Source organism: Mycobacterium sp. (genome assembly GCF_049647605.1).
In the GTDB taxonomy this organism is placed as follows: Bacteria; Actinomycetota; Actinomycetes; order Mycobacteriales; family Mycobacteriaceae; genus Mycobacterium.
Map to the genome: position 1 here is coordinate 1 of NZ_JBARXZ010000194.1, position 108,788 is coordinate 108,788.

General features: G+C 65.8%; 112 protein-coding genes and 1 tRNA gene. 57 read left to right on the forward strand and 56 right to left on the reverse strand.

From position 1 onward, the window contains the following. Positions 1 to 897 (reverse strand): oxygenase MpaB family protein (locus WBB07_RS24600; RefSeq protein ID WP_526311487.1); only part of this gene is annotated, 897 nt, incomplete at its 3' end. Positions 898 to 960: 63 nt separating this feature from the next. On the opposite strand from WBB07_RS24600, the gene WBB07_RS24605 reads away from it, so the two are divergent. From WBB07_RS24605 to phoU, 5 genes are all read left to right on the forward strand, one after another. Then, positions 961 to 1,545 (forward strand): TetR/AcrR family transcriptional regulator, encoded by a 585-nt coding sequence (locus WBB07_RS24605; protein WP_526311489.1) that lies wholly within the window; start codon positions 961 to 963, stop codon positions 1,543 to 1,545. Positions 1,546 to 1,707: 162 nt separating this feature from the next. After that, the gene (locus WBB07_RS24610) at positions 1,708 to 2,703 is read left to right on the forward strand and encodes an acyl-ACP desaturase (RefSeq protein WP_526311491.1); all 996 of its coding nucleotides are present in this window, start codon (positions 1,708 to 1,710) and stop codon (positions 2,701 to 2,703) included. Further along, positions 2,703 to 3,890 (forward strand): tRNA dihydrouridine synthase DusB, encoded by a 1,188-nt coding sequence (gene dusB, locus WBB07_RS24615; protein WP_526311493.1) that lies wholly within the window; start codon positions 2,703 to 2,705, stop codon positions 3,888 to 3,890. Before WBB07_RS24610 ends, dusB begins: the two co-directional genes overlap by 1 nt. Before the next feature lie 233 nt (positions 3,891 to 4,123). Further along, positions 4,124 to 6,277, forward strand: a complete 2,154-nt coding sequence (locus WBB07_RS24620) for an LCP family protein (RefSeq protein WP_526311495.1) — start codon at positions 4,124 to 4,126, stop codon at positions 6,275 to 6,277. Between the two features lie 91 nt (positions 6,278 to 6,368). Further along, a complete protein-coding gene (gene phoU / locus WBB07_RS24625; RefSeq protein ID WP_526311497.1) occupies positions 6,369 to 7,037 on the forward strand; it encodes a phosphate signaling complex protein PhoU in 669 nt (222 codons plus the stop codon). A 60-nt stretch (positions 7,038 to 7,097) separates the two neighbouring features. On the opposite strand, the gene pstB is transcribed toward phoU, so the two are convergent. The 6 genes from pstB to WBB07_RS24655 all read right to left on the reverse strand — a co-directional run bounded on the left by pstB (position 7,098) and on the right by WBB07_RS24655 (position 12,900). Further along, on the reverse strand, positions 7,098 to 7,874 hold the full coding sequence (gene pstB, locus WBB07_RS24630) for a phosphate ABC transporter ATP-binding protein PstB (RefSeq protein ID WP_526311499.1): 777 nt from the start codon (positions 7,872 to 7,874) through the stop codon (positions 7,098 to 7,100). Between the two features lie 12 nt (positions 7,875 to 7,886). After that, positions 7,887 to 8,801, reverse strand: coding sequence for a phosphate ABC transporter permease PstA (gene pstA, locus WBB07_RS24635; RefSeq protein WP_526311501.1), 915 nt, complete (start codon positions 8,799 to 8,801; stop codon positions 7,887 to 7,889). Continuing rightward, entirely contained in the window at positions 8,798 to 9,874 is a 1,077-nt protein-coding gene (gene pstC, locus WBB07_RS24640) for a phosphate ABC transporter permease subunit PstC (RefSeq protein ID WP_526311503.1), read from the reverse strand. Before pstC ends, pstA begins: the two co-directional genes overlap by 4 nt. Positions 9,875 to 9,911: 37 nt before the next feature. Continuing rightward, entirely contained in the window at positions 9,912 to 11,066 is a 1,155-nt protein-coding gene (gene pstS / locus WBB07_RS24645; RefSeq protein WP_526311505.1) for a phosphate ABC transporter substrate-binding protein PstS, read from the reverse strand. A gap of 158 nt (positions 11,067 to 11,224) precedes the next feature. Continuing rightward, positions 11,225 to 12,121, reverse strand: coding sequence for a mycothiol synthase (gene mshD, locus WBB07_RS24650; RefSeq protein ID WP_526311507.1), 897 nt, complete (start codon positions 12,119 to 12,121; stop codon positions 11,225 to 11,227). After that, positions 12,118 to 12,900 carry a winged helix-turn-helix transcriptional regulator gene (locus WBB07_RS24655; protein WP_526311509.1) on the reverse strand — a complete coding sequence of 261 codons (783 nt, stop codon included), beginning with the start codon at positions 12,898 to 12,900 and terminating at the stop codon, positions 12,118 to 12,120. The genes mshD and WBB07_RS24655 overlap by 4 nt, the downstream gene beginning before the upstream one ends. Before the next feature lie 149 nt (positions 12,901 to 13,049). On the opposite strand from WBB07_RS24655, the gene lmeA reads away from it, so the two are divergent. From lmeA to WBB07_RS24695, 8 genes are all read left to right on the forward strand, one after another. Then, the gene (gene lmeA, locus WBB07_RS24660) at positions 13,050 to 13,853 is read left to right on the forward strand and encodes a mannan chain length control protein LmeA (RefSeq protein WP_526311511.1); all 804 of its coding nucleotides are present in this window, start codon (positions 13,050 to 13,052) and stop codon (positions 13,851 to 13,853) included. After that, on the forward strand, positions 13,853 to 14,290 hold the full coding sequence (locus tag WBB07_RS24665) for a thioredoxin family protein (RefSeq protein ID WP_526311513.1): 438 nt from the start codon (positions 13,853 to 13,855) through the stop codon (positions 14,288 to 14,290). The genes lmeA and WBB07_RS24665 overlap by 1 nt, the downstream gene beginning before the upstream one ends. A gap of 17 nt (positions 14,291 to 14,307) precedes the next feature. Next, complete coding sequence (locus WBB07_RS24670) at positions 14,308 to 14,412, forward strand: Ms5788A family Cys-rich leader peptide (protein ID WP_526311515.1); 105 nt, start codon at positions 14,308 to 14,310, stop codon at positions 14,410 to 14,412. A 106-nt stretch (positions 14,413 to 14,518) separates the two neighbouring features. Further along, on the forward strand, positions 14,519 to 14,995 hold the full coding sequence (locus WBB07_RS24675) for a DUF4395 family protein (protein WP_526311699.1): 477 nt from the start codon (positions 14,519 to 14,521) through the stop codon (positions 14,993 to 14,995). Positions 14,996 to 15,013: 18 nt separating this feature from the next. After that, positions 15,014 to 15,847 carry a sulfurtransferase gene (locus WBB07_RS24680; protein WP_526311517.1) on the forward strand — a complete coding sequence of 278 codons (834 nt, stop codon included), beginning with the start codon at positions 15,014 to 15,016 and terminating at the stop codon, positions 15,845 to 15,847. A 2-nt stretch (positions 15,848 to 15,849) separates the two neighbouring features. After that, the gene (locus tag WBB07_RS24685) at positions 15,850 to 16,152 is read left to right on the forward strand and encodes a DUF1416 domain-containing protein (RefSeq protein ID WP_526311519.1); all 303 of its coding nucleotides are present in this window, start codon (positions 15,850 to 15,852) and stop codon (positions 16,150 to 16,152) included. 322 nt (positions 16,153 to 16,474) lie between these two features. Beyond that, a complete protein-coding gene (locus tag WBB07_RS24690) occupies positions 16,475 to 17,125 on the forward strand; it encodes a nitrobindin family protein (RefSeq protein WP_526311521.1) in 651 nt (216 codons plus the stop codon). An 11-nt stretch (positions 17,126 to 17,136) separates the two neighbouring features. Beyond that, positions 17,137 to 17,415: a hypothetical protein gene (locus WBB07_RS24695; RefSeq protein WP_526311523.1), complete on the forward strand. Its 279-nt coding sequence runs from the start codon at positions 17,137 to 17,139 to the stop codon at positions 17,413 to 17,415. Positions 17,416 to 17,422: 7 nt separating this feature from the next. Here the strand turns inward: WBB07_RS24695 and WBB07_RS24700 are convergent, their stop codons facing one another. Both WBB07_RS24700 and WBB07_RS24705 read right to left on the reverse strand, forming a co-directional pair. Further along, the gene (locus WBB07_RS24700; RefSeq protein ID WP_526311525.1) at positions 17,423 to 18,268 is read right to left on the reverse strand and encodes an ABC transporter substrate-binding protein; all 846 of its coding nucleotides are present in this window, start codon (positions 18,266 to 18,268) and stop codon (positions 17,423 to 17,425) included. A 301-nt stretch (positions 18,269 to 18,569) separates the two neighbouring features. Further along, positions 18,570 to 19,442 carry an aminodeoxychorismate lyase gene (locus WBB07_RS24705; RefSeq protein ID WP_526311701.1) on the reverse strand — a complete coding sequence of 291 codons (873 nt, stop codon included), beginning with the start codon at positions 19,440 to 19,442 and terminating at the stop codon, positions 18,570 to 18,572. A gap of 72 nt (positions 19,443 to 19,514) precedes the next feature. Here WBB07_RS24705 and ygfZ point away from each other — a divergent pair, with 72 nt between their 5' ends. Both ygfZ and WBB07_RS24715 read left to right on the forward strand, forming a co-directional pair. After that, positions 19,515 to 20,606, forward strand: coding sequence for a CAF17-like 4Fe-4S cluster assembly/insertion protein YgfZ (gene ygfZ, locus WBB07_RS24710; protein ID WP_526311527.1), 1,092 nt, complete (start codon positions 19,515 to 19,517; stop codon positions 20,604 to 20,606). A gap of 162 nt (positions 20,607 to 20,768) precedes the next feature. Beyond that, positions 20,769 to 20,954 carry a DUF3073 family protein gene (locus WBB07_RS24715; RefSeq protein WP_526311529.1) on the forward strand — a complete coding sequence of 62 codons (186 nt, stop codon included), beginning with the start codon at positions 20,769 to 20,771 and terminating at the stop codon, positions 20,952 to 20,954. 35 nt (positions 20,955 to 20,989) lie between these two features. On the opposite strand, the gene purM is transcribed toward WBB07_RS24715, so the two are convergent. Beyond that, positions 20,990 to 22,063 (reverse strand): phosphoribosylformylglycinamidine cyclo-ligase, encoded by a 1,074-nt coding sequence (gene purM, locus WBB07_RS24720; protein ID WP_526311531.1) that lies wholly within the window; start codon positions 22,061 to 22,063, stop codon positions 20,990 to 20,992. Between the two features lie 182 nt (positions 22,064 to 22,245). Here purM and WBB07_RS24725 point away from each other — a divergent pair, with 182 nt between their 5' ends. Next, positions 22,246 to 23,559, forward strand: coding sequence for an NAD(P)H-binding protein (locus tag WBB07_RS24725; RefSeq protein ID WP_526311533.1), 1,314 nt, complete (start codon positions 22,246 to 22,248; stop codon positions 23,557 to 23,559). Between the two features lie 20 nt (positions 23,560 to 23,579). Here WBB07_RS24725 and purF read toward each other — a convergent pair whose 3' ends face one another. Beyond that, positions 23,580 to 25,127, reverse strand: a complete 1,548-nt coding sequence (gene purF, locus WBB07_RS24730) for an amidophosphoribosyltransferase (protein WP_526311535.1) — start codon at positions 25,125 to 25,127, stop codon at positions 23,580 to 23,582. Positions 25,128 to 25,414: 287 nt separating this feature from the next. Here purF and WBB07_RS24735 point away from each other — a divergent pair, with 287 nt between their 5' ends. Beyond that, positions 25,415 to 26,734 (forward strand): DoxX family protein, encoded by a 1,320-nt coding sequence (locus WBB07_RS24735; RefSeq protein ID WP_526311537.1) that lies wholly within the window; start codon positions 25,415 to 25,417, stop codon positions 26,732 to 26,734. Here WBB07_RS24735 and WBB07_RS24740 read toward each other — a convergent pair. Beyond that, positions 26,700 to 27,134, reverse strand: coding sequence for a sterol carrier family protein (locus WBB07_RS24740; protein WP_526311539.1), 435 nt, complete (start codon positions 27,132 to 27,134; stop codon positions 26,700 to 26,702). The genes WBB07_RS24735 and WBB07_RS24740 overlap by 35 nt on opposite strands. Positions 27,135 to 27,191: 57 nt before the next feature. Between WBB07_RS24740 and WBB07_RS24745 the strand changes: the two genes are divergently transcribed. Further along, a complete protein-coding gene (locus WBB07_RS24745; RefSeq protein WP_526311541.1) occupies positions 27,192 to 27,611 on the forward strand; it encodes a PPOX class F420-dependent oxidoreductase in 420 nt (139 codons plus the stop codon). A gap of 41 nt (positions 27,612 to 27,652) precedes the next feature. Here the strand turns inward: WBB07_RS24745 and WBB07_RS24750 are convergent, their stop codons facing one another. Genes WBB07_RS24750 through WBB07_RS24770 form a run of 5 tightly spaced genes read right to left on the reverse strand, consistent with a single transcriptional unit; the run spans position 27,653 to position 34,575 of the window. Further along, positions 27,653 to 29,383 (reverse strand): alpha/beta hydrolase, encoded by a 1,731-nt coding sequence (locus WBB07_RS24750; protein WP_526311543.1) that lies wholly within the window; start codon positions 29,381 to 29,383, stop codon positions 27,653 to 27,655. A gap of 10 nt (positions 29,384 to 29,393) precedes the next feature. Then, positions 29,394 to 31,688, reverse strand: coding sequence for a phosphoribosylformylglycinamidine synthase subunit PurL (purL, locus tag WBB07_RS24755; protein WP_526311545.1), 2,295 nt, complete (start codon positions 31,686 to 31,688; stop codon positions 29,394 to 29,396). Between the two features lie 9 nt (positions 31,689 to 31,697). Further along, the gene (locus WBB07_RS24760) at positions 31,698 to 32,912 is read right to left on the reverse strand and encodes a cation:proton antiporter domain-containing protein (protein ID WP_526311547.1); all 1,215 of its coding nucleotides are present in this window, start codon (positions 32,910 to 32,912) and stop codon (positions 31,698 to 31,700) included. 19 nt (positions 32,913 to 32,931) lie between these two features. Then, positions 32,932 to 33,282, reverse strand: a complete 351-nt coding sequence (locus WBB07_RS24765) for a VOC family protein (protein WP_526311549.1) — start codon at positions 33,280 to 33,282, stop codon at positions 32,932 to 32,934. 15 nt (positions 33,283 to 33,297) lie between these two features. Continuing rightward, positions 33,298 to 34,575 (reverse strand): M18 family aminopeptidase, encoded by a 1,278-nt coding sequence (locus WBB07_RS24770; RefSeq protein WP_526311551.1) that lies wholly within the window; start codon positions 34,573 to 34,575, stop codon positions 33,298 to 33,300. A 53-nt stretch (positions 34,576 to 34,628) separates the two neighbouring features. Here WBB07_RS24770 and WBB07_RS24775 point away from each other — a divergent pair, with 53 nt between their 5' ends. Together WBB07_RS24775 and WBB07_RS24780 are read left to right on the forward strand one after the other, a co-directional pair. Further along, entirely contained in the window at positions 34,629 to 35,669 is a 1,041-nt protein-coding gene (locus tag WBB07_RS24775) for a Dyp-type peroxidase (RefSeq protein WP_526311553.1), read from the forward strand. Then, positions 35,666 to 36,466: a family 1 encapsulin nanocompartment shell protein gene (locus WBB07_RS24780; RefSeq protein ID WP_526311555.1), complete on the forward strand. Its 801-nt coding sequence runs from the start codon at positions 35,666 to 35,668 to the stop codon at positions 36,464 to 36,466. The genes WBB07_RS24775 and WBB07_RS24780 overlap by 4 nt, the downstream gene beginning before the upstream one ends. On the opposite strand, the gene WBB07_RS24785 is transcribed toward WBB07_RS24780, so the two are convergent. From WBB07_RS24785 to WBB07_RS24820, 8 genes are read right to left on the reverse strand one after another with little or no spacing between them, the layout of a single operon-like run. After that, positions 36,427 to 37,230 (reverse strand): triose-phosphate isomerase family protein, encoded by an 804-nt coding sequence (locus WBB07_RS24785; RefSeq protein WP_526311703.1) that lies wholly within the window; start codon positions 37,228 to 37,230, stop codon positions 36,427 to 36,429. The two genes, WBB07_RS24780 and WBB07_RS24785, sit on opposite strands and share 40 nt — an antisense overlap. Positions 37,231 to 37,239: 9 nt before the next feature. Further along, on the reverse strand, positions 37,240 to 38,226 hold the full coding sequence (locus tag WBB07_RS24790; protein ID WP_526311557.1) for an aldo/keto reductase: 987 nt from the start codon (positions 38,224 to 38,226) through the stop codon (positions 37,240 to 37,242). After that, positions 38,226 to 39,407 (reverse strand): hypothetical protein, encoded by a 1,182-nt coding sequence (locus WBB07_RS24795; protein WP_526311559.1) that lies wholly within the window; start codon positions 39,405 to 39,407, stop codon positions 38,226 to 38,228. The genes WBB07_RS24790 and WBB07_RS24795 overlap by 1 nt, the downstream gene beginning before the upstream one ends. A gap of 14 nt (positions 39,408 to 39,421) precedes the next feature. After that, positions 39,422 to 40,516 carry a mandelate racemase/muconate lactonizing enzyme family protein gene (locus WBB07_RS24800; protein ID WP_526311561.1) on the reverse strand — a complete coding sequence of 365 codons (1,095 nt, stop codon included), beginning with the start codon at positions 40,514 to 40,516 and terminating at the stop codon, positions 39,422 to 39,424. A 15-nt stretch (positions 40,517 to 40,531) separates the two neighbouring features. Continuing rightward, positions 40,532 to 41,818 carry a TRAP transporter large permease gene (locus WBB07_RS24805; RefSeq protein WP_526311563.1) on the reverse strand — a complete coding sequence of 429 codons (1,287 nt, stop codon included), beginning with the start codon at positions 41,816 to 41,818 and terminating at the stop codon, positions 40,532 to 40,534. Beyond that, entirely contained in the window at positions 41,815 to 42,402 is a 588-nt protein-coding gene (locus tag WBB07_RS24810; RefSeq protein ID WP_526311565.1) for a TRAP transporter small permease, read from the reverse strand. The genes WBB07_RS24805 and WBB07_RS24810 overlap by 4 nt, the downstream gene beginning before the upstream one ends. Positions 42,403 to 42,404: 2 nt before the next feature. Beyond that, a complete protein-coding gene (locus WBB07_RS24815; protein WP_526311567.1) occupies positions 42,405 to 43,427 on the reverse strand; it encodes a DctP family TRAP transporter solute-binding subunit in 1,023 nt (340 codons plus the stop codon). A 48-nt stretch (positions 43,428 to 43,475) separates the two neighbouring features. Beyond that, entirely contained in the window at positions 43,476 to 44,375 is a 900-nt protein-coding gene (locus tag WBB07_RS24820; protein ID WP_526311569.1) for a dihydrodipicolinate synthase family protein, read from the reverse strand. Between the two features lie 157 nt (positions 44,376 to 44,532). On the opposite strand from WBB07_RS24820, the gene WBB07_RS24825 reads away from it, so the two are divergent. The 4 genes from WBB07_RS24825 to WBB07_RS24840 are packed head-to-tail and all read left to right on the forward strand — an operon-like array spanning position 44,533 to position 48,073. Next, complete coding sequence (locus tag WBB07_RS24825; protein WP_526311571.1) at positions 44,533 to 46,308, forward strand: dihydroxyacetone kinase family protein; 1,776 nt, start codon at positions 44,533 to 44,535, stop codon at positions 46,306 to 46,308. Further along, positions 46,305 to 46,775, forward strand: a complete 471-nt coding sequence (locus WBB07_RS24830) for a ribose-5-phosphate isomerase (protein ID WP_526311573.1) — start codon at positions 46,305 to 46,307, stop codon at positions 46,773 to 46,775. Before WBB07_RS24825 ends, WBB07_RS24830 begins: the two co-directional genes overlap by 4 nt. Continuing rightward, positions 46,772 to 47,200 carry a heme-binding protein gene (locus WBB07_RS24835; protein ID WP_526311575.1) on the forward strand — a complete coding sequence of 143 codons (429 nt, stop codon included), beginning with the start codon at positions 46,772 to 46,774 and terminating at the stop codon, positions 47,198 to 47,200. The genes WBB07_RS24830 and WBB07_RS24835 overlap by 4 nt, the downstream gene beginning before the upstream one ends. 60 nt (positions 47,201 to 47,260) lie before the next feature. Continuing rightward, positions 47,261 to 48,073, forward strand: a complete 813-nt coding sequence (locus tag WBB07_RS24840) for a DeoR/GlpR family DNA-binding transcription regulator (protein ID WP_526311577.1) — start codon at positions 47,261 to 47,263, stop codon at positions 48,071 to 48,073. Positions 48,074 to 48,125: 52 nt separating this feature from the next. Here the strand turns inward: WBB07_RS24840 and purQ are convergent, their stop codons facing one another. The 3 genes from purQ to WBB07_RS24855 are packed head-to-tail and all read right to left on the reverse strand — an operon-like array spanning position 48,126 to position 49,756. Continuing rightward, entirely contained in the window at positions 48,126 to 48,800 is a 675-nt protein-coding gene (gene purQ / locus WBB07_RS24845) for a phosphoribosylformylglycinamidine synthase subunit PurQ (protein WP_526311579.1), read from the reverse strand. Then, positions 48,797 to 49,036 (reverse strand): phosphoribosylformylglycinamidine synthase subunit PurS, encoded by a 240-nt coding sequence (gene purS, locus WBB07_RS24850; protein ID WP_526311581.1) that lies wholly within the window; start codon positions 49,034 to 49,036, stop codon positions 48,797 to 48,799. The genes purQ and purS overlap by 4 nt, the downstream gene beginning before the upstream one ends. A gap of 54 nt (positions 49,037 to 49,090) precedes the next feature. Continuing rightward, positions 49,091 to 49,756 (reverse strand): ATPase, encoded by a 666-nt coding sequence (locus WBB07_RS24855; RefSeq protein ID WP_526311583.1) that lies wholly within the window; start codon positions 49,754 to 49,756, stop codon positions 49,091 to 49,093. 37 nt (positions 49,757 to 49,793) lie between these two features. On the opposite strand from WBB07_RS24855, the gene WBB07_RS24860 reads away from it, so the two are divergent. Further along, the gene (locus WBB07_RS24860; RefSeq protein ID WP_526311585.1) at positions 49,794 to 50,432 is read left to right on the forward strand and encodes an MBL fold metallo-hydrolase; all 639 of its coding nucleotides are present in this window, start codon (positions 49,794 to 49,796) and stop codon (positions 50,430 to 50,432) included. Positions 50,433 to 50,439: 7 nt separating this feature from the next. Further along, entirely contained in the window at positions 50,440 to 51,039 is a 600-nt protein-coding gene (locus tag WBB07_RS24865) for a hypothetical protein (protein WP_526311586.1), read from the forward strand. 40 nt (positions 51,040 to 51,079) lie between these two features. Here the strand turns inward: WBB07_RS24865 and WBB07_RS24870 are convergent, their stop codons facing one another. The 6 genes from WBB07_RS24870 to WBB07_RS24895 form a co-directional block, all read right to left on the reverse strand. Further along, positions 51,080 to 52,720 carry an FAD-binding dehydrogenase gene (locus tag WBB07_RS24870; protein WP_526311588.1) on the reverse strand — a complete coding sequence of 547 codons (1,641 nt, stop codon included), beginning with the start codon at positions 52,718 to 52,720 and terminating at the stop codon, positions 51,080 to 51,082. A 113-nt stretch (positions 52,721 to 52,833) separates the two neighbouring features. Beyond that, complete coding sequence (locus WBB07_RS24875) at positions 52,834 to 53,538, reverse strand: DUF2334 domain-containing protein (RefSeq protein ID WP_526311590.1); 705 nt, start codon at positions 53,536 to 53,538, stop codon at positions 52,834 to 52,836. A gap of 60 nt (positions 53,539 to 53,598) precedes the next feature. Next, the gene (locus tag WBB07_RS24880) at positions 53,599 to 54,087 is read right to left on the reverse strand and encodes a glutathione peroxidase (RefSeq protein WP_526311592.1); all 489 of its coding nucleotides are present in this window, start codon (positions 54,085 to 54,087) and stop codon (positions 53,599 to 53,601) included. Between the two features lie 46 nt (positions 54,088 to 54,133). Beyond that, positions 54,134 to 56,239: a S9 family peptidase gene (locus WBB07_RS24885; protein ID WP_526311594.1), complete on the reverse strand. Its 2,106-nt coding sequence runs from the start codon at positions 56,237 to 56,239 to the stop codon at positions 54,134 to 54,136. After that, entirely contained in the window at positions 56,236 to 57,129 is an 894-nt protein-coding gene (locus WBB07_RS24890; RefSeq protein WP_526311596.1) for a phosphoribosylaminoimidazolesuccinocarboxamide synthase, read from the reverse strand. Before WBB07_RS24890 ends, WBB07_RS24885 begins: the two co-directional genes overlap by 4 nt. 4 nt (positions 57,130 to 57,133) lie before the next feature. Beyond that, a complete protein-coding gene (locus WBB07_RS24895) occupies positions 57,134 to 58,252 on the reverse strand; it encodes an AI-2E family transporter (protein ID WP_526311598.1) in 1,119 nt (372 codons plus the stop codon). A 131-nt stretch (positions 58,253 to 58,383) separates the two neighbouring features. Between WBB07_RS24895 and WBB07_RS24900 the strand changes: the two genes are divergently transcribed. Then, positions 58,384 to 59,001 (forward strand): hypothetical protein, encoded by a 618-nt coding sequence (locus WBB07_RS24900; RefSeq protein ID WP_526311600.1) that lies wholly within the window; start codon positions 58,384 to 58,386, stop codon positions 58,999 to 59,001. Positions 59,002 to 59,026: 25 nt separating this feature from the next. Here the strand turns inward: WBB07_RS24900 and purB are convergent, their stop codons facing one another. After that, entirely contained in the window at positions 59,027 to 60,445 is a 1,419-nt protein-coding gene (purB, locus tag WBB07_RS24905) for an adenylosuccinate lyase (RefSeq protein ID WP_526311602.1), read from the reverse strand. A gap of 40 nt (positions 60,446 to 60,485) precedes the next feature. Here purB and relZ point away from each other — a divergent pair, with 40 nt between their 5' ends. Continuing rightward, positions 60,486 to 62,222: a bifunctional ribonuclease/(p)ppGpp synthase gene (gene relZ / locus WBB07_RS24910; protein ID WP_526311604.1), complete on the forward strand. Its 1,737-nt coding sequence runs from the start codon at positions 60,486 to 60,488 to the stop codon at positions 62,220 to 62,222. A gap of 9 nt (positions 62,223 to 62,231) precedes the next feature. Here relZ and WBB07_RS24915 read toward each other — a convergent pair whose 3' ends face one another. From WBB07_RS24915 to WBB07_RS24925, 3 genes are read right to left on the reverse strand one after another with little or no spacing between them, the layout of a single operon-like run. Then, positions 62,232 to 63,701, reverse strand: coding sequence for an amino acid permease (locus WBB07_RS24915; protein WP_526311606.1), 1,470 nt, complete (start codon positions 63,699 to 63,701; stop codon positions 62,232 to 62,234). A gap of 35 nt (positions 63,702 to 63,736) precedes the next feature. Beyond that, positions 63,737 to 64,726: an SDR family NAD(P)-dependent oxidoreductase gene (locus tag WBB07_RS24920; RefSeq protein ID WP_526311608.1), complete on the reverse strand. Its 990-nt coding sequence runs from the start codon at positions 64,724 to 64,726 to the stop codon at positions 63,737 to 63,739. Positions 64,727 to 64,756: 30 nt separating this feature from the next. Then, positions 64,757 to 65,377, reverse strand: a complete 621-nt coding sequence (locus WBB07_RS24925) for a TetR/AcrR family transcriptional regulator (RefSeq protein ID WP_526311610.1) — start codon at positions 65,375 to 65,377, stop codon at positions 64,757 to 64,759. 105 nt (positions 65,378 to 65,482) lie between these two features. On the opposite strand from WBB07_RS24925, the gene WBB07_RS24930 reads away from it, so the two are divergent. The 10 genes from WBB07_RS24930 to WBB07_RS24975 all read left to right on the forward strand — a co-directional run bounded on the left by WBB07_RS24930 (position 65,483) and on the right by WBB07_RS24975 (position 74,720). Beyond that, positions 65,483 to 66,385 (forward strand): alpha/beta hydrolase-fold protein, encoded by a 903-nt coding sequence (locus WBB07_RS24930; RefSeq protein ID WP_526311612.1) that lies wholly within the window; start codon positions 65,483 to 65,485, stop codon positions 66,383 to 66,385. A gap of 17 nt (positions 66,386 to 66,402) precedes the next feature. After that, on the forward strand, positions 66,403 to 67,164 hold the full coding sequence (locus WBB07_RS24935; protein ID WP_526311614.1) for an SDR family NAD(P)-dependent oxidoreductase: 762 nt from the start codon (positions 66,403 to 66,405) through the stop codon (positions 67,162 to 67,164). 54 nt (positions 67,165 to 67,218) lie between these two features. Beyond that, positions 67,219 to 67,509 (forward strand): Dabb family protein, encoded by a 291-nt coding sequence (locus WBB07_RS24940; RefSeq protein ID WP_526311616.1) that lies wholly within the window; start codon positions 67,219 to 67,221, stop codon positions 67,507 to 67,509. A gap of 493 nt (positions 67,510 to 68,002) precedes the next feature. Further along, positions 68,003 to 68,842: a polysaccharide deacetylase family protein gene (locus WBB07_RS24945; protein ID WP_526311618.1), complete on the forward strand. Its 840-nt coding sequence runs from the start codon at positions 68,003 to 68,005 to the stop codon at positions 68,840 to 68,842. Next, the gene (locus tag WBB07_RS24950; RefSeq protein ID WP_526311620.1) at positions 68,839 to 69,939 is read left to right on the forward strand and encodes a C45 family autoproteolytic acyltransferase/hydrolase; all 1,101 of its coding nucleotides are present in this window, start codon (positions 68,839 to 68,841) and stop codon (positions 69,937 to 69,939) included. The genes WBB07_RS24945 and WBB07_RS24950 overlap by 4 nt, the downstream gene beginning before the upstream one ends. Further along, positions 69,932 to 70,378 carry a VOC family protein gene (locus tag WBB07_RS24955; protein ID WP_526311622.1) on the forward strand — a complete coding sequence of 149 codons (447 nt, stop codon included), beginning with the start codon at positions 69,932 to 69,934 and terminating at the stop codon, positions 70,376 to 70,378. The genes WBB07_RS24950 and WBB07_RS24955 overlap by 8 nt, the downstream gene beginning before the upstream one ends. Beyond that, positions 70,375 to 71,124 carry an SDR family NAD(P)-dependent oxidoreductase gene (locus WBB07_RS24960; protein ID WP_526311624.1) on the forward strand — a complete coding sequence of 250 codons (750 nt, stop codon included), beginning with the start codon at positions 70,375 to 70,377 and terminating at the stop codon, positions 71,122 to 71,124. Before WBB07_RS24955 ends, WBB07_RS24960 begins: the two co-directional genes overlap by 4 nt. Before the next feature lie 32 nt (positions 71,125 to 71,156). Next, positions 71,157 to 72,188 (forward strand): Rieske 2Fe-2S domain-containing protein, encoded by a 1,032-nt coding sequence (locus WBB07_RS24965; RefSeq protein ID WP_526311626.1) that lies wholly within the window; start codon positions 71,157 to 71,159, stop codon positions 72,186 to 72,188. An 8-nt stretch (positions 72,189 to 72,196) separates the two neighbouring features. Further along, positions 72,197 to 73,168 (forward strand): PDR/VanB family oxidoreductase, encoded by a 972-nt coding sequence (locus tag WBB07_RS24970; RefSeq protein WP_526311628.1) that lies wholly within the window; start codon positions 72,197 to 72,199, stop codon positions 73,166 to 73,168. Between the two features lie 67 nt (positions 73,169 to 73,235). Beyond that, positions 73,236 to 74,720: an amino acid permease gene (locus WBB07_RS24975; protein WP_526311630.1), complete on the forward strand. Its 1,485-nt coding sequence runs from the start codon at positions 73,236 to 73,238 to the stop codon at positions 74,718 to 74,720. A 37-nt stretch (positions 74,721 to 74,757) separates the two neighbouring features. Here WBB07_RS24975 and WBB07_RS24980 read toward each other — a convergent pair whose 3' ends face one another. From WBB07_RS24980 to WBB07_RS25000, 5 genes are all read right to left on the reverse strand, one after another. Continuing rightward, positions 74,758 to 75,228 carry an Lrp/AsnC family transcriptional regulator gene (locus tag WBB07_RS24980; RefSeq protein ID WP_526311632.1) on the reverse strand — a complete coding sequence of 157 codons (471 nt, stop codon included), beginning with the start codon at positions 75,226 to 75,228 and terminating at the stop codon, positions 74,758 to 74,760. A 116-nt stretch (positions 75,229 to 75,344) separates the two neighbouring features. Then, positions 75,345 to 75,497, reverse strand: coding sequence for a hypothetical protein (locus WBB07_RS24985; protein ID WP_526311634.1), 153 nt, complete (start codon positions 75,495 to 75,497; stop codon positions 75,345 to 75,347). Positions 75,498 to 75,676: 179 nt separating this feature from the next. Continuing rightward, on the reverse strand, positions 75,677 to 77,050 hold the full coding sequence (locus WBB07_RS24990) for an HNH endonuclease signature motif containing protein (protein ID WP_526311636.1): 1,374 nt from the start codon (positions 77,048 to 77,050) through the stop codon (positions 75,677 to 75,679). A gap of 129 nt (positions 77,051 to 77,179) precedes the next feature. After that, positions 77,180 to 78,355: an acyl-CoA dehydrogenase family protein gene (locus WBB07_RS24995; protein WP_526311638.1), complete on the reverse strand. Its 1,176-nt coding sequence runs from the start codon at positions 78,353 to 78,355 to the stop codon at positions 77,180 to 77,182. A gap of 38 nt (positions 78,356 to 78,393) precedes the next feature. Beyond that, positions 78,394 to 79,104: a FadR/GntR family transcriptional regulator gene (locus WBB07_RS25000; protein WP_526311640.1), complete on the reverse strand. Its 711-nt coding sequence runs from the start codon at positions 79,102 to 79,104 to the stop codon at positions 78,394 to 78,396. A gap of 201 nt (positions 79,105 to 79,305) precedes the next feature. Between WBB07_RS25000 and WBB07_RS25005 the strand changes: the two genes are divergently transcribed. Genes WBB07_RS25005 through WBB07_RS25030 form a run of 6 tightly spaced genes read left to right on the forward strand, consistent with a single transcriptional unit; the run spans position 79,306 to position 86,104 of the window. After that, positions 79,306 to 80,388 carry a type 2 periplasmic-binding domain-containing protein gene (locus WBB07_RS25005; RefSeq protein WP_526311642.1) on the forward strand — a complete coding sequence of 361 codons (1,083 nt, stop codon included), beginning with the start codon at positions 79,306 to 79,308 and terminating at the stop codon, positions 80,386 to 80,388. A gap of 4 nt (positions 80,389 to 80,392) precedes the next feature. Further along, on the forward strand, positions 80,393 to 81,886 hold the full coding sequence (locus WBB07_RS25010) for a tripartite tricarboxylate transporter permease (protein ID WP_526311644.1): 1,494 nt from the start codon (positions 80,393 to 80,395) through the stop codon (positions 81,884 to 81,886). Next, positions 81,883 to 82,380, forward strand: coding sequence for a hypothetical protein (locus tag WBB07_RS25015; protein ID WP_526311646.1), 498 nt, complete (start codon positions 81,883 to 81,885; stop codon positions 82,378 to 82,380). The genes WBB07_RS25010 and WBB07_RS25015 overlap by 4 nt, the downstream gene beginning before the upstream one ends. A 27-nt stretch (positions 82,381 to 82,407) precedes the next feature. Next, the gene (locus WBB07_RS25020; protein WP_526311648.1) at positions 82,408 to 83,820 is read left to right on the forward strand and encodes an MmgE/PrpD family protein; all 1,413 of its coding nucleotides are present in this window, start codon (positions 82,408 to 82,410) and stop codon (positions 83,818 to 83,820) included. Beyond that, complete coding sequence (locus WBB07_RS25025) at positions 83,817 to 84,938, forward strand: amidohydrolase family protein (RefSeq protein ID WP_526311650.1); 1,122 nt, start codon at positions 83,817 to 83,819, stop codon at positions 84,936 to 84,938. The genes WBB07_RS25020 and WBB07_RS25025 overlap by 4 nt, the downstream gene beginning before the upstream one ends. Next, positions 84,935 to 86,104, forward strand: a complete 1,170-nt coding sequence (locus tag WBB07_RS25030; protein WP_526311652.1) for an MFS transporter — start codon at positions 84,935 to 84,937, stop codon at positions 86,102 to 86,104. Before WBB07_RS25025 ends, WBB07_RS25030 begins: the two co-directional genes overlap by 4 nt. A 9-nt stretch (positions 86,105 to 86,113) precedes the next feature. Here WBB07_RS25030 and purD read toward each other — a convergent pair whose 3' ends face one another. Genes purD through WBB07_RS25055 form a run of 5 tightly spaced genes read right to left on the reverse strand, consistent with a single transcriptional unit; the run spans position 86,114 to position 91,011 of the window. Further along, entirely contained in the window at positions 86,114 to 87,382 is a 1,269-nt protein-coding gene (gene purD, locus WBB07_RS25035; protein ID WP_526311654.1) for a phosphoribosylamine--glycine ligase, read from the reverse strand. Positions 87,383 to 87,436: 54 nt separating this feature from the next. Further along, positions 87,437 to 87,880, reverse strand: a complete 444-nt coding sequence (locus tag WBB07_RS25040; RefSeq protein WP_526311656.1) for a carboxymuconolactone decarboxylase family protein — start codon at positions 87,878 to 87,880, stop codon at positions 87,437 to 87,439. Positions 87,881 to 87,882: 2 nt separating this feature from the next. Beyond that, positions 87,883 to 88,752 carry an NAD(P)-dependent oxidoreductase gene (locus WBB07_RS25045; protein ID WP_526311658.1) on the reverse strand — a complete coding sequence of 290 codons (870 nt, stop codon included), beginning with the start codon at positions 88,750 to 88,752 and terminating at the stop codon, positions 87,883 to 87,885. Then, positions 88,749 to 89,513, reverse strand: coding sequence for an SDR family oxidoreductase (locus tag WBB07_RS25050; protein ID WP_526311660.1), 765 nt, complete (start codon positions 89,511 to 89,513; stop codon positions 88,749 to 88,751). Before WBB07_RS25050 ends, WBB07_RS25045 begins: the two co-directional genes overlap by 4 nt. Before the next feature lie 28 nt (positions 89,514 to 89,541). After that, the gene (locus WBB07_RS25055; RefSeq protein ID WP_526311662.1) at positions 89,542 to 91,011 is read right to left on the reverse strand and encodes an aldehyde dehydrogenase; all 1,470 of its coding nucleotides are present in this window, start codon (positions 91,009 to 91,011) and stop codon (positions 89,542 to 89,544) included. Positions 91,012 to 91,209: 198 nt separating this feature from the next. On the opposite strand from WBB07_RS25055, the gene WBB07_RS25060 reads away from it, so the two are divergent. The 8 genes from WBB07_RS25060 (at position 91,210) to WBB07_RS25095 (ending at position 97,793) form a co-directional block, all read left to right on the forward strand. Further along, entirely contained in the window at positions 91,210 to 91,821 is a 612-nt protein-coding gene (locus tag WBB07_RS25060; RefSeq protein ID WP_526311664.1) for a TetR/AcrR family transcriptional regulator, read from the forward strand. Then, positions 91,818 to 93,044: a cytochrome P450 gene (locus WBB07_RS25065; protein WP_526311666.1), complete on the forward strand. Its 1,227-nt coding sequence runs from the start codon at positions 91,818 to 91,820 to the stop codon at positions 93,042 to 93,044. The genes WBB07_RS25060 and WBB07_RS25065 overlap by 4 nt, the downstream gene beginning before the upstream one ends. A gap of 16 nt (positions 93,045 to 93,060) precedes the next feature. Further along, positions 93,061 to 93,888, forward strand: a complete 828-nt coding sequence (locus WBB07_RS25070; protein WP_526311668.1) for an SDR family oxidoreductase — start codon at positions 93,061 to 93,063, stop codon at positions 93,886 to 93,888. Positions 93,889 to 93,893: 5 nt separating this feature from the next. Then, positions 93,894 to 95,282 carry a lanosterol 14-alpha demethylase gene (gene cyp51 / locus WBB07_RS25075; RefSeq protein WP_526311705.1) on the forward strand — a complete coding sequence of 463 codons (1,389 nt, stop codon included), beginning with the start codon at positions 93,894 to 93,896 and terminating at the stop codon, positions 95,280 to 95,282. Position 95,283: 1 nt separating this feature from the next. Beyond that, the gene (locus WBB07_RS25080) at positions 95,284 to 95,490 is read left to right on the forward strand and encodes a ferredoxin (RefSeq protein WP_526311669.1); all 207 of its coding nucleotides are present in this window, start codon (positions 95,284 to 95,286) and stop codon (positions 95,488 to 95,490) included. A gap of 12 nt (positions 95,491 to 95,502) precedes the next feature. Then, on the forward strand, positions 95,503 to 96,051 hold the full coding sequence (locus WBB07_RS25085) for a nuclear transport factor 2-like protein (RefSeq protein WP_526311671.1): 549 nt from the start codon (positions 95,503 to 95,505) through the stop codon (positions 96,049 to 96,051). A gap of 110 nt (positions 96,052 to 96,161) precedes the next feature. Then, positions 96,162 to 97,289, forward strand: coding sequence for an NDMA-dependent alcohol dehydrogenase (locus WBB07_RS25090; RefSeq protein WP_526311673.1), 1,128 nt, complete (start codon positions 96,162 to 96,164; stop codon positions 97,287 to 97,289). 102 nt (positions 97,290 to 97,391) lie between these two features. After that, the gene (locus WBB07_RS25095) at positions 97,392 to 97,793 is read left to right on the forward strand and encodes an HIT family protein (protein WP_526311675.1); all 402 of its coding nucleotides are present in this window, start codon (positions 97,392 to 97,394) and stop codon (positions 97,791 to 97,793) included. Here WBB07_RS25095 and WBB07_RS25100 read toward each other — a convergent pair whose 3' ends face one another. Next, positions 97,794 to 99,251, reverse strand: coding sequence for a sensor histidine kinase (locus WBB07_RS25100; protein WP_526311677.1), 1,458 nt, complete (start codon positions 99,249 to 99,251; stop codon positions 97,794 to 97,796). Between the two features lie 19 nt (positions 99,252 to 99,270). Further along, positions 99,271 to 99,990, reverse strand: coding sequence for a response regulator transcription factor (locus WBB07_RS25105; protein WP_526311679.1), 720 nt, complete (start codon positions 99,988 to 99,990; stop codon positions 99,271 to 99,273). Between the two features lie 121 nt (positions 99,991 to 100,111). Between WBB07_RS25105 and WBB07_RS25110 the strand changes: the two genes are divergently transcribed. Next, positions 100,112 to 100,882: a hypothetical protein gene (locus WBB07_RS25110; protein WP_526311681.1), complete on the forward strand. Its 771-nt coding sequence runs from the start codon at positions 100,112 to 100,114 to the stop codon at positions 100,880 to 100,882. Between the two features lie 13 nt (positions 100,883 to 100,895). Here the strand turns inward: WBB07_RS25110 and WBB07_RS25115 are convergent. Further along, positions 100,896 to 100,970: transfer RNA gene (locus WBB07_RS25115), tRNA-Thr, on the reverse strand. An 87-nt stretch (positions 100,971 to 101,057) separates the two neighbouring features. Beyond that, on the reverse strand, positions 101,058 to 101,411 hold the full coding sequence (locus WBB07_RS25120; protein ID WP_526311683.1) for an ArsR/SmtB family transcription factor: 354 nt from the start codon (positions 101,409 to 101,411) through the stop codon (positions 101,058 to 101,060). 65 nt (positions 101,412 to 101,476) lie between these two features. Here WBB07_RS25120 and WBB07_RS25125 point away from each other — a divergent pair, with 65 nt between their 5' ends. After that, a complete protein-coding gene (locus WBB07_RS25125; protein WP_526311685.1) occupies positions 101,477 to 103,441 on the forward strand; it encodes a heavy metal translocating P-type ATPase in 1,965 nt (654 codons plus the stop codon). Positions 103,442 to 103,466: 25 nt separating this feature from the next. Here WBB07_RS25125 and WBB07_RS25130 read toward each other — a convergent pair whose 3' ends face one another. After that, positions 103,467 to 104,093, reverse strand: coding sequence for a M15 family metallopeptidase (locus WBB07_RS25130; RefSeq protein WP_526311707.1), 627 nt, complete (start codon positions 104,091 to 104,093; stop codon positions 103,467 to 103,469). 138 nt (positions 104,094 to 104,231) lie between these two features. Here WBB07_RS25130 and WBB07_RS25135 point away from each other — a divergent pair, with 138 nt between their 5' ends. Beyond that, positions 104,232 to 105,203 carry an NAD(P)-dependent oxidoreductase gene (locus WBB07_RS25135; RefSeq protein ID WP_526311687.1) on the forward strand — a complete coding sequence of 324 codons (972 nt, stop codon included), beginning with the start codon at positions 104,232 to 104,234 and terminating at the stop codon, positions 105,201 to 105,203. Here the strand turns inward: WBB07_RS25135 and WBB07_RS25140 are convergent. Further along, positions 105,122 to 105,952: an SDR family oxidoreductase gene (locus WBB07_RS25140; protein WP_526311689.1), complete on the reverse strand. Its 831-nt coding sequence runs from the start codon at positions 105,950 to 105,952 to the stop codon at positions 105,122 to 105,124. The genes WBB07_RS25135 and WBB07_RS25140 overlap by 82 nt on opposite strands. A gap of 199 nt (positions 105,953 to 106,151) precedes the next feature. Here WBB07_RS25140 and WBB07_RS25145 point away from each other — a divergent pair, with 199 nt between their 5' ends. After that, the gene (locus tag WBB07_RS25145) at positions 106,152 to 106,316 is read left to right on the forward strand and encodes a hypothetical protein (RefSeq protein WP_526311691.1); all 165 of its coding nucleotides are present in this window, start codon (positions 106,152 to 106,154) and stop codon (positions 106,314 to 106,316) included. Next, on the forward strand, positions 106,317 to 107,837 hold the full coding sequence (locus tag WBB07_RS25150; RefSeq protein ID WP_526311693.1) for an alpha,alpha-trehalose-phosphate synthase (UDP-forming): 1,521 nt from the start codon (positions 106,317 to 106,319) through the stop codon (positions 107,835 to 107,837). 5 nt (positions 107,838 to 107,842) lie between these two features. Here WBB07_RS25150 and WBB07_RS25155 read toward each other — a convergent pair whose 3' ends face one another. Continuing rightward, positions 107,843 to 108,337, reverse strand: a complete 495-nt coding sequence (locus WBB07_RS25155) for a mammalian cell entry protein (RefSeq protein WP_526311695.1) — start codon at positions 108,335 to 108,337, stop codon at positions 107,843 to 107,845. After that, positions 108,337 to 108,788 (reverse strand): Rv1363c family protein (locus WBB07_RS25160; RefSeq protein ID WP_526311697.1); only part of this gene is annotated, 452 nt, incomplete at its 5' end. The genes WBB07_RS25160 and WBB07_RS25155, both read right to left, overlap by 1 nt.

A 108,788-nucleotide genomic window follows, 5' to 3' on the forward strand; every position in this document is an offset into this window, starting at 1 on the left:
ATCCCACGCGGCGCGGGCCCGCGGGTGCATCCGCCGACGCGGGGGCACCAGCCGGAACACCAGGCCCACCAGCTTGCCGAACCGCCGGTGCACCCACTCGTCGCGCGCCGACCAGCTCAGCCCCATCAACTGTCGAACCGCCGGGTGGTAAAGGCCGGTGGTGAACCACACAAAAAATGGCTTGAGCAGCAACCGTCGTTGCAGTGCCCAGACCCGGTCCGGCATCCACGACGCAAACGGCGGCTTGGGCAGTTCGTCGAGGTTGAGCACCTCACGGGCGGCCCAGTTGTTCTCCAGGACCTCGGTGCACATCTGCTGCCAGTACTGCTGGAAGTCCTCCCAGGTCTCCGGCACCGGCCGCATGCTCATGCCGTACATCGAGTACCACTGTTTGTGTTCTTCGAACAGTTGCCGTTTGTCGGCCTCGGAGATGCCACCCCAACACAGCCGCTCGGCCACGATCAGTGTGCCGACAAAGAATGTCGAGTGCGCCCAGTAGAAGACGTCCGGGTTCAACGCGTGGTACCGACGCCCCTGAGCGTCAACCCCTTTTATGTCGACGTGGTAGTCGCGGACTTCCGCACCGGTGGTCGGCGCCCGGTCACCGTCGAAGACCACCCCGCCGATCGGATAGAGCGAACGCAGCAACCGCGGCCAGCGTTCGGTGAAGAAGATCGAATGCTGTTCGACCGCAGCCCCCAGCTGCGGGTGCATGTTCTGCATCGAACCGGCCCACGGACCCTGGAGCATGCCGCGCCAGTCACCGAAGTACTGCCAGGTGAGCGACTCCGGCCCCAGCGGCTGCGGCGGCGATTCGTAGCCGGCCGCCGCTACCGGGCAGCCACTTGCGACTGGTTCACTGTTCAGCGGTGATACCCCGGAAGTATCTTGAGTCACCATGAGAGTGTCCCGTCGGTAAGCGAAGTTGACTACACCAGTTGTCAAAAGCTTAGGAGTGAAGTGACGTCCGGTCAAAGTCGCGGCCGTTGGTCCGGTGTTCCGCTCGAGGATCGCCAAGCCCGGCGACGCGAAGAACTGGTCGACGCCGGCATTGATCTCCTCGGCGGCGAAGGAGGTCCAGCGTTGACCGTCCGCGCGGTCTGCCGGCGCGCCAACCTGACCGAACGCTACTTCTACGAGAGCTTCTCCGACCGCGACGAGTTCGTCCGCGCGGCGTATGACGCCGTGTGCGCCAAGGCGATGTCCACCCTGGTCTCGGCGTCAACGCCACGCGAAGCCGTGGAACGTTTTGTGGCACTGATGGTCGACGACCCCGTACAGGGCCGCGTCCTGCTACTGGCCCCCGAAGTGGAGCCGGTGCTCGCCCGATCAGGCGCGGAGTGGATGCCCAGCTTCATCGACCTGCTGCAGCGCAAACTGACCACGATCACCGACCCGGTGACCGGCCACATGGCCGCCACCAGCCTCGTCGGCGGGCTGACCGCACTGTTCACCGCTTACCTGGAACACCGGCTGAGCGCCACCCGCGAACAGTTCATCGACTTCTGCATCGACACCATCATGAGCCGCGCCACCGTGACCTGAGCAGCCTCCGCATGGCCGCGATCACAGCGGCACACACGGCGAGCTTCCCGACACACCACAGCGGGGAACTTGAATGGTACTGAGGTACACAGATATATTGACTGCAACCAACGGGTACAGATAACCGCGGGCGCTTCCACACGCGAGGAGGACATGGCGTCTATGTCGAAGGAATTGAGCGACCTACAGCTCATCAAAGAACTCTCGCCAGTCGTCGAAGAGAACATCAACCGGCACATGCGGATGCGCAAGGACTGGAACCCGCACGACTACATCCCGTGGTCGGAGGGCAAGAACTGGTACGCCCTCGGCGGCCAGGACTGGGAGCCCGGCCAGTCCAAGCTGTCCGAGGTCGCGCAGACCGCGATGGTGCAGAACCTGCTCACCGAGGACAACCTGCCGTCCTATCACCGCGAGATCGCGATGAACTTCACCATGGACGACGCCTGGGGATGGTGGGTCAACCGCTGGACCGCCGAGGAGAACCGGCACGGCATCGCCCTGCGCGACTACCTCCTGGTGACCCGCGCGATCGACCCGGTCGAGCTGGAAACCACCCGCATGGAACAGGTGACCCGCGGCTTCTCCCCCGGCCAGAACCAGCAGGGCGACCTCTTCGCCTCGAAACTCTTCGACTCGGTGATGTACGTGTCGTTCCAGGAACTCGCCACCCGCGTCTCCCACCGCAACACCGGCAAGGAATGCAACGACCCGATCGCCGACCAGCTACTGGCTCGCGTCTCCGCCGACGAGAACCTGCACATGATCTTCTACCGCGACACCAGCGCCGCGGGTCTCGACATCGCCCCCAACCAGGCGATGAAGTCACTGCACCGGGTGCTGCGCAACTTCAAGATGCCCGGATACACCGTGCCCGCATTCCGGCGGAAGGCCGTCATCATCGCCGTCGGCGGTGTCTACGACCCGCGAATCCACCTCGACGACGTGGTGATGCCGATCCTGAAGAAGTGGCGCATCTTCGAACGCGACGACTTCACCGGCGAAGCGGCAGCCCTGCGCGACGACCTCGGGCTGCTCATCGAGGAGCTCGAAGAGGCCTCCGCCAAGTTCGAGGTCGCCAAGCACCGTCGACTCGAGCGCGAACGCCAGGTGGCCGAAAAGAAAGCCATGAAGAACCTCTTGGTCTCCTCCTCCTGATGACCTCGCTGGCGCCAGCCACCGTATCCACCTCAGATGCGGCCCGAACCCCATTGCGGATCGGGCCGTATCTGCTGCCCAGCCCCGTCGTGCTGGCACCCATGGCCGGTGTGACGAATGTCGCTTTCCGGACCCTGTGCCGCGAGCTCGAACAAGAACTGGTCGGCACCGTCAGCGGGCTCTACGTCTGCGAGATGGTCACTGCGCGCGCACTCGCCGAACGCCATCCCGCGACGATGCACATGACGACGTTCGCCCCGGAGGAATCACCGCGCTCGCTGCAGCTGTACACCGTCGACCCGAAGTACACCTACGAGGCCGCACGGATGATCGTGCAGGAGAACCTCGCCGACCACATCGACATGAACTTCGGCTGCCCCGTCCCCAAAGTGACCCGGCGCGGCGGCGGCGCCGCACTGCCCTACAAACGGCGGCTGTTCGGGCAGATCGTCGCGGCCGCGGTGCGGGCCACCGAAGGCAGCACCGTCCCGGTGACCGTGAAATTCCGCATCGGCATCGATGACTCTCACCACACCCACCTCGATGCCGGCCGCATCGCCGAACAGGAGGGCGCGGCCGCCGTGGCGCTGCACGCCCGCACCGCATCACAGCGGTACTCCGGGGCGGCCGACTGGGAGCAGATCGCCCAGCTCAAAGCGCATGTTCAGACCATTCCGGTGCTCGGCAACGGAGACATCTTCGATGCCAGCGACGCCCTGGCGATGATGGCCACCACCGGCTGCGACGGCGTGGTCATCGGACGCGGCTGCCTGGGCCGCCCCTGGCTGTTCGCCGAACTGTCGGCGGCGTTCACCGGCGCACCGGCACCGGTACCGCCGACACTCGGCGCTGTCGCCGACATCATCCGCCGGCACGGGGTGCTGCTGGCTGAGCACTTCGGTGAAGACAAGGGCATGCGCGACATGCGCAAGCACGTGGCCTGGTATCTCCACGGCTTCCCGGTCGGATCCGACCTGAGGCGGGCGCTGGCGCTGGTGAAGACCCTCGACGAGCTCAGCGCACTGCTCGACGGGCTCGAGCGCGACGTGCCGTTCCCACCGGCCGCCGAGGGCCCGCGCGGCCGGCAGGGCTCACCGGCGTCGGTCACGCTGCCGGAAGGCTGGCTCGACGATCCGGACGACTGCACGGTGCCCGAGGGCGCCGACGCTATGCACTCCGGTGGCTGAACCGAGACGGATTCGACATTCGTCTTCTCAGTTTCCGTAAGTAGCATGTATTCGTTCCTGTGCTCCAGTGGCGAAGCACCCCCATGTGCTGCTAAAGACATAGGGACCAAAAACAGGGAACTGAAATTTCTGATGCGGCACGACGCCCGATCCACCCGACGGCGTGATTTGCATCGGTGTCGTTCGACTACGGATCCGTCCGAGTCACCTAGAGCCGGAGGCCGGATACGGACATGAGTGACGGCGATAGCGCCACTCCTGGCCAGCACCGCGCGTCGGGTCCGGACGAGGACAACCAGTGGATCTCCCGGTCTTCACGACCGACGCCCGGCGCTGCACCGTGGGAACGAGCCCTCGACCCCGCGGCCTCCGACAGCGATTCCGACGACCCCGCAGCCTCCGACAGCGATTCCTCCGGCTACGACATCACCGACTACGACGATGACGAGCCGACCGGCAACCACACCGGCGGTGTCACGGTCGCCGACCTGTTTGCCAAGCTCACCGGCGATATCCCGGACTCGCTGAAGCAGCCACAACTCGACGCGCCCACATCGGCGAGCACTCCCGAACCCCCGGTCTTCGACGCTGCTCCTGTCGTCTTCGACGCTGCTCCTGTCGTCTTCGACGACGACCCGCCCACGCTGCCCACACAGACTGCGTACGCCTCGGAAATCCCCGACCTGGCGGCGCTGCCCGCCCGGCAAGGCACCACCGAGACCGAGAAGACCACACTGCTCCCGGCCGTCATCGACGACCGGTTGCCGGCGCCGCTGGCCACGAAGCCCCCCCGATTCAACGCGAAGCGCCGGCGCTCCGCCCTGATGGCGGGGAGGTCGGTCGCCGCGATCATCGCGGTGCTGGCGCTCACCCTCACCGGCGGAGCCTGGCAGTGGAACTCCTCGAAAAACAGCAATCTCAACAACGTCGCCGCCCTCGATCCGGATTCGCGCGACATCGTCGATCCCAACGCGCAGTTCGGTGACGAGAACTTCCTGATCGTCGGAACCGACAGCCGCTACGGCCACAACAGCGACATGGGCGCCGGAAGCACCGAGGACGCCGGCGGAACCCGCTCCGACACGGTGATGCTGGTGAACATCCCGGCCAACCGCGAGCGCGTGGTGGCCGTGTCCTTCCCGCGCGACCTGGCGATCACGCCGATGGAGTGCGAGCCGTGGAATCCCGAAACCGGCGAATACGGGCCGATATACGACGAGACGACCGGCACCTACGGGCCTGACACCTGGTACACCGAGACCAAGCTGAACTCGGCGTACGCCTACGGCGGCCCCAAGTGCCTGGTGAAGGTCATCCAGAAGATCTCCGGCCTGTCGATCAACCGGTTCATGGCCATCGACTTTGCCGGCTTCTCCAAGATGGTCGACGCCCTCGGCGGCGTGGAAGTCTGCTCCGCGACTCCCCTCGAGGACTACGAGCTGGGCACCGTGCTGGCCAACGCCGGCAGGCAGATGGTCGACGGCCACACCGCGCTGAACTACGTGCGCGCCCGCCAGGTCACCACCGAGTTCAATGGGGATTACGGCCGGATCAAGCGCCAGCAGCTGTTCTTGTCGTCGCTGTTGCGCTCCCTGATCTCCAAGGAGACGTTCTTCTCGCTGAAGAAGTTGAACAACGTCGTCAACATGTTCATCAGCGACAGCTATGTCGACAACATCGGCACCAAGGACCTGGTGGACCTGGGCCAATCGCTGCAGGGCGTGGCGGCCGGCCGAATCACCTTCATCACCGTGCCGACCACCGGCTACGCCGACGCCTACGGCAATGAGCAGCCGCGCACCGACGACATCAAGGCGCTGTTCCGGGCCATCATCGACGATTCGCCACTGCCGGGCGAGAACGACCAGAACGCGACCACCACACCGGTCACCTCGTCGACCGAGACCACCGACCCCACAACGGCCCCGACCACCGCGACACCGAACCTCGCGCAGTCCAGCACGCAGCTGGTGGACGCGGCGACCCTCGACCCCGCCGAGGTCAGCGTGCACGTCGCCAACTCCACCGGCCAGACCGGCCTGGGATCCACCGCCAGCAGCGCGCTGCGGCAATACGGCTTCACCGTCGACGACCCGAACGACTACCCGATCAACCTGCCCGCCACCACCGTGATGTATTCACCGGGTAACGAGCAGGCCGCGGCCACCGTGGCAGCAGCGTTCGGGATCCCGGCGGTCGAGCGGATGACCGGGCTCGGTAGCACCGTGCAAGTGGTTCTGGGACCCGACTTCGTATCGGTGAGCGCACCGGAATCCGCGGGCACCCCGATCAGCATGGAGGTCACCCAGGGGGAGATGACGGCCATGCCGACCGACCTCCCCGAGGATCTGACCGTCACCAACGGCGCCGATACCACCTGCGAGTAGCGGCTCGGCGCCAACACGAGGGGCTGCCATTCATCGGCCGTTCACGTGGCACGTCATCCCTTTTGTGGGTCCACCGACGTAGGCTTGGCACATGCGTACCGCTTACCAGGAGCAACTAGCGGCCCTGGCCGCACAACTCGGCGAGATGTGCGGTTTGGCCGGCATTGCGATGGAACGTGCCACCCAGTCCCTGCTCCAGGCCGATCTGGTCCTGGCCGAACAGGTCATCTCCGACCATGAGCAAATCACCCAGCGAAGCGCACAGGCCGAGGAGAATTCCTTCCACCTGCTCGCCCTGCAAGCACCGGTCGCCGGCGATCTGCGCGCCATCGTCGGCGCCATCCAGATCGTCGCCGACATCGAGCGGATGGGTGCGCTGGCACTGCACGTCGCCAAGATCGCCCGGCGCCGGCACCCGCAGCACACCCTGCCCGAAGAGGTGAACGGTTACTTCGCCGAAATGGGCCGCGTCGCCGTCGAACTGGGACGCAGCGCCCGTGAAGTGCTCGAGACCGGCGACCCCGAGAAGGCCGCCAGGATCCGCGACGAAGACGACGCGATGGACGACCTGCACCGGCACCTGTTCACCGTTCTGATGGACCGTGAATGGAAGCACGGCGTTGCCGCCGCCGTGGACGTCACTCTGCTCGGCCGGTTCTACGAACGGTTCGCCGACCACGCCGTCGAGATCTCCCGCCGCGTGATCTTCCAGATCACCGGAGAGCTGCCCGTCGACTCGGATATCTACTCGACGCACTGAGCCCACAACGACAAATCCCCTGAAACCGAAAGGTTTCAGGGGATTTGTCGTTGAGCGGGTTTACCCGAAGCGACCCGAGATGTAGTCCTCGGTGGCCTTCTGAGTGGGGTTGGAGAAGATCTTCTCGGTGTCGTCGACCTCGATCAGCTGGCCCGGCTTACCGGTGGCCTCGAGATTGAAGAACGCCGTCTGATCGCTCACGCGAGCAGCCTGCTGCATGTTGTGCGTGACGATGACAATGGTGAAATCCTGCTTCAGCTCGGAGATCAGATCCTCGATCGCCAGTGTCGAGATCGGGTCCAGCGCCGAGCAGGGCTCATCCATCAGCAGCACGTCGGGCTGCACCGCGATGGCGCGGGCGATGCACAGCCGCTGCTGCTGACCACCGGACAGGCCGCCACCCGGCTTGTCGAGGCGGTCTTTGACCTCGTTCCACAGGTTCGCGCCCTTGAGGGACCGCTCGGCAGTCTCCTCCAGGGTCTTCTTGTTCCGCACTCCCTGCAGCTTCAGACCGGCAACCACGTTGTCACGAATCGACATGGTGGGGAACGGATTCGGCCGCTGGAACACCATGCCGATGGTCTTACGCACACCCACCGGGTCGACCCCGGAGCCGTAGATGTCGTCGCCGTCGAGCAGCACCGAACCCTTGACGTAAGCGCCCGGGATCACCTCGTGCATCCGATTGAGAGTCCGCAGCACTGTCGACTTGCCGCAGCCCGACGGACCGATGAAGGCCGTGACGCTGCGCGGCGGAACCGCCAGCGACACGTTCTGCACGGCGTGGAACGCGCCGTAGTAGATGTTGACGTCTTTCAGGTCGAGACGCTTTGCCATATCAGTGAACTCCTAGACCTTTTTCGGGGCAAAGAACTTGGCGATGAATCGCGCGCCGACGTTGAGCACGGCAATGACGACGATGAGCGTGAACGCGGCACCCCAGAGTCGGTCCGTCGGCACCGGGTTGGCACCGGCGCCCGCCGAGGTCTGGTCGAACATCATGCCGGGCAGCGAGCCCATGAAGCCGCTGAACATGTCGAAGTTGATCGCCTGCGCGTACCCCACCAGGATCAGCAGCGGGGCGGTTTCACCCATGACGCGGGCCAGTGCCAACAGGATTCCGGTGACGATGCCCGACAGGGCGGTCGGAATGACGATTGCGGAGATGGTCTTCCACTTCGGCACGCCGAGTGCGTAGCTGGCCTCGCGTAGATCCATCGGCACGATGCGCAGCATCTCCTCGGTGGAGCGGACGATCACCGGAATCATCAACAGCACCAGGGCAAGCGACACCGCGAACCCGGACCGCTGGAAGCCGAACGTCGCCACCCACAGGGCATAGATGAACAGCGCGGCCACAATCGACGGCACCCCGGTGAGGATGTCGACCATGAAGGTCGTCACCTTGCCCAGGCGCGTGCCGCCGCCGTACTCCACCAGGTAGATGCCGACGAAGACACCGATCGGGATGGAGATGACGGCACAGATCAGCGCCTGCAACAGCGAGCCGACGATGGCGTGATACGCACCGCCGCCGGCGGCGAACGCCGTCATACCCGCTTGGGAGTTCATCCACCAGGTGCTCGAGGTGACGGCACCGAAGCCCTTGACGATCACCGTCAGCAGCACCCACACCAGCGGCACCAGGGCCACCACAACCGAACCCGTCACCAGGACGGTGGCGAGGTTGTCGCTGAACTTGCGGCGACCACTCACCTTCTGGAAGGTCGGCTCTTTCACCGGCCGGTCAAGCGTCGATGTCATGATGCGGACCTGTCCTTTCCGGAAACCGCGGCCCGGGCCAGCGAGTTGACCACAAACGTCAGGATGAACAGCACCAGGCCGGCGGCGATGTACGCGCCCGCCTTGTACTGGTCGTTGAATTCCGATGCCGCGGAGGCGATCTTGCTCGCGAAGGTGTAACCCCCGTCGAACACCGACCAACCGAACATGGTCTGGGTGCCGCGCAGGATGATCAACAGCGCGATGGTCTCGCCGAGTGCGCGGCCGAGGCCGAGCATGGCACCGCTGATGTAGCCGGACATACCGAACGGCAGCACCGTGGTACGCACCACTTCCCAGCGGGTGGCGCCCAGTGCCAGCGCGGCCTCGATCTGGCCGCGCGGCGTCTGCACGAACACCTCGCGGCTCACCGCGGTGATGATCGGCAGGATCATCACCGCGAGCACGATGCCCGCGGTGAAGATGGTGCCGCCGCCGGCCACCGACGCGTTACCAGTGGAGAACAGGAACAACCAGCCCATGTGCTCGTTGAGCCAGAGCGCAAACGGACGCAGCGCAGGCGCCAGCACGTACAGGCCCCACACGCCGTAGATGATCGACGGCACCGCGGCCAGCAGGTCCACCATGTAGGCCAGTGGGCCCTTGACCCGCGCGTGGGCGTACTGCGTCAGGTAGATGGCGATGCCGAGCGCCACCGGCATCGCCAAGATGAGTGCAAACACCGACACGAAGACGGTCACCTGCAGCAGGTCGAGGATGCCGAACTGCATCGCCGACGTATTCGTGGTCACCCAGTTGCCGCCGAAGAGGAAGAAATTCGCCTCGTTACGGGCCAGCGCCGGGATCGCACGCCACAGCAGGAAGAAACCGATCGCGGCGATCAGCACCACGATCAGGATGCCCGAACCTTCCGACAGCAGTCGGAAGATCCGGTCCCCCACCCGAACCTTGGCGCCCTTCGACGGGTTGGTCGATATCGGTTCGGATTCCCCGAAAGGCGCCGCAACGACAGCCGCTGAGCCGGCGTCCGCGGGGTTCGGGGTCGAATCAACGTTTGTCACGGAGACGCCACCATCATTAATCGGGTTTGTCATTCAATCCTCACCGCATTCGTGCCGGTTCGCAGGGCAACTAAGCGATCGCGTCGATCGAGTTGAGCAACCGCTCCTTGAAGCGTTCCGGCAGCGGCACGTAGCCGGCGGCCGACAGTCCACCCTGACCGTCGTTGGCAGCAACCGTCAGGAACGACTTCACCGCAGCCGAGGTGTCGGCGTCATAACCCGCCGAGCAGACGATCTCGTAGGTCGCCAGGACCAGCGGGTAAGCGCCCTCTTCCTTGGTGCCGTACAGCGAAGCCAGGTCCAGCGCCAGGTCGTTGCCGTCAGCGGCGAAGCCGGCCGCGTCGATCGCCTTGTTGGCGGACTCGTCGTTCAGGGCGACCGGACCGCTGCCGGTGTCGATCTGGGCGTAGGGCATTCCCGCCTGATCGGCGAAGCCCTTCTCCACGTAGCCGATGGCGCCCGGGGTGGCCTGCACGGCCTGCACCACACCAGCGGACTTCTGCGCGCCTTCACCGGCGCCACCTTGGAACTCGCTGCCGTCGCCCTTGGTCCACACCGTCGGCGCGGCCGCCTCCAGGTACTTCTGGAAGTTGTCGGTGGTGCCCGAGGAATCCGACCGGAAGATCGGCGTGACCGCGGCATCCGGCAGGGTCTTGCCCTCGTTCAGGGCTGCGATGGCCGGGTCGTTCCAGTTGGTGATGGCGCCCTGGAAGATGTTGGCGATGACGTCGGCGTTGAGCGTCAGATCCTCGACACCCTCGACGTTGTAGGCCATCGCCACCGGGCCGAACACCAGCGGCAGGTTCCACGCCGGGTTACCACCGCAACGCTCCGCGGCGGCCGCGATCTGACTCTCCGACAGCGGGGAGTCCGAGCCGGCGAAGTCGACGTTGCCCGCGATGAACTGCTCGCGCCCCGCACCCGAACCGGTGGGGTTGTAGGACAGGTTCTTACCGGAGCACACCTGGCCCCAGACCTGGTTGAACACGGCGATGGCGTTCTGCTGCGAGGTGGCGCCCTCGGCGGTCACCGAGGTCTTGCCTTCGCAGTCCTCAGCCGCGCCTGCTGCAGCAGTACCGGCGGCGGAACCGGAGGTCCCCGAGGAGCCGGCGTTGTTGTCGCTGCCGCACGCCGTCAGTGCCAGACCAGCAATGGCAGTTGCCGATACGGTCGTCAGAAATGCCTTGCCGAAGAAGTTGCGCTTCACCCGATCCCGCTTTCTCATGAGCACGCCGGTTCCGACGACCGGACGTCCAGTGCTTTTCCCTGGGCGAAGCTATGCGCCAGGAATGGACGGCACGCTCATGCCAGGTGAACGGAAGGTGAACAGCTGCGTGAACGTGAAGTTTCGCCCAGCTGTGAGTCCGCTTTGCGTGGGCGATATCACTGATCAGGTGTGGTATTGACCCGATATGCGGTGTCGGAGCTGTAGACGCTGAACCCGAGTCGCTCGTAGGTGCGCACGGCCGGAACGTTGTCCGATTCCACGTACAGCATCACCACCGGCTGCTCCCCGCCGGCCAGTTTCTTCGCCAGGTATTCCAATCCGAGCACGGTCAGCGTGGCGCCCAACCGTTTGCCCCGGGCGCCCGGGTCGACACCGACGACATACACCTCACCCAGACCCGTGCCGGACTCGGGCGCATGGATCTTCGTCCAGTGGAAACCGAGCAGCCGGTCGCCGTCGAACGCCAGGAACAGACCTTCGGGGTCGAACCACGGTTCGTTGCGCCGTTCGGCGATGTCGGCCTCGGTCCAGCCCCCCTGTTCCGGGTGCCAGGAGAAGGCGGCATTGTTGACCCGCAGCAGCTCGGCGTCGTCGGCGGGGCCGGCATAAGTCCGCACCTGCACGCCGTCGGCGATCTCGACGTCGGGCAGTGAATCCAGCGCACGTCGCATCTGCAGCAGCTCGCGCACCGGCACCAGCCCCAGGGCGGCCGCGGTGGCCGTCGCCGCCGGGAGCGTGCCGTGCGCCCAGAAGCTGCGATCGCCGTCGGTCTCGGCCAGTGCGGCGGCGATCAGCGCTGCCCCGATCCCCCGCCGGCGCGCCCGCGGGTGGACCACCACTTCGGCGATCTCCTCGGTGAGGTTCAGATAGCCCTGCACCTGCGCCGAGTCGTCGATCGCGATCAGATGTCGGGTCCGCTGCCGGCCGAGTTCACGCAGCACCTGCTCTCCGACCGGCGCGATTCCGTCGGCTTCGGTCGCCGCAGCGATCAGCGCACGCACCGCTGCCTGTTCATCCGGCGACAGCTCTGATCGCCACTCGATGCTCGTCACTGGCGTTGCTCTGCCAGCGCGCCGTCGACGCCGTAGGGCTGATCCCCGAGGTCGTCCCCGGTGTCGATGTCATCGTCGATATCGGGTTCGGCGGGAGCGGGCGGGCGGCCTCTGGCGGGGCGCACCGCCTTGTAGCCGACATTGCGCACCGTGCCGATGAGGGACTCGTACTCCGGGCCCAGCTTCGCCCGTAGCCGCCGCACGTGCACGTCGACGGTCCGGGTGCCACCGAAGAAGTCGTATCCCCAGACCTCTTGCAGCAACTGTGCCCGTGTGAACACCCGGCCCGCGTGTTGGGCGAGGTACTTGAGGAGTTCGAATTCCTTGTAGGTGAGGTCGAGTGGCCGGCCGCGCAGTCGAGCGGTGTAGGTGCCTTCGTCGATCACCAGTTCACCCAGGCTGACCTTGCCTGCGCTCTCCTGGGCCGCCGCTCCCCCGCGCCGACCGACGAGCAGCCGCAGCCGCGCATCGATCTCGGCAGGTCCGGTGCTCGGCAGCAGGATTTCGTCGAGGCCCCACTCCACATTGACGGCAACCAGGCCGCCTTCGTTGACCACCGCGACGACGGGGACCGAGGTTCCCGTCGACCCGAGCAGTCGGCACAGCCCGCGCGCAGCGGCCAAATCCGACCGCGCGTCGACAATCGCAACGTCGGCCGTCCCCGCCTCCAGCAGCGACGAAACCTCCGTTGGCGCCGCCCGCACATTGTGCGCCAGCAGGGACAACGACGGCAGAACTGACTCCGGATGCGGGTCGACCGTCAGTAGCAATAGATCCAACTGAACCCTCCAGCAACCGAGAGAACATCTCCCAGATTCATTGTCGACACATCACTGTTACCGACCAAGATGATCTAACGATAGCTCGCAACCTGCTATTTGGCCGGGTAGAGAAGGCACGCGATGATTCGCTGCACCCCTGCGCCACAATGTTTGGCGTGCGCAAATTGCTGATCGGCCTCGGCGCGACGGTCGTCTCCGTCTTGATGGCAGCGATCGGTGTCGACTTCGGCGCCGCCATCTATGCGGAGTACCGGCTGTCCCGCACCGTCCGCACCGCCGCCCAGTTGAACTGGGATCCCTCGGTCGCGATCCTGGGATTTCCGTTCATCCCGCAGGCCGCCCGGGGCCACTACGGCGAACTCGAGGTCAAAGCCAGCGACGTTGTCCACCCCCGCGTCGACAAAGCCTCCTTGGAGGCCACCTTGCATTCCGTGGATCTCACCGAGTCGTCCTGGCTGATCAGCCCGGGAGCGGTGTTACCGGTCGGAAAGCTGGAGAGTCGCATCATCATCGACTCCGCCCATCTCGGCCGGTTCATGGGCATCAACGACCTGACGGTCGAAGCACCGCCGGTGGAAACCAACGACGCCACCGGCGGCACCACCGAATCCGGAATCTCCGGCAGCGAGGGCCTGGTGTTCACCGGCACACCGACGGCCGCCGGCTTCAACGAGCGGGTCAGCGTCTCGGTTGACCTGTCGATCGTCGGCGACGAGGCGACCACGGTGGAGTTCACCCCGACCGGCATCCTCACCGGCCCGGGCACCGCCGACCAAGACGTCCCGGACGACAAGCTCAGCGCGGTGCTCGAGTCGTTCCGCGCCATCCTGCCGGATCAGAAGCTGCCCTTCGGCGTCGCTCCGACAGCGCAAGGCGCCCGCGGGTCCGACATCATCATCGAGGGCATCGCCGAGGGAGTAACCATCACCCCGGAGGGGTTCAGACAGTAATGAACCTGCAGTACGCCCTGATCGCCCTGGCTGCCGCGCTCGGCGGAGCCGGCGCGGTCGGTTGGTTGATCAATCGACGCTCGGGGGTGGTCCGCGAGATCGCCGCGGCCCCCGATCGGCCGGCCGCCGACACCAGCGACCTGGGACTGTCCCGGACCTCACCCACAATCCTGCATTTCAGTGCTCCCTGGTGTGGACCCTGCGCCGGAGTGCGCCGGGTGGTCGACCAGGTGTGCAAGGAATTTGCCGCCCAGGGCAGCACAGTGGCGCATGTCGAAATCGACATGGACGCCGATCCCGCTGCAGGACGACGCTTGTCGGTGCTGTCGTTGCCGACGACGTTCGTCTTCGATGCCGACGGGCGACAGCGCTACCGCACTGCCGGGGTACCCAAGGTGGCTGACCTGCGCTCGGCCCTGACGGCACTATTGGCCTGACCAGGCTTTCATTAGGTATGGTGTGCTTCGTGTCAACCCGCCTCGAGCCGATGCTCACCAAACGCCGCGCAGTTGATCTGTGCCGCGTCGCGGGTTGTTGCTGTTGTTGTTGCAGCTGCTGAGTCGGCGCGCTGTCTGGCGCCGTCTCCAGGGCAGACCCTCCGTGGCCTGCTTGCGCCCAGCCAACCAACACAACAGGAGCCAATTCACGTGTCCACCGACAGCCAGCTGATCACCCACGATGTCGCCGTGCCCAATGTCGACGTTCGAGGGCCCCGTTTTGCTGCGTGGGTGACCACCGTCGTTTTGGCGGCCACCCTTGTTCTGTCCGCCGTCGATCCGGCAGCGGCGGCCCTGGTCCTCGGACTGCAGGCCGTGGTTTTCGGGATCGGTGCGACTCTGGGACCGCGGCGGCATCCCTACGGCCGACTGTTCGCCGCCGTGATCGCCCCGCGGCTGGGACCGGTGACCGAACGGGAACCGGTCGGCCCGTTGAAATTCGCCCAACTGGTCGGGTTCGTCTTCGCAGTGCTCGGCACCGCCGGCTTTGCGCTGGGAGCTCCCCTGTTGGGCACCATCGCGACAGCGTTCGCCCTGTTCGCAGCCTTTCTCAACGCAGCTTTTGGCATCTGCCTCGGCTGCCAGATGTATCCCGTTTTCCAACCTGTGGTCGCGCGTCTGCGACGCACGCACGTTACGCACTGAACCGAAAGGATTCATTCCATGGCACGTCCCGACGTCCTGGTATCCGTCGACTGGGCCGAGAGCAATCTCGATGCGCCGAACACCGTCTTCGTCGAGGTTGACGAAGACACCAGCGCTTACGACGGCGGCCACATCGCCGGCGCGGTCAAGCTGGATTGGAAGACCGATCTGCAGGACCCGGTGCGCCGCGACTTCGTCGACGCCCAGCAGTTCTCGAAGCTGCTCTCCGAGCGCGGCATCGCCAACGACGACACCGTGGTCCTCTACGGCGGCAACAACAACTGGTTCGCCGCCTACGCCTACTGGTACTTCAAGCTGTACGGCCACCAGAACGTCAAGCTCATCGACGGTGGCCGCAAGAAGTGGGAACTCGACGGCCGCCCGCTGTCCAGCGAGGCCGTGAACCGCCCGGAGACCAGCTACACCGCCAGCGAGCCCGACCTCAGCATCCGCGCTTTCCGCGACGAGGTGATCGAGTCCATCGGCACCAAGAACCTGGTCGACGTGCGGTCCCCTGACGAGTTCTCGGGCAAGATCCTGGCGCCCGCGCATCTGCCGCAGGAGCAGAGCCAGCGCCCGGGACACGTCCCCACAGCCATCAACGTGCCATGGAGCAAGGCCGCCAACGAAGACGGCACCTTCAAGTCGGACGAGGATCTGGCCAAGCTGTACGGCGAGGCCGGCCTGGATGGATCCAAGGATGTCATCGCGTACTGCCGGATCGGTGAGCGTTCGTCGCACACCTGGTTCGTGCTGCGCGAGCTCCTCGGACACCAGAACGTCAAGAACTACGACGGCAGTTGGTGCGAATACGGCTCCCTGGTGGGCGCCCCGATCGAGTTGGGAAATTGATTATGTGCTCAGCCCCTAAGCAAGGACAGACCCTGCCCTCCAGTGTCGATCTGGAGAAGGAGACGGTCATCACCGGTCGGGTTGTCGACGGCACCGGTCAGACCGTCGGCGGCGCGTTCGTCCGGCTGCTGGATTCCTCGGATGAGTTCACGGCCGAGGTCGTGGCCTCTGCCACCGGCGACTTCCGTTTCTTCGCCGCCCCCGGCACCTGGCGGGTGCGCGCCCTGTCGTCGGCCGGTAACGGCGACGTCGTGGTGGTTCCCGCGGGCGCCGGTATCCACGAGGTCGACGTCAAGGTCGCCTGACGACCGATGCGGCGAGGTACGAGCCGCTGAGGAGTCAGGCAAATCGTGACCGCCTGACGACCGATGCGGCGAGGTACGAGCCGCTGAGGAGTCAGGCAATCAGATTCCGCCTGAACCCCTGATCCACCCCCTGCTGCGAGGGTGCGCGCTCACAAATGTGGGCAATGCCGCACCCTCGCGGCGGGGCCAGGGGCATCACAGCCCCAGATAGGAACTAGACTCTCACCGTGGTTTTGTTCTTCGAGTTGATGCTCGTCGCGGCCGTTGTCGTGATCACCTGGTTTGCGTTGTATGCCGTGTACCGGCTCGTCACTGACGAGTCGTGACCGCCAGTGAGTCTGGCCCGGGTTCGGGCGACCGCGCGGTAGCCGCAGCGGCCGAACGGGCCAGGGTCACCGCTGCACGCAACATCCCGGTCTTCGACGATCTGCCGCTGCCGGCCGATACCGCAAATCTGCGGGAAGGCGCCGATCTCAATGATGCGCTGCTGGCACTGCTGCCATTGGTCGGTGTGTGGCGCGGCGAGGGTGAGGGCCGTGGCGCCGGTGGTGACTACCGGTTCGGTCAGCAGATCATCGTGTCCCACGACGGCGGCGACTACTTGATCTGGGAAGCCCGTTCCTGGCGCCTGGACGACGATGGCGAGTACGCGTCGGTGGGCCTGCGGGAATCCGGGTTCTGGCGGTTTGTCAACGACCCGGCCGACACGGCCGAAACCCAGGCCATCGAACTCCTGCTCGCACATTCGGCGGGCTACGTGGAGCTGTTCTACGGCCATCCCCTCAACCAATCGTCGTGGGAACTCGTGACCGATGCGCTGGCCCGCAGCAAGTCCGGGACGCTGGTCGGGGGCGCGAAGCGGCTCTATGGCATCGTCGAGGGCGGCGACCTCGCCTATGTCGAGGAGCGGGTGGATGCCGACGGCGGCCTGGTACCCCATTTGTCGGCGCGGCTGAGCCGCTACATCGGCTGATCGCCTCGGTGATGCCCGTCCGTCTGGTCTGCTGTGCGGTTGCCGTCTTGGGGCTGGCCGCAGGTTGTGGGACACCGGAGACATCTCCCGAGACCACCGAGCCGACGCCGGTGTCCGAACACGGGTCCTATGCGCAGTGTCTGACCGAGCACGGCGTCGATCAGCTGCCCGCTCCGGCGCTGGGACCCGCACCGGGTCCGGCAGCTCCACCCCCGGGTGTCGACGCAGCTACCTGGGAGCAGGCGGTCACGGCCTGTGCAGACTTCGCGCCGGGCCCGCCGGGGCCCTGACCGGCGATCAGCTCAGCAGTGGCGGCAGTACCCCTTTTGCCAGCCACCGCGCTTCCAGCTCGTCGAGAACGCCGTCGGCACGGAGCTCGTCGATGGCTTGTGACACGCATGGCGTGAGCTGACTGCCCTTGTCCAGGATGGCGCCGAATTGTTCGACCGATTCCCCCTGCGGCAGCCGGCCGACGATCAGTCCCCCTCTCAGTTCGCTCTGGACCGCCACTGCCGTCGGCAGATCGAGTACCAGGGCGTCTATCTGTCCGGAGCGCAGCGCCAGTTTGGCGTCGATGTTGGTGTTGTACATCTCGATCGGCGCGTCACCCCGGATCGACCGGGCCGCGGTCGAGCTCGTGGTACCCACCTGCGCGCCGACTCGCACCGATCGCAGGTCGGCCAGGGAGGTCACGGTGGCCGCGGCGGACGTCTGTACGGTCACCACGGCCTGGGTGACGTCGTAGTAAGGCGTCGAGAAGTCGACAACCTCCCGCCGCTGGTCGGTGATCGAGAATTCGGAGAGGTTGGCGTCGAATTCCTTGGGGCCGGGCGCCATCGCCGTGTTGAACGGAACGCGCACCCAGCGCACTTCTTCGGTGGAGTAGCCGAGTTTGTCGGCGACGGCGTAGGCCACCGCGGATTCGAATCCTTCGCCGTTGGCGGGGTTGTCACCGATGAACCACGGCGGGTAGGCGGGCTGGTCGGTGCCGAACGTGATGATCTCGGAGTACAGGGTGTTCAGTGAGCCTCGTTCACAGGTCCGCGGCGGTGCGGTCGCGGCAGGGGTGGCGGCGCATCCGGTCGCGATCACCAGAACGACCAGTACCCCTGAGGCTGCTGTGCCCGTCCGCCCGAAACTCATGCCGATCATTGTCGTGTCCGGGACCCGCAGTTCACCCCTGGGAGTGGTCACGGCTCGGCTAAGACCCCGGGAAAAAATGGGCGACCCCCGAGCCGTGGATCCTGGTTGGACAAACCGGAGGCTCGGGGGTCGGGTGGCTGCTTGGAATTCGCCAGCGCTCGCAGGTGATTCCTCACGCCTGGTGCTGCTAGCGGGCAGCCACCTCACATGTCCATAAGTCACTCAAAATCTTGGACCACCTCCCTTCTTGTGTACCGACGAAAGTACCCGCGAAATCAAGGACCGACAACCGATTTAGCGCTTAGCGATCCCTGAAGATCGCCGCGTCGACGAGGCCGGCGACTTCGGCGGCCATTGGGGCCGCCGGCAACGGCACGCCGTCGAGGGTGTGCACCCGGGCCGCGAGCGTGATTGCCGATATCAGCCAAACACCTTGGGCGGAGAGAAGATCCGCTGGTTTCAGCGCCCGGTAGTCACAGTCGTAACCCTTGGCCCGCGCCACCTCGAACAGTGCCTGCTGGGTGGTGCCGCGCAGGATCGGATACCACGGGGGCGGCGTCAGCAGACAGGGCGCGCCGCCGGCTCCTTCGACCTGATCGGTGGCGATCACGACGGTCGAGCGTGGCCCCTCGAGGATGAAACCGTCGGAGCTGACGAACACCACGTCGTCGGCTCCGCGGTCGGCGGCATACCGCAGGGCCGCCATGTTCACCGCGTAGGACAGGGTCTTGGCACCGGCCAGCAGCCACGGCATCTCGTCGGCGGCGGCGACCGGCAGCCCGCGGGCCAGCGAGACCGCTGACACCCCGTGGTGTCGGGCGGCCGCGATCCGGGTGGGCAAGGGGCTCACGCTGACGTATGCCGTCGGCGGGGAGCCGCTTTCCCGCCCCCGGGTGTACACCAGGCGCAGCGCGGCCTCGTCGGCAGTGGCGGCAGCCCACTGCCCAACCGCCACGCCGATGGCCTTGCGCCAGGCCGGCAGGTCCGGTTCCGGTAGCTGTAGCGCCGTCGCGGAGTGCACCAACCGGCGCAGATGAGCCTCGACCAGACAGGCGCGGCCGTCGCGTACCAACAGCGTCTCGAACACGCCGTCGCCGCGTACCGCTGCCAGATCGTCGGCGTGCAGCAGCGGCGTTTCGGGGTCTCGCACCACTCCGTCGAGAGTCACCACCACAGCCATGGCGTCTCAGCGTAGTAGGCCCGCTGAGCGGGAATAACGGGCGGCGGCGAACCGTAGTGTTGTGACATGTCTGCTGTCCCGGCCCCTGAGTCCAGTCCCGATGTCGGCGCCATCTGGCATTTTGGCGATCCGCTCGGCGAGCAACGCGCTGCCGCTACCGGCGCCGTGCTGGTCGACCGCTCGCATCGGCCGGTGTTGATCCTCACCGGCAAGGACCGCCAGAGCTGGCTGCACAGCATTTCCACCCAGCATGTCAGCGCCCTGCCCGACGGCGCGACGGTCCAGAACCTGAGCCTCGACGGCCAGGGCCGGGTCGAGGACCACTGGATCCAGACCGAACTCGATGGTGCCACCTATATCGACACCGAGCCGTGGCGTGGGCAGCCGCTGCTGGATTTCCTCCGCAAGATGGTGTTCTGGTCGGAGGTGACGATCGAGCCCGGCGATCTGGCCCTGCTGTCTGTCCTGGGCCCGGACGCGGGCTCCCCCGCCGTCCTGGAGGCGCTGGGGCTGGCGGAGCTACCCACGGAGTCGGCCGCAGTGCCGTTGGCCGGGGGCGGCCTGGCGCGTCGGCTGCCCGGCGTTGGTTCCGACGACATCGAACTCGATCTCCTGGTGCCCCGCGCGCAAGCGCAATCTGTGACCGACAGGCTGGTACAAGCCGGGGTCCGTCCAGCCGGTGTGTGGGCCTATGAGGCCCGCCGCGTGGCCGCTCTGCGGCCGCGCCTCGGCGTGGATACCGACGAGCGCACCATTCCCCATGAGGTCCGGTGGATCGGCGGCCCTGGCGACGGGGCCGTCCATCTGGACAAGGGGTGCTATCGGGGCCAGGAGACCGTCGCCCGGGTTCACAACCTCGGTAAGCCGCCGCGGATGCTGGTGCTGCTGCACCTCGACGGCACCACGGACCGTCCGGTGACCGGAGATCCGGTCCTGGCCGGCGGACGGGTGGTCGGCCGGCTGGGCACTGTCGTTGATCACGTCGACCTCGGCGTGGTGGCGCTGGCACTGGTCAAGCGCGGATTGACGGCTGAGACCCCGCTCACGACGGGTGGTGAGATCACCGCCGCTGCGGTGATCGATACTGATACGTTGCCACCCGCCGACGTCGCCGGGGCCGGACGCGCAGCGATCGATCGTCTGCGCGGCCGGGCGTAGGCACGCCAAGAAGTATCAGAAGGACACTGTGACACTCACTGCCGACGGGCCTGCCAGCAGAGCCGGTCGGGGCACGGTAATGTGGACGCAGGACAATAAACACACAGATCGGAGCCGCTCACAATGTTGGGCCGCTCCGTTATTGCGCGAGGGGGTCCCCCCATGGGCCGCGGCCGGGCGAAGGCAAAGCAGACCAAGGTTGCTCGAGAGTTGAAGTACAGCTCTCCGCAAACCGACTTTGAGCGGCTCCGAAAGGAGCTGTCGGGCTCGGAGGCGGATGAGACTACCGACGTCGATGATGGCGTGGTAGATGATCGCTGGAGCGACGAAGACGCCTGGCGGCGCTGAGCTTCGCGCTCAGCGCCTCCCGACTAACACGAGGTTCAGAAGCGAGGGTGCTGGCCCGCTAGCGTTGCGAGCGGGCCGTCCTTCGTTCCCTTGTTGACAGTTCCCAGAACCCAAGACGTCAGGTGCCTGGCGGTCAGAATGGCCAACGCGCGATCGGTGTCCTCCGGCGCGACGATGGCCACCATGCCGACACCCATGTTGAAGGTCTTCTCCATCTCGATCCGGTCGATACGACCGCGTTGCGCGATGAGACCGAAGATCGGAGCCGGGGTCCAGGTACCGCGGTCGAGTTCGGCGACCAATCCGTGCGGGATCACCCGTGCGAGGTTGCCGACCAGACCACCGCCGGTGACGTGGCAGAAGGTCCGCACCTGTGTCTCGGCGGCCAGTGCCAGGCAGTCCTTGGCGTAAATCCGGGTGGGTTCGAGCAGTTCCTCCCCCAGGGTGCGGCCGAACTCCTCGACGTGACCGGCGAGGTTCATCCGGTCGATCTCCAGCAGCACCTTGCGTGCCAGTGAGTAGCCGTTCGAATGCAGGCCGGATGCGCCCATACCGATCACGACGTCACCCGGTTTGACCCGCTCGGGTCCGAGGACGTTGTCGGCTTCGACCACGCCCACGCCGGTGGCGGACAGGTCGTAGTGGTCTGGGGCCATCAGGCCTGGATGCTCTGCTGTCTCACCGCCCAGCAGAGCGCAGCCGGACTGCACGCAGCCTTCGGCGATACCCGCGACGATGGCCTGCACCCGCTCCGGGACCACTTGGCCGACAGCGATGTAGTCCTGTAGGAATAGTGGCTCGGCGCCGCAGACCACGAGGTCGTCGACCACCATGGCCACCAGGTCCAGGCCCACGGTGTCATGTTTGTCCATCGCCTGGGCGATAGCCAGCTTGGTTCCCACGCCATCGGTCGACGATGCGAGCAGCGGTTCCCGGTAGTCGCCACGAAGTGCAAAGAGTCCGGCGAAACCACCGATCCCGCCTCGCACTTCAGGTCGAGTTGCCCTCTTCGCCAGTGGCTTGAAGAGTTCTACGGCCCGGTCTCCGGCCTCGATATCGACTCCGGCCGATGCGTAGGAGATTGCATGTTCTTCAGCACGATCGGTCATCGCGCCCTAATCTACCGGTCGTCGGGTTCCCCGGGTATCTGCCGGGTGGCATCGGCCGCCCCCAATCCCCGCGAGCGCGCGTGTCTGTACAGCAACACGCCGCTCCTGCCGCACAAATGCGTGCGCTCGCCACCGGTCTACCTCGGTTTCAACCATCCCGTCGGCGGCTACGAATGACCCTTATGACCACTGATCACGCCTACTGTCTCGTCACTGGCTCCACCGGCTACATCGGCAGTCGGCTGGTCCCCGCCCTGCTCGGGCACGGCCACAAGGTGCGTGCCATGGCGCGCACCCCGGAAAAACTCGACGATGTGCCGTGGCGCGACGATGTCGACGTCGCAAAAGGGGACCTGACGCGGCCCGACACCCTGATCGAGGCGTTCACCGGCATCGATGTGGTCTTCTACCTGGCGCACTCGATGGGATCCTCGGAGGATTTCGTGACCGAGGAACGCCGGGCTGCGGAGAACGTGGTCGCCGCCGCTCGCACCGCAGGTGTGCGCCGACTGGTGTATCTGAGCGGACTGCATCCGGCTGGGGTACCGCTGTCGAAGCACCTGCAGTCGCGGACCGCCGTCGGCGAGGTCCTGCTCGATTCCGGCATCGAGGCCGTGGTGCTGCAGGCGGGGGTGGTCATCGGTTCGGGTTCGGCATCGTTCGAGATGATCCGTCACCTCACCGAGCGACTTCCGGTGATGACAACCCCCAAATGGGTGCACAACAAGATCCAGCCGATCGCGGTGCGGGATGTGCTGCACTACCTGACCGAAGCCGCGACGGCGCCGGTGCCGGAGTCCCGCACCTGGGACATCGGCGGCCCCGACGTCCTCGAGTATGGCGAGATGATGCAGGTCTACGCGGAGGTGGCCGGGCTGCGGCGCCGACGGATGCTGGTGCTGCCGTTTCTGACGCCGACGATCGCGAGTTGGTGGGTGGGGTTGGTGACACCGATTCCCGCGGGGCTGGCACGCCCGCTGGTCGAGTCATTGCATTGTGACGCGGTGGCCGGCGAGCACGACATCGACAGCGTCATCCCCGCCCCGCCCGGGGCGGCGACGCCCTACCGGGAGGCGGTGGGGCTGGCGCTCGATCACGTCACCGGCGGCCGGTTCCAGCCGTCGTGGGCGGCGGCCGGACCCGCCGGGCCGCTGCCGAGTGATCCGGGTTGGGCCGGCGAAGTGGTGGTCAGCACCGCCGTGTCGGGTACCACCAGCGAGCCTCCCGACACCGCGTGGGCCACGTTGACCCGCGCGGGTCGCAGCTGGCAGCTGCGGTCACAGACGACGGGATCGGCGGCCCGGCTGCGCTACCGCGGCAGATTGCCCGGTGAAGCCTGGCTGGAGGTAACGGTGCAGCCCCGCGCCGGTGGCGGTTCGGACTACCGGCAGTCGATGACGTTGTGCCCGCGCGGCCTGGCCGGCCAGCTGTACGCCGCGATCCCGTGGCGGGTGCAGCGAAAGCTCTTGCAGCGCAGAACGTCACCGCGCCCTTGAGCTACCGGCGGCGCGCCGGGTCACGGACGGCGCAGCGCCGAGGCGTTGTCGTTGTCGGTCTTCACACCGGCCGGTCCGGCGCCGGCACGGGCGGCATTGGACAGCATGTGCTCGATCACGTTCTTTCCCAGCGCGGTCTCGCTGGGCAGTTCGATCGGGTATTCGCCGTCGAAGCAAGCGCAGCACAACCGGGTGGCCGGCTGCTCGGTGGCGGCGATCATGCCGTCCCGGGAGATGTAGCCGAGGGTGTCGGCGCCGATGGCGTGACGCACGGCTTCCAACATCTCGTCCTGCGATCCGTCGGCGTTCGCGGCGTTGGCGATCAGCTCGGCCGGTGAGGCGAAGTCGATGCCGTAGAAGCACGGCCACTTCACCGGCGGTGAGGCGATTCGCACATGCACCTCGAGTGCCCCGGCCTCCCGCAGCATCCGGATCAGGGCGCGCTGGGTGTTACCCCGAACGATCGAGTCGTCGACGACGATGAGCCGCTTACCGCGGATCATCTCCTTCAGCGGGTTGAGCTTGAGCCGGATACCGAGTTGGCGGATGGTTTGCGACGGCTGGATGAAGGTGCGGCCCACGTAGGCGTTTTTCATCAGGCCCTGACCGAAGGGAATGCCCGATTCCTGGGCGTAGCCGACGGCAGCCGGGGTGCCGGATTCCGGGACCCCGATCACCAGGTCCGCGTCGATCGGTTCTTCGCGGGCCAGGCGGCGTCCGATATCGACTCGGGTGGAGTGCACCGAGCGACCGACGATCATGCTGTCGGGCCGAGCCAGGTAGACGTACTCGAACACGCACCCCTTGGGGGTCGGGTTGGCGAAGCGAGTGGAGCGCACCCCATCGGCGTCGATGGCCAGCAGTTCCCCGGGCTCGATATCGCGCACGAACGACGCGCCCACGATGTCGAGGGCGGCGGTCTCGGACGCCACCACCCAGCCCCGGTCCAGCCGGCCCAGGGCCAGCGGGCGGACACCGTACGGATCACGCGCGGCGTAGAGGGTGTTCTCGTCCATGAAGGTCAGGCAGAAAGCGCCTCGGACCGTCGGCAGCAGTTCGAGGGCGGCCTGTTCCAGGCTGGAATCGGCGGCTCCGTGTGCCAGCAGGGCACCCAGGATGTCGGAGTCGGTGGTGGCCGCAAGCACCGCATTGGAGCCCATCAGGCCGGCGTCGCGCGCCCGGCCCGCCAGCTCGGCGGTGTTGACCAGATTGCCGTTGTGCCCGAGCGCGACACCGGTGCCCGCCGCGGTGTTGCGAAACACCGGCTGTGCATTTTCCCAGGTGGTGGAGCCGGTGGTGGAATAGCGGCAGTGCCCGACGGCGACGTGGCCGTGCATGGCGGCCAGCGTCTGCTCATCGAATACCTGACTGACCAGCCCGAGGTCTTTGAAGACCAGCACCTGCGAGCCGTCGGCGACGGCGATACCCGCTGCTTCCTGGCCGCGGTGCTGCAAAGCGTAGAGGCCGTAGTACGTCAGCTTGGCGACGTCCTCGCCGGGGGCCCAGACACCGAAAACACCGCATTCTTCGCGGGGCGAATTCTCGAGTTCGATCGGTTGAGCGGTCACGGTGGGGCTGCTCCCTAGGGGCGTTCGGGTGACTTCGCCAGTTTACGCAGACAGTCTAAAGCCTCCCAAGGACGCTTTCCCACCACTGACGAGCGGTTTTGCCCCCGAATCAACGACGGCGTGGCGAGCGGCATTCCCTCAGTAGAGTGGCCTCGGTGAAATGCGTTGTCCACCAACGCAACCAATACCGGGACTGACCCGGACCGTGGTAGCCGTGAACACCCTTGCGGCGACCAACAAACCCCGCCGGTGATCTGCATCACGGCGCCCAGAGTGAGGAATCTGACGTGAGTACCACCGCCGAGGTCGACGTCGAGCACGCCCAGACCAGGTGGAACCCGCTAACCCGCATCGCGTTCCGGTTCACCTTTGTCTACTTCGGGTTGTTCTGCCTGGTGTTCGCTCAGATCCTGTTCGTGTTCACCGGTGTGCTCGGCGGGTTGCTGCCCGACACTGCGGTGCTCTCGCAGCTGGTTTTCCTGACGCCGCTGCTCGGCTGGGTCGGCAGGACGGTGTTCGGCACCGACGTGACGTTGCATGTGGATTCCGGCAGCGGTGACCAGGCCGTCATCTGGGTGCTGGTGTTCACTCTGCTGGTGGTTGCGGTGGCCGCCACCGTCATCTGGACGGCTCTGGATCGCCGCCGGCCCGCGTATCCGCGGCTGCACGCGTGGTTCCTGACGTTTCTGCGGTTGTGCGTGGGCGGGCAGATGCTCTTCTACGGCATGGCCAAGCTGATCCCGACCCAGATGCCCGCACCGGCGCTGTCGGCATTGCTGCAACCGTTCGGCGAGATGAGCCCCGCCACGGTGCTGTGGTTGCAGGTCGGCAGTTCGCATCCCTACGAGATGGTGCTCGGCGCTGCCGAGGTGGCCGGCGGGCTGTTGCTGTTCCTGCCCCGCACCGCGACGTTGGGGGCGTTGATCAGTCTGGTCAGCATGATCCAGGTGTTCGTGCTGAACATGACGTTCGACGTCCCGGTGAAGATCCTGTCGTTGCACCTGTTGCTGCTGGCGCTGGTGCTCCTGGCGCCGCAGTTCGGCAAGCTCGCCGATGTGTTCCTGCGGGGCCGGAGCGCCCAACCGCTGTCCCAGCCGGCCCTGTTCACCACCGCCCGGGCCAACCGTTACGCCACCGTCGCCCAGGTCCTCATGGGCGTGTGGGTACTGGTCGGCGCCTCGCTGATCAGCTGGTCGGCATGGACCAACTACGGGGGCGGTGCACCCAAGCCCGATCTGTACGGCATGTGGGTGGTGACGGAGTTCAACCGTGACGGCGCGCCGGTGGCGCCGCTGCTGACCGACGATTCCCGCTGGCAGCGCATCGTTTTCGACACACCGGGTGCCGCCACCGTGCAACACCTGGATGGTCGGCTCGAACCGGTCGGCGCTGAGGTGGACACCGACGCCGGCACCGTCACGTTATCGGGGGACCCGGATCCGGTCGGCACCTTCGTCTTTGCGCAGCCGGCACCGGATCGGCTGACGCTCGACGGCACGATCGCGGGTGCACCGGTCACCCTGTCGTTGCAGCTCGAGGATCCGTCGCGGTTCACCTTGCTGAACCGGGGGTTCAACTGGGTTCAGGAGTATCCGTATTTTCGTTGATGGTGCCGCTGCCGACCAGCGGCACCATCGGTAGCCAGGCCTCGACTTCACCGGCCCGCGACCCGGACAGCCGCAACGCCCCGGAGGCGATCGCCTCGGCAGGTGCCGCCAGGCCCGTGGCCAGCAGCAGCCAGGTGCGCGGGTCGGTCTCCACCACGTTGGGCGGTGTTCCCCGGGTGTGACGCGGACCCGCGATGCACTGCACGGCAACAAACGGCGGCACCCTCACCTCGACGGAGGCCCCCGGCGCCGCGGCGGCCAGGGAACGGGCGGTCAACCGCACTGCGTCGGCAACTAGCAAACGGTCCGGCTGGGGCGCGTCGGCATCCCGTAACCAGACCTCGATGGCGAGTACGGCGGCGCGGGTTTTTGCCGGATCAGCACTACGACGAGCGGGCATACCTCAGCGTCTCACGGGTCTTGACCTGAACCTGCGTTGACCTTCTACCGTGAGGTGATGACCTTCAAACCCCACGAAATCGCCTACCTGAACTCTGCGGACCTGGGACGGTTGGCGACTGTGCAATCGGACGGGACCGTGCAGAACAGTCCCGTCGGCTTCGAGTTCAACGACCGGCTCGGCACGATCGACATCTTCGGCTACCGGATGTCGCGCAGCCAGAAGTTCCGCAACATCGCCATCAACAGCACCGTGGCGTTTGTTGTCGACGACATTTTCTCGCGTGATCCGTGGCGGGTGCGTTGTATCGAGATCCGCGGCACCGCCGAGCAGGCTCTGATCGAGTCGTCGGGAACGGGATCCGAAGGGCTGGATTCGGCCATCATCCGGATCACGCCGCGGCGCATCATCAGTTTCGGTATCGATGACACCGAAACCGAGCCGCACCTACTCGTCGCCGACGCCCGCGACGTCTGAAACCCGCTGCGTGTGAGCCGTAGCGCAGCGTCGCGAACCGGTCAGGCCGGATCGTCCGCCTCGAGCACTCCGCGGATCCGCTCGGTGTCCGCTGCCGTCCATCCCGGTGGCGGCGCCACCGCCGCCCAGCCGTCCAGCATCGAGTTCCCGTAGTTGTGCCCATGGCCTCCCGGCATGCCGGCGGCGTTGGTCATATCGGCGCCGACCTGCCAGAACGTCACGATCGGGTACCACCGCATGGAGGCGGTGCGGTCCCGGCCCGGAGGTTCCCGCAGCCAGTCCGGGCGGGTGAACAGCAGCTCCGGCGACCACCACACGACGGGGTCCGACGGGTGCTGCAGGAACAGCACCCGGGTGCCCTCCCACGGGGCCGCGGTGTCGCGGTGGATCTCGGAGGGATTGTTGGCCGGGGAGAACCGCACGGTGCGGCCGCCGTCGTAACGCGGATGCACCTCCGTCGTGCCGGGGTCTCGCCGCACGATCAGCGCCTCCCAGAGCGGGCTGAAGTTGGGTGGGCCCACCCAGAGCACGGAATCGAACCCCATGCGGGATATGTCGGGCAGGAATCCGAACGCCGCCTGCCCCGCCATCGACCCCAGGCTCTCGCCGTAGAGCACCAGTTTGGGGCGGGCCTCCGGGGGGCGATGCACCCACCGTTGGTGGATTGCGTCGATCAGCATCCGCCCGGCCTCCATCGACGCCTGTTGATCACCGATGAACGAGATCCAGCTGGGCAGATAGGAGTACTGCAGGGCGACCATCGCGGTGTCGCCGTTGTACATCAGCTCCAGGGCGTCGGCGGCCGCCGGGTTGACCCAGCCGGTTCCGGTTGTCGGGACGATCACCAGGAGTTCACGATCGAAGGCTCGGGTCCGTTCGAGCTCGGAGAGCAGCACGGCCATCCGCGCTTCGGCGGTGTCGGCGGTCTGCAGGCCCGCATAGACCCGGACGGGTTCCAGCGCGGGTTCACCGTTGATGCGTTCCAGCTCGGCGGCATCGGGGCCGCCGGCGACGAAGTTGCGCCCTTGGTAACCCAAGGTGTCCCACGCGGCGAACGACTCGGGGCTGCCGGATCGTTGCGGCGCCAGAGGCTGTTCGACGCCTTCTCGGGTGGTGTAGTCCTGTGGCTGGAACACCCGGTTGGCCGCGGCCAGGAATCCCTGCAACAGCACACCGTTGACCAGGGTGATGACCAGAACCACCACCACCGCCGTACCGATGAACAGCGCCACTTCGTCGTTGAGGCGCAGCCGCCGGATCAGGATCCGCGCCAGTCCTTTGATGGCGTCGAGCAGCACCCGGGCGACGGCCACCAGCAGGCCGCCGATGAGCAGGGCCAGGACCACGGTGCGGTAGTAGCCCGCGGTGGCCGGGCCCTCGATCCCCATCAGGGCCGACACCTGTCGCTGCCAGGCCGCCGCCGGGATGACGATCAGCAGACACGAACCCACCGAGCCGACGACCGTCAACGTCTTCAGCCCGAACAGCACTCGTTTCGAGGACGGCCACCAGGACGGTTTGCGTTCCGCTGCGCGGCCGAACATCAGGCGCCGCAGCAGCTTTCCCAACGCCACACCCAGGCCGTAGCCGATGGCGGCGTTGATTCCGCCGATCAGTCCGGCAAACAGCCAGTCCCGGGGCAGCAGCGACGGCGTCAGCGACACACAGAAGAACAGCGCGCCTACTGCGACACCGACAAAATCCAGCCGGACCAGACCCCAGAGCCAGTCAAGCAGGGGGTGACGTTGGCGCTGCTCCCCCGGTGTGGTCATGGCCGCCGGCTCACCCGAACAGCGCCGGTAGCACGCCTTCCCAGGTCTTGCGCAGCTCGGTCAGCGGGATGGTGAACTGTCCCTGAACCTCGACACTGTTGGAACCTTGGTCCACCACACCGATCCGGGCGGCGGGCAGGCCGCGCGCCTCGCACATCGACATGAACCGGCTCTCCTCGGTGCGCGGCACGGCAACCAGCACCCGGCCCGATGACTCGGAGAACAGCTGGACAAACGGATCGGCGCCCTCCGGCAGCAACAACCGGCAGCCGGTTTCGCCGGCCAGCGCACCTTCCACGACAGCCTGCATCAGGCCGCCTTCGGACAGGTCGTGCGCGGCGGAAACCAGGCCGTCGCGGGAGGCAGCGGCCAGCACCTCGGCAAGCAGCTTCTCGCGAGTCAGGTCGACCTTCGGCGGCACGCCGCCCAGATGATCGGCGGTGACCTGGGCCCAGATCGACCCGTCGAACTCGTCGTGGGTGTCGCCGAGCAGGATCAGCGTCTCGCCCGGTTCGGTCCCGAATCCCGTCGGGGTGCGGCGCGCCACATCGTCGAGTACACCGAGCACGCCGACCACCGGGGTGGGCAGGATCGCCGTCGACCCGGTCTGGTTGTAGAAGCTGACGTTTCCGCCGGTGACCGGAATGCCAAGGGCCGCACAGCCATCCGCAAGTCCGCGGACGGCCTGCGAGAACTGCCACATCACGCCGGGATCTTCGGGCGAGCCGAAGTTGAGGCAGTTGGTCACCGCGACCGGGACCGCACCGGTCACCGCGACGTTGCGGTAGGACTCGGCCAGCGCAAGCTGGGCACCGGTGTACGGGTCCAGCCGGGTGTAGCGGCCGGAAGCGTCCGTGGACAGCGCGATACCGCGGCCGGTCTGCTCGTCGATGCGCAGCACCCCGCCGTCGGCATGCTCGGCCAGCACGGTGTTGCCGCGGACGTAGCGGTCGTACTGCTCGGTGATGAACGCCCGGCTGCACAGGTGCGGGCTGCCCAGCATCTCCAGCACCGTGGCACGCAATTCGTCGCCGGACTGGGGCCGCTTCAGTGACGCCGAGGTGTCGGCGATCAGCGCGTCCTGGGTGTCGGGGCGCTGCACCGGGCGCTGGTAGACGGGACCTTCGTGGGCGACGGTCCGCGGTGGCACGTCGACGACGGTCTCGCCGTGCCAGGTGATGTGCAGCCGGTCGCCGTCGGTGACCTCACCGATGACGGTGGCCAGCACCTCCCATTTGCGGCAGACGGCCAGGAAAGCCTCGACATTTTCCGGGGTGACGACGGCGCACATGCGTTCCTGCGATTCACTGGAAAGCACTTCCGCCGGCGTCATGTACTTGGCGCGCAGCGGCACCTTGTCCAGCTCGATCGCCATCCCGCCATCCCCTGCGGAGGCGAGCTCAGAAGTGGCACAGGACAATCCGGCGCCACCGAGATCCTGGATGCCGACCACCAGTCCGGCGGCGTACAGCTCGAGACAGCACTCGATGAGCACCTTCTCCATGAACGGATCGCCGACCTGCACCGCGGGCAGCTTCTTGCGGCCGGGGCCCTCGCCCTCGTCGCCGCCGAATGTCTCCGAGGCCAGCACCGACACCCCGCCGATACCGTCGAGACCGGTGCGGGCGCCGAACAGGATGATCTTGTTGCCCTCACCGGATGCGAAGGCGAGGTGCAGATCTTCCTTGCGCAGCACGCCGACGCAGAGGGCATTGACCAACGGGTTGCCGGCGTAGGACTCGTCGAAGATGGTCTCGCCGCCGATGTTGGGCAGGCCGAGGGAGTTGCCGTAGCCACCGACACCGCGGACCACGCCGTCGAGGACGCGGCGCGTGTCGGGCGCGTCGGCAGCGCCGAACCGCAGCTGGTCCATCACCGCGACCGGGCGGGCGCCCATCGCCATGATGTCGCGGACGATGCCGCCGACACCGGTCGCGGCACCCTGGTACGGCTCCACGTACGACGGGTGGTTGTGCGACTCGACCTTGAAGGTCACCGCCCAGCCGTCACCGATGTCGACCACGCCGGCGTTCTCGCCGATACCGGCGAGCATGCCGGCGCGCATCTCGTCGGTGGTGGTGTCACCGAAGTAGCGCAGATGCACCTTCGAGGATTTGTAGGAGCAGTGCTCGCTCCACATCACCGAGTACATCGCCAGTTCGGCGTCGGTGGGGCGGCGGCCGAGGATTTCACGTATCCGCTCGTACTCGTCGTCCTTGAGGCCCAGCTCGCGGAAAGGCTGCGGCTGATCGGGAGTGGTGGCTGCGTACGAGACGGTGTCAACACCGGGGACTTCGGTCGTCACGTCGACAGCTTATTGCCTGTGGGCGACAGTGCCCGCCACTGCGGTGCGGCTCACCAGTACCTGCCCCGCCGTGCCGTGGAGCAGGACGCTGCCCAGCACCACCATGATGGCCACCACCAGCACCAGGGCCGCCTCGTCGTCGGGCAGGGTGACGTAGGCCAACAGCGCCAGCACGATGTTTGCGGTACCGCGCGGCCCCAAGCCTGCCAGCAGGGTCAGTTCTGTTCTGGTCAGCGACGTGCGCCACAGGGCGATCACCACCGGAACTGCGCGCACCACTGTGAGTACCAGCACACAGAACACCACCAGTTCGAGCGGGACACCTTCCTTGACGGCGATCCACGCGCACGCCCCGAAGACGAACCACATGGCCGCTGCCAGCAGGAATGACACGTCGTCGATGAGTTCCTGCTCGCGCCCGGCGTCGACGTACTCCCGCACGCTGTTGTAGGCGATACCGCAGATGAACGTGGCGACAAAGCCGTTGCCGTCCATGCCGACGTTCAGCATGTAGGTCAGGATCGGGGCGATGAGGATCAGCACCCGCCGGGACTGGTCGGTCATGATGCCGCGGCGGTCGGCGGCGTTGGCGATCCACGCCACGCCGGCTCCGATGCCGACGCCGAGCACCACGGCGGTCACCAGGTGCGGCAGCCCTTCACGTAACGCCTCCCCGACGCCTTCGGCCTTGGTGTGCTCGCCACCGACGACGGCGAGTGCAAAGACGAAGACCGGCGCGATCACCCCGTCGGAGTAACCCTCCTCCACGTTGAGGACTCGCCGGACCCGCAGCGGGATCCGGTCGTCGTGCAGGAAGGAGACGACGGGCGCAAAGTCGACGGGCACGATGACGCAGGCGATCACCAGCAGGATCGGCCACGACAGCGTGGGGAACAGCCAATACGCCAGCCCCACCGTCGCGGCCAGTCCGAGCGGCATCGCGAGGAAGAGAAGTCGCAGCGCCAAGCGCGACTGACCACCAAAAAATCCGCCGCGGATGCTGATGGCGTGCCCGAACAGGACAATCGCCAGAATCGTCTCGAGGACCGGCTCGACCGCCTCGACGTCGAGTTGCAGCGCTAGCGAGTCATGGGTGGCGAATCCGACCAGTGCCCCGGCGAACACCAGCGCCATCGCCGGGGCGATGTGCCAGCGCTGCAGCCGACCGTCGAGCAATGACCAGACGACCAGGACCCCAGCCAGCCCGATGAGTGACCACAACACCGGCGGAGTATCCCCTGGGTCAGCTGTCGCCCGCTACACAGAACGCATTGCCCTCGGGATCTTCCAGGACCACCCACTCGATCCCGGGGCCGTAGCTCTGCCGTCCCAGCTCCGTTGCCCCTGCTTCGACCAGGCGGGCGACCTCGCCGTCGCGATCCGGGGTGTCGAAATCGAGATGGACTTTGTTCTTCCCCGGTGTCGGAGCCGGCACCCGCTGGAACCCCAGCGCCGGGCCCTGCTCACACACGACCACCACAAATTCCCCGGGTGCCACAGCGTTGAGTTCACCGCCCACCGCGCCGGCCCACCACGCCGCGAGTGCGTCGGGGTCGGTGCAGTCGAACGTGACCATCTGAGCCTTCAGCGTCATGGGCGAAACCCTATGTCAGCCCGGTGACAGAAACGCTTGCAACGCAGCCGCATAGGCGGCGACATCATGGGCACCCATGAGCTCACGGGCCGAGTGCATCGCAAGCTGGGCGGCCCCGACATCGACGGTGGGGATTCCGGTGCGCGCTGCTGTCATCGGTCCGATCGTCGACCCGCATGGCAGGTCGGCGCGATGCTCGTAGCGCTGCAGCGGTACGCCGGCTTGCCGGCACGCCAGTTCGAACGCTGCCGCGGTGCGTCCGTCGGTGGCGTAGCGCAGGTTCGGCTGCACCTTGAGCACCGGCCCGCCGTTGATCAGGATCGGATGGTTCGGTTCATGCCGCTCGGGATAATTCGGGTGCGTCGCGTGTGCCATGTCTCCGGAGGCCACCATCGAGCCGGTGAGCACCCGCAGGAAGTCCTGGCGATCGCCGCCGGCGGCGAGCACGATCCGCTCCAGCGTGGTGATCAACAGATCGGACTGGGCGCCGTGATCCGATGTCGAGCCCACTTCCTCGTGGTCGAAGAGTGCCAGCACCGGAATGTGGGCGCCGGGGCCGGCCCCCAGGAATGCTTCGAGCCCCGCGTAACAGGTGCCCTGGTTGTCGAGCCGGGGTGCGCTGACGAATTCGTGGTCGGCACCCCAGACGACAGACGGGGTCAGGTCGTGGGTCATCAGGTCGAAGGCCAGCACGTCGGCGGGGTCGATGTCGGACTCCCGTGCCACGTGGTCGACGAAGGAAGCCGGGCGGTCCCCCGTCGCCCACACCGCGTTGACATGCCGTTGCGGGTCCAGGCTGACGCCCTTGCGGTCGTCGGAGAGGTGGATGGCCAATTGCGGCACCCGCAGCAGCGGGGTGTCGATGCGCACCAGCCGGTGTGCGATTCCCGTCGGCTGGGCCGGGTCGCGGATCGAGAGCCGACCACTGATACCGAGGTCGCGGTCCAGCCACGAATTCAGCCAGGCACCGCCGTACGGCTGCAGCGCCACCACCGACCAGCCGGCAACGGTCCGGTCCGGGTGCTGTTTGACCCGCAGGTTGGGGCTGTCGGTGTGCCCGCCGACCACCCGGAACGGCCGCCCCGGCGTCCCCGAACTGTCCCAGGCCACCAGGGATCCGGCCCGGACGACAAAGTACCGGCCCGCCCCCGGCCACGGATCTGCTTCGAGCAGCTCGGTGTATCCGGCGCTGAGCAACCGCCCGGCGGCGGTCTCGCAAACATGGAACGGAGACGGCGAGGCATCGATGAACTCGCACAGGGTCACACTCGACGGATCAGGGCTCGCAGGCATGTTCACCATCTTTTGTCGTCGCACAGGTCAGGTCAGGACGTTAGGGTCACATCGTGCCTGACTCGCAGCCCCAGCCGGTCCTGGCCCCGTTGACACCCGCGGCCATCTTCATCGTGGCCACCATCGACGACGGCGGCCTGCAGACAGTTCATGACGCACTACCCGATCTGTCCGGGTTGGTCCGTGCCGTCGGATTCCGGGACCCGTCGAAGAAGTTGTCGATGATCACCTCGATCGGCTCGCAGGCGTGGGATGGGTTGTTCGCCGGTCCGAAGCCGGCGGAACTGCACCCGTTCGTCGAGATCAACGGGCCCCGGCACACCGCGCCCGCGACGCCGGGCGATCTGCTGTTCCACATTCGTGCCGAATCCCTGGACTTCTGTTTCGAACTCGCCGGCCATGTCGCCCGCACCCTGGCCGGGGCCATCACCATCGTCGACGAGGTGCACGGCTTCCGGTTCTTCGACAACCGGGATCTGTTGGGCTTTGTCGACGGCACCGAGAATCCGGATGGCCGAGTGGCCGTCAACGCCACCGCCATCGGCGACGAGGATCCCGACTTTGCCGGTGGCAGTTACGTGCACGTGCAGAAGTACGTGCACGACATGAGTGCGTGGAATGCGCTCTCGGTCACCGACCAGGAGCGGGTCATCGGCCGCACCAAGCTCGAGGACATCGAACTCGGTGACGATGTGAAGCCCGTCAATTCGCATGTGGCCCTGAATGTCATCACCGACGCCGACGGAAACGAACTGAAGATCGTCCGCCACAACATGCCCTTCGGCGAGATCGGCAAGGGCGAGTTCGGGACCTACTACATCGGCTATTCGCGAACCCCGACGGTGACCGAGCGCATGTTGAACAATATGTTCATCGGCGACCCGCCCGGCAACACCGACCGCATCCTGGATTTCTCGACGGCGCAAACGGGTGTGCTGTTCTTCAGCCCGCCGGCGGATTTCCTCGATGACCCGCCTGCGATGCCGGATTCGTCGCAGGCCGCAGTCCCGGCCTCTGTCCAGCTCTCCACCACCAGCAATCCCTCCACCAACGGCTCGTTGACCATCGGCAGTCTGAAAGGGCAACCTCAATGAACAATCTCTACCGTGAACTGGCACCGATCACGGAGGCAGCGTGGGCGGAGATCGAACTAGAGGCGTCGCGAACCTTCAAGCGCCACATCGCCGGCCGACGGGTCGTCGACGTCAGCGAGCCCAACGGACCGGTCACCGCCGCCGTGAGCACCGGCCATCTGTTGGAGACGGCCGCTCCCAGTGACGGAGTGGTGGCCCACCTGCGTGACAGTCGCCCGCTGGTGCGGTTGCGGGTTCCGTTCACGGTCAACCGGATCGATATCGATGACGTGGAACGTGGCTCTCAGGATTCGGACTGGGATCCGGTCAAGGAAGCCGCCCGCAAGCTGGCGTTTGCCGAGGACCGCGCGATCTTCGAGGGTTACGAGGCCGCGCAGATCGGCGGGATCCGCAAGTGCAGTTCCAATCCGGAGTTGGCGCTGCCGGAGGATCCTCGCGAGATCCCCGATGTGATCGCCCAGGCACTGTCGGAGTTGCGTCTGGCCGGCGTCGACGGCCCTTACTCGGTGCTGCTGTCCGCCGACGTCTACACCCAGGTCAGTGAGACCACCGCGCACGGCTACCCGATCCGGGAGCACCTCAGCCGGCTGGTCGACGGTGACATCATCTGGGCGCCCGCCATCGATGGCGCGTTCGTGTTGTCCACCCGTGGAGGCGATTTCGACCTTCAGCTGGGAACTGACGTGTCGATCGGATACTTGTCACACGATGCCGACACCGTGCAGCTCTACCTGGACGAGACGTTGACGTTCCTCTGCTACACCTCCGAAGCCTCTGTGGCACTGGGCCGCCCATGAGCGACCGGCGCCGAGGGGCCGGGTAATTGCAGGAAGCTCAGGTAGCCCTCGACCGACCATGCCGCCCGGCCGATGAACAGTCCGTCGAGGTAGGGCAGTTCGAAGTATCCCGGCGCGTTGGAGGTGGTGACGCTGCCGCCGTAGAGCACCGCCTCCAGGCCCTGCCATTGGGCGCGGACCTCGGCAAGCACATCGGCCACCTTGTCGGGTGAACTGGCCGTACCGTTCTCGCCGATCGCCCACTGCGGCTCGTAGGCGACGATCACCCGGCCGAGCTCGTCGGATTGCAGACTGGCCAGCGCCTGGCTCACCTGGCCCATGACGTAATCGACTGCCCCGCCGAGTGACCGTGTTGCCGCCGACTCCCCGACACACACCAACGCCCGCAACCCGAGATCAACCGCCCGCCGGGTCTTCAGCATCACGGTTTCGTCGGTTTCCCCGAACTGTGCCCGCCGTTCGGAGTGTCCGATCTCAACCAGCGTCGCACCGGCGTCGCGAACCTGCTCCATGGACACTTCGCCGGTGTGGGCTCCAGGTGCGGCCCAATGTGCGTTCTGTGCACCCAGGATCACCGGCGAGTCATCGCCGAGGACCGAGTGCACTGTGGCCAATGCGGTGTGCGACGGGAGAATGAACGGCTGCACATCAGCGGGGATGGTGGGAACCGCCTCGACGAGGCGGGCGGCGAACGTGCGCGCCTCGTCGATGGTCTTGGTCATCTTCCAGCTGGTGCCGATGTAGCGGGTGGTGCTGGGCGACATCCCCACGGCCTAACTCTGTGCTGACGCGTACTGTGCCTGCGCACGATCCAGTGCCGCCAGTTCTGCGTCCTCGAATGTCAGTGTCCCGGCATCGATCCAGTCGTTCACCTGTTCCGGTGTCCGCGCGCCGACGATGGCCGCGGTGGCGCCGGGCCTCGTCAGGGTCCAGGCGACTGCCACCGCGCTCACCGTGGTGGACTTCGCGGCCGCAATCTCGGCGAGCACGTCGACCAACTGATCCACCCGGGCCAGATTCTCGGGGGTGAACAGCGGGGAGCGCCGCCGCCAGTCGTTGTCGTCGAGTGCGCCGAGGTCACCGCCGCGGTACTTGCCGGTCAGTAGGCCTGAGGCCATCGGGCTGTACAGCAGTGTGCCCGCGCCGTGCTCGGCGGCCCAGACGAGCAGGCTGTCGGCAGCCGCGGTGTTGACCAGGCTCAGCGGGACCTGGATGGCGTGCACCGGCGCAATCTGCGCCGCAGCCTCGAGCTGCTCCACCGAGTGGTTGGACAGGCCGATGGCACGGACCTTGCCTGATTGCAACAGCTCGCCGAACGCCGACCAGTACTCCTGAACCTCGGCATCGTTGGCCGGCCAGTGCATTTGATAGAGATCGATCCGGTCGACGCCGAGCCGCCGGAGCGACGCGTCGGCTTCGGCGAGAATGCTCTCGCGCTTACCGCATTTGGTGACGGTCGCATCCGGGGCGGCTTTGTCCCAGGCCAGCCCGCCCTTGGTGAACACCAGCGGCCGGTCGGCGTCTGAGTACACCGAAATCGCTTCGGCAACGATCCTTTCCGCGTGTCCCATCCCGTAAATGGCTGCGGTGTCAATCCAGTTGATGCCCAGCTCGATACCCCGCCGGATGGTGGCAACGGAGGTGTTGTCCTCCTGTGGACCCCAGTAGCTAGGCGAGTTCGGACCACTCATCGCCCACGAACCGAATCCCACTCGGGAGATCGACATGTCGGTGGTGCCGAATTTCGTGTGGTGCATCATCATCCGTTCCTCCCGACCAGCGGGACGTCATTGTTGATATCGGGGCCGAAGAACTTGATCAGTTCCACCCGTTCGTTTCCGGTGTTGACGATCTCGACGCCCCGGACCGCACGGTCGTGGCAGACGAGAAACTCGTCGGAGCCCATTGCGCCACCCTGGAACGCGGCGCCACCGAACGTTCCGGTACCGGACCAGACGAATACCGAGTAGAAGCCGTTCTCGACGCTGCGCACCGAAGCTCCCGGGTCCAGGCGCAACCGCTTCCCGTTGAATTTGGTGCCGCCGTAGAAGATCCAGGACTCTTCGACACCGGCACCGGCGTTGAACACCGCGGGCGGGGTGCGGTAGGCAGAGTGGAAGTCTGCCATCAGGTTCAGGTCCCAGTCGATCCAGTCGAGGATCGCTGCTTCCCCGCGCTGCGCTTTGGCCTCGGAATCGAGCAGTCCGAGCAACAGGTCCTTGGACAGGTGGACGCCGCCGCAGTCCGCCTGTAAGAACGCCATGGCGTCGGAGTCCTCCTGCAACTCCAGCGTCAAGGCTGTTCCGGGAGCGTGCAGCATGCCGGAGGGGACGAAGTATCCGCCTTCTTCGTAGAGCGTGTAACCCTTCGACATCGACAGCACGCGGTCGTCGGACCACCGCTTGAGGTGGCCGATCAACTCGTCGGACGCTTCCTGCCGGCTCAGCGACGAGTGCAATCCGAAAAACGATTCCGGATGAGCACCGAGGTCGCCGACCGGCAGGAAGTAGTAGGCCTCGTCCTTGGAGTTGAGTCCTATCTTTCGTGCCTCTTCCGTGGGCGGATGGATGTGGAACGGTACCCGTTCGCCGTAGTCGAAGATCTTCGCCAGTCGACCGAGACCGTCATGGTCGGCCGCGTAGGACTCGCCCATCACCAGTTCCGGTGCCACCCCGACGATCCGGTCGAGGCGGTGGCCGGCTGCGCCGTCACGCACGACGCTGATGCCTTCACCTTCGACGGTGACGGCATTGGCCGCCGGGGTGGTGGAGGCAAGCCAGCGCTCACAGATCTCGCCACGTTCGCCGGCGTCATATTCCTCTGGCGGCAACCCCAGCCGTCGACCCGACTTCATCCAGGTCCGCGCCACAAAAGCAGGTTCGAGGTGCAGGACGCCGTCGGTTCGTGTGATCAGTTCGTTGATCTGGTCACGGTCGGTCATCTCAACTCTCCTGTCTAGAACTTCAGTGCGTGGGCGTCGAGGTTGGCGAAATCGAACTCCAAACCGTGACCGGGCGCGTCGTCGAGAACGAAGTAACCGTCTTTGATCTGATCGAAGTGCGTCACGACGCCGAGGTCGAGCAGCGATCCTCCGTCGACGTCCTCCACCCAGAGTGCCTTCGGGCTCGACGCCACCACCTGGCCGGAGATCTCCATGGCGTGATGGGGTGCCAGCGGTACGTTGAACGCCTGGGCCAGGGCGGCGATGCTCAGGTACGCCGTGGGGCCACCGGTCCGCACGACGTCACACTGGACAACATCCACAGCGTCTTGACGCAGAAATGAGGTGATGTCACGCAGGGTGTAGACGTTCTCCCCCAACGCCACCGGCGTGTCGATGCGACGGCGCAGCTTCGCATGGCCGTACACGTCGTCGCGTGCCAGCGGTTCTTCGATCCAGGCGATATCGAACGGCGCCAAGGCTTTCGAGACCGCTACTGCGCGGCTCTGATCCCAGCCCTGGTTGGCGTCGACCATGATCGCACGGGATCCCACCCGCTCTCTGACCTTGGCCACCCGCTCGATGTCCTCGTCGATCTCCGGACGGCCGACCTTGATCTTGACGCCCCCGTACCCCTTCCCGACCCAGCCGTCGACCTGATCGAGCAGCTGGGCGAGGTCCATCCGCAGGTTGATCCCGCTGCCGTAGACCGGTAGCCGGTCGTGCACGGCACCGAACAAGGAGTGCAGTGGCGCCCCGAGGGTCTTACCCACCAGATCCCAGAACGCGATGTCGAAAGCCGCGATCGACACGGTGGTGAAACCGCCGGCGCCCAGATCCTGCACCAGGTCCCACATCTCATGCCACAGTCGCCGCGGGTTGACTTCTTTTCCGACCAGTTCGGGCACCACGTAGTCACGCAGCAGCGACGCAATGGAGGTGCCGCCGCCGTGGGCGGCGTAGGTGTAACCGTGCCCGGTCTGACCGTTGTCTGCGGTGACGCTGACGACCACGATCTCGAAGTGCGTGACGACGTGGATCGAATCCGACCACGGGCCATTCGGAATCGGCATCTTGGACAGGCGGACGTCGATATCGGTGATACGCATTGTGTCTCCCGGGTATCAGGGGGCCAGCAGGCCCGGTAGGAAGGTGACTATCGGTGGAAAAAAGACGATGAGCAGCAGTGCTGCGATCAGCCACGGCAGGAAGAGGACCGCACCACGGAAGACCGCGCCGACCGGCTGGCCCGTGGCCGAGGACAGGACGTAGCTGACCAGTCCGACCGGCGGTGTGACCAAACCGATGACCAGGGTCAAGATCACGATCACGCCGAAGTGCAGTGGGTCCACACCGTATTGCGATGCCACCGGTGCCAGCACCGGCACCATGATCAATGTTCCGGCCGTCGGCTCCAGGAACAGCCCGACCAGGAGAAGTAATGCAGCGACCAGCAACAGGAACACCAGCGGGTTCTCCGACAGTGATGTCATCCAGCTGCCGAGCAGCTGAGGCACCCGTTCCAGGGTCAGGACCTGTCCGAAAACCGCACTCGCTGCGATGATCAGCAGCACTGAACCGCTGACCGCAGCAGCTGATCCCAGGACCCTCATCAGCAGGCGCACGGTGAGGGTCCGGTAGACGAAACCCAATACCGCCAGGTATCCGACAGCGATCGCGGCGGCCTCGCTCGGGGTGAAGAATCCGAACAGGATGCCGCCGATGATGATCGGAGGTGTCATCAGGGCGGGCAGGGCCCGCAGCAGTACACCGGCTTTCTCGCGTCGTGATCGTTGTGGCTGTTCGGCCAGCTCGGCATCTTTGTGGCGCAAGCTGTAGACGAACACGCCGATGGTGAGCATGACCGTGATGAGAATGGCCGGAAGCACCCCGGCAATCAGCATTCCGCCCAGCGACACACCAGCGGTCACGGCGTACACGACGGCCGGCAGGCTCGGCGGCATGATCGCCCCGATGATCGACGTGGTTGCCGTGGTGCCGAGGGTGAAGTCTCGCGAGTATCCGCGACGAAGCATCTGCGGCACCTGGATTCGGCCGGTCGCAGCCACATCCGCGGTGGCGGTTCCTGACATCCACGAGAACACGAAGCTGACCAGGATGTTCACGTATCCGAGCGCAAAACGGACCCGTCCCATGATGACCTCGGCGAAGGCGAACAACCGCTCCGAGACCCCCGACACGTTCGCGATACCGCCCAGCAGCAGGAACATCGGAACCGCAACCAACGTGAAAGTGTCGAGACTGGACACCAGCTTCTGCACCACCACGTTGGTGTTGGTCAGTGGCGTGAACAGAAAGTAGACCAGCGAAGGGCCCAGCAGGGCGAACGCGACCGGCACCCGCACCATCAGCAGGGCGACGACGCCGAGCACCACGAGTCCGGCGGTCACTGTGCTTCCTCCCGTTCGGCGGCATCAGGCCCCGTAAATGCCTTGGCGAAGTCATGCCAAGCCCAGACCAGGGCATGCATTGCCTGTAATGCCAGCCCCACCAATACAACTGAGAACAGTGCCGCAATGGGTACTTGCATTGCCACGGAGACGCGCGCCCCCATGCCCGCAACGTAGGGCAGGCTCAGCCACACGATTGCCGCGGCGATCACCGCAACCAACAACGAGGTGGCTCCGCGTACCAGGTCTTGTGCCCGCGGGCTCAGCCACCGGTCGATCAAGTCAACGGTGATGTGCTTACGCAGGGCCATCGCCAGCGCCGCCGCGGCGGCGCACAGCGCGATGTTGGAGTACCGGGCCAGTTCGTCGGTCCACGGCGCCGGTTCGAAGAACCGCCTGCTCACCACCTGGAGCAGCATCGCGCCGAAGATCACCAGCATCAACGCGATCGACACCACGTTTTCGATCACTTCGAAGAAGGCGAGGATCTTGTTCCGCCGACCAATGGGCGACAGATAGTCATAGTCGTCGGGGTCCAGGTCGACGGCTTCCGTGCCGACCTGGCCCGCATCGGCGGGTGGCACTGTCAGTCAGCCATTCCGCGGAATGTCTGGTACAACCCGCCCCAGTCGGATGTGCGGTCGAACTCGGCCGGCAGCACCTCTTGGACGTTGGCAGCAAAGGCATCTCGGTTCACGTCTCGAATGACCTGCATCTGGCCTGAAGCTTCCCACTCGTCGAGGTAGGCGCTCTCCTCTTCCTGGATGCAGTTGAGCACAGACTGTGTCGAGGTTTCCTGCACGGCCTCGAGGGCGTCTTTCTGCTCGTCACTGAGCCCCTCGTACCAGCCATTGTTGACGACGGTCAGTCCGGTCGAGACGACGTGACCGGTGAGGTTGATGTAGTTTTGCACCTCGTTGAAGGCCTGACTTGCGATGGTTGATATCGGATTTTCCTGCCCATCGACGACTCCGGAGGACAGGGCGACGTAGAGTTCGCCGAACGCCACCGGCGTGGAGGTGGCGCCCATCGCGTTCACTGCGGCAAGGTAGACCGCATTGTCCGGCACCCTGATCTTGAGGCCGTTGAGGTCGGCGGGCGACCGCACTGCCTGGTCAGTTGTGGTGAAATGCCTTGTCCCGTAGTACCACATGCCGAGGGTACGCAGATTGGTCTGCTCCTGCAGATCACTGATCAGCTGCTGGCCCTCGTCGGATGCGAGCACCTTCTGCGCGTGGCTGAAATCGTTGTACAGGTACGGAGCCTCCAAGACCGAGACCCTGGGCCAGAACTGGGCGATCTCGGATGCGCCGACCGTGGTCATCTCGAGGTTGCCTGCGGTGATGGAGTCGACCATCTCGACATTGGTGCCCAGCTGATTCGACGTGAAGACCTGGACATCGAACATGCCGTCGAGTTCGTCTGCCCAAGTGTCCCATCCACACCGCATGTAGGGGTGCTGGGCGTCGACGTTGGTGCCGATTCGCAGTGTGGCGACACCGCCACCGTCGGCTCCGTCAGCTCCACCGCCGTTGCCGCCGCAACCGGCCGCGGCCACTGCTGTCACTGCCGATGCGGCAACGACGGCCAGCTTCATGATGGTCTTCACTTCAGAACTCCTTTGTTCAGCAATGTGTTGGTTTGTTGTGTGATCGGGTCAGCTCAGGCCGAAGGCGGTAGCCAGGTCGGGATCGCCGGAGACGAATCGGGTGATCTCGTCTTCTTGCTCGCCAGTGAGCCGCGGCAGCGGTGGACGGTTCTGGCCTACCGGTACGCCCTGCAGCGACAGGACGTGCCGCAGATAGCCGATGAAGTCGTAATTGAACATGCGCGTGACGAAGCGCGTGATGACCGCCTGCAGACGGGCCGCTTCCGCTAGGTCGCCGGCGTCCACCGCATTCCACAGTGCAACGAAGGTGGCGGGCATCGCGTTGATCGAAACACCCACCGCGCCAGCCGATCCGGCGAGTCGCGCAGCCATGCACAAGGGATCAGACCCTGACAGCAGCTGGAAGTCGGTACCGCTGGTCCGCTCGATCAGATCCTGGATGTCGGCCAGGTCGTCGGCCGAGTACTTCACCCCGTCGAGCACGCCTTCGGCGGCCAGTTGCGCAAACCAGGGTGCGGCGGCCGGCCGATGGGTCAGGTGCGGTACGTGGTAAGCCATCACCGGCCGCCCCAGCTCCCTGGAGAGCGCGCGGAAGTAGTCGGCGACGGCGTCTGCGTTGACGTTGTAATAGAGCGGTGGGATCGCAGCTACCCCTGCGACACCTTCGTCGAGTGCTTTGCGAGCCAGGAGAACCGTGTCGCGGAACGGCATGGCGCCGACGTGGGCCAGGATCGGGATGCGCCCGGCAACGTGATCGGTGATGGCGGTGACGAGGCTGGCCCGTTCGTCGACCGACTGGATCGGCCCCTCCCCGGCGGTACCGCCGATGAACAGCCCATGTACGCCGGCGCCGAGCAGCCGCTCCACCAGGTTCAGCGTCGCATCGAGGTCGACGTCGCCGCGGTTGTTGTAGGCCGTCATCACAGCTGGATAGATCCCTGCCACCACGTTCTCCCTCCGAGAGTGTCGGGCGCCACATTAACATGATTAGTGTCGAAAACCACAAGAATAAGTTTGGTTACTTCAGCTCACAGGCCCGCTGAACTATCTGCTATAACAACATTGATGTTAAAAGTCGCGCTTCTCACTGTTAGATTCCGCAGCGATGACCATCTGGGAAGGATTCGCCGACGTGGCAAGTACCCGAAATGAACTGTCGGACTTCAGATCTAACTCGATTGCCGGGATGGCCAAGGCCTATCCCCAGCTGCTGACGCCGACTCCAGGTGGAGTCATCTCCTCGATCGCACCACCGGAGCCGCGCGTCTCCGTCGTCATCGGCGGCGGCTCCGGCCATTACCCGGCATTCGGGGGCATGGTCGGGCCCGGAATGGCCGACGCCGCCGTCCTCGGCGATATCTTCGCCTCCCCCTCTGCCGCTCAGGTTGCCAACGTCGCCCGGGCAGTCGACCAGGGGTGCGGAATCCTGCTGACATTCGGCAACTACACCGGCGACGTGCTCAACTTCTCCGCCGCGGCCCAGATGCTGCGAGCCGACGGAGTCGACGCACGGCTGCTGCCGGTAACCGATGACATTGCCAGCGCCGATCTCGCCAAATGGGAGCAAAGACGTGGAATAGCAGGTGATCTTGTCGTCTTTCGCATCGCCGGCGCCGCCACCGCCCGGGGGTTGCCGTTGGACGAGGTCGAGCGGCTCGCACGGGTCGCCAACCACCGGACCCGCTCGCTCGGGGTGGCGTACTCCGGGTGCACCCTGCCTGGCGCCGACGAACCGCTGTTCACCTTGCCGGAGTCGATGATGGGGATCGGCATGGGCATTCACGGCGAGCCCGGCCTGGAGACCGTGCCGCGGCGCCCCAGCGACGAAGTCGCCGCACTACTGGTGGACAAGGTGCTCACCGACCTGCAGCTCAGCGGCCTCACACCAGAACTGGTGATTCCCATCGTGAACGGCCTCGGCGCGCTGAGCGCCGACGAGCTCTTTGTCGCCTACGGCGCAGTAGAGCGATCGCTGGCCGCTCGCGGTATCGAGGTTTCGAACGCCCTGGTCGGTACGTTCTGCAGCAGCTTCGACATGTCGGGGTTCTCGGTCACGTTGTTCGTACCCGACGACGAACTACTGGCCCTGTGGTCCGAGCCCCTGGAAACACCATCGCTGCGAATCGGAACCGTCGACCACACCGGCACCTCCCGCCGCGTTGCGATCACTGAAGAACGGAAACCGGAAGTAGCAGAACTACTTCCGGTGTCCGAGGTCAGCGCCGCCCGGGCAAGTCAGGTCAGCGTGGCGCTGGCCGCCGTCGCCGAAGAACTTGCCCGGCTGGAACCGGAACTCGGCCGCATCGACGCCGTCGCCGGGGATGGCGATCACGGCATCGGTATGGCGCGGGGCTCGGCTGCGGCGGTCACCGCTGCCGCACAGGCAGCCCGGGAGGGTCACGGCGCCGCGGCCACCCTGGCTGCGGCGGCTCGCGGATGGGCCGACCGTGCCGGTGGCACATCCGGCGCCATCTGGGGCGCGATGCTGTCCACGGCAACTCGTGCATTGACAGCTGAAAAGATCTTGACCACAACAGATATAGCGAAAATCGCCACCGAGGTGGCCAACGAGGTGCGTGCTATGGGCGGCGCCGAAGTCGGCGACAAGACCATCGTCGACGCCCTGGTGCCGTTCGCGGATTCGCTGCAGGATTCGGCAGCATCGGGCCTGCCGCTCGCCGAATCATGGCGGCTCGCGGGTACCGCCGCGCAAGTCGCCTCTGACGGCACCCGGTCGATGGCCGCGCGTCGTGGCCGTGCCCGCACCCACGGTGCGGCGTCGGAAGGCACCCCGGACCCCGGTTGTGTCTCTTTTGCCGCCGTGGTGGCCACGATCGGTGATGCGCTCACCTCGAACTCCGACAGGAAGGCACAAGCATGACCCATCGCCGATGGAAGTTGCTGATCGGCAGCGACTGCGCTGCAGTCGAGTACCGGCGCGAGCTTGTCACGGTGCTGCGGGAGCATCCCCGGGTGGACAGCCTTGTCGATATCGGGATCGTCGACGGCGAGCAGCGGAACTACGGGCCGGTGGCCATCGAGGCGGCCACCCGCATCGCCCGCGGTGAGGCCGACCGCGCGATTCTGTTGTGCGGTACCGGACTCGGGGTCGCCATCGCGGCCAACAAGGTCTCCGGTATCCGCGCGGTGACCGCACACGACAGCTTTTCGGTGGAGCGCTCGATCCTGTCGAACGATGCCCAGGTGCTGTGTATGGGCCAGCGTGTCATCGGTGTCGAATTGGCGAAGCGACTGGCCACCGAATGGCTCCAGTACGAGTTCGACCCGGCCAGCGCCTCCTTCGACAAGGTGGCCGAAATCTGCAGTTACGAACAGGAGAAGCGATGAACAACCCCGTTATCGGAACCGTAGACCTGAGCACGCTGTCGCACGAGAGCGCTGCCTCGATCGTGTCGGCAGCACTACAGGTCGCCGAGTCGACGTACTCCGGAGCGGTGGCCTGCGCCGTCACCGGAGCCCAGGGCGAACTGATCGCATACGGGGCAGCTGATGGCACCGGCACCCTGCCGCGGCGACTCGCCATCCGAAAGGCGTACAGTGCGGTCCTGTTCAAGCGGGACACGACCGCGGTGCGGGAAGCAGTGTCCAGCGGCAAGATCGACATGGTTCGGCTGGCAGACGCCGAGCTGATCGCCATCCCGGGCGGGGAACCGATCCTGGTTGACGGCCGGATCGTAGGTGGTGTCGGGGTGAGCGGTCTCACGCCGGACGAAGATGCCGAAGTGGCACGTGCGGCTCTGTCGAAACGCTAGAAATTAGGTAGTCGGGCTGGCGGTATCGGGGTGTCCAGCCTAGAGAAGGGGAACTTGGCAGTGGCACGATCGGGCGCGGCGGCGTCATCCAGGCAAGAGCGGATCCGCGATCTGTTGTTGGAACACGGCACGGTGCGTTCCGACGAACTGGCAAAGATTCTCGACGTGTCCGTCATGACCATCTACCGAGATCTGGATACGCTCGCCGACCAGGGTTGGTTACGCAAGACCCGCGGTGGCGCAACGGTTCAGCGGTCGGCGCTGTTCGAGCTCAATGTGCGGGCCAGGCTCGAGGAGAACCGGTCGCTGAAGACCGCGATCGGCGCCGCGGCCGCCACCCTGATATCTCACGGGGATGCCGTCATCCTCGATGACAGCACGTCGGCGTTGGCGATGGTCGAGCCGATCAAGGAGATCGGCCCGATCACGCTGGTCACCAATTTCCGAAAGATCATCGACGCCACAGTCGATCACCCCGGCATCGATCTGATCGTGCTGGGCGGGCAGTATCACCCGTCCTACGACTCGTTCTTCGGCCCGTCGACGGTGGACTCGCTGGCCGATCTGTACGCCGACATCGCGTTTGTGTCTGCTTCGGCGGTCAACGGCAACCAGTGCCTGCATCCGATTCCCGAGGCAATTGCCGTCAAGAAGGCGATGCTCGCGGCCGCAACGGCCAAAGTGCTGCTGCTCGACCACTCGAAGTTCGCCAAGCGTGCCCTGCACCGGTTCGCTGCGATCGAAGACTTCGACGTCATCGTCGTCGACGCCGATATCAGCGATGCCCATCTCAGTCAGCTGCGTGAACAGGTTGAACGGGTTGTTGTCGCCGACCGTGAGCCTCGGTCCGCGGTCAACCCGGATGCCGACTGATCCACCCTGTCGTCTACCAACGAGGCGCTGCTGAGAGCCTGCTCGGCCAGGGTCAGGCCGTCAGGACCGCGTCCAGCGCTGAGTAGAAGATCCCCAGGCCGTCATCCGACGGTCCGGTGAGCGCCTCGGTGGCGTGTTCGGGATGGGGCATCAAACCCACCACCCGGCCGTTGGCCGAACTGACCCCGGCGATATCGCGCAGCGAACCGTTCGGGTTCTCCGCGTAGCGGAACACCACTCGGCCCTCGCCTTCGAGTTCGTCGAGGACGGCCTCGGAGGCCACGTAACGTCCTTCACCGGACTTCAGCGGCACCAGGATCTCGGCGCCGGTGTCGTACCGCGACGACCATGCGGTCGACGAGCTGTCCACCCGCAGCCAGATGTCGCGGCAGACGAAGTGCAGGCCGGCATTGCGGGTCAGCGCCCCGGGCAGCAGGCCGGTCTCGCACAGCACCTGGAAGCCGTTGCAGATCCCCAGCACCGGCATCCCGCGTTCGGCGGCGGCCACGACTTCGGCCATCACCGGCGCGAACCGGGCTATGGCCCCGGCACGCAGGTAGTCACCGTAGGAGAACCCGCCGGGCACGATCACCGCGTCGACACCCTTGAGGTCGGCGTCGGCGTGCCACAGACTGACCGGCTCGGCGCCGGCCAACCGGGCGGCCCGAGCGGCGTCTACGTCGTCGAGCGTGCCGGGAAAGGTGATGACGCCGACGCGGGCGCTCACGAGGGTTCCCGGGTGACGGTCCAGTCCTCGATCACGGTGTTGGCCAACAGGGATTCGGCGATCTCGGTCAAGGCTTGGTCGCTGACGCTGTCGTCGACCTCGAGTTCGAAGCGCTTACCTTGCCGCACTTCTGAAATGCCACCATGCCCGAGCCGGCCCAACGCGCCGACAATCGCCTGGCCCTGCGGGTCGAGAATCTCCGCTTTGGGCATCACATGGACAACTACCCGGGCCACGTGTGGCTCCTCGCTGTTAGATGCGGGTTGACGGGCCTGAGTCTATCCGCACCGCTATCCACATGAAGACAGGTAAGCCTCGCACAGCGCCACGACCATGCTCTCGAGCAGCACGGCATCGGCCGAGGCCGGCCACGGAGCCGTCGAGCCGCCGATCGGCGGGGTGACCGAGAACACGAGTTCGGCGATGGAGCTGCTCTGTGGGTGCGCCACCAGGTACTGGCGGATGAGCTGCGGTCCGGTCATCACCGCGGCGATGCGGTCCGCCCGGTCGATGGTCAGCGACGGCGAGTACTGGGGTGCCGCCTCCTGACAGGTGTGCAGGGCGGCCCTGGCCTGGTCGAACGCCTCGGTCACCAGTTGGCCGCCCCGCCACGTTTCGCCGCGCCAGTGCAGGATCTGCGCCGTCAGCTGCCACTGCCCGGGTGGAGCGGGCACCGTCGTCCTGGCCGCCACCACGTAACCGCGGGGGTCGTCGGCCGGCAACGGGATGGAGCACAGTTCCTCGGTGTAGAACCGCGGCTTGAGGACGGGCAGAGCCAGCTCGGCCAACGGCGGCCAGTGCAGCACCTCATACAGCGGCAACGACTCCGCGGCCGGCCAGGCCGCCGCGGGGATGCGATCGCAGGTCGGCGGACACGTCTCCGGTGGTGCGGCCGCCGCGGGCGCGACCACCACGGCGCAGCTGACCAGGAAACCGGCCAGGATCAGACGGACCATCGCTCCCCCTCGACATCCCTGGCGCACAATCGTAAGCATGGAGTTGACGCATTTCGGGCATTCGTGCCTTCTCGCGAGCTTTCCGGACACCACGGTGCTGTTCGACCCGGGCACGTTCTCGCACGGGTTCGAGGGCATCACCGGCCTGTCGGCGATCCTGATCACCCATCAGCACCCCGACCACGCCGATCCCAGCCGGTTGCCCGCACTGGTCGAGGCCAATCCGCAGGCGGCGCTCTACGCCGATCCGCAGACAGCGGCGCAGCTCGGCGGCGCCTGGCGGGCAGTGCACGTCGGTGACGAACTGTCCATCGGCGCGCTGACCGTTCGCGGTGTGGGTGGCCGGCACGCCGTCATCCACCCCGAAATCCCTGTGATCGACAATATTTCGTACCTGGTGGGCGACGGTGAGCATCCCGCGAAACTCATGCATCCCGGGGACGCGTTGTTTGTGCCCGGCGAGCCGGTCGAGGTGTTGGCCGCCCCGGCTGCCGCCCCATGGATGAAGGTCGCCGAGGCGGTGGAATATCTACGGGCAGTCGCACCGACACACGCGGTGCCGATCCACCAGGGTGTTGTTGCGCCGGAGGCTCGCGGTATCTATTACGGGCGGCTCTCCGAGATGACCGACACCGATTTCCGGGTGTTGGAAGAAGAATCGGCGACCACGTTCTGAAACGTCGATGTCCCGGGTCACCTTCACCGGCCAGATAGCCGGATTCGGCACCGTCGCCGGTGTCCGGATGGTCATCGGGATGTGGCAGCACTCCCCCTTCGGTGCGTTCGCCGACGTCATGGTGCAGACACCCGAAGATCGCCGGGTGCTGCTGGCACCCACCCATGCGGTGGCCGAGTTCATCTCCACCACATACTCATTCGATGACGTTCGGATCGGTCCGGTCGAGGCCGTCATGTCGGCCGACGTCCTGACCGTCACCGCACCGCGGCTCGTGGTGAGTCTGCGGGTGGGTGGCCCGGCCCCGGTGGATCATGTGCTGCGGCTGGTTCCGGGTTTTCTGGCGACGGCACCGTGGTGGCTCCGGCTCATCGATCCGGTCGCGTCCCGGCTGGTTCCCGGGGTGCACACCGCCGGTAGTGCGGGCCACGGCCGGCGCGAGTATTACGGGGTGCGCCGCTCCCGGCGCATCGTCTCCGCGGCGGGCCGGTATGAGTCGACGCCGTTGCGTGGGCTCGCCGAGCTGTCACCCCCGGTGGGGTTCGGCTTTTCGTCCGCGCCGTCGGCCCCGCAACTGGTGTCCGTCACCACCACGATCGATCTGTGAGTCACCAGTTCCATCTGTGAGTCACCCGTCCATCTGTGAATCAACCAATGTCGCGGGCCGCACCCCGTCCGGCCGCGCGACCGGAGAACAGGCAGCCACCCAGGAAGGTGCCTTCCAGCGCCCGATATCCGTGGACGCCGCCGCCACCGAATCCGGCGACCTCGCCGGCGGCATACAGCCCGTCGATGGCTGCGCCATTGTCGTCGAGTGCCCGAGAGTCCAGGTCGGTTTCCAAGCCGCCCAAGGTCTTTCGGGTCAGAATGTGAAGCTTGACCGCGATCAGCGGCCCGGCCTTGGGGTCGGTGATCCGGTGCGGGGCCACCACCCGGGTGAGCCGGTCCGCCAGATAGGCGCGGGCACCGCGGATCGCGGTGATCTGCCCGTCCTTGGAGTACTTGTTGACCACTTCGCGGTCCCGGGCGGTCACTTCGGCTTCCACTGCGGCGTAGTCCAGTGGCTCCACGTCCGGGAGGTTGTTCATCGCCGTCACCAGTTCACGCAATGAGGTGGCGGACACAAAATCGATACCACGGTCGACAAACGCCTGGACCGGCGCCGGCGGGCCGGGCCGGACCCGCTGCAGCACCTGCCGGATGTCACGGCCCGTCAGGTCCGGGTTCTGTTCCTGCCCGGACAGGCCGAACTCTTTCTCGATGATCCTGGCATTGAGGATGAACCACGTGTAGTCGTGGCCCGAGGCCACGATGTGTTCGAGGGTGCCCAGGGTGTCGAAGCCCGGGTACAGCGGTCCGGGCAGCCGCTTGCCGGTGGCGTCCAGCCACAGCGACGATGGGCCGGGGATGATGCGGATGCCGTGGTCGGGCCAGATCGGGTCGTAGTTGGTGATGCCTTCGGTGTAGTGCCACATCCGGTCCCTGTTGATGACACGGGCGCCGACGGATTCGGTGATGCCGATCATCCGGCCGTCGACGTGTGCGGGCACCCCGGCCAGCAGTTGGTCGGGTACCCGCCCCATCCGCGGCGGCCAGTTCTTGCGGATCAGCTCGAGGTTGGCGCCGATCCCGCCGCTGGTGACGATCACCGCCGAGGAACGCAATTCGAACTCGCCCAACGACTTTCGCGATGAGGCCACTCCGCGTGCCGCCGTCGACGGTTCCAGCACGGTGCCGCGCACGCCGACCACTGCGCCGCCGTCGACCAGGAGTTCGTCGACCTGGTGGCGGTGGGCGAACCGCACCCGCGGGTTGCCCAGTACCCGCCGCGCGAAGACGTCGACCAGTCCCGGCCCGGTCCCCCAGGTGATGTGGAATCTCGGAACCGAGTTTCCGTGCCCGCGCGCGTCGTAGCCACCGCGTTCGGCCCAGCCCACCAACGGGAACAGCTGGTGGCCGCGTTCACGCAGCCAGCTGCGTTTTTCTCCGGCGGCGAAGTCCACGTAGGCGTGGGCCCACTGGCGTGGCCAGTAGTCCTCGGGGCGGTCGAATCCAGCGGTGCCGAGCCAGTCCTGCAGCGCCAGTTCGTGGCTGTCCTTGATACCCAGGCGCCGCTGTTCGGGGCTGTCGACAAAAAACAGTCCGCCGAAGGACCAGTACGCCTGCCCGCCCAGGTTGGCCTCGTTCTCCTGGTCCACGATGAGCACCCGTTTACCGCGTTCGGCCAGTTCACAAGCGGCCACCAGGCCGGCGATCCCGGCTCCGACCACGATGACGTCAGCGTCCATACCGCCCACGCTAATGTCTGCGGAGCTGCTGATCGGGGAAGTCCGGTAAAAGACATTCAGTTGTGCCAGACGTGCCCCGGGTTTTCCCGGTTCGCCGCAGGGTACCTACCGTCTCAGGCGGCGTCGAACAGGGCCGGACGTGGGTCCCACCGGTACACCGCGGGAACACAGCCATGTAGCAACGCCAGGTCCATGGCATCGAACACCGCTTGCCGCGGGCCGGGTTTGGCCAGTTGGCGGGCGGACACCGCGAGCCGCACGATACCGCCGCGGCGGGCGGTCCGGTCGGCCGAGAGCACCAGGGTGCGACACCACCAGGGTTCGGTGAGGAAGCCGGCGCCGATGCCGAGGACCCGGGTGCGCACGGTGGTGTCACGGATCAGGTCGCTGATCCCCGCCAATCCGGCAAGCAAGCGAAATCCGTTGCGCGGCAGCACGGCGACGGCGCCCGGCGATACCGACCACCCTGGTGCCGCGAACAGCCGGGTCCGCAGGCCGAGGTGGTCGAGCACGCGGTCGGCAGCCATCAGCCGCAAGTTGGCCTCGTGTGCCTGCAGGACCGCGAACTCGCTGCGGCGGCGTTTGGTGGCGGCTTCGTCGTATCCGTGAAGGACCAGCGCGTCGCCGGCCGAGCGCCGCTCGGTCAGCCAGTCGACGGTCGGCAGGTCGGAATCCAGGCGGTAACCGCCCTTGAGCCGGGGTGCGACGAACCAGGACACCGGAACCGAGCGGTCCCGCAGTTGCTCGCTGAACTCGACGGCATCGCCCACGGTGCGATCATCGATCCCGGAAACCGAGACGATGAGTTGCCCAGCCATGCCACCCATGGTCGCAATCGCAGGTGTCGAAAGGGTGTCGGACACCCGGACTTCAGGTGGCTAGTTCGGCAGCACCGCTTCGATGGCGCTGATCACCTCGGGATCGTCGGGGGCGGTCTGGGGACGGAATCGGTTGGCCACCGTGGCGCCCGGGGCCAGCAGGAACTTCTCGAAGTTCCACTGCACGTCCCCGGCTTCGCCGGCGGTGTCCGCGGTCTTGGTCAGTTCGGCGTACAGCGGATGCCGGTCGGCGCCGTTGACGTCGGTTTTGGCCAGCAGCGGGAACGTCACCCCGTAGGTGGTGGAGCAGAACGTCTGGATCTCCTCGGCACTGCCGGGTTCCTGGCCCATGAACTGGTTGCAGGGCACCCCGATCACCGTCAATCCGCGGTCGGCGTAGTCGCGAGCCAGTTGTTCCAGCGCGCTGTACTGCGGCGTCAGCCCGCACTTGGAGGCGACGTTGACCACCAGGACGGCGCGGTCCGCGTAGTCGGCCAGCGAGGTGGGCTCGCCGTTCAGCGTGTTCAGCGGAATGTCGGTGAGGCTCATGCCCGACAACCTACCGGCCGGAGACCGCGCACCGACGACGACGCTCCTAACTGCCGAAGCGATCCCGGTCGGCGGTGGCCAGCAGCCACGCGTACTGGAACGCCACTTCCTTCCACCGCTCGTATCGCCCGCTGATCCCGCCGTGACCGGCCGTCATCTGCGTCTTCAACAGCACCGGGTGCGGGTCGGACTTGGTGTGCCGCAGTGCCGCAACCCATTTTGCGGGTTCGACGTAGTACACCCTGGTGTCGTTGAGTGAGGTCATCGCCAGGATCTGCGGGTAGTCGACGGCAGCGACATTCTCATACGGCGAGTACGACTTCATGTAGCTGTAGACATCGCCGTCCTCGACCGGGTTGCCCCACTCGTCCCATTCGGTCACCGTCAGTGGTAGCGACGGATCCAGGATGGTCGTCAACGGATCGACAAACGGAACCTGGGCCAGGATGCCGGCGAAGGCCGCGGGTGCCAGGTTGGCGACGGCGCCCATCAACAGCCCGCCGGCACTGCCGCCGAGCGCCACCAGGTTCTGGGGCCGGGTCAAGCCGGTGTCGACGATGTGCTGGGCCACCGCGATGAAATCGGTGAAGGTGTTGCGCTTTTCCAGCAGTTTGCCGTGCTCGTACCACAGTCGGCCCATTTCACCGCCACCGCGGACGTGGGCGATGACAAACACCATGCCCCGGTCGAGGAGGGACAGGCGCGCGATGGAGAACCGCGGATCTTCACATGACTCGTAGGCGCCGTAGCCGTAAAGCAATGCCGGGGCGGGAGTTTCGACACCAACTCGGCTGACCACCGAAACCGGGACCCGGGTGCCGTCGGAGGCCACCGCCCAGTCGCGCCGCTCGGTGTAGTCCTGTGGGCGGTAGTCGCCGAGTACCGGCTGCTCCCGCAGCAGGGTTCGTTCGCCGGTGGCCAGGTCGACGTCGTAGACCCGGACCGGGATGACAAAGGACGTCGCGGCGATCCGCAGCCGCGGCGCATCCCAGTTCGGGTTGCCGCCGAGGCCCGCCGACATCAGTTCGGACTCGAAGGACAGCTCCTCCGGCCGCGCATACTCGCCGTTCACGATGGGCCACAGCTGAATTCGCGGCAGCGCCTCACGTCGATAGCTGACCACCAGATGGTCTGCGAACGCGTCGACCCCTTCGATTCGCACATCGTCGCGGTGCGGGACCAGTGTCTGCTGGTTCGTCGGATCGGCCACCGGCGCCTCGGCGAGGGTGAAGTTGACGGCACCGTCGTTGTGCAGGATCAAGAACCGGTCCTGGCCCCCGACGACGGCATGGTCGATCGAGTACTCGACACCGTCACGTCGACCGAGGATGCTGGTGAACTCGGCGCTCGGGTCGCCGGCGTCGGCGTAGAACACCTCTGAGGTGATGGCCGAGCCGGCGGCGATCAGCACGTACTTGTTGCTGCGGGTGCGGCCGATCCCCACCCAGAACTTCTCGTCCGGCTCGTGGAACACCTTCTGCGACGGCAGGCCGCTGCCCAGCCGGTGTCGCCACACGGTGTCGGGACGCCACGCGTCGTCCACGGTTGCGTAGTAGACGGTTTGACTGTCGGCCGCCCAGGTGACGCCCGCAGCGATGCCGACGATCTCGTCCGGGTACATCTCTGAAGTGCGAAGGTCCTTGAAGCGCAACGTGTAGCGCTCGTCGCCGACAACATCGACGGAGTACGCCAGAATGTGGCCGTCCAGGCTCACACTGGCGGCCCCCAGCGAGAAGAACTCGTGGCCGTCAGCCTCGATGTTCTCGTCGAGCAGCACGAACTCACCTGGAACGTCGGTGTTCTCATCGAGTTCAGGCGGCGTCCAGTCATCGGGATGACGGACGGGGCACCGGCAGTGCACCCCGTACTGTTTGCCCTCGAAGCTGCGTCCGTAATACCAGTAGTCACCGCGACGGGTGGGAACCGACAGGTCGGTCTCCTTGGTCCGCGCCTTGATCTCGTCGAAGATGCTCTGCCGCAACGGCTCCAGGTGGGCCGTCACCTCGTCGCAGTAGCTGTTCTCGTCCTCGAGATGGGAGATGACCTCGGGGTCGGACTTCTCTCGCAGCCATTCGTACGGATCGTTGAACACATCGCCGTGGAATTCTCGACGGGTGTCGACGCGCTTGGCGATCGGCGGGGTGACGGTCATGAGTTGGATCCGATCCAGTCGGCGAACTTCAGGCCCGAGATCCGTTCGTAGGCCTCGATGTAACGGCTGCGAGTGGCCTCGACGATCTCAGGGGGCAGCGGTGGCGGGGGTTCGGTTCCGTTGCGGTCCCAACCGGATTCCGGTCCGGTGAGCCAGTTGCGGACGAACTGCTTGTCGAAGCTCGGTTGCACCACACCTTGGGTGTAGGTGTCGGCAGGCCAGTACCGCGACGAATCGGGGGTGAACACCTCATCGGCGAGGCGCAGCTCACCGTCGGCGCCGACCCCGAACTCGAATTTGGTGTCGGCGATGATGATTCCTTTGGCCAGCGCGTGGTCTGCAGCTTGCAGATAGATCCGGAGAGTCCGGTCCCTGAGCTGGTTGGCGCGCTCGGCGCCTACCAGATCGACGACCTGGGAGAAGCTGATGTTCTCGTCGTGATCGCCCAGCTCGGCCTTGGTCGCGGGGGTGAAGATCGGCTGGTCGAACTTGCTGGCCTCTCCGAGGCCCGGCGGCAGCGCGATCCCGCACACCGACCCGGTCGCCTGATAGTCGAGCAGGCCGGATCCGGAGAGGTAGCCGCGCGCCACACATTCGACCGGCATCATGTCCAGCTGCGCCACCACCAGCGCGCGACCCAGCACATCGGTGGGGATGCGCGGATCGTCCGGCGGCCCGGCCAGATGATTGGGCGCATCGATCAGGTCGAAGAAGAACACGCTCATCGCGGTGAGGATGCGGCCCTTGTCCGGGATCTCGCTGGCCAGGATGTGGTCGTAAGCCGAGATGCGATCGGTGGCCACGAACAGCAGGTGCGTGTCATCGATGCGGTACAGCTCGCGGACCTTGCCGCTGGCAATGTGCTGGTAATCGGACAGAGCAGGGCGCATCGGGTCAGCCTAATGGGGATTGATCAGGGTGTCTGTGGCCGGGTTCTCCCGCCGCATCGCCGTTCCCGGCAGTGGCGTCCCGCAGCTGCCGAAGCGCCGTCGCCGACTTGACCACCGCCGCCAGCACCGGGGCTCCGAGCACCATCCCCAGCAGACCCGCCGCCACGCCGCCGATCATCGTGGCCAGCAGCACCGCGACCGGGTGCAGGCGCAGTGACGATCCCAACGCCCAAGAACTGACCGCACTTTGGACGGTGCCGTTGGAGATCATGAACGTCAGCCCCAGGATGAGCGCCGCCGTCGGGCCACCTGAACCGAACGCGATCAGTACTGCAAAAACACCCGTGATCCAGGCGCCGAGGAACGGTATGAACGACAGCACGAAGTACAAGATGAAGATCGGCACCGCCAAGGGAACGCCGAGAATCAGCAGCGGCACCATGAAGATGGGGGCAGTGACCAGCGCGGTGATGGTGATGCCTTTGAAGTATCCGCGGATCGACGTCCGGGCCAGCGAGATGACGGTGCCCACCTCGGCTGTGTCCAGGGTTGTGCTCCGAGCCAGCCAAGCCGGGAATCGGCTCGCGTCGCGCAGCGCGAAGAACAGGAAGAACAGCGCCAGAAATGTGCCCATGACCAACGACAGCGCCCCGTAGAAGGTGCTGGTGACCACCCCGAGGATGCCCTGCCCCAGCTGCGGCGCGTGTCCTTCGAGGGCGGATCGGGCATGGACGAGCCACTGCGAATCGATATCGAGGCCTTCGACCCACTCCAGCAACCGCGCCCATCCGAGCATCAGCTGCCGGTAGATGTCGGGCCACTGCTGCACGAAGCCCCACACCACCGTCCCGATGGCGACCGCCCCCACCACGATCGCCCCCAGCAAGGTGATTGCGGTGGCCAGGGCCGCCGGCAGACCGACTCGTTTCAGCATTTCCGAGACCGGTTCCAGCACGATCCCGAGGATCACCGCGATGACCAGCGGAACCAGCACGCCGCTGATCGCACCCAGCGCCGCCGCAACGACCGCAGCCAACGCGATCACACCCAGCGCCGCCCAGCTGACGACGCCCACCCGTCGTATCACTGCGTCCGAGGGACGCGACCCATCAGCGGTGCCCATGTGCGGTCATTCTGCCCCGCGCCGTGCCCGCCGAAGAGCAACGCGCCTCGACCGGAGAAAAACCTGGAGTCGGCAACCTCGGGGATGCCTATTGGCCGCGCGGATTCCAGCGACGTGCTGGGATCGATGCCATGAGTTCGCGCTACCTGCCGTATGCCACCACACCCCGCCGTTTCCTGCTGCAGTTCCTCAGCGATGTCCTGGTCCTGGGATGGTCGATGATCTGGGTGCTGGTCGGGATGGCGGTGCATGCCGCCATCGACACCATCGCCGGGGTGGGCCGGCAGGTCGAGTCCGGCGCCAACGGCCTGGCCGAGAATCTGGAGTCGGCGGGCAACAGCGTCGGTGGGGTGCCCTTCATCGGTGATGGCCTGCGCAGTCCGTTGACCGCGGCCGGTGAGGCCGCGCTGGACCTGGCCGGTGCGGGCAACAGCCTGGACAGCACCGCAAGTTGGCTGGCATGGGTGCTGGCTCTGGCGGTCGCCGCCCCGCCGATCATGGCGATCGTGACGCCGTGGTTGGTGCTGCGGCTGCGGTTCTTCCGGCGCAAATGGACTGCGATCGCGCTGGCCGCAACTCCGGCCGGTGAGCAGCTGCTGGCGATGCGTGCTCTGGCGAACCGGCCACTGCGGAAGCTGACGGCGGTCAGCGTCGACCCGGTGGGCGGCTGGCGCCGCGACGACGCCGTCATCGTCCGTGGTCTGGCCAACCTCGAACTGCGGGCCGCCGGTATCCGCGTCACCCGCTGAGCTGAGCTCGGCCGGGTGCCGCGGCCTACAGGATGGCGCCGGGGGTGTACTCGGCGGCGCCGGGATACTGGGCCACCAGCTCGGCGACGGCGGCAGCCACCTGGTCCACCTGATCGGCGGCCGCTCCGATGAAAGCTCCCTTGTCGGCCAGTGCCGCTTCCAAAGCCGCTCTGTCCAAAGGCAATCGGGTATCCGCGGCCAACCGGTCCAAAAGGTCTGGCTCCGAACCCTTTTCCCGCATGGCCAGCGCCACGGCGACGGCATGCTCCTTGATCACCTCGTGGGCCGTTTCGCGGCCCACCCCGGCACGCACCGCGGCGATGAGGATTCGGGTGGTCGCCAGGAACGGCAGGTACCGGTCGAGCTCCCGCTGGATCACCGCCGGGTAGGCGCCGAACTCGTCGAGCACGGTCAGGAAGGTCTCGGTCTGCCCGTCGAGGGCGTAGAACGCATCGGGCAACGCGACCCGGCGCACCACCGAGCAGAAAACATCACCCTCATTCCATTGCGCCCCAGCCAGTTCCGCGGCCATCGACGCGTAACCACGCAGCACCACCTGCAGGCCGTTGACGCGTTCACACGAGCGGGTGTTCATCTTGTGCGGCATCGCCGACGAGCCGACCTGACCGGGCGCGAAGCCCTCGGTGACCAGTTCGTGGCCGGCCATCAGGCGCACGGTGTGGGCGAACGACGACGGCCCGGCGCCCAACTGCACCAGCGCGGAGAGGACATCGTGGTCCAGGGAGCGCGGGTACACCTGGCCGACACTGTTGAACACCGACGAGAATCCCAGAAACGACGCGACACGAGATTCCAGAGAAGACAGCCGAGCGGCGTCGCCGTCGAACAGATCCAGCATGTCCTGGGCGGTGCCCATCGGGCCCTTGATCCCGCGCAGCGGGTACCGGTCGATCAGCTCCCGAACACGAACCAGGGCCACCAACGTTTCCTCGGCGGCCGAGGCGAACCGTTTGCCCAATGTGGTGGCCTGCGCGGCGACGTTGTGGGAGCGCCCGGCCATCACCAGGTCCCGGTGTTCCACCGCGCGCGAGGCCAGCCGCGCGGCGACGGCCACCCCGTGGGAGAACACCAGTTCCAGGGAGCGCCGGATCTGCAGCTGCTCGACGTTCTCGGTGAGGTCGCGGCTGGTCATCCCCTTGTGCACGTGCTCGTGCCCGGCGAGTGCGTTGAACTCCTCGATCCGGGCCTTCACATCGTGCCGGGTGACACGTTCGCGGTCGGCGATCGAGGCCAGGTCGACGTTGTCGAGAACCCGTTCGTAGTCCTCGAGCACGCCGTCCGGCACCGCAACACCCAATTCCGACTGGGCCCGCAGCACCGCGAGCCACAACCGTCGCTCGGCGACGATCTTGGCCTCCGGCGACCAGATCGCCGTCATCTCCGCGCTTGCATACCTCGAGGCCAGGACATTCGGAACAGTCACGAGGACACAGCTTACGGCTCGCGTGCAGCACACTGTGTCCATGAACTCGACGGCCAGGTACTTCGTTGGCGTTGATCTGGCATCGGGCCCACACAAGCCTTCCGGGGTGGCCGTTGTCGACGACAGCGGCACGTTGGTGCACGTGGGAACGGCATCCGACGATGACAGCATCCGCGCCGCCCTGTGGCCGTATGTGCACAACCACTGCCTGGTGGCCATCGACGCACCGCTGATCGTGGCCAATCCGACGGGTCAGCGGCCCGCGGAGAGCGCGTTGAACGCCGACTTCGGCAAGTTCCAGGCCGCGGCGCGGCCGTCCAACACCGGCAAGCCCGAGCTTGCCGGCATCCCGCGTGGCGCGCAGCTCGCCGCCAGCCTGGACCTCGACATCGATCCGGCGTCGACGTCGACGCGGCGCGCCGTCGAGGTGTTCCCGCATCCGGCGACGGTGGCGTTGTTCCGGCTGGGTCGCACCCTGAAGTACAAGGCCAAGCCGGGCCGTACCGCCGTCCAGCGTCGGTCCGAGATGCTCCGGCTGATGGACCACATCGAGGGGCTGGCCACCGCCGATCCCCCGCTGCGGGTCATCGGTTCGGCCGCCTGGAGCGAGCTGCGCGCCGGGGTCGAGGACGCCACCCGTAAAAGCGAGGTTCGCCGTGCCGAGGATCCCGTCGATGCGGTGTTGTGCGCCTATCTCGCCCGACTCATCCACACCGCGCCCGAGAGGGTGACCACCTACGGCGACGGAGAGACCGGCTACATCATGACGCCGACGCTGCCGCCGGATCTGATGCCGGCGCCGCCGGAGACGACGCCGGGTGCGGTGCAGGAGGCCATCGCCACCTACACGCAGCGGCGCCCGGCGCTGATCTCCAGCACCGCGCACTATCTCGAGCTGGTGACGGCGCTGCTCGACGACGCCGGTATCGACTACCTGAGCGCTACCGCGCGGACGAAGTCGGTCGAGTCCTTCGCCGCCAAGGCTGATCGCAGCGTCGATGGGCGCCGCCTCTACGCCGACCCGCTGACCGAGCTCACCGACCAGATCGGGTTGCGGGTGATCACCTATCTCCGCGACGACGTCGACGCGGTGGCCACCTTGCTGACCGACGCGATGCGCCTGCTCGATGACCGCGACATGGGACGTGAAACCGCCAGCGCGGGCCGCTGGGGATACGCCAGCCGGCACCTGCTCGTCGCCGTCGAAGGCGAACAACAACCGGCGTCGGTCCAGATCCGCACGGTGCTGCAGCATGCCTGGGCCGAGTTCGAACACGACATCCGCTACAAGGGTTCGGTGCCCGAGGGACACGCTCCGGATCTGGACCGTCGATTCACCCTCGCCGCCGGTCTGCTGGAACTGGCGGATCGGGAATTCTCGGCGATCCGCGAGCGGTTGCGCTCCACCTCGCCTACCGATGTCGAAGAGATCTCGCACGACCCGCGAATCGCCACCCCGGTGCTGGCCACGTACCTGGGCAATCGCTTCCCGGACGCCGGCTGGTCCCGCACCGACCACTACAGCTGGATTTCGGGGTTGCTGCTCGAGTTGGGCATCGACACGTTGGACAAGCTCGACGATGCGCTTGCCGGTGTCGACACCGAAGCCACCAACGCCGCTTTCGGCTACCGGTTTCCGCCGGGGGCGGTGCGCAGGCTCGACGATGCGTTGCTCGCGGCGTTCGGGCAGCGCTATATCGCGTTGCAGGACAACTCACATCGAGTGCCGCTGCTGGAGGCTCGGGCCGCCAAGCTGCGTTCGGCAGCCCGGCCCTGACATCGGTGGTCAGCTCCCCTGATCCGGTGCGTCGGCCAGATGTGTCGGGTCGGTGATGTCACCCTTGATGCCCAACTGTTTGTTGATCGCCGTGGTGATGAAGAACAGCAGCACCCCGATCACCACCAGGACGCCCGCCACCAGGTACTGCTGAGCTGGTCGGCCCGACAGCGGTGTCACCAGGTAGAGAGAGGCCAGGAACCCGATCACCGGCAGGACCGTCGGGGTCCGGAAGTGTCCCCGTTTCGCGGTGCCGCTGTCCTCGCCGGGAGGCCGGCTCCGCGCCGGGTCGTCGCGCCGGAGCACCAGCACGGCCACATTGACCACCGCAAACACTGCCAGCAACAGCAATGAGGTGGTGCCGCCCAGGACTTCGACCGCGCTGCTGCTGGCAAATCCGGACACGTAGAGGATCAGACCGAAGGCGATCACAGTGGTGAACACGATCGCCACCCACGGGGTCTGCCGGGTCGAGTGCACGGCCCCCAGCACCGGCGGCAGCACGTGCTGGCGGGCCATGCCGTAGATCAGCCGACTGGCCATCAGCATGTTGATCAGGGCCGTGTTGGACACCGCGAACATGGTGATGAACGGGAAGATCTCGTCGATGGGCAATCCGGGTGCGGCCGCCTCCACCACGTCCACCAGTGGGGTGCTGCTGGCCTTCAGGTCACCGATCGGCACCAGGGCGACCGCGATGATGGACACCAGAATGTAGACCACACCGGCGATCGAGAGACCGCTGAGCAGCACCTTCGGGAAGATCCGCACCGGGTCCTTGGTCTCCTCGGCCATGTTCACCGAGTCCTCGAATCCCACCATGGCAAAGAAGGCCAGCGAAGTCGCCGCCGTGACCGCCACGAAAGCGCTTCTCTCGCCTTCACTTTCGAACATCACGACCCGGGAGAAATCCAGGTTGTCGCCGCCCTGGGTGAAGGCCCAGAGCCCGACGAAGATCACCAGCAGCAGGCCGGTGATCTCGATGATGGTCAGTCCGACGTTGAGCTTCACGCTCTCGCTGACCCCGCGTAGGTTGATCGCTGCCAGCACCGCCATGAACAGCAGGGCGATGACGGCGATGGCCGCCTTCCCTGGTTCGATCCCGAAACCCTTGAGCATGTTCGACGCAAAAGCCTGCGACGCCGTCGACGCCGAGGTGATACCTGAGCACATCACCACAAACGCCACCAGGAACGTGACGAAGTGGATGCCGAATGCCTTGTGCGCGTACAGCGCCGCGCCGGCGGCCTGCGGGTATTTGGTGACGAGCTCGAGGTAGGAGAACGCGGTGATGGTGGCGATGACAAAGGCGATCAGGAACGGCAGCCAGGCCGCTCCGCCCACCTCCCCGGCCACTTTGCCGGTCAACGCGTAGACCCCGGTTCCGAGGATGTCGCCGACGATGAACAGCAGCAGCAGACCCGGACCCATCACCCGTTTGAGCTTCGGCTGTTCCTCGGCGGTGTCCGGGTGCGCCATGTTGCCTCCTGGGAGTGGGTGCTGGTCCTACCTGCTCAATGACGTGATGCGATCCAGTCGACCGGGGTGTCGGTCAGCGTGCAGACCTGTTGGAGGAGGTACTGGACCTTCGCCGGGTCCTGGGCCCGCTGCCAACCGAACGTGGTCGGCCGTTGCGCCCGGTCGTGCCAGAAGTGGCCCGGCGTGGAGTCGGGGCGGGTGGCCACCAGCCACACGGCGGTGTCGGCGCCGTCGGTGGCGTCCCGCAGTAGCGGCGAGGTGATCTTGTCGAACAACGGCAGGTACTGGCTGACTCCCGGGGTGCTGACCCAGCCCGGATGCATGCTCTCGACGGCGATGTCGGTGTCGGCGAGGCGGCGCGCCCAGGCGTCGGCCAGCACCACCTGCATCCGTTTGGTCCGCGCGTAGGCCTTGGCACCGCTGTACCCGTCGCGGAACTCGATGTCGTCGGCGACCAGCGGGGTGGTGTACATCCCGCCGGAGGACATCCACACCACCGACGCCCCGTGGGCGGCGGCCAACAGCGGCAGCAGCTGCTCGGTCATCAGATGCGGCCCGAGCACGTGGGTGGCCAGCTGCACCTCGTGGCCTTGCGGAGATTCGGCGCGGTCCGGCGGCATCGCGCCGGCGTTGTGCACCAGCCCGCGCAGCGACGGCACCCGGGCGGACAGGTCGGCGGTCCATGCGCGTACCGCGTCGAGGTCGCTGACGTCGCAGACTTCCTCGATCACCTGCGCACCGGCTACCGCGCCGCGGATGCTGCCGGCTGAGGTCTTCACCTTCGCCTCGTTGCGCCCCACGAGGTGCACGATGGCGCCGAGCTCGGCAAACGAGCGGGCCATCGCCTCCCCGATACCCGAGGTGGCCCCGGTGACGACCACCCGCTGCCCGGCCAGTGTTGCCCGATCGGGATCATCGGGCCACCACGATTTTCGCAGTGCGGAACCGATCTTGGTGTAGCCCAGGACGACGGACCGGTCCAGCGCGGTGTCGACCGCCTCAGCCAGGCGCTCCGTGAAAATCATGCCGACGGAGGTAACCGGTTACCGGGGAACTCAAACCCGAACGGCTCGCTTGTCGTAGGGCGCAAAGATGTCGATGACGTCGATCAGGGTCGACCGCGCGATGTCCCGGGGGTCACCCGAGGCTTCGACCAGGGCCGACACCACGGCGCCGTCGACCGCACAGACCAGGGCCGAGAGCATCTCGGCGCGCGCGCAGCGCCCGGATCGCTCCACCACCTCACCAGCGGCGTTGGTGCGCTGTTGCAGGATGCGTCGCTGGATGTCACGCAGTGCGGGTTGTCGGGCGCAGGCGATGTAGCGCTCGTAGCGTGAGATCAGCTGGTCTCCCCGCGGGTCCTCGTCGACGAGCAGGTCCACCAGGACCTCCGCTGTCGCTTCGGGACCGCGACGGCGCCGCGACAGGCCCTCGATGTGGCCGCGCATCTTGGCGGCCTCGACCATGCCGATGTATTCGACGGCGGCGACGATCAAGTCATCCAACGAGGAAAAGTAGTAGGTGGTCGACGCCAACGGCAGGTCGGCGCGGGTGGCGACCGCGCGGTGCCGCACCGCTTCGAAGCCGCCTTCGCACAGCAGCTCGGCGGCGGCGCGCACAAGCGCGTACCGCCGGCGTTCTCCCTTCGGGGTAACCGCTGCTGTCACGTTTAGCATGCTGCCAGCCGCCCTGGTCACGCTGTGCGTTTTCTGCCAAACCGGATGATGACCATCTGATGTTCATATCTCACTGACAGCTGTCAGGGTCCCGCTCCTGGCAAGATGGCCGTCATGCCAGAGCTGAGTCGGCGCGCGGTCCTGCGGCTCGGGGTCGGAGCGACCGCGGGTGCCGCAGGCGCCTATGCCTTGGGTGCCTATGCCTTCGGCGCCGGGTCACCGTCAGTTCCGGTCCCCCCGGTGGCCATGACGTCTGTGGAGGTGCCGCTGGCACCTCCGGCTCCAGCTCAGGCTCCGGCTCCTACGATGACGACCGGATCCTTTGTCTCGGCAGCGCGGGGTGGGGTGACCACCAATTGGGCGATCGCCCGGCCGCCGGGTCAGACCGCACCGCTGCGGCCCTTGATCGCGCTGCACGGCAAGGGCAGCGACGCGGCGACGGTGATGGCCGGAGGTGTCGAACAGGGCCTGGCGCAGGCGGTCGAGGCCGGTCTCCCACCGTTTGCCGTGGTTGCCGTCGACGGCGGTGGCAGTTACTGGCATCAGCGCGCTTCCGGTGAGGATTCCGGCGCCATGGTGCTCGACGAGCTCATTCCGATGCTGGCCGACCAGGGTCTGGACACGTCTCGGGTGGCGTTCATCGGCTGGTCGATGGGTGGTTATGGCGCCCTGTTGCTGGGGGGACGGCTCGGCCCGGGCCGGACCGCCGCGATCTGCGCGGTGAGTCCGGCGTTGTGGCTGTCGTCGGGGGCGACGGCCCCGGGTGCGTTCGACGGCGCCGACGACTACGCGGCCAACTCGGTGTGGGGCTTGCCGGGGTTGGCGTCCATCCCGATCCGGATCGACTGCGGTGACAGCGATCCGTTTTACTCCGCGACACAGCAGTTCATCGCGCAACTTCCGACTCCGCCGGCCGGCGGCTTCTCCCCCGGCGGGCACGACGGGTCGTTTTGGAGTTCGCAGCTGCCGGCCGAACTCAGTTGGATCGCACCACTTCTGACCGCGTAGCCGATTAGGGTGACGCCATGTCTGACAGGCTGGCCGGGAAAGTCATCGTCGTCGCGGGTGCCGGCGGGATCGGCGACGCGCTCACCCGCCGGTACGCCGCAGAGGGCGCCACGGTGGTGGTCGGGGATCTCGACGCCGAGCACGCGGCGGCCCTGGCCGAGGAGATCACCGCGACCGGCGCCGAGGTGGTCGGTACACACCTCGATGGCGCCGACGACGACTCGGTGGCTGCACTGGTATCGCTGGCGATGTCGAAGTTCGGTCAAATCAACGGGTTTCACGCCAACTACGCGAACTTCGCCGACGGGCTGTCGACGGCCGGGGTGGATCTGCCGCTCGAGGATTTCGACGCGGTCATGCACACCAACGCCCGCGGCTACTTCCTGTGTTCCCGGCATGCGGTACCGGCCATGGTGTCTTCGGGCGGCGGCTCGATGGTGTACACCTCTTCGGCGCAGGCACATTCCGGCAGTCCGGTGCGGGTGGCCTACGGGATGAGCAAGGCCGCGGTGCACGCGTTGATGCGGACGGTCGCGGCCCGCTACGGGTCCAAGAAGGTCCGCGCCAATGCGATCACGCCGGGGCTGATCCTGCACGACAACCTGCCGGAGCTACCCGAGGTGGTCGCCGCCTCCGCCAAGGCGATGGCCGCCATCAAGCACCGTTTCGGTGAGCCCGAGGACATCGCCGCGATGGGCGCATTCCTGATGTCCGATGACGCGAGCTTTGTCACCGGCCAGGTGCTTGCCGTCGACGGTGGTGTGACGATGCGGCCGTAGGATGGCCTGGTCCGATCCTGAGTTCGGGCGACGCCGATCCGGAGGATGGAACCGATGCCGTTCACGCACATCGTCACGTTCAAGTGGAGCGACGAGTCCTACGACGACGGGCCAGTCGCCGAGGCGCTACAGGCATTGATCCCCACGTTGAGCGGTGTGCAGTCGTATGTCTGTGGTCCCGATGCCGGCGTCACCGCCAACAGCTATGACTTCGCCGTCGTCGGCACCTTCGATGACGTGGACAGCTTCACGTCCTACCGCGATCATCCCGAGCATCAGCGCATCATCAACGAACTGATCGTCCCCCATCTCGGTTCCAGGACCGTCGTCCAACTCGAGCGCTGAGCTCAGCCGTCAGTCAAGTCCGCTCCATCCGGAGCGTCGATGTGAGAGAACGGCCGACTCGCGGGCACTGATCGGCCTACCTCGCGCATTCATCAGCCGGGATTTTCATGGTCCTTCCGGCATGCCCGAAGATCCTTGCCCGGACTCGACGGGTCGGCGCTGAGCTGTGCCGTCGGGGCGTCGTCTATTCAGCTGTGGCTGCACCCGCCGGGGGGGTGAACACCGGCGGTCGAGCCCAAGTACTTCCTGCAGGGACGCTTTGTCGAAGCCCAGGCCGTCCCACGCCCCTTCACCGACGTCAGCTGACGGCAGCCAAACACGATACATACGCAGCAACATTTGGAACTATCAACGCATCGCGTAGACATTTCGCCCTTCCGGTTGCGCATTGCGCATCCCCTGGCTAGCATCGCCACATGTGATGCGCGGCACAGACCTGCCGTTACCCCGCCCATCGGGCCCCACTGACCCACCGGATTCACGAAGGAGCGTCATGCTTCCGTCCACCACCCCCGTCGACCCCATCGAATGGCCGGCGCAAGCTCGCGTCGCCGTGGCGCTGACGTTCGACGTGGACGCCGAGGTCGGATGGCTCTGCGAGGGCGAGCAATACCAACGTCGACTCACCACGCTGTCGGAGGTCCGATTCGGCATCACCCGCGGCCTGCCGCGAATCCTGGCACTACTGGACCGGCTGCAACTGCCCGCGACCTTCTTCGTCCCGGGTGGCACTGCGCAGCGATATCCGGCGGCCATCGCCTCGATCGCCGAGCGCGACCACGAGATCGCCCACCACGGCCACGATCACCTGCGTTCGGACAAGGCCTCTCCCGCAGACCAGCGAGCCGAAATCGAGCTCGCTCTGGACACTTTCGCCACCCTCGGCATCAACCGCCCGGTCGGATATCGGTCTCCGGCCTGGGAGCTCACCCCCGAGACCTTCGACCTGCTTCTCGAGCACGGATTTCACTATGACTCCAGTTGTATGGGCGACGACCGCCCGTACTTCGAGGAGTACCAGGGCAAGCGCATCTTGGAGTTGCCCGTGCACTGGTCGCTGGATGACTGGCCCCGATTCGGCTGGAACATCGACACCGCCGGCGTGCTCGGACAACCTGCGGACATGCGCAACGAATGGAACGACGAGCTGGAACTGGCCATCGAAGAGGGCGGTCGACTGGTGGTTCCGACGATGCACCCCGAGATGATCGGACGCGGCTACCGGTTCGTTCACCTACAGCGTTGGCTGGAAGCACTCGTTGCGCGCTCTGATATCTGGTTCGCCACCATGGCACAGATCAGCGCTCACGTTGCGGGAGAACAGAACTCATGAGCAACGACGGTGTTCGGGTTTTCGAGTCCACCCAAACCGAGCCCCACGCTCGGGGTGTGGAATTCGGCCGGGCCAACGCCGCAGCGGTGTTGCGTACCGTCAGCCACTACCGGGAGCTGTTCACCTCGCGTGGTCTCGGCGCTGACGAGCTGCAGGACCTCAGTGTCCGCGCGCTGTCCGCCATCACCGACTATGCGCCGGCGGTCGCCTCGGAGATCGCCGGAATCGCCCAAGGTGCGGGTGCCGCGGACAGCGAGATCGCGATGATCAACGCCCGCACCGAGATCCTGGCCCACGCCGGGATCCACACGGCGCCGGAGTGCTCGACGGTTGTGCAGTTGAGTGACGACGGTGTGGTGGCCCAGCAGAACTGGGACTGGTACACGATCTTCGAAGAAGACTGGCTGGTATGGCGATTCACCACCGACAGTGGTGTCACCGTGGAGACCATGACCGAGTACGGTGTGGTGGCCAAGGCCGGCTGTAACAGCACCGGAGTCGGCGTACTGTTCAACATCCTGCACCACGACACCGACGGCCGTACCATCGGCGCACCAGTACATGTGATCGCCAGGCGGGTGCTCACCGAGGCTGTCGACGTTGCGTCCGCATTGACCATCATCGCCGCGGCCCGAAGGTCGGCTTCGACCACGATGACGGTGGTCTCGGGTGGCCCGGGCAACGCCGCAGTCGCGGTGTCGGTCGAGATCGCCCCAGACGATCTCGGCTATGTGTTCGCCGACGATACCGGACTCCTGTTGCACACCAATCACTTTCTCAGCTCCCCACTGAGTCTCGGCGATCGCGAACACCGCGAGTACCCGGACACGGTGCTGCGATACGACGCACTGCGTCGTCGCCTGGGAGGCCCGGGTGAGGTCGGCGCCGCCGAGGTCGCGGCCGCCCTGTCGGACACCACCGGTGGCCCACTGGCGCTGTGCTGCCGTCCGGATCCGAACCTGCCCGGCGACTTTCAATACCAGACACTTGCCCACATCGATCTCGACATCGCCGAAGGACGACTCAACGTCACCCCGTTCGGGCCGCCGGGATCAAACACGAAGTCCCCGAGAAAGGAAGAAACACACCATGTCTGATCAACCCGCCACGATGCTGTTCCGGAACGGACTCGACAACAGCGATATCCTCACCAAGGATGTCGACCGCCTTGTCGATTTCTACCACGGAGTACTGGGGCTGCCGTTCTTCCTGCCCTACGAGAAGGGGCAGGGTTGGGCCTCCATCGATTTCGGCAACATCGTCTTCTACCTCTTCACCTCCGAGGTCGGTGAGCACGCGCCGCGTCGCACCCATGTCAACGCCGACAACCCGCCCGGGTTGGATTCCTTCGCGTTCCACGTCAACGATCTCGACGAAGCGGTCGCCTACCTCGACGGCAAAGTCGAGTGGGCACATCACGAGATCATCCCGTGGGAGCATCCCAGCGGGGTGTGGTACCGGTTCCGGCCGTTCTACGATCCTGACGGCAACCTGCTCTACGCCACCGAACCGCACACCGAGGCGTCCCTTCGATGAGCAATGCCTTGACCGATCGAGTCGCGGTGGTGACCGGTGCCGCACGCGGCATCGGCGCCGCCATCGCACGAACACTCGGCGCCGAAGGCGCCCGGTTGGTGCTGACCGATATCGACGGGGCCGAACTGGAGCAGACCCGCGCGGCCCTGGAGGCCGACGGAATGACAGTGCGCGCGTTGGTATCCGACGTATCAGATCGCAACGCCTGTGAGGAGCTGATCGGCACCGCGGTCGAACATTTCGGGGGTGTCGACATCCTGGTCAACAACGCCGGCCGGCTGTTCACCTTGACCGGTTTGGAAGCCACCGACGACGACGACTTCGACGCGATCATGGCCGTCAACGTCAAGGGGCCACTGTATCTGAGCCGCGCAGCGGTGCCCTACCTGCGCAAGAGCGATGCACCGCGCATCATCTTCATCTCCTCGCAGTGGGGCCAGGTGCCGGACGGGCATTCCTACGGTTACATGACCAGCAAGGCTGCCCAGCTGGGGCTCATGAAGACCATGGCAAAGGAGTTCGCAGGGGACGGCATCCTCGTCAACGCTGTCACCCCGGGGGCCATCGGAACGCGAATGGTGCCCACCGACCGGATCGACGAGGAGATCGCTGCGATCCCGCTCAAACGCCTCGGCGTGCCGGACGACATCGCCGGTCCGGTGGCCTTCCTGGCCTCTGACCGAGCGTCGTTCATCACCGGGCAGGTGATCAGCCCGAACGGTGGCGCCCTGATCGTCGGCGTCTAGCAGCGTATGAACTCTTGGAAGGAAATCCGGATATGACCACTGTCATACAGCCCTCCGGCACACCCACCGTCACGAAGCGTGATCTCGCCGAAGCCGCCATGCGCCGGTCCTGGTTCCCGGTGGCCCGCTCGGCCGACCTGGCCAACCCGCAACAGGCCACCTTGTTGGGGACGAACCTGGTGGTGTTTCGCCGTTCCGACGGTACCGCCACCGTGCTGCCGAGCCGATGCCCGCACCGCGGAGGCAGTTTCACCATCGGCACGCAACACGGCGACGACATCGCCTGCTCCTATCACGGCTGGCGGTTCTCCGGGGTGAGCGGAAAGTGCACCTACATACCGTCGTTGCCCGATCAGTCGAAGATTCCACCGAAGGCCGGTGTCAAGGTGTACCCGGCAATCGAACGGTACGGCCACGTGTGGACCTGCCTGGAAGACCCGGTGACCGAGATGTACGACCTCGCCGAATGGCGCGACCTCGACCTCGAGTGGCTGGCGGCAACACCACTGAACTCCCCTACCGGTGTTGCCGTGGCGATCGAGAACTTCCGGGACGTCGCACATTTCCCGTTTGTCCATCGTGACACCATGGGCGACGTCCCCGAGGTGGTCGAGCCGCTGAACGTGCGCCGCGACGGTCTGCACGTGTGGATGGACCGCGAGCTGCTGGCCACCGAGGGCGAGTGGAACAACGGAGGTGACCAGACGATGCGCTACCACTGCGTGGCACCAGGTCTGGCCGCCATCACGTTCACCTCGTCCACCTTGGGCACCCGTGTCGTCGCAGGTTTTCCGAGCCCGATCGCCTACGACCAGGTCAAGATCTTCTGGGGAGTAGCCAACGAGGTCGGCTACCGCGGCTCCACGCTGGGCGAGAGCCTGGAACTCGAACAACGCGTCTATCTGGAAGATCTTCCGATCGCCGAGCGGATCGAGCCCCGGGAAGTGCCGTGGGACAACGAGACCGAGGAGTTCTCGGCGCCCGCCGACCTGTTCACCCTCAACTACCGCCGCGCGTTCACCGACTTGATGGGTCGGCTCGAACAACCCAGTCCCACTGTCTGAGGTCAGCGATGGACGTTTCGTTCTCCGACGACGGCGCCCCCGGACACGACATACCGGTGCGGGTCCGCCAGACCCGGTACGAAGCCGAAGGTGTCGTGTCGTTCCTGTTGGAGCGACACGACACCGGCGACTTGCCCGAATGGTCTCCCGGCGCCCATGTCGAACTGGTGCTGCCCAGCGGCGCCCGTAGGCAGTACTCCCTCTACGGCGATCCCGGCCGGCTCTCGTCGTATCGGATCGCCACCCGACTGGTCGCCGACGGCCGCGGCGGCTCTGCGGAGATGCACCGCTTACGCCCAGGGGACACGGTGGCAATTTCGGCAGTGCGCAACAACTTCGAGCTCCGTGAGGCGAAATCGTATCTGTTCATCGCAGGCGGTATCGGGGTCACACCCCTGTTACCGATGTTCCGGCACGTGACCCTCCACGACATCCCGTCGACGTTCATCTACCTGGGACGCAACCCCGAACAGATGGCGCTTGTCGACGAGCTGAACGACATCGGAGCCGGGGTGCAGGTGCGCCACACCGATGTCACCGGCATTCCCCTTGCCGCCGATCTGCTCTCCGACAGCACCGCCGAGGCCATCTACGCATGCGGACCGGCGCCGCTGCTCGACGATCTCGAAGCAGCGGCGGGCATCACGCTGACCGAACATCAGTCACTGCACATCGAACGCTTCCAGCCGGTGAGCACGCTCGGTGCCGGCGACGATACCGACTGCAAGATCATCTGCAGCAGATCCGGACTCACGGTGGCCGTCGCGCGCGGGGAGACCTATCTGGACTCCATCCGCCGTGCCGGAGTAGACGTGCCGTCCTCCTGTGAGATGGGTATCTGCGGCACCTGCCAGATCCGCGTCACCGCGGGTACCCCCGATCACCAAGACATGTTGCTCACCGACGAAGAGCGAGCAGCGGGAGCCTTCTTGCCCTGCGTGTCCCGAAGCCGATCCACGGAACTCACCGTCGAGCTCTGAACCAGCCCAACTCCACCGGTCCACCACGGACCGATCTCCCCCTCACATCTCGGAAAGGGACCATCAGATGGCCTCGACAAACACCGACCGGTCGGGTCGAGAACCTGAAGTGACCGCCAAAGCCGGCACCGAAGGACATATCGCCCAAACCCTCTACTGGTGGGACGGATTTGCCATCAGCCTGTCGATTCCGGCTGCGCTGTTCATCGGCATCGGGTACACCATCGGCGCGCTCGGCGCCGTGCCCGCGATCATCTTGTCCTGCGTCGCCGCGATCCTCGCGGCCCTGCAGAACGTGATCTACTCCGAGATGACGTCGATGTTCCCGCAGAAGTCCGGCGGCATCGCGGTCTACGCAAACGAAGGCTGGAAGAACCGCAACGTCTTCGCCGGCCCCATTGCCGCCTTCGGCTACTGGTTCGCCTGGGCCAGCTCGCTTGCCATCTACTCCCTGCAGATCGGCAGCCTGAGCAAGGCGCAATGGTTTCCGGAAGCGACCGGAAGCATCGCGCTGTTCGGGCATGACTTCGGTCTCGAGCACCTGTTTGCCATCGTCTGTCTGGTCGCCGCGTGGGGCTTCAACATCCTCGGCATGCGGGTCGCCATGGGCGCCATCTACATCACCGGCGCGCTGGTACTCGTCCCGATCATCGGCTTCATCGCCGCACCGCTGTTCACCTCGGCGTGGTCGGCCGACCTGCTCACCGCGGACTGGACCGCGGGTGGTTTCCCGATCTGGCAGGTTCTCGGCGCCTGGGCATTGATCCAGATCTGGTCGGTTTACGGCATCGAAGCAGTCGCGACGTTCACTCCTGAGTACAAGAAGCCGGCCCGCGATTCGCGTCGTGCCCTCCGGCTGGCCGGCGTCTTCTGCATCGTCGTCTACGCGTTGGTGCCGTTGGGTGTCGGAGGGGTTCTCGATCAGACCGAGATCGCCAACGACCCCACCGCGTTCTACGTCACCGCCTTCGAGCGGGTGTTCGGCGCCGGGGGCGTGTTCATGACCGTCTGCATCATCGCCGGACTCATCCTGCTGATGGTCATGACCACCGCAGACGGCGGTCGCGTGTTGCACGGTTGCGCCAACAACGGTCTCACCATCAAGCAACTCTCCGCACTCAACCGGTTCGGAGTTCCCGGCCGCGCCATGTCGCTGGACCTCATCTTGAATCTGGTGCTGATCGTTTTCATCGGCTCGACGCTGGCGGTGATCGTGGCGGGCATGATCGGCATCATCGTGTGCCATATCCTCGCGCTGATCGGGTATGTGTTCCTGCGCCGGGCAAAAGTGGCGCCCAAACGGGAAACCCGACTTTCGCGATTCTGGGTGGCAGTCGCCATTGCCATCGCGGCGTTGAACTCGGTCATCCTGGTGGCCGGCGCCGCCAACGCCAACATCACCGGCTACGGCGGCCCCCGCGAGATCCTGCTGGGCCTCGCGGTGCTGTCCATCTCGGTGGTGCTCTACATCTACCGTCGTGTCGTACAGGACAAGCAACCACTGCGGTTGCGTAACCCGGAAGCGATCGACGTGGCGCCAGAAACTGTGTGAACCAACGTGATCGGCGGCGGTGTCTGAAACTGCGGTTTCAGGCACCGCCTCCGTCTGCCGGAAGCCGGTACAAGAACTTGTGTGTCCGCACGATGGACAGGATCTCGGTGCGGGTCACGCCGGGAATGGCGCGCACCACCAGGTTCACGAACTCCCACTTGTGCTGGTCGTCGCCGGCAGAGAACTCCACCAGCAGATCGGCTCGGTCACTCAACGCCGAGGACAGATAGCTCACCTCCGGGCGCGCCATCAGCGTTTCCACCGCCTCATCGTGGTGATCGGGTTCGACCGCCACCAGCAGTAGCGACAAGGTGTAACTGCCGACCCGCATCGGGTCAACGTAGGCAACGATATTCAGAACACCCGCAGATTGCAGTCGGCGCACCCGCGCCCGAACTGTCCCCTCGGCCACCTGCAGCGACCGGCCGATCTCACGGAACGATCTCCGACCGTCTTCCTGAAGCTGGACAAGAATCGAGCGGTCCAGTTCGTCGAGTTTCTCCGACACCATCGAATCATATTCCGTGGGAGTTCCTTCCCTGAACAACACCGTGACACTGCGCGCCCCGGCTCGACAGCTTGTCTGCTCAGCCGTCGATGGCCCGGTACGCCGCGACCGTTCCCTCACTGGTGGACGTGCAGCGGAATCTGTTGTCCGGCTTCGGCGTACATCTGAACTGAATGGGACGGCGTCATCACCACCAGGTAGGTGAGCTGCAGACCCTCGCGGGCGGCGAGGAACACCGTTTCGGTGGACTTGTCTCGCAGCTGAGCCAACAGTGGGCTCCCGCGATCTCCCTATTGTGATTTCCATATCCATATCATGGATGTGAGCTAGACCATATGCCTGCGTTACGGTGACGTCAAAAACTCCATGATGTGGAGGCCCGACGACCTAAACAGCGCTGACCCATCAGACCCGAAGCGTCCAAAGGGCTGAGCTTGCGAAGCTCTCGCTAAAGGTCGTCGGGGGTGAGGATCCGCCCCGGATGGTGAAGGTTGTTGATGCGGGTCTGTCCGCAATCCAACTCCGGCGGCGGAATCCACTCGGTCACCCCGTCTGCACGGTTGCGGGTGGTCCACCCGGTGGTGTCGACCATCCGGTTGTCCGGTCCACATGCCAGGGTCAGGTCCTCGATATTGGTTTGGCCCCCGTCTTTCCAGTCTTTGTTGGCGTGATGGATCTGGGAGCGGTAGCCGCTGGCCCGGCACCCGGGCATGGTGCAGCCATGATGCTTGGCCAACAACATCAACCGTTGCGCCTGTGTAGCGGTGCGTCGGCTGCGCCCCAGATGCAGTGGGACCCCGTGGTCGTCGAAGAGTGCCAACCAGGGCCGGGAGTGGGCGGCCATTCGGAGCAGGTCGGGAATCGGGATCAGGGTTCCGCCGGCGGTGATGCCCTGTCCGACACCCTTTTCGAGGTCTTTGAGGTCGACCACGATGACGATATTGGCGGGCAGCCCGTTGATCGTCTGCCCCGGCATCGTCGTCAGAATTCGTCGGCATGCCACGATCAGGGCGTCGTGGTGGCGACGCCCGGGACTGCGGGTGTCGGCCTTCTTCTGCTCCTCGGTGGGTTCACCCTCGATGCAGGGTGATTCATCGTTGGGATTACACATTCCGGGGGCACCGTGCTTCTCCAGGAGGGGCTCCAGATGTGCCCATGCTTCGGGCGTCAGCAAACCTTCGATGGGGATCAGCCCGTCGGGGCGTTGCCGACCGCGCCGCAGGTAGGCCTGCGCCTGACGGTCCTCGTCGGAGAATTCTCCATCTTGATTGAGCAGGTAAAGCATCCGGGCGGCGGCTTGCCGGAATGCCCCGGGGGTGTGTTCGCAGGCATGTTGGGCCAGTTGCTCTTCGGCGTTGTCGCGGGTCTGGTAGTCGATGAACCCGGGCAGTTTTTTGAAGAACCACCGCAGGTGGGTCAGATGGTCGGCGCCGATCAGCCCTTGGACTTGACCGCGGGCCACCGTCGGCATCTTCGGTTCCAAGGGTTCACCGGTCATAGCGGTGCGCGGCCCAAACCGCGCTGCATCGCCCAACCGTCGGGCCGCTTCGCCCTCGCTGATCCGCAGACGCTGCGTCAGGACCTTGGTGAAGCTGGACGCCCCCAATGTTGTCGGACTGTTTTCGACGGTCAGCTTCTGATACACCCGGTGATCCAGCACCGGTTGCGCCCGCGATACCGCCTCACGACGCTCCTGCAGTTCCAGCAACTCCAGCGGGCCGAACCCGTCGATCGAGAGCCGATTCATCTGCGCGGTCAGGGTTTCCAGCTGGGCCAGGGCGGCCAGCATCGCCTCGCGATCGGCGATGGCTGATGTACCCATGCATCGAACACTAGTGCGACACACCGACAAGAATCCGCTAGCTGTGACTCCAGATACTGAAGTGGCACAGGAGTTTTGATGATCCCACCGTCGTATCGGCGGCCGCGGATGACGAGCTACCCGACAGTGTCAGCCCAGCCGCTTCTGCGCCGCCTTCACCAGTCCACCGCCGATGATCAGCCGCTGGATCTCGCTGGTGCCTTCATAGAGCCGCAGCAGCCGCACTTCACGGTAGATCCGCTCGACCGCAACACCCCGCATGTAACCGCTGCCGCCGTGGATCTGGACGCCGAGATCGGCTACCTGGCCGGCCATTTCGGTGCAGAACAGCTTGGCCGCCGACGGTGCGATCCGGCGGTCCTCCTCGGTGACCCATTTGTGGGCGGCATCGCGCACCAAGGCCCGTCCGGCCATCACCTGAGTCTGCTGGTCCGCGATCATGGCCTGTACCAGCTGGAACTCCCCGATCGGGGTGCCCCCCTGGGTTGCCGTCGCCGCATACGCCACCGACTCGTCGAGCACCCGTTGCGCCGCTCCGACAGCCAACGCCGCGATGTGCACCCGACCCCGAGCCAGCGAGGTCATCGCCGCCCGGTACCCGATGTCCTCATTGCCGCCGATCAGGGCCGCGGCCGGTATCCGCACGTCGGTGAATCCGACGTCGGCGGTCCACGCCCCCTCCTGCCCCATCTTGGCGTCCTTGACGCCGATCTCGACCCCGGGGGTGTCGGCCGGCACCAAGAACACGGCGATACCCGCACCGTCGGCATCGGCGGGTCGGGTACGGGCAAAGACGACGAACAGATTCGCGATGGGCGCGTTGGTGATGAACCGCTTTTCGCCACTGATCACCCATTGCGAACCCTCACGAACCGCCTTGGTGCGCAAGCCGGCCGGGTTGGAACCGGCACCAGATTCGGTCAACGCAAACGACGCCACCACGTCACCGCCGGCGATACCTTCCAACCAGGTGGCCTTCTGCTCGTCGGTACCGAATCCGACCAGAACCTGCCCGGCGATTCCGTTGTTGGTGCCGAACATCGAACGCAGCGCCAGCGAGGTATAGCCGAATTCCATTGCCAGTTCGACATCCTGCATCAGGTTCAGCCCGAGGCCACCCCACTGTTGCGGGATGGCATACCCGAACAACCCCATGCTCTTGGCTTTGTCGCGCAGGTCATCGGGTACCCGATCCTCGGCGAGGATTTCCAGTTCCCTTGGCACGACGGTGGTGCGGATGAACTGCCGGGTCTGCGCCAAGACGTCCTGGAAGTCATCGTCCGCGACTTCGCTCACAATCGTCATGCTGGGAGTACTCCTCGGGTCGCAGGTGACCGGCAGGCTCAGTCGTGACTCAATGGCGTGTGCCGATGCGCCACCGACCGGGCACGCTCGACATCACGGTCAGTGATGGCCTGCACCAACTCTCGGTGTAGTTCAGTGCTGTCGACGCGCGGCGTGAGCCCTGGTGAATCACCGCGGCGCATCTCGATCAACAGGCGCTCGATGGTGTCGACGAGTCCGACATACACCGCCGTCAGCACCTTGTTCCGCCCGGTCGCGGCGATCTCTCGATGCAGTTGCCACACCGCTTGGGTGCGGCCCCAGAATTCCTGCGCTTCCTCGATCGCGGCCAATGCCTTGGCGAGACGTTTTCGATCAGCAGCCCGACAGGCCAAGGCGGCCTCGATGGTCACCAAAGTCTCGAGCTCGTCACGTACAGCGATGCAATGCTCGAGTTGCTCAGGGTCACCATCGACGGCCAGAAATCCATCTCGGAGTTGCACCTGCCGAGGCGCGAGTGCCACGAATGCGCCACCGTTGGGACCGGGCCGGAGATTGACCACACCGCGCGCCTGCAACATGCGCAGCGCTTCGTTGAGGGTTCCGGGCGCGACGTCGTGGCGCTTCGCCAGTTCGGACTTGGTACCCAGTGGGACGCCCACACCCAGTCGCTCACTGAGTATCTCGCGGTGGATCGCGACCGCCAGTCGCTCAGACTTCGAGCTCACATTGCGCTCGGCGGCAACCACGCGCGGGGACGGCTCCATCATTTCCCGTTCTGATACTCGTAGGTCCGGTTCGCTCACTGTAACCGGTTGGCGGCGCGCCTTGCAGACACCTCGACATACGCAGTGCCGCACGGCCCACGATACAACTTTGTAAACAAATTCACTATATTCATTACACTTGTTTCCAATCTGTGGTTCGGTACTCGAGTAGCCGAAAACAACATCGGGACAAAGGACCGAATGATGCGCACCTGCCTGACCGTGACCACCATCGCCCTCACTCTGGCGAGCTCGCTCGTCGCCTGCAGCAGCACGCCTCCAACGGACGGCCAAGAGTTCAGCTATGAAGGCAAATCCATCGAGATTGTCGTGGGCGTCGGCCCCGGCGGAACCATCGACACCACCGCCCGCCTACTGCAGAAGGAGCTCTCCGAGGCACTGCCGGGCACCCGGATCCAAGTGATCAACACCCCGGGCGGAGGCGGCATGGAAGCCGCGAACAACTTCACCCGACAACCTGCTCACGACGGAACCAGACTCATCCTGATGTCCCAGCACAACATCATGCCGATGGTGCTGGGGATAGACGACGCCCGCTACGGCTTCGACGACTTCGCTCCGCTGGTCCTCTTCCCGCGCGGCGCTTCGACCATCATGTCGTCGAACAAGACCGATCTGACCTCCCTTGATGCCTTCATGAAGGCAACCGACATCAAATTCGGCGGCATCAGTGTGGTGTCCGACGACCTACCGGCGCTGGTCGGTTTCGAGCTCATCGAGAAGCTCGACGATATCGACACGATTCTGGGGTTCGAGTCCGGATCGGCGACCCGACAGGATCTGATCGCCGGGGGCATCGACTTACGACGTGACGGCACAACAAATTACATCAACGAACTCCAGGACTCCACGATACCGCTGTATACCCACGGCGTCCCCGACGGTGATGGCGGTATCGCCCGCGACCCACTGCTGCCGGAGATTCCCCACGCCGGCGAGGTGTACGAGCAGACATTCGGACAACCACCGCAGGGCGAGGCCTGGAATGCGTTCACCTACCTTCTCGATGTGCTCGGCACGGGTGGCTACTTCCTTGCCGCCCACTCCGATGCGCCCCCCGGCGCGATCGAAGCACTCGACGCCGCGCTGTCGGAGATCTCGGCTGACGACAACTTCAATGCGCAGATCACCGACCTCTTCGGGCCCTACGAGCTCACCTACGGCGACGACGCCCGGGCGTGGGCCGACCAGATGAGCAGCGCTGGGGATGCAGAGCGGGTCTGGTTGACCCAGTTCCTCGCCGAGAACTTCCCCGAACAGTCCTGAGCCCATGATTGACGCCGCACTCAGCGCGCTTGCGCAACTGACTTCAATCGAAACCCTGGGCTACATGATGCTCGGCGTTCTCGTCGGCACCGTGGTGGGGATCATGCCCGGGATGGGCGGCATCGTCGGCGTCTCCCTGATGCTGCCGCTGATCTTCGGGATGGACCAGGCACACGGCATCGCCCTGCTCATCGGCCTGGTAGCGGTGACGAACACCAGCGAGGTATTTCCCTCGGTGCTGCTGGGCATTCCCGGCAGCGCCGGCGCCCAGGCCACCGTCATGGACGGCTATCCGCTGGCCCGCCGTGGCGAAGGAGCACGCGCACTGGCCGCCGGATTCACCTCTTCGATGCTGGGCGGGGTCATCGGCGCCGCCGCACTCTTTGTGATCATCGGCATGATTCAGCACATTCTGGGTTTTGTCGGCAATCCCGAACTACTCGCCTTGTCGATACTGGGGCTGGCCATCGTGGGGGTTCTGGTGCGCGGCGATATGGTGCTGGGCCTCATCGCCGCTCTGTTCGGGGTGGCACTCGGCACCATCGGCTCAGCACCGGCGGTGCTCGAATATCGCTACACCTTTGGCTGGATGTACCTCTTCGACGGGATTCCACTGGAGATCGTGGCGCTCGGGTTCTTCGCCATCCCGGAAGCCGTCGCCCTGCTGGTATCCCGCGGTTCCATCGCCAAGGGGGCCAAACTCGGCCGGGGTATCTGGCACGGCGTGCGGGACACCCTGCGGCACTGGACGATCGTGGTGCGCAGCGCACTGATCGGCGTAGGTATCGGCTCCATACCCGGCGTCAGCGGGACCGTTGTCGACTGGGTCGCCTACGGCGTGAACAAACAGTTGACCAAGACAGATCCGCAGTACGGCAACGGGGACATCCGCGGAGTCATCGCCCCGGAGAGCGCCAACAACTCCAAGGAAGGCGGCGCCCTGGTACCGACGCTGTCGCTGGGCATTCCCGGCAGCGGAACAACTGCCGTGCTGATGGGCGGGCTGATCCTGCTGGGCCTCACGCCCGGACCGGAGATGATCGCCAACGACCTGGACAAGGTACTGCTGATCGCCTGGGCGCTCGCTCTTGCCAACGTGGTGTCCACGGTCCTGTGTGTCGGCCTTTCGCATCCCATCAGCAAGATAACCCTGGTCCCCGGATACGTTCTCGGACCGATCATCTTGGTGTTCGCCTTTGGCCTCGCCTATCAGGCCTCATGGAATATCGGGGACCTGATCCTGCTGGCAGTTTTCGGGGCCATCGGAGTGATGTTGAAGGTGCTGCGCTGGCCGCGGGCGCCCATCATCATCGGCTTCGCGCTGGCGCCCAACATCGAACGCTACCTCCATCTGTCCATAAGTAGATACGGATACGAATGGGTGACCCGCCCAGTTGTTCTCGCGATCTTTGCGCTGATCCTGGTCCTGGTGTTCGGAGGAGCTCTTGCCCGCACGGTGCGCAGAAGCACCCGGCGCCCCGGAAGGGTCAAATCGTGAACGCGGTGCTCGAGACCCGATTGCGCCTGATCGTATGTGCTGTTGCACTGATCTTTGCGGCCACGTACACGGGCACCGCCCTGGGCTTCCGACAGCTGGCGATGTACGCACCGCTGGCGGTCGGCGCCGCCATGACGCTGCTGCTGGCACTCGCGGTGGCCCGCGAATCGTTGCGCCTGAGGAGTTTACGCCGGGGCGACGAAACGACCTTCGGGCGCAGCTTCGAGACCGCAAGCGACGCCGGCGAAGTAGAAGTGAACGGACCCACCCTGCTGTTGGTGGCAAAGTACGTCGGCTGGACGTTCTGCCTCGTCGCGGCGATCGCAGTGGCCGGCATCTACGTCGCGGCGGCGACCTTCCTGCTCCTGGTGATCCGATTCGATGCCGGCATGCGCTGGAGAACGTCCCTCTACATCACGATCGGCACCCTGGCGTTGATCGGAGCTCTACAACTTCTTGCCGGTATTCGTTGGCCCATGGGCCTTTTCGGCTGAACATTGTCCGCAGTAAAGGAGAAATGAATGGCAGAGAGAAACACGATCACCGAGGAGTTGGCGCACAGCGCCAGCTCCCTGAGGTACGAGGACCTGGGCCCGGCCACGGTGGCGGCCGCCAAGGGAGCAATCCTCGATCAGATCGGGGTGATGTTGGTAGGGCCAACAGTCGAATGGACCCGCGCCGGCCGGGAGCTGGCAATCGAAGGGCATTGCCGCCCGCAGGCCGGAATCGTCGGGACACCGGACCGGGTATCCCAGCTGGACGCCGCGATGGTCAACAGCATGTACGGCCATTGCTGTGAATACGACGACTCGGGGTACATGGGTTCCGCCCACCCCGGTGCGTTGACCGTCGGTCCCGCTCTGTCCGTGGCCGAAGCTCACGGCCGAAGCGGCAGAGACTTCCTCACCGCGGTCGTGGCCGGCTATGAAGTGCTGTACGTCCTGGGCCGTGGCATGACCCGGACGCTGCAGGCCATGGGCTATCACCCCCAGAGCTTCATCGGGACCTTCGGGGCCGCCACGGTCGCCGGGTGGCTGCTCGGCCTCGACGAGGGCCAGCTCACCCATGCTTTGTCCATCGCCGGTAGTCACTCCTCGGGGACTCAGGAATTCCAGCAACTGGGCGGCGACGTCAAGCGCTTCCACTCGGGGATGGCCGCACGCGGTGGCGTGGCTTCGGCACTGTTGGCGCAGAAGGGGATGACGGGCCCGGCCACCATCATCGAAGGCGATCGCGGCATCGGGCGCCTGACAGCCAGGATCGATGACGACGAGCTCGCCGAGATGCTGCGGGTTGCACGGACCCCGGTGACAGAATTTGCGGTCGAAAAGCGAATGCTCAAGTGGTATCCGGCAGTCGGTTCCTCGCAGACCGGAATCGAGGCGTTCCACATCCTGATGCGTGACCACGAGCTGGATGCCGACCGGATATCACGTGTCGACGTGCACATCAATCCTCACGCAATTCCCCACGGACCCGAAATCGACGCCATCGAGGATGCAGTGCAAGCCCAGTTCAGCCTGGCGTACAGCATCGCGGTGCGGGCGTTGTTCGGCAACAACGATATCGCGCACTATCTCGATCCTGAGTTGTGGACGGACAAACGAATTCTCGACTTCGGGCGGCGGGTCACCAAGATCCCGGAAGAGTCCTACGCCAGCGACAAGTCCGCTGCGGGCTGGGCCCGGTTCTGGGGTGCCCGGGTGCAAATCGTGCTCGACGACGGCACCGTGCTCGAGCACGAGGAGCAGTACCGGAAAGGATCGTCCTTGAATCCCGTTACCCCCGAGGAGCTTCGGTGGAAGTTCGACCGCCTTGCCGTCCCCGCTCTCGGCGCCTCCGTGGCCGCGGAGGTCGCCGACCTGGTAGCTGAGCTGGAGAATCTCGACAACGTGAACGACCTGGTCCGACTGCTGCAAGGAGCACAGCGATGAGCGAAATTCTGGTACAGGGCGGACGGGTGATCGATCCCGCCGACAACATCGATATCACCGGCGACGTGCTGATCCGTGATGGGGTCATCGCCGGGGTCGGCGAGACGTTGCACGCTTCCTCGGATGCCGAGATCCTCGACGCCCGTGGGAAGGTCGTGGTCCCTGGGCTGTTCGATATGCACGTCCACACCTATGTCGGTGTCGGACCGAGCGGTTTCGATGCCGACCTTCACTGCCTGCCCGCCGGCGTCACCACTGTCGCCGACGGCGGCAGCTCTGGCTCGGCCACCTACGCCGGCTTCCGGGACTACGTTCAGTTGAAAGCGCGCACCAGGACATATGCGTTCATCAACCTGTCGTACGTCGGCCTGGTCGGCGGCCGCCCCATGGGCGAGCTGTTGCACGATGACTGGATCGACGGTGACGGGGCGGTGGCTCTTGCCGCCGCACACCCGGACCTGATCCGCGGCATCAAGGTCCGGGTCGACGAGCGTGCTGTCGAGGATCGTGGGCACCTCGCCATGGCACACGCCCGCGACGCCGCAGCCAAAGCGGACCTGCCATTGATGGTCCATATCTGTGGATCTCGCCTTTCGCTGGCAGAGTTGCTCGCATACATGAAGCCCGGAGACATCATCACCCACATGATGACGGCCCGAGGTGAGGCAAATCTGCTCCGCGACGACAAATCGCTGCAGGCCGCGCGAGAGGCACGTGAGCGTGGGGTGATCTTCGATGTGGCACACGGCCGTAGCCACTTCCCCTGGGAATATGCCGAGCGGCTGCTCGAAGCAGACTTCTTACCCGACGTCATCTCGTCGGACCTGGCTGCCTGGTCGCTGGACAAACCTGTGGTGGATCTGGTCACCACGATGAACAAGTTTCTGCTGCTCGGGCTTCCGCTGCCCGAGGTCATCGCCGGCGTCACCTCGCGGCCTGCAGCTGTGCTCGGGGTGCAGGATGTGGTCGGCAACCTGCGGGCGGGGACCGAAGCCGATGTGACCGTGCTCGAATGGAGTGCAGCTCCTGTCGAGCTCTGGGACACCGACGGCCAGGCTCGGACCATGCCGAAGCCGCTGAAGGTCGCCGCGGTGTTCCGCGCAGGCAAGCGGGTGTGACCCCAGCCGGTTCTGCACTGGCCACCCAGGCGGCGCTCTTCCAGGCCGCCTGGGTGGCCATGCGGATCATGATGGTCTACCGCGCACTGGAAGCCGGAGCCGGTCCGGCATTCCTGGGCGCCCTGGCGTCGGTGTTCGCCTTCCCCGCGCTGGTCGCCGCACCCCGAATCGGCAGGTGGACCGGCAGATTCGGCGGTGCGCGGGTCTCTTTTGCAGGCCTGCTGGCACTGGCCGGCGGATGTCTGCTCGCGACCGTGACGCACGGGTTGGAGTGGCTGATGGTCGCGGCGGTGTGCACCGGGCTCGGTCATGTCGCCGTATCTGTCGGTCAGCAGGTCTATGTGGCGCACCGGAGTCGGCGCAGCTCCAGTGACACCGCATTCGCCTCGTTGACAGCTGCGGCGTCTTTGGGGCAGATGGCGGGCCCGTTGCTTGTTGTCCTGGCATCGTCGAGCGTCCTCGCGCGACTACCGGGCGAGCTGTCGGCGACCACGATGGGGCTGGCACTCGCGTCTCTCTGCGTGCTGATGGCCCTTCCCTTGGTCGCGGTCCTGGCTCCGCGAGACGCCGTCAACACGATGTCCTCCGCCGATCGCACCAAGCGGGTGCATTACCGCGACGTCCTGCACACCCGGCATCTGTGGCGCGCTCTGGCGGTGGGCACGGCCGTCAATGTGACGCTGGAACTCACCTACACATTTGTCCCCATCTGGGGGGTGGAGAACGGTATCGGTGCCGACGTCGTCGGATGGCTGCTGACGCTTCGCGGTGCCGTGTCCTTCGCGAGTCGCCTCGGCCTTGAAAGACTCGTACAGAAGCTGGGCCGAAAAGCGTTGTTGCTGATCGCGATCTCTGTCGGCATCGTGGCCCTGATCGGGCTGCCTCTCAGCGATGTCGCCGGGGGCGCCTGTGCGATGGTTGCACTCGGGGTGTGCCTCGGGATGCCCCAACCCCTGACCATGGCGTGGGTTGTCCAGATCACCGAACGACGCCACCATGGAGCCGCACTCGGCCTGCGTCTGAGCGTCAACAGACTTGCGCAAGTGACCATCCCAGCAGCCGTGGCAGGCTCGGCCGCCACAGTCGGCGTGGCGGGTGTGTTCTGGGCCAACGCCGCACTGTTGACCGCCGCGGCAGCGGTGGTGGTCAGATCAGACCCGGGGTGATCCCGCCACTCAGAGCTGAATACGCCCTTCGGCCGCAGCCAGACCGATGTCGGTGCGGAAATGGCTGCCGGGCAGCCGAATCGACTCGATGGTGGAGTAGGCCGCCGATCGGGCCTCGTTCAGATCGGCGCCGGTACCCACCACGGACAGCACCCGGCCACCCGAGGAGACGATCGCACCGTCATCGCGGGTGGCGGTCCCGGCATGCAGCACACCCGGGGTATCGGCACCGGTGATGACGTCACCCACCCGCGGACGGCCCGGATAGTTCTCCGCGGCGATCACCACGGTGACCGCAGAGCCGTCCCGCCAGTGCAACGGCCCGAACTCGGCCAGGGTGCCGGTGGCCGCCGCCGACAGCAGCCGGCCCAACGGCGATTCCAGCAGAGCCAACACCGCCTGGGTCTCGGGATCGCCGAAGCGGCAGTTGAATTCCACCACCGCCGGACCATTCGACGTCATCGCCAGCCCGGCGTACAACAGTCCCGAGAAGTGACTTCCCCGCGCAACCAGTTCCGCGGCAACCGGTTCGACGATCTCGGTGACGATCTGGGAGGTCGCCTCGGCAGACAACCAGGGCAACGGCGTGTAGGCGCCCATCCCCCCGGTGTTGGGTCCGGTGTCCCCGTCGCCGACCCGTTTGAAGTCCTGTGCCGGCAGCAACGGCACCACCGTTTCGCCGTCGACAACACAGAACAGCGACACCTCGGGGCCGTCCAGGAACGACTCGAGCAGCACCGGATGCCCGCCGTCGAGCAAACCGGCGGCATGCAATCGGGCGGCGTCGCGATCCGCAGTCACCACCACACCTTTACCGGCGGCCAGACCGTCGTCCTTGACCACCCAGGCCTGTTGACCGGCTGCCGGTCCGAACCGCTCCAGCGCAGCATCCAGGTGGGCCGGGTTGTCCACCACCTCGCTGATCGCGGTTCGCACGCCCGCCGCCGACATCACGTCCTTGGCGAAAGCCTTCGACCCTTCGATCCGGGCGGCGTCCTTCGACGGACCGAAGCAGGCGATACCGGCAGCCCGTACCGCATCGGCGACGCCCAGCACCAACGGCACTTCCGGCCCGATCACCACGAGGTCGGCACCGAATCGGCTCGCGAGTGCGATCACCGCCTCACCGGAGGCGATGTCGACGTCGAACTGCTGCGCCAGGGCGGCAGTGCCCGCATTGCCAGGGGCTATCGCCAAGGCTTCCACCTGCGGATCCCTTTTCAGGGCGAGCAGCAGGGCATGTTCACGAGCACCGGATCCGATCACGAGGACGCGCACGATTGCCCACCTTATCGGCTGCACATCCGCCGGCCCAACGTAGCCGGACTGAGGTCACTCGTCTCCGACGGTCTTCCCGGTGTGCATCCGCACCGCGTCGTTGACGTTGGCCCGCTTGTCGGCCCCGCCTCCCTTCTCAGCAGCCTTCTTGCGTTTGGCCGCGACGCGACCGACAACGCCGTTGAACCCGGAGCCGAGCGGAAAACCGACGTACTGGGTGAGGAACACCGCCATCTCCTTCAACTCGGCCTCGGTGAGCTCCTCGTTCTCCAATGCCGCATTGACCTGGACTTCGGCCAGGTCCGGCAACCCGAGCGCAGTGACCACCGACAAGGTCATCAGACGCTTGTCCCGCATCGACAGTCCGGGCCGGCTCCAGATCGATGCGAACAGGTGATCCACGGTCAGGTCGAAGTACGGGTCGCCTTCGATGTTCGGCATCTCCCAGGCGTAGACCTCGTTCATCTTCTCGAGGCCCTTGCGGCGCAGTTCGTCCATGCTCACTCCTTCGAAGAGTTGGTGTCGTCGCGGTGGGGCACGCCGAGCCCGGCGGCCAGATTCTGTAGCGCGATCTCCGCCAATGGCAGCCCCACCCCGGTGGCCGCACCGAGACCGAGCGCCAACCGCAGGTCTTTCTCCCCCAGCCCCCGGGTGTGGACAAACATGTCGTAGAGGAAGTGATCCGGCTGCAGCACCGCGGTGTCGTCTCGCACCATGATCGCGCCCGGTCCACCGCTGTGCGCATCGCTGTGGCGCACTACCCGGCCCAGCTTCTGCAGGTCGATGCCCGCCGCCTCGGCCAGCTGCTGCGCTTCAGCGGCGGCAGCAAAACCGATGAACGTCAGCATGTTGCGGGCCAGCTTCATCCGGGTTCCCGCTCCCGGCTCGCCGGCCCGAACCACCATCGACGCCCACTTCTTGAACACCGGCTTGACGATGCCGTAGGCCTGCTCGTCGGCGCCGACCATGACGGCCAATTCACCCTTGTCGGCCGCTGCGGCGCCACCGCTGACCGGCGCATCGACGATGTGAATTCCCAGGGGCTGCAGCTGCTGGGCAAGCTGCGCGGCCGTATCCGGCTCGATCGTCGAATGGATGGCGATGACGGTGCCGGCAGCGGCATGTTCGGCAAGCGCTGCGACCACGTCACGCACCTGCTTGTCGGTGAGCACCGTGACGCTGATGACGTCGGCCTGTGCGACGTCGGCGACACTGTCGGCGAGCATGGCTCCGAGTTCGGCAAGCGGGGTCATCGCCTCGACCCGGGTATCGAAGACGACCAGGCCGCCGGGCCAGTCGGCGAGCCGCTTGGCCATCGGCGCACCCTGGTTACCCAAGCCGATGTATCCCAGCCGCAGATCACCGCTCATGATCGGATGATCTGTCCGCCATCGACATTGAAGATCTGCCCGGTGATCCACTTCGCCTGGTCCGAGAGCAGGAACAGACACATGCCCACCAGGTCCTCGGGCTCCCCCATCCGGGACAACGGGATTCCCTTGACGATATCGGCGACCATTTCCTGCGGCGTGGTGGCCCGGTTGGCCTCGGTGTCGATGGGTCCGGGGGCGATCGCGTTGACCCGGATGTTCTGCCCACCGAGTTCGGTGGCCAACTGCTGGGTCAGGCCGTTGATCCCGACTTTGGCCAGACCGTAGAAGTTCGAGTACATCCAGGCTGCGGTGGAGGATTGATTCACGATCGCACCACCACCCCGCTTGGCCATCTTGCGGTACACCGCGCGGGTGCACACCAGCGCCCCGTCGAGGTTCACGCTCATGAACTTCTTGTAGTAGTCCCAGTCGACGGTGATCAGGAAGTCCAGTTTCATGCCGCCGAAGATGGCGGCGTTGTTCACCAGGTAGTCGATTCCACCGAACTCCGAGAGCGTCTGCGCGGCCATCTCTTTGGCCGATTCCGGATCGGACACATCGACCCGCAAGGCCAGTGCGGTGCCACCCTCGCCCTTGATTCCGTCGGCGACCTTCTGCGCGCCTTCGACGTTGATATCGGCGACCACCACCGCCGCGCCCTCTCGCGCGAGCGACTCGGCGTAAGCCTGGCCGATACCGCCGCCTGCGCCGGTGACGATCGCCACCTTCTCCGTGAACTGATCTCCGTAAAGCCCCATGTCACCCTCCTCGATTAGAAGTCGTATTTCAATTGATAGCGGTGGCAATGAGTTTCGTCTCGAGGTACTCCTCGAACCCGGCCACTCCCATTTCGCGGCCGATGCCGGACTGTTTGTACCCCCCGAACGGCGCATCCGCGGAGTACCAGACCCCGCCGTTGACGTTGACCGTGCCGGTACGCAACCGGGCTGCCACCGCCTGGGCGCGGGCATCGTCACCCGAATACACCGTGGCCGACAACCCGTAGGGCGAATCGTTGGCGATCCGCACCGCGTCATCATCACCATCGTGGGCTAGGACCACCAGCACGGGACCGAAGATCTCCTCGCGCGCCACTCGGGCGTCGTTGGTCAGGCCGGAGACCACCGTCGGCTCGATGAAGAACCCGGTATCACGGTCCACCGGACGCCCTCCACCACAGGCGAATTCACCGCCTTCGGCGATCGCGAGGTCCAGGTAGCCCTGGATGCGGTCGCGTTGGCGCGCCGAGATCACCGGTCCGCACACGGTGCGCTTGCTGGTCGGGTCGCCGGGCACCATCGCGCCCATCGTGGCCGCGGCGGCAGCCACCGCCTCGTCGTACTTGGCGCGGGGCACCACCAACCTGGTGGTGATCGCGCACCCCTGGCCGGCGTGCATGGCCGCGGTGAATGCCGACACCGAGCACGCCAGGCCCAGATCGGCGTCGTCGAGGACCAGGAATGCGGACTTGCCGCCCAGTTCCAGGAACACCTTCTTGATGGTCGCGGCCCCGTCGGTCATCACGGCACGACCGGTGGCCGTCGACCCGGTGAACGAAACCATATCCACCCGCGGATCTTTCGACAGCAACGCACCGACGGCGTGATCGCTGGAGGTGACGATGTTGACCACACCGGGCGGGATGTCGGTGTGTTCGGCGATGATCTGACCGACCGCGGCGGCACACCACGGGGTGTCCGGCGCCGGTTTGAGCACGACGGTGTTTCCCGCCGCCAGGGCGGGGCCCAGTTTGGCGAAGTTGATCTGGTGCGGGAAGTTCCACGGCGTGATCGCCCCGACAACTCCCACCGCTTCCCGCGCCACGGTGCGCCTGGTCGGAATGCCCTGCGGCGTCGCATCTTCGAGATCCCGGCGCCACGGGTAACCCTCGGCGGTATCCGCGCAGAACGCCAGGTCGTCGATGGGGCCCTCCAGTTGAGCGCCAGAGGTCAGCATCAGCGGCGCCCCGACTTCGGCGATCGTCAGTTCCCGCAGCTCCTCGACGTGGGACTGCAACGCCTCACGCAGTTGCCGGAGCCCGCGCACGCGCAATGCGGTGTTGACCGACCAGTCGGTGTCGTCGAAGGCCCGGCGCGCTGCGCCGATGGCTCGTTCCATGTCCTCGATATCGGCATCGGCGGCGAGCCCGAGCACCTCCTCGGTGGCCGGGTTGACCGTGGGGAACGTCCCCGCACTCCCGGCGACCAGCTTGCCGTCGATCAACAGATCGCTGGATCCACCAGCCAGTAATCCCATCGGTGGCTCCTGAGTGAAGTTGCTGCCCACATGTTGGACAAGTGTCTGATCAAGGTCGATCCGAACATAGCTTCCGGCCGCCCCCGATGGCAAGAGTGCAGGGACATCCCCGCCCAGTGCGCCGATAAATGCCAGGTTGAAGTGGCCTTTTCGAGTTGACACTTGCCCACCGCGGGCCACCTCAGCTAGCTTGGACATGTGTCCAGCGATGCCTTGGTGGCGGTCACCCCAACTCACGGCGAAGTTCCACGCAACCGCCGCCAAGAGGAGACCTTCCGCAAGGTGCTGACCGCCGGGGTGGAGATGCTGCGCGAATCCTCGTATGCCGACCTGACGGTGCGCGCCGTCGCCAAGCGCGCCCAGGTGGCTCCGGCCACCGCCTACACCTACTTCTCCTCGAAGAACCATCTGATCGCCGAGGTCTACCTCGACCTGATCAAACAGGTGCCGTACTTCACCGATGTCAACGTCCCCATGCCGGAGCGGGTGGACAACGTGCTGCGGGCACTGGCGCTGGTGGTCGCCGACGAACCGGAGGTCGCCGCGGCGTGCACAACCGCACTGCTGTCGGGCAACGATCCGACGGTCAAGACCGCACGTGACCGGATCGGGACCGAGATACACCACCGGGTGACCTCAGCCATCGGCCCGGACGCCGATCACCGTGCGGTCGCGGCATTGGAGATGTCCTTCTTCGGCGCCCTCGTCCAGGCCGGCAGCGGCGCGTTCACCTACCAGCAGATCGTCAATCGGCTGACCTATGTCGTCGGCCTCGTCCTGGGAGAACCCCCAGTCTTGGGAGAAATATGACCGTTTCCGCCGAGAACGACCGCACACGGGCCCTTCTGGATCCGTACGACTACCACTTCCACGAAGACCCGTATCCCTATTACCGACGGCTGCGCGACGAGGCGCCGCTGTACCGCAACGACGAGCTCGGGTTCTGGGCAGTGTCGCGGCACGCCGACGTACTGGCAGGTTTTCGCAACAGCACCTCGCTGTCGAACAAGTTCGGGGTGTCGCTGGATCCCGCATCGCGCGGACCCCACGCGTCGAAAACCATGTCCTTTCTCGCCATGGACGACCCCGCCCACCTGCGACTGCGGACGCTGGTCTCCAAAGGCTTCACGCCCAGGCGTATTCGCGAGCTGGAACCTCGGGTGACCGAGATCGCCGTCGCCCACTTGGACACCATGCTCGACAAAGCGCGCTCCGGTGAGACCGTCGACTACGTCGACGAGTTCGCCGGCAAGCTGCCCATGGACGTCATCTCCGAACTGATGGGTGTCCCCGACGCCGACCGCGCCCGGGTGCGCGCCTGGGCGGATGCGGTGATGCACCGCGAGCAAGGTGTCACCGACGTCCCGGACTCGGCGATCGAGGCGTCGTTCAACCTGATCATCTACTACCAGGAGATGGTCGCCGAGCGCCGCAAGAAGCCGTCGGACGACCTGACCTCCGCGCTCCTGGAAGCCGAGATCGACGGAGACCGGCTGACCGAGGACGAGATCCTCGGCTTCATGTTCCTGATGGTGATCGCGGGCAACGAGACGACCACCAAACTGCTTGCAAATGCAGCATTCTGGGGTCACCACAACCCCGACCAACTGGCGCCGGTCTACGACGACCTGGACCGGGTGCCGCTGTGGGTGGAGGAGACGCTGCGCTACGACACCTCGAGCCAGATCCTGGCCAGGACGGTATCGGGCGAGCTGACGCTCTATGACACCACCATCCCGGACGGTGACGTGCTGTTGTTGCTTCCAGGGTCCGCCCACCGTGACGAGCGCGTCTTCGACAATCCGGACGACTACCTCATCGGGCGCGAAATCGGTTCGAAATTACAGAGTTTCGGTAGCGGCGCACACTTCTGCCTGGGCGCGCATCTGGCGCGCATGGAGGCAAGGGTGGCGCTGGCCGAGTTGTTGAAGCGAATCCGCGGGTACGAGGTCGATGAGGCCAACGTCGTCCGCGTCCACTCCAGCAATGTCCGTGGCTTCGCACACCTGCCCATCACTGTCGAGATCCGCTGAAAGGTCCGAGCCTTCGATGCCCCGTTTCGCACCACTTCCCGACCGCCGACCCGCGATCGTCGCCGGCGCTTCATCCGGCATCGGAGAGGCCACCGCCATCGAACTGGCCCGGCGCGGCTTCCCCGTCGCGCTGGGCGCCCGGCGTGTCCAGAAACTCGACGATCTGGTCGGCAAGATCAACGCCGACGGCGGTGAGGCCGTCGGCTTCAATCTCGACGTCACCGATCCGAGCTCAGTGAAATCCTTTGTCGCCCAGTCTGTAGCCGCCCTGGGCGAGATCGAGGTGCTGGTCGCCGGCGCCGGCGACACGTATTTCGGCAAGCTGGCCGAGATCACCAGCGACGAGTTCGACTCCCAGCTGCAGATCCACCTCGTCGGCGCCAACCGGCTGGCCGCCGCGGTGTTGCCGGGGATGCTGGAGCGTCAGCGCGGGGATCTGATCTTTGTCGGTTCCGATGTCGCGCTGCGGCAACGCCCACACATGGGCGCATACGGTGCCGCCAAAGCCGCGCTGGTGGCCATGGTGAACAACTTCCAGATGGAACTCGAAGGCACCGGGGTACGGGCATCGATCGTCCACCCGGGCCCCACCAAGACCTCGATGGGTTGGAGCCTGCCCGCCGAGAAGATCGGCCCCGCCCTGCAGGACTGGGCCAAATGGGGCCAGGCCCGCCACGACTACTTCCTGCGGGCGTCCGACCTGGCACGCGCCATCACGTTTGTCGCCGAAACACCGCGCGGCGGCTTCATCGCCAACATGGAGCTGCAGCCCGAAGCCCCGCTGAACGAAGTCCAGGACCGGCAGAAGCTCGCGCTGGGCGACGGAGGGATGCCGGAGCAGTGACGGAACTGAAAGAGGTACAGCGGGTCTCGGGTGGCGAGGCGCAGGAGCACGGCCACCTGGAGGAGTTCCGCACCGACCCGATCGGGCTGATGTGGCGGATCCGCAACGAATGCGGGGACGCCGGCTGGTTCCAGCTCGCCGACAAGCAGGTCATAATGCTCTCGGGCTCGGAAGCGAATGAGTTCTTCTTCCGGTCCACCGACAGCGAACTCAACCAGGCCGAGGCCTACCCGTTCATGACGCCGATCTTCGGCGAGGGCGTGGTCTTCGACGCCGACCCCGAGCGTCGGGCCGAGATGCTGCACAACACCGCGCTGCGCGGTGAGCAGATGAAGGGCCACGCCGCCACCATCGAGAACGAAGTCCGCCGGATGACCGAGAACTGGGGTGACTCGGGAGAGATCGATCTACTGGAGTTCTTCGCCGAGCTGACCATCTACACCTCGACGGCCTGTCTCATCGGATTGAAGTTCCGCAACCAGCTCGACTCGCGGTTCGCGAACTACTACCACCTGCTCGAGCGCGGCACCGATCCGCTCTGCTACGTCGACCCGTACCTGCCCATCGAGAGCTTCCGCATCCGTGACGAGGCCCGGGCCAACCTGGTCGAGCTGGTGCGAGAGGTGATGGACGAACGCATCGCCAACCCACCCACCGACAAGAGCGATCGTGACCTGCTCGACGTCCTGGTCTCGATCAAGGACGAGGACGGCAATCCGCGCTTCACTGCCAACGAGGTGACCGGCATGTTCATCTCGCTGATGTTCGCCGGTCACCACACCAGCTCGGGCACGTCGTCGTGGACGCTCATCGAACTGCTGCGCAACCCCGACTTCTACGCCAAGGTCCAGAACGAACTCGACGAGCTGTACGCCGACGGCCAGGAGGTGAGTTTCCATGCGCTGCGCCAGATCCCGAATCTGGACAATGCCCTCAAGGAGACCCTGCGCCTGCATCCGCCGCTGATCATCCTGATGCGGGTCGCGCAGGACGAGTTCGAGGTAGCCGGTCATCCGATCCACCAGGGCCAGATGGTGGCCGCCTCGCCGGCGATCTCCAACCGGATCCCCGAGGACTTCCCCGACCCGGACGCCTTCGACCCGGACCGCTACAACAAGCCGCGCCAGGAAGACCTGATCAACCGGTGGACCTGGATCCCGTTCGGCGCCGGAAAACATCGCTGTGTGGGCGCCGCCTTCGCCCAGATGCAGATCAAGGCCATCTTCTCGGTTCTCCTTCGTGAGTACAAATTCGAGATGGCCCAGCCGCCGGAGAGCTACCGCAACGACCACTCGAAGATGGTCGTACAGCTGGCCCGCCCGGCAAAGGTCCGTTACCGCAGGCGGGCCTACGGCGGGCAGGAGCGCAGCGACCCGGGTATCGACAGGGCCTGAGATGGGTTGCTACCGCATCGAACTCGACGAGGACCTGTGCCAGGGCCACGCCATGTGCGAATTGGAGGCCCCGGATGTGTTCAAGGTGCCCAAGCGTGGCGTCGTCGAGATCCTGGACCCCGAACCCCCCGACGAACTCCGCGATGCCGTGGAGATGGCTGTTGATATGTGTCCCACGCGAGCCCTGTCACTGATCGAAAAAACCTAGAAAGGCACCACAATGACCTCATCTTCCAAACGCGAGGCACTCGAGAACTGGGTCCAGCGCTGGCACGAGGCCAACCGGGAGGCCGAGCGGGCCGGCGACTGGAAGCCGCTGGCAGAGTTCTACACCGAGGACGCGACCTATGGCTGGAACATCGGCCCCAAGGAAGATGTCATGTGCACCAGTAAGGACGAGATCCGCGATGTTGCACTCGGCTTGGAGATGGAAGGCCTGGAGAACTGGGTCTACGAGTATCAGAAGACGCTGATCGATGAAAAGCAGAACGAGATCGTCGGGTTCTGGAAGCAGATCGCGAACAAGAGCGATGGCAGTCGCGATGAGATCTACGGTATCGGCGGCAGCTGGTTCCGGCTCAACGATCAGCTGCTGATCGAATGGCAGCGTGATTTCTTCGATTTCGGCCACGTGCAGACGGCCTTCATGAAGCTCATCGAGTCCGGTGACCTCACCCCGACCATGCAGAAACGCATCGAGCGTTCGATCGCCGGCGAGAAGCTGCCCGGCTACTACCCCCTGGGGCAGGCGCCCGTCCCGATCTGGTGACGCGAGCGAGTGAAGCTTGACACCCGTCGAGATCAGATGAGACCTTCGTCACAGGGGTTTTTGAAAGCCGGAACAAGCTCAGTCGTCCTTACGGAAGCAGGATCGCGAATATGAAGACCAAAGGCGCACTCATCTGGGAGTTCAACCAGCCGTGGACGATCGAGGAGATCGAGATCGGCGACCCCGTCAAGGACGAGGTCAAGATCCAGATGGAAGCCGCCGGCATGTGCCACTCCGACCACCACCTGGTGACCGGCGGTATCCCGATGTTCGGATTCCCGGTGTTGGGAGGACACGAAGGCGCCGGCATCGTGACGGAGGTGGGTCCGGGCGTCGAGCACCTCGCCCCCGGTGACCACGTGGTGCTGTCATTCATCCCGTCGTGTGGTGAATGCCCGTCGTGTCAGGCCGGGATGCGTAACCTCTGCGACCTCGGGGCCGGACTGCTCAGTGGGCTCGCTGTCTCCGATGGCACCCACCGGATCCACTCGAAGGGTCAGCCCGTCTTCCCGATGACCCTGCTGGGCACGTTCAGCCCGTACATGGTGGTGCACAAGAGCTCGGTGGTGAAGATCGACCCGTCGATTCCGTTCGAGGTGGCGTGCCTGGTCGGTTGCGGTGTCACCACCGGCTACGGGTCGGCCGTTCGCAGCGGCGACATCCGCCCCGGCGAGGACGTGGCGATCATCGGGATCGGCGGCGTCGGCATGGGTGCGCTGCAGGGTGCCGTGAACGCGGGTGCGCGCCGGATCTTCGCGGTCGACCCCGTGGAGTGGAAACGTGAGCAGGCGCTCAAATTCGGTGCCACCCACGTCTATCCGGATATCTTCTCGGCCATGGCGGGTATCGCCGAAGTGACTGCCGGCGGCATGGCCCGCAAGACCATCGTGACCGTCGGCGAGCTCAACGGCGCGGATATCGACAATTACCTCAACGTCACGTCCAAGGGCGGCACCTGCGTCGTCACCGCCGTCGGCAGCATGATGGACACCAACGTCACGATGAACCTGGCGATGCTCACCCTGATGCAGAAGAACCTGCAGGGCACCATCTTCGGCGGCGGCAACCCGCACCACGACATCCCGCTGCTGCTGTCGATGTACAAGGCGGGCCGGCTCAACCTCGACGATATGGTGACCCGCCAGTACAAACTCGAGCAGGTCAATGACGGGTATCGGGACATGCTGGAAGGCCGCAACATTCGCGGTGTCATCCGCTACACCGACGCTGACCGCTGAGCTCCGGCACAGCTGCCTGATACACCACGGCCGGCCCTCTCTCCCCCTCGCTCCGCTGGGGGTACCCCCACGGGCTCGTCGACCGGCCCTAGGCTGGGCTCCATGGCAACTGTGTTCACCAAGATCATCAACGGGGAGATCCCGGGGCGGTTCGTCTACTCCGACGACGAGTTCGTCGGCTTCCTGACAATCGCCCCGGTCACCCAGGGCCACACCCTGGTGGTGCCGCGCGCCGAGATCGACCAATGGCAGGACGTCGAGCCGGAGGTGTTCGCCCGGATGACAGCGTTGTCGCAGCGGATCGGCCAGGCGGTCATGAAGGCCTTCGACGCACCGCGTGCCGGCCTGCTGATCGCCGGGCTGGAAGTACCGCATCTACATGTGCACGTGTTCCCCGCTTACTCGCTGGGCAACTTCGACATCAGCGGCGCCGATCCCAACCCGTCACCGGAATCACTCGACGAGGCCCAGGCGAAGATCATCGCCGCTCTCGCCGACCTGTAGTCAGATAGCCGGCTCGGGCACGTCCACGGAGGCCTTGAGCGGCACGTCGACAACACGCGGCAGCCGCACCTCGAAGCGGCAGCCGTGGCCCGGGGCGGTCGTCACCCGCACCGTGCCGCCGTGCGCGTACACCAGCGAGTCGACGATCGACAGGCCCAGTCCGGTGCCGCCGCTGGCGCGGTGCCGCGACGAATCGGTGCGGTAGAACCGCTCGAAGACCCGTTGGGCGTCGTCCTCGCTGATTCCGGGGCCCTCGTCGACCACTTCGAGGATCGCGTCGCCGGATTCGGTGCCCACCCGCACGGTGATACCGGCACTTTCCGGGGTGTGCTGAATCGCGTTCGCCACCAGGTTGCCCAGCACCTGCCGCAGGCGGGCCTCGTCACCGATCACTTCGGGGGTGCCCGGGCCGTCGAACACCTCCATCGCGACGTGCCGCCGGGGCGCCACCGATTGAGCGTCGTGGACGGCGTCGGTGGCCAGCGCCAGCAGATCGACCCGATGCTGCTCCAGCGGCCGCTGCGCGTCCAGGCGCGCCAACAGCAGCAGGTCTTCGACCAGCAGGCCCATCCGGCTGGACTCGCTTTCGATCCGCGACATCAGCATCTCCATGTCGCGGGCCGCACCCTGGCGATAGAGCTCGGCGAATCCGCGGATGGTGGTCAGCGGAGTGCGCAGTTCATGGCTGGCATCGGTGATGAACCGCCGCATCCGTTCCTCGGAGCGACGCGCCTGCTCCGCCGACTGCTCCGAAGAGGCCATCGCCCGCTGGATCTGGCTGAGCATGCCGTTGAGGGCAAGGGACAGTCGGCCGACTTCGGTCCGAGGATCACGTTGCGGGACACGACGATCGAGCTCGCCGTCAGCGATGGCAGCGGCCGTCTCCTCGACTTCGTCCAGCGGACGCAGGCTGCGGCGCACCACGGCAAAGCTGACGATCCCGAGCAGCAGCAGCACTGCGACGCCGATCCCCAACTGCGTGAACACCAGCGACCGCACGGTGGACTGCATCTCGGAGAGGTCGATGGCGACGGTGGTGAGCTCACCGTGGGTCCCGCGCACCGACACCGCGCGCCACTGCACATGCTCACCTTCGACGGAACCCACCGTGGTGGGGATGGGTCCGACGTCATTGTGCGTGGGCAGCGCAGGCTCGGCATCGCGGTCGTTGACCGCCATCCAGACCCGCCCGTCCGGACTGACACCACGCACATAGAAACTGGACGGCGGCCGACCGGGATTGGGTCCTTCATAGGTCTGCGCAGGCATCAGGCGGGGTTCTTGTGCCCAGCTCTGCGAGGCGTCGATCAGCGTCTGATCAACACGATTCATCAAGCTGTGACTCATGATCGTCGTCACCGCGATACCCGAGGCCAGCAGGCCGAAAGCGACCAGCACAAGGGTCGCGGTCACCAGCGCCACCCGCAGTGGCACGCCTCGTCGGAGATAGTCGGACATGGCTCCTATTCGCCTGCCGCTAGCGCGGCTCCCTGAGAACGTAACCGACACCACGCAGAGTGTGTAGCAGTCGCTTGTCACCGGTGTCGATCTTGCGGCGCAGGTACGACACATACGATTCGACGACGTTGACGTCGCCACCGAAGTCGTAGCGCCACACATGATCGAGGATCTTCGGTTTGGACAACACGGTGCCCGCGTTGATGACGAAGTAGCGCAGCAGCGTGAATTCCGTGGGCGACAGCGATACGGGTTCGCCGGCCTTCCACACTTCGTGGGTGTCTTCGTCGAGTTCGATGTCGGCGAAGGTCAGCCGGGAGTTGCGCGGCACCTCCGGCGCTTTGCCGGTGCGACGCAGGATCACCCGCAACCGAGCGACAACCTCTTCGAGGCTGAACGGCTTGGTCACGTAGTCGTCGGCACCCAGCGTCAGCCCGGCGATCTTGTCCTGGAGGCTGTCACGTGCGGTCAGGAACAGCGCCGGCGCGTCGATGCCGTCGGCCCGGAGCCGGCGAAGCACCCCGAACCCGTCCATCCCGGGCATCATCACGTCGAGGATCACCGCATCCGGTTTGACCTCACGGGCCCGATCCAGCGCGGCCGGGCCGCTGATGGCCGTGTACACCTCGAATCCCTGGAATTTCAGGCTGACAGACAGCAGCTCCACGATGTTGGCTTCGTCGTCGACGACCAACACTTTTGCCTCTGGTTTGGTCTCGATCGTCACTGGCGCGCCCATAGGCATCCAATCTCCTACTAATTGCTTGTTCATAACCAGGGAGATCACTGTGGACTTGCTGTGAGTCCGAGTCCTACGATACCGCCGGTAGCGGCAACTTGACAGCCATACACTGGCCGATATGGACCTCGGCAAGAACCTGGTGGCGCTGGCCACCGCCCCGGTGCGGGTTGGCCTCGCCGCCACCGAAGCCGGTCTTGACCTGGCCAATGGCGCCCTCGGCCTGGCAAAGCGATCCCTCGCCGAGACGACCGGCGACGGCCTCGGGGCGGCGTCGGTGACGCAGCTGTTCGGGCTCAACGACACCGTGGCGCGGGCCAACCGGATCGCAAACGTCGTCGATGCCCTCACCGATGAATCGGCACCGCTGGGACGTGCCCTGGCACCCGACGGCCCCGTCGACCGACTGCTGCGGCCCGGCGGCCTGGTGGACCGGCTCACAGCTCCCGGAGGGGTACTCGACCGGGTGACCGCGGAGGACGGCCTGCTGGACAAACTCACCGCCGAGGGCGGCGGGCTGGAGCGCGCGCTGGCTCCCGGCGGCCTGGTGGATCAACTGCTCGACGAGGACGGCCTGATCGAGCGCATTCTCGCCGAGGACGGCCTGGCCGACAGACTCCTGGCCGAAGGGGGACTGATCGAGAAGCTGACCGCACGCAACGGCCCCCTGGAACAGCTGGCCGATGTCGCCGACACCCTCAATCGGCTGGCCCCCGGGCTGGAGGCGCTGGCGCCGACCATCGACACGCTGCGCGAGGCGGTCACCACTCTCAGTTCGGTGGTCAATCCGCTGTCGAACATCGCCGACCGGATCCCACTGCCGCGCCGGCCCGCGCGTCGGCCCGCACCCACCACTGTGCCGTCGCAGCGGGTCATCGACCACGAGGATTGATCCCCGCGCCAGGTGGAGCCCCCGGTCGGGATTGAACCGACGACCTTCGCTTTACAAGAGCGGTGCTCTACCACTGAGCTACGGAGGCGGATGTTTCGCGTGAAAAGGGTAGCAGCGCCGCTTCTTGTTGCGTGCGCGGCGCTGTTCAGCTCTCGATCCAGCCGCACCTACGAGCTCAGGCGGTGACGTCGCGCGCCCCCAGGCGCAGATGCTCGATGTGGTAGACGGCTTCGTCGAGCAGAAGCGCGACGTGGTTGTCGTGGAGTCGATAGACGATGTTGCGGCCGGTCCGCTCCCCCGCGACGAGGCCGAGCGCACGTAACAGCCGCAATTGGTGCGACACCTGCGGCTGCTCCATCCCCACCGCCGCCGACAGGTCTGTCACGGTGCAGGGCGATTGCCGCAACCGGGTGAGGATCAACAGGCGGTTGGGCGAAGCCAGCGCCTGCAGCGTTTCGGCAACCTTGGCCGCTGCCGCCGCATCCAGGGACGCCGCGGGCGTGGCTCTGCCCTCGACGCCGTGACCCATTGGCCCATTGAAGCACAGAGGTTGACACCACCCTTATACATATATAACTGTATATGTCTCGATGTATGTCTTTCTATGTTTCGAAGGGATCCTCGGTGAGCACGACCATCGGCGAACCGGTTCGTGTACAACGTGATTCACCCCCGGCACCCCGCTCCGCGGTGTTCTGGTCGGTGCCGTCCGTTCCGTGGGCCGCCGCAGCTCTGGTGCTGTTCGGCATCGGCGTGGCACTGCAACTGACAGGCGCACCGGAGCCGTTGTGGTGGAGCGTCTACCTCGTGTGTTATGCCGTCGGAGGCTGGGAATCGGCCTGGGCGGGCATCCAGGCGCTGCGCGATCACACCCTCGATGTCGACCTGCTGATGGTGGTGGCCGCGATCGGAGCGGCGGCCATCGGCCAGGTCACCGACGGCGCGCTGCTGATCGTCATCTTCGCCACGTCGGGAGCATTGGAGGATCTGGCGACCAGACGCACCCGGGACTCGGTGCGGGAACTCCTCGACCTGGCCCCCGAGACGGCGGTTCTGGTGGACAGCAACGGGATCGAACACCCGACGGCTGCACGGGCACTGATCGTCGGCGATACCGTCCGCGTCCGCCCGGGCGAACGCATCTCCGCCGACGGTGTGGTCACCTCCGGCGCCTCCGACGTCGACCAGGCCTCCATCACCGGCGAACCGCTTCCGATAGCAAAACAGCAGGGCGACAACGTGTTCGCGGGAACACTCAACGGCTCCGGGACCCTCACCGTCGAGGTCACCCAGGATCCGTCCACCACGGTCGCCGCGCGCATCGTGACCATGGTGGGCGAGGCCGCCGCCACCAAGGCCAGGACCCAACGCTTCATCGAGAAGGTGGAGCGGCGGTACTCGGTCGCAGTGGTGGCCGTGACGCCGGCCCTGTTCGGGATTCCCCTGGTCTTCGGCGCCGACCTGCAATCGGCGCTGCTGCGGGCGATGACCTTCATGATCGTGGCCTCACCGTGCGCATTGGTGCTCGCCACGATGCCGCCACTGCTGTCGGCCATCGCCAACGCCGGCCGGCACGGCGTCCTCGTCAAGTCAGCCGTGGCGATGGAGCGCCTCGCCGAGGTCACCACAGTGGCACTGGACAAGACCGGGACCCTGACCCGCGGCACCCCGATACTCACCGAAATCCGGCTCCTGAGCGACGATCTGGACCAGGCAGAGGCGCTGCGGTTGGCTGCTGCCGCCGAACGCTACAGCGAACACCCGTTGGGCAAGGCCATCGTGGTCGGCGCCCGGGACCGCGGACTCAGGATCCCACCGGCCGACGATTTCCACGCGCTCACCGGACGGGGTGTGCGGGCTCGGGTCGGCGGCACGATCGTCGAGGTGCTGAGTCCAAGCGATCACGGTGAACTCGAGCTGCACCCACGCACCGACGGCACCACCACGGTGATCGTGACCGTGGACGGGACACCCGTCGCGGCGCTCGGCCTGCGCGACGAACCGCGGCCCGACGCCGCGGCGGCGGTGCGGGCACTGACCGCTCAGACCGGACAACCGCCGATCCTGGTGACCGGCGACAACTCCGACAGCGCAGCCGCATTGGCCGCAGCCGTGGGTATCACCGAGGTCCGGGCCGGCTTGCTCCCCGACCAGAAGGCCGACACCATCCGGGACCGGGAATCTTCCGGCGAACGGGTGCTGGTGGTCGGTGACGGTATCAACGACGCGCCGGCGATGGCCAGTGCACACACCTCGATGGCGATGGGCAGATCCGGATCCGACCTGGCATTGGAGACCGCCGACGGAGTCACCGTGCGCGATGAACTACTCGTGATACCAACAGTGCTGGAACTGGCACGCCGAGCCCGGCGCGTCGTCATCGCCAATCTCGTCATCGCCGCATCGTTCATCGTCACGCTGGTGACCTGGGACCTGGTGGCCCACCTCCCGCTGCCGATCGGCGTCGCCTTGCACGAGGGATCAACGATCCTGGTCGCCCTCAACGGTTTACGCCTGCTCACCGATCGGGCCTGGCGACGCGCTCAGCACCCCAGCTGATGCCGATCCTGCCGCGGTCGAACCCTCAGTTGACCGGCACGTCGAGAACCGGGCGATCCACGGCGGCACCCGGGCCGTCGAAATGCCACCACTCCCCCGAATACACCGTGAATCCCCCGGATTCCATCGCCTCCCGCAAGCGGGCTCGGTTGGCCTGGGCCACCGCAGAGACACCCTCGGTGCTGTAGGCCAGCGCCCGCGGCGAGAAATCGTCGAAATCAGTGCCCATATCGGCCCCGGCGATTGTCACGTCCACCGAACGGCCTGCGGTATGGCTACGCGCATAGGGCCCGGGCCGGGCCACCCAGGCCGGATCCGGGGTGTGCTCGAACATCTTGGCCTGCACGGCACGCGGCCGATAGCAGTCCCAGAAGACCAGCACCTCACCTCGCTGCCGCAGCACTGCCGCCGCGGTGGCCAACCCCGGCGCCAACGATTCATGGACCAGGCACCGGGCATCAGCCGGGTACAGCGTGATCCCGACAAAGTTGTCGGCCGTGGCGTACCGCAGATCGACGACGGCATCCGGCACCACGGTTCGGACGTCGACCAGTCCGGCGGCCAGCGCCTGGTCAGACACCGGCGGCACCGGCGAGGCCGCGGCCGTACCCGGGTGGCCGCTGACCGCAAGACAACACGCGACGAACGCCATGCCGAAACGACGGAAGCTCATGACCGTCAACCCTGATACCCGAAGCCGATATTGGCAATCCGGCGCGCCCCCACAGTTGACAGCACACTTTCTGCCCAACTCGGCCGGGACCGGTCCAGAAGGGAGTAAACCTGGAGGATGCGTATCGGGTTTATCGGGCTCGGCCACATGGGCGCGGCGATGGCCGCGAATCTGCTGCGAGCCGGCCACGAAGTGACGGTGTTCAATCGCTCGCGGGAAAAGGCCGAGCCACTGCTGCGGCAGGGCGCCCACCAGGCCGAGAGGATCGCCGATGCCTGCCACGGTGATGCCGTGGTCACCATGCTGGCCGACGACCGGGCCGTGCATCACGTGTCGTTCGGCGACGAGGAACACCTGGGCGGCATCGTCGATGTCCTCGACCCAGGCGCAGTTCACATCTCGTCGAGCACGATAAGCCTCGATTTGGCCAACCGACTCACCCACGCACATGCCGACCACGGCCAGAAGTTCGTGTCGGCGCCGGTGTTCGGCAGACCGGAAGCCGCAGCCGCGGCCGGCCTGTACATCGTCGTGGCCGGCGCGCCCGATGCGGTGGCCGCGGCGATGCCGGTCCTGGATGCGATCGGGCAGCGCACCTTCGTCGTCTCCGAGGACCCACCCGCAGCCAACATCGTCAAGCTGGCCGGCAACTTCCTGATCGCCTCGGCTATCGAATCATTGGGCGAGGCAATGGCATTGGTGGCCAAGGCCGGTGTAGACAAGGCCCTGTACCTCAACGTGCTGACCTCGACCCTGTTCGGCGCGCCGGTGTATCAGGCCTACGGCCGGATCATCGCCGACGAGGCATACCACCCCGCAGGCTTCGCCGCGCCGCTCGGTCTCAAGGACATCGGCCTGGCCTTGAAAGCCGGTGAAGAGTTGCAGGTGCCGCTCCCGGTCGCGAGCCTGCTACGCGACCGGCTTCTCGGGCTGCTTGCCGCCGGCGGCGCCGACCTGGACTGGTCGGCGATCGCGACACTGGCCAGCCGGGACAGCGGCGCCGACCTTCACATCACGCCGCGCAGCCCGTCGGCCCCGAAGACCGGCGCCAGCAGCCCGGACATATCCGGTCCACGACGCAGCCCGTGACCGCCGTCCACGTTGATCAGCTGGCCGGTGATGTATTCACCGGCGTCGGAGAGCAGGAACAGCGCCAGGTTGGCGATGTCGGCGACCTCGCCGACCCGCGGTAGCGGGGTGCAGGCCTGATAGTCCGCGCTGACCTCCGGCGAGCTCATGATCGGCTCCACCATCTCGGTGCGGGTCAGGCCCGGCCGGATGCCGTTGACCCGCACCCACGACGGGCCGAGTTCGTCGGCAGCCAGCTGGAGCAATGCATCCAGCGCAGACTTTGCCGGACCGTAGGCGCCGAACCAGCGATGGGTGTTGCTCGCGGCGATCGAGGAGATCCCCACAAACGAGCCACCGCCGCCGCGCACCATTTCGCGGGCCGCATGTTTGAGCACATACATGGTGCCGTTGACGTTGAGGTCGACCGTGCTTCGCCACAGCGCCGAGTCGAGCTGCGTGATCGGCCCGATGGTATGGCTGCCGCCGGCGCTGTGCACGACGCCGTGCAGGCGGCCATGCCAGGCGGTGGCCACCTCCACCGCACGGCTCACGTCGTCCTCGTTGGTCACATCGGCAGCTTCATGACGAATCGAGCCCGGACCACCGGCGGCGGTGATCTCGTCGGTCGCCGCGGCGAGTCGGTCGGCGTTGCGGCCGACGATCACCACATCGGCGCCGGAGGCCACCAGGGCCGCCGCCACACCCTTGCCGATGCCACTGCCACCACCGGTGACCAGATATGTCCGATTCTCGACCGACAACTGCACGCTGAACCCCTTCGTCCCAGATCGTTCTCGTCCGTGATTGCCCGAGCTCCGGCAATGCAATCACGGTGGGGGCACCAGTGTGGACAGATTTTCTGAACTGTCTACCGGCCCTCCGGCGTCGGCACCGGAGTCCGGTTCATCCGGTCGCCGTCTCCCGCGGGTCAACGCGCAGATTCCCGCCGTCGCCTATGGTTGTCCTATGGCTCCAAAACCTGATTCCTCGGAAATTGACGAAGTCGAACCTGTTGCTGACGACACTGCCAGCCAGGCGCGCCGAGTGGTCGCCGCCTACGCCACCGATGCAGACGAGTGCAGGGTGTTCCTGGCAATGCTCGGCATCGAACCGGCCAAGCTCGGCGCCTAGATGACATTCGGGGCGAACCCTGGTTCCCCCGGCGAGTCCGACTTCGTCGTCGTAGCCAACCGGCTACCGGTCGACAAGGTGATCGCACCCGATGGCACCACGACCTGGAAGCGCAGCCCCGGTGGCCTGGTCACCGCACTGGAGCCGCTACTGCGTAAGCGCCGTGGCGCATGGGTGGGCTGGCCGGGCATCATCGCTGAGGACGACGTGTCCGACAGCAGTGACGATGACAACGTCGAACCGATCGTCGACGACGAGTTGTTGCTCTACCCGGTCCGGTTGAGCGCCGACGACGTGGCCGAGTACTACGAAGGCTTCTCCAACGCCACCCTCTGGCCGCTCTACCACGACGTCATCGTCAAACCCGCCTACCACCGGCAATGGTGGGACCGCTACGTCGACGTCAACCGCAGGTTCGCCGAAGCGGCGTGCCGGGTCGCGGCGCGCGGCGCCACCGTCTGGGTGCAGGACTACCAACTGCAACTGGTCCCCAAGATGCTGCGCATGCTGCGCCCCGACCTGACCATCGGGTTCTTCCTCCACATCCCGTTCCCACCGGTCGAGTTGTTCATGCAGATGCCGTGGCGCACCGAGATCACCGAAGGCCTCCTCGGCGCCGACCTGGTGGGCTTCCACCTGCCCGGTGGCGCGCAGAACTTCATGATCCTGGCGCGACGCCTCATCGGCGCCAACACCTCACGCGCCTCCGTCGGCGTCCGCTCGCGCTTCGGCCAGGTCCAGGTGGGCAACCGCAACGTCAAAGTCGGCGCGTTCCCCATTTCCATCGATTCCGCCGAGCTGGACCGGAAGGCGCGCAACCGCGATATCCGCAAGCGCGCGCGGGAGATTCGCGCGGAACTGGGCAACCCGAAAAAGGTCCTACTCGGCGTCGACCGCCTCGACTACACCAAGGGCATCGATGTGCGTCTGCAGGCGTTCACCGAACTGTTCGAAGAGGGCCGGGTCGACCGCTCCGAGGCCGTGCTCGTCCAGCTGGCCACCCCCAGCCGCGAACGCGTGGAAAGCTACCGCTTGCTGCGCGACGACATCGAGCGCCAGGTCGGGCACATCAACGGCGAGTTCGGCGAGGTCGGCCACCCGGTGGTGCAGTATCTGCACCGCCCCGTCCCACGTGACGACCTGATCGCATTTTTTGTCGCCGCGGACGTCATGCTCGTCACGCCGCTGCGTGACGGGATGAACCTGGTGGCCAAGGAGTACGTGGCGTGCCGCAGCGATCTCGGCGGCGCCCTGGTCCTCAGCGAATTCACCGGTGCGGCAGCCGAATTGCGGCAGGCTTATCTCGTCAATCCACACGACCTCAACGGGGTCAAGGATGCGATCGAGACCGCACTCGAACAGGACCCCGAAGACGGCAGGCGCCGGATGCGGGCGCTACGACGTCAGGTACTCGCCCACGACGTCGACCGGTGGGCGCGGTCCTTCCTGGACGCCCTTGCGGGCGCACCCGGCGCGGACACCTCGCAGCTGGTCGACACCGAGCAGGGCGATCGGATCTAGCCGGTTCAGATCGGCGTGATGTAGTTGATCAGCCACTTCCCGTCGATCTTCTGATAGTCGACCTTCAAACGGCTGCCGTCATACACCGACTGCTTCGATTTGTCGGTGACCGTGCGGTTCATGTAGACCATCACCGAGCCCGAGTCACGTTGCGCGTCAAGAACTCCGACACCGACAACGTTTGCCTGGCTGATCACCTGACGCTCTCGCGCCTCGGGGATGATCTGCGCGGTGGCCCGCTCCTGGAACTCGTGCCGATAGTCAGGGGTCAGCAGATTGTAGGCATCGGTGAGACTGCCTTCGACGGTCTGGTAGTCGTACCCGAACACCCGCGGTATCTGATCCGCGGCAATCACCCCGATTTCGGCACGGGTGTTCTGCTCGGCCTTGGTCTGGATCCGATCCCAGTACAACCCACCACCGATGGCGGCCAGCGCCACGACTCCGGCGACCACCAGCACTGAGAGAGTTCCGAGCAGCCAGGCGGTCCGACGCCGCATCAGTTGCCTCCGTCCGGGTACTTCAGGTCATAGCCGGTCATTCGGCCGTTGTCGTCCTCGTGCACGATGACCCGCATCCGATAGGCCTGCGACGGCTTGTTGACGCCGTCGATGTCGGTGACGGTGACCCGCACCGCAACCAACACCGACGCATTGCCGCTGTCCGGGTCCACCGCCTCGAGTGCCGCCCCGCTGACCACTGCCTCGGAGCTGGCGTTGGTGTCGAGGAACAACGACTTGAGGTTGTCGACGTTGTTGTTCTGGCTCATCATGTCTCGCAACGGCCCGCTGATGCCGTCGACAAAACGGTTCACACTTTCGCTGACCGTGTTCGGGGTGTAAGTGAACATGTTGACCACCGTCTGCACCCCGGTGTCGACAAACCGCTGTTCCTGCGCCGCCTCGGCGTCGGCGGCACGATGCTGATTCGCCAGCACCAACACCACCGACA

Coding starts and splice junctions, on each gene's coding strand:
- WBB07_RS24790 (WP_526311557.1), bottom strand. CDS start 38,226: ATGATGCACCACACGAAATTCGGCACCACCGACATGTCGATCTCCCGA.
- WBB07_RS24960 (WP_526311624.1), top strand. CDS start 70,375: ATGAGCAATGCCTTGACCGATCGAGTCGCGGTGGTGACCGGTGCCGCA.
- WBB07_RS24915 (WP_526311606.1), bottom strand. CDS start 63,701: ATGGCGCACCCGGACACCGCCGAGGAACAGCCGAAGCTCAAACGGGTG.
- WBB07_RS24925 (WP_526311610.1), bottom strand. CDS start 65,377: ATGCTAAACGTGACAGCAGCGGTTACCCCGAAGGGAGAACGCCGGCGG.
- phoU (WP_526311497.1), top strand. CDS start 6,369: ATGCGTACCGCTTACCAGGAGCAACTAGCGGCCCTGGCCGCACAACTC.
- WBB07_RS25105 (WP_526311679.1), bottom strand. CDS start 99,990: ATGGGCGCGCCAGTGACGATCGAGACCAAACCAGAGGCAAAAGTGTTG.
- WBB07_RS25130 (WP_526311707.1), bottom strand. CDS start 104,093: ATGGCGTTCGTCGCGTGTTGTCTTGCGGTCAGCGGCCACCCGGGTACG.
- WBB07_RS24865 (WP_526311586.1), top strand. CDS start 50,440: ATGTCCCGGGTCACCTTCACCGGCCAGATAGCCGGATTCGGCACCGTC.
- WBB07_RS25155 (WP_526311695.1), bottom strand. CDS start 108,337: ATGCGGCGTCGGACCGCCTGGCTGCTCGGAACTCTCTCAGTGCTGGTG.
- WBB07_RS24835 (WP_526311575.1), top strand. CDS start 46,772: ATGAACAACCCCGTTATCGGAACCGTAGACCTGAGCACGCTGTCGCAC.
- WBB07_RS25135 (WP_526311687.1), top strand. CDS start 104,232: ATGCGTATCGGGTTTATCGGGCTCGGCCACATGGGCGCGGCGATGGCC.
- WBB07_RS25090 (WP_526311673.1), top strand. CDS start 96,162: ATGAAGACCAAAGGCGCACTCATCTGGGAGTTCAACCAGCCGTGGACG.
- purM (WP_526311531.1), bottom strand. CDS start 22,063: ATGACCGATCGTGCTGAAGAACATGCAATCTCCTACGCATCGGCCGGA.
- WBB07_RS25095 (WP_526311675.1), top strand. CDS start 97,392: ATGGCAACTGTGTTCACCAAGATCATCAACGGGGAGATCCCGGGGCGG.
- WBB07_RS25020 (WP_526311648.1), top strand. CDS start 82,408: ATGGCAGAGAGAAACACGATCACCGAGGAGTTGGCGCACAGCGCCAGC.
- WBB07_RS24795 (WP_526311559.1), bottom strand. CDS start 39,407: ATGACCGACCGTGACCAGATCAACGAACTGATCACACGAACCGACGGC.
- WBB07_RS24765 (WP_526311549.1), bottom strand. CDS start 33,282: ATGACGCTGAAGGCTCAGATGGTCACGTTCGACTGCACCGACCCCGAC.
- lmeA (WP_526311511.1), top strand. CDS start 13,050: ATGTTTGGCGTGCGCAAATTGCTGATCGGCCTCGGCGCGACGGTCGTC.
- WBB07_RS25110 (WP_526311681.1), top strand. CDS start 100,112: ATGGACCTCGGCAAGAACCTGGTGGCGCTGGCCACCGCCCCGGTGCGG.
- pstB (WP_526311499.1), bottom strand. CDS start 7,874: ATGGCAAAGCGTCTCGACCTGAAAGACGTCAACATCTACTACGGCGCG.
- WBB07_RS24700 (WP_526311525.1), bottom strand. CDS start 18,268: ATGAGTTTCGGGCGGACGGGCACAGCAGCCTCAGGGGTACTGGTCGTT.
- WBB07_RS25040 (WP_526311656.1), bottom strand. CDS start 87,880: ATGGACGAACTGCGCCGCAAGGGCCTCGAGAAGATGAACGAGGTCTAC.
- WBB07_RS24695 (WP_526311523.1), top strand. CDS start 17,137: ATGCCCGTCCGTCTGGTCTGCTGTGCGGTTGCCGTCTTGGGGCTGGCC.
- WBB07_RS25010 (WP_526311644.1), top strand. CDS start 80,393: ATGATTGACGCCGCACTCAGCGCGCTTGCGCAACTGACTTCAATCGAA.
- WBB07_RS24780 (WP_526311555.1), top strand. CDS start 35,666: ATGAACAATCTCTACCGTGAACTGGCACCGATCACGGAGGCAGCGTGG.
- relZ (WP_526311604.1), top strand. CDS start 60,486: ATGAACTCGACGGCCAGGTACTTCGTTGGCGTTGATCTGGCATCGGGC.
- WBB07_RS24860 (WP_526311585.1), top strand. CDS start 49,794: ATGGAGTTGACGCATTTCGGGCATTCGTGCCTTCTCGCGAGCTTTCCG.
- WBB07_RS24715 (WP_526311529.1), top strand. CDS start 20,769: ATGGGCCGCGGCCGGGCGAAGGCAAAGCAGACCAAGGTTGCTCGAGAG.
- WBB07_RS25025 (WP_526311650.1), top strand. CDS start 83,817: ATGAGCGAAATTCTGGTACAGGGCGGACGGGTGATCGATCCCGCCGAC.
- WBB07_RS25120 (WP_526311683.1), bottom strand. CDS start 101,411: ATGGGTCACGGCGTCGAGGGCAGAGCCACGCCCGCGGCGTCCCTGGAT.
- WBB07_RS24970 (WP_526311628.1), top strand. CDS start 72,197: ATGGACGTTTCGTTCTCCGACGACGGCGCCCCCGGACACGACATACCG.
- WBB07_RS24965 (WP_526311626.1), top strand. CDS start 71,157: ATGACCACTGTCATACAGCCCTCCGGCACACCCACCGTCACGAAGCGT.
- WBB07_RS24785 (WP_526311703.1), bottom strand. CDS start 37,230: ATGTCGCCCAGCACCACCCGCTACATCGGCACCAGCTGGAAGATGACC.
- WBB07_RS24880 (WP_526311592.1), bottom strand. CDS start 54,087: ATGAGCCTCACCGACATTCCGCTGAACACGCTGAACGGCGAGCCCACC.
- WBB07_RS25145 (WP_526311691.1), top strand. CDS start 106,152: ATGGCTCCAAAACCTGATTCCTCGGAAATTGACGAAGTCGAACCTGTT.
- WBB07_RS24875 (WP_526311590.1), bottom strand. CDS start 53,538: ATGGCTGGGCAACTCATCGTCTCGGTTTCCGGGATCGATGATCGCACC.
- pstS (WP_526311505.1), bottom strand. CDS start 11,066: ATGAGAAAGCGGGATCGGGTGAAGCGCAACTTCTTCGGCAAGGCATTT.
- WBB07_RS24945 (WP_526311618.1), top strand. CDS start 68,003: ATGCTTCCGTCCACCACCCCCGTCGACCCCATCGAATGGCCGGCGCAA.
- pstA (WP_526311501.1), bottom strand. CDS start 8,801: ATGACATCGACGCTTGACCGGCCGGTGAAAGAGCCGACCTTCCAGAAG.
- WBB07_RS24740 (WP_526311539.1), bottom strand. CDS start 27,134: ATGCCCGCTCGTCGTAGTGCTGATCCGGCAAAAACCCGCGCCGCCGTA.
- dusB (WP_526311493.1), top strand. CDS start 2,703: ATGACCTCGCTGGCGCCAGCCACCGTATCCACCTCAGATGCGGCCCGA.
- WBB07_RS24685 (WP_526311519.1), top strand. CDS start 15,850: ATGTGCTCAGCCCCTAAGCAAGGACAGACCCTGCCCTCCAGTGTCGAT.
- WBB07_RS24930 (WP_526311612.1), top strand. CDS start 65,483: ATGGCCGTCATGCCAGAGCTGAGTCGGCGCGCGGTCCTGCGGCTCGGG.
- WBB07_RS24870 (WP_526311588.1), bottom strand. CDS start 52,720: ATGGACGCTGACGTCATCGTGGTCGGAGCCGGGATCGCCGGCCTGGTG.
- WBB07_RS24895 (WP_526311598.1), bottom strand. CDS start 58,252: ATGGGCACCGCTGATGGGTCGCGTCCCTCGGACGCAGTGATACGACGG.
- WBB07_RS25125 (WP_526311685.1), top strand. CDS start 101,477: ATGTCTTTCTATGTTTCGAAGGGATCCTCGGTGAGCACGACCATCGGC.
- WBB07_RS24800 (WP_526311561.1), bottom strand. CDS start 40,516: ATGCGTATCACCGATATCGACGTCCGCCTGTCCAAGATGCCGATTCCG.
- WBB07_RS25100 (WP_526311677.1), bottom strand. CDS start 99,251: ATGTCCGACTATCTCCGACGAGGCGTGCCACTGCGGGTGGCGCTGGTG.
- WBB07_RS24935 (WP_526311614.1), top strand. CDS start 66,403: ATGTCTGACAGGCTGGCCGGGAAAGTCATCGTCGTCGCGGGTGCCGGC.
- WBB07_RS24610 (WP_526311491.1), top strand. CDS start 1,708: ATGTCGAAGGAATTGAGCGACCTACAGCTCATCAAAGAACTCTCGCCA.
- WBB07_RS25045 (WP_526311658.1), bottom strand. CDS start 88,752: ATGAGCGGTGATCTGCGGCTGGGATACATCGGCTTGGGTAACCAGGGT.
- WBB07_RS24745 (WP_526311541.1), top strand. CDS start 27,192: ATGACCTTCAAACCCCACGAAATCGCCTACCTGAACTCTGCGGACCTG.
- WBB07_RS25005 (WP_526311642.1), top strand. CDS start 79,306: ATGCGCACCTGCCTGACCGTGACCACCATCGCCCTCACTCTGGCGAGC.
- pstC (WP_526311503.1), bottom strand. CDS start 9,874: ATGACAAACCCGATTAATGATGGTGGCGTCTCCGTGACAAACGTTGAT.
- WBB07_RS25080 (WP_526311669.1), top strand. CDS start 95,284: ATGGGTTGCTACCGCATCGAACTCGACGAGGACCTGTGCCAGGGCCAC.
- WBB07_RS25050 (WP_526311660.1), bottom strand. CDS start 89,513: ATGGGGCTTTACGGAGATCAGTTCACGGAGAAGGTGGCGATCGTCACC.
- WBB07_RS24855 (WP_526311583.1), bottom strand. CDS start 49,756: ATGGTCCGTCTGATCCTGGCCGGTTTCCTGGTCAGCTGCGCCGTGGTG.
- WBB07_RS24900 (WP_526311600.1), top strand. CDS start 58,384: ATGAGTTCGCGCTACCTGCCGTATGCCACCACACCCCGCCGTTTCCTG.
- WBB07_RS24665 (WP_526311513.1), top strand. CDS start 13,853: ATGAACCTGCAGTACGCCCTGATCGCCCTGGCTGCCGCGCTCGGCGGA.
- WBB07_RS24890 (WP_526311596.1), bottom strand. CDS start 57,129: ATGCGCCCTGCTCTGTCCGATTACCAGCACATTGCCAGCGGCAAGGTC.
- WBB07_RS24830 (WP_526311573.1), top strand. CDS start 46,305: ATGACCCATCGCCGATGGAAGTTGCTGATCGGCAGCGACTGCGCTGCA.
- WBB07_RS24920 (WP_526311608.1), bottom strand. CDS start 64,726: ATGATTTTCACGGAGCGCCTGGCTGAGGCGGTCGACACCGCGCTGGAC.
- WBB07_RS24620 (WP_526311495.1), top strand. CDS start 4,124: ATGAGTGACGGCGATAGCGCCACTCCTGGCCAGCACCGCGCGTCGGGT.
- WBB07_RS24940 (WP_526311616.1), top strand. CDS start 67,219: ATGCCGTTCACGCACATCGTCACGTTCAAGTGGAGCGACGAGTCCTAC.
- WBB07_RS25000 (WP_526311640.1), bottom strand. CDS start 79,104: ATGATGGAGCCGTCCCCGCGCGTGGTTGCCGCCGAGCGCAATGTGAGC.
- WBB07_RS24750 (WP_526311543.1), bottom strand. CDS start 29,383: ATGACCACACCGGGGGAGCAGCGCCAACGTCACCCCCTGCTTGACTGG.
- WBB07_RS25065 (WP_526311666.1), top strand. CDS start 91,818: ATGACCGTTTCCGCCGAGAACGACCGCACACGGGCCCTTCTGGATCCG.
- WBB07_RS25070 (WP_526311668.1), top strand. CDS start 93,061: ATGCCCCGTTTCGCACCACTTCCCGACCGCCGACCCGCGATCGTCGCC.
- WBB07_RS24825 (WP_526311571.1), top strand. CDS start 44,533: ATGACCATCTGGGAAGGATTCGCCGACGTGGCAAGTACCCGAAATGAA.
- WBB07_RS24975 (WP_526311630.1), top strand. CDS start 73,236: ATGGCCTCGACAAACACCGACCGGTCGGGTCGAGAACCTGAAGTGACC.
- WBB07_RS25055 (WP_526311662.1), bottom strand. CDS start 91,011: ATGGGATTACTGGCTGGTGGATCCAGCGATCTGTTGATCGACGGCAAG.
- WBB07_RS24670 (WP_526311515.1), top strand. CDS start 14,308: ATGGTGTGCTTCGTGTCAACCCGCCTCGAGCCGATGCTCACCAAACGC.
- WBB07_RS24990 (WP_526311636.1), bottom strand. CDS start 77,050: ATGGGTACATCAGCCATCGCCGATCGCGAGGCGATGCTGGCCGCCCTG.
- WBB07_RS24725 (WP_526311533.1), top strand. CDS start 22,246: ATGACCACTGATCACGCCTACTGTCTCGTCACTGGCTCCACCGGCTAC.
- WBB07_RS24995 (WP_526311638.1), bottom strand. CDS start 78,355: ATGACGATTGTGAGCGAAGTCGCGGACGATGACTTCCAGGACGTCTTG.
- WBB07_RS24770 (WP_526311551.1), bottom strand. CDS start 34,575: ATGCCTGCGAGCCCTGATCCGTCGAGTGTGACCCTGTGCGAGTTCATC.
- WBB07_RS24680 (WP_526311517.1), top strand. CDS start 15,014: ATGGCACGTCCCGACGTCCTGGTATCCGTCGACTGGGCCGAGAGCAAT.
- WBB07_RS25150 (WP_526311693.1), top strand. CDS start 106,317: ATGACATTCGGGGCGAACCCTGGTTCCCCCGGCGAGTCCGACTTCGTC.
- WBB07_RS24955 (WP_526311622.1), top strand. CDS start 69,932: ATGTCTGATCAACCCGCCACGATGCTGTTCCGGAACGGACTCGACAAC.
- ygfZ (WP_526311527.1), top strand. CDS start 19,515: ATGTCTGCTGTCCCGGCCCCTGAGTCCAGTCCCGATGTCGGCGCCATC.
- WBB07_RS24885 (WP_526311594.1), bottom strand. CDS start 56,239: ATGACCGTCACCCCGCCGATCGCCAAGCGCGTCGACACCCGTCGAGAA.
- WBB07_RS25085 (WP_526311671.1), top strand. CDS start 95,503: ATGACCTCATCTTCCAAACGCGAGGCACTCGAGAACTGGGTCCAGCGC.
- WBB07_RS24950 (WP_526311620.1), top strand. CDS start 68,839: ATGAGCAACGACGGTGTTCGGGTTTTCGAGTCCACCCAAACCGAGCCC.